General features: G+C 64.0%; 92 protein-coding genes, 1 tRNA gene and 1 other RNA gene (1 of these 94 only partly in view). 44 read left to right on the plus strand and 50 right to left on the minus strand.

Annotated elements, in window-relative coordinates:
* Together CEY08_RS25735 and CEY08_RS25740 are read right to left on the minus strand one after the other, a co-directional pair.
* Positions 1-56 carry the 5' portion of a phage major capsid protein, P2 family gene (locus CEY08_RS25735; RefSeq protein ID WP_063960308.1) on the minus strand. The gene continues 985 nt to the left of window position 1, outside the view, so 56 of the gene's 1,041 nt are visible here — the first part of the coding sequence; it begins with the start codon at positions 54-56; its stop codon lies beyond the left edge, outside the window.
* A gap of 29 nt (positions 57-85) precedes the next feature.
* Complete coding sequence (locus tag CEY08_RS25740) at positions 86-916, minus strand: GPO family capsid scaffolding protein (RefSeq protein WP_076816345.1); 831 nt, start codon at positions 914-916, stop codon at positions 86-88.
* Between the two features lie 157 nt (positions 917-1,073).
* On the opposite strand from CEY08_RS25740, the gene CEY08_RS25745 reads away from it, so the two are divergent.
* The gene (locus CEY08_RS25745) at positions 1,074-2,831 is read left to right on the plus strand and encodes a terminase large subunit domain-containing protein (RefSeq protein WP_076818014.1); all 1,758 of its coding nucleotides are present in this window, start codon (positions 1,074-1,076) and stop codon (positions 2,829-2,831) included.
* Complete coding sequence (locus CEY08_RS25750) at positions 2,828-3,877, plus strand: phage portal protein (protein WP_076816343.1); 1,050 nt, start codon at positions 2,828-2,830, stop codon at positions 3,875-3,877. The genes CEY08_RS25745 and CEY08_RS25750 overlap by 4 nt, the downstream gene beginning before the upstream one ends.
* A 10-nt stretch (positions 3,878-3,887) precedes the next feature.
* On the opposite strand, the gene CEY08_RS25755 is transcribed toward CEY08_RS25750, so the two are convergent.
* Both CEY08_RS25755 and CEY08_RS25760 read right to left on the minus strand, forming a co-directional pair.
* Positions 3,888-4,175 (minus strand): transcriptional regulator, encoded by a 288-nt coding sequence (locus CEY08_RS25755; RefSeq protein WP_076816341.1) that lies wholly within the window; start codon positions 4,173-4,175, stop codon positions 3,888-3,890.
* Between the two features lie 37 nt (positions 4,176-4,212).
* Positions 4,213-4,410, minus strand: coding sequence for a hypothetical protein (locus CEY08_RS25760; protein ID WP_063960304.1), 198 nt, complete (start codon positions 4,408-4,410; stop codon positions 4,213-4,215).
* Positions 4,411-5,344: 934 nt separating this feature from the next.
* On the opposite strand from CEY08_RS25760, the gene CEY08_RS25770 reads away from it, so the two are divergent.
* Positions 5,345-6,055 (plus strand): hypothetical protein, encoded by a 711-nt coding sequence (locus CEY08_RS25770; RefSeq protein ID WP_076816338.1) that lies wholly within the window; start codon positions 5,345-5,347, stop codon positions 6,053-6,055.
* A 247-nt stretch (positions 6,056-6,302) separates the two neighbouring features.
* Here the strand turns inward: CEY08_RS25770 and CEY08_RS25775 are convergent, their stop codons facing one another.
* The 3 genes from CEY08_RS25775 to CEY08_RS25785 all read right to left on the minus strand — a co-directional run bounded on the left by CEY08_RS25775 (position 6,303) and on the right by CEY08_RS25785 (position 10,739).
* Complete coding sequence (locus CEY08_RS25775; RefSeq protein WP_063962518.1) at positions 6,303-8,180, minus strand: PhoX family protein; 1,878 nt, start codon at positions 8,178-8,180, stop codon at positions 6,303-6,305.
* A 207-nt stretch (positions 8,181-8,387) separates the two neighbouring features.
* Positions 8,388-9,668 (minus strand): TolB-like translocation protein, encoded by a 1,281-nt coding sequence (locus CEY08_RS25780; protein ID WP_076816336.1) that lies wholly within the window; start codon positions 9,666-9,668, stop codon positions 8,388-8,390.
* Between the two features lie 81 nt (positions 9,669-9,749).
* On the minus strand, positions 9,750-10,739 hold the full coding sequence (locus CEY08_RS25785; RefSeq protein WP_076816333.1) for a Bug family tripartite tricarboxylate transporter substrate binding protein: 990 nt from the start codon (positions 10,737-10,739) through the stop codon (positions 9,750-9,752).
* A 142-nt stretch (positions 10,740-10,881) separates the two neighbouring features.
* On the opposite strand from CEY08_RS25785, the gene CEY08_RS25790 reads away from it, so the two are divergent.
* Positions 10,882-11,787 (plus strand): LysR substrate-binding domain-containing protein, encoded by a 906-nt coding sequence (locus CEY08_RS25790; protein WP_076816330.1) that lies wholly within the window; start codon positions 10,882-10,884, stop codon positions 11,785-11,787.
* A gap of 59 nt (positions 11,788-11,846) precedes the next feature.
* Here CEY08_RS25790 and CEY08_RS25795 read toward each other — a convergent pair whose 3' ends face one another.
* A complete protein-coding gene (locus tag CEY08_RS25795; RefSeq protein WP_042796351.1) occupies positions 11,847-12,074 on the minus strand; it encodes a hypothetical protein in 228 nt (75 codons plus the stop codon).
* 199 nt (positions 12,075-12,273) lie between these two features.
* Between CEY08_RS25795 and CEY08_RS25800 the strand changes: the two genes are divergently transcribed.
* The 3 genes from CEY08_RS25800 (at position 12,274) to CEY08_RS25810 (ending at position 15,235) form a co-directional block, all read left to right on the plus strand.
* Positions 12,274-13,203: an NUDIX hydrolase gene (locus tag CEY08_RS25800; RefSeq protein WP_042796352.1), complete on the plus strand. Its 930-nt coding sequence runs from the start codon at positions 12,274-12,276 to the stop codon at positions 13,201-13,203.
* An 82-nt stretch (positions 13,204-13,285) separates the two neighbouring features.
* Complete coding sequence (gene nadC, locus CEY08_RS25805) at positions 13,286-14,170, plus strand: carboxylating nicotinate-nucleotide diphosphorylase (protein ID WP_042797542.1); 885 nt, start codon at positions 13,286-13,288, stop codon at positions 14,168-14,170.
* 78 nt (positions 14,171-14,248) lie between these two features.
* Positions 14,249-15,235 (plus strand): tripartite tricarboxylate transporter substrate binding protein, encoded by a 987-nt coding sequence (locus CEY08_RS25810; protein WP_076818011.1) that lies wholly within the window; start codon positions 14,249-14,251, stop codon positions 15,233-15,235.
* 24 nt (positions 15,236-15,259) lie between these two features.
* Here CEY08_RS25810 and CEY08_RS25815 read toward each other — a convergent pair whose 3' ends face one another.
* Entirely contained in the window at positions 15,260-15,940 is a 681-nt protein-coding gene (locus CEY08_RS25815; protein WP_063639749.1) for a tellurite resistance TerB family protein, read from the minus strand.
* Positions 15,941-16,128: 188 nt separating this feature from the next.
* Here CEY08_RS25815 and CEY08_RS25820 point away from each other — a divergent pair, with 188 nt between their 5' ends.
* Entirely contained in the window at positions 16,129-16,527 is a 399-nt protein-coding gene (locus CEY08_RS25820) for an OsmC family protein (RefSeq protein ID WP_042796354.1), read from the plus strand.
* A 48-nt stretch (positions 16,528-16,575) separates the two neighbouring features.
* Here CEY08_RS25820 and fabI read toward each other — a convergent pair whose 3' ends face one another.
* Both fabI and CEY08_RS25830 read right to left on the minus strand, forming a co-directional pair.
* Positions 16,576-17,361: an enoyl-ACP reductase FabI gene (fabI, locus tag CEY08_RS25825; protein ID WP_042796355.1), complete on the minus strand. Its 786-nt coding sequence runs from the start codon at positions 17,359-17,361 to the stop codon at positions 16,576-16,578.
* 105 nt (positions 17,362-17,466) lie between these two features.
* Positions 17,467-18,363, minus strand: coding sequence for a LysR family transcriptional regulator (locus tag CEY08_RS25830; RefSeq protein WP_076816328.1), 897 nt, complete (start codon positions 18,361-18,363; stop codon positions 17,467-17,469).
* Positions 18,364-18,469: 106 nt separating this feature from the next.
* Here CEY08_RS25830 and CEY08_RS25835 point away from each other — a divergent pair, with 106 nt between their 5' ends.
* Together CEY08_RS25835 and CEY08_RS25840 are read left to right on the plus strand one after the other, a co-directional pair.
* Entirely contained in the window at positions 18,470-19,543 is a 1,074-nt protein-coding gene (locus tag CEY08_RS25835) for a succinylglutamate desuccinylase/aspartoacylase family protein (protein ID WP_063639743.1), read from the plus strand.
* A gap of 36 nt (positions 19,544-19,579) precedes the next feature.
* A complete protein-coding gene (locus tag CEY08_RS25840; RefSeq protein WP_076816325.1) occupies positions 19,580-20,512 on the plus strand; it encodes a pyridoxal-phosphate dependent enzyme in 933 nt (310 codons plus the stop codon).
* 94 nt (positions 20,513-20,606) lie between these two features.
* Here CEY08_RS25840 and CEY08_RS25845 read toward each other — a convergent pair whose 3' ends face one another.
* Positions 20,607-22,025 carry a transglycosylase SLT domain-containing protein gene (locus CEY08_RS25845; RefSeq protein WP_042796358.1) on the minus strand — a complete coding sequence of 473 codons (1,419 nt, stop codon included), beginning with the start codon at positions 22,023-22,025 and terminating at the stop codon, positions 20,607-20,609.
* A 7-nt stretch (positions 22,026-22,032) separates the two neighbouring features.
* Entirely contained in the window at positions 22,033-22,854 is an 822-nt protein-coding gene (gene gloB / locus CEY08_RS25850; RefSeq protein ID WP_076816323.1) for a hydroxyacylglutathione hydrolase, read from the minus strand.
* Between the two features lie 20 nt (positions 22,855-22,874).
* Between gloB and CEY08_RS25855 the strand changes: the two genes are divergently transcribed.
* The 7 genes from CEY08_RS25855 (at position 22,875) to CEY08_RS25885 (ending at position 29,986) form a co-directional block, all read left to right on the plus strand.
* Positions 22,875-23,648 carry a class I SAM-dependent methyltransferase gene (locus CEY08_RS25855; protein ID WP_042796360.1) on the plus strand — a complete coding sequence of 258 codons (774 nt, stop codon included), beginning with the start codon at positions 22,875-22,877 and terminating at the stop codon, positions 23,646-23,648.
* A gap of 56 nt (positions 23,649-23,704) precedes the next feature.
* Positions 23,705-24,166 (plus strand): ribonuclease HI, encoded by a 462-nt coding sequence (gene rnhA / locus CEY08_RS25860; protein WP_042796361.1) that lies wholly within the window; start codon positions 23,705-23,707, stop codon positions 24,164-24,166.
* Between the two features lie 180 nt (positions 24,167-24,346).
* Entirely contained in the window at positions 24,347-25,435 is a 1,089-nt protein-coding gene (locus CEY08_RS25865; RefSeq protein ID WP_042796362.1) for an efflux RND transporter periplasmic adaptor subunit, read from the plus strand.
* A 33-nt stretch (positions 25,436-25,468) separates the two neighbouring features.
* Complete coding sequence (locus CEY08_RS25870; protein ID WP_042796363.1) at positions 25,469-28,585, plus strand: efflux RND transporter permease subunit; 3,117 nt, start codon at positions 25,469-25,471, stop codon at positions 28,583-28,585.
* Between the two features lie 3 nt (positions 28,586-28,588).
* Complete coding sequence (dnaQ, locus tag CEY08_RS25875) at positions 28,589-29,311, plus strand: DNA polymerase III subunit epsilon (RefSeq protein ID WP_076816321.1); 723 nt, start codon at positions 28,589-28,591, stop codon at positions 29,309-29,311.
* 61 nt (positions 29,312-29,372) lie between these two features.
* Positions 29,373-29,447, plus strand: a tRNA-Val gene (locus CEY08_RS25880).
* A gap of 371 nt (positions 29,448-29,818) precedes the next feature.
* Positions 29,819-29,986, plus strand: a complete 168-nt coding sequence (locus CEY08_RS25885; RefSeq protein ID WP_042796365.1) for a hypothetical protein — start codon at positions 29,819-29,821, stop codon at positions 29,984-29,986.
* Between the two features lie 24 nt (positions 29,987-30,010).
* Here the strand turns inward: CEY08_RS25885 and CEY08_RS25890 are convergent, their stop codons facing one another.
* The 5 genes from CEY08_RS25890 to CEY08_RS25910 all read right to left on the minus strand — a co-directional run bounded on the left by CEY08_RS25890 (position 30,011) and on the right by CEY08_RS25910 (position 34,180).
* Positions 30,011-30,475 (minus strand): YaiI/YqxD family protein, encoded by a 465-nt coding sequence (locus CEY08_RS25890; protein ID WP_076816318.1) that lies wholly within the window; start codon positions 30,473-30,475, stop codon positions 30,011-30,013.
* Between the two features lie 5 nt (positions 30,476-30,480).
* On the minus strand, positions 30,481-30,747 hold the full coding sequence (locus CEY08_RS25895; RefSeq protein WP_042796367.1) for a hypothetical protein: 267 nt from the start codon (positions 30,745-30,747) through the stop codon (positions 30,481-30,483).
* Between the two features lie 42 nt (positions 30,748-30,789).
* Positions 30,790-32,292, minus strand: coding sequence for a TAXI family TRAP transporter solute-binding subunit (locus CEY08_RS25900; RefSeq protein WP_063639736.1), 1,503 nt, complete (start codon positions 32,290-32,292; stop codon positions 30,790-30,792).
* Positions 32,289-33,497, minus strand: a complete 1,209-nt coding sequence (gene gltS, locus CEY08_RS25905; protein WP_063639735.1) for a sodium/glutamate symporter — start codon at positions 33,495-33,497, stop codon at positions 32,289-32,291. Before gltS ends, CEY08_RS25900 begins: the two co-directional genes overlap by 4 nt.
* Before the next feature lie 179 nt (positions 33,498-33,676).
* Positions 33,677-34,180, minus strand: a complete 504-nt coding sequence (locus CEY08_RS25910; protein ID WP_042797543.1) for a GNAT family N-acetyltransferase — start codon at positions 34,178-34,180, stop codon at positions 33,677-33,679.
* A 257-nt stretch (positions 34,181-34,437) separates the two neighbouring features.
* Between CEY08_RS25910 and CEY08_RS25915 the strand changes: the two genes are divergently transcribed.
* On the plus strand, positions 34,438-35,490 hold the full coding sequence (locus tag CEY08_RS25915) for a glycosyltransferase family 2 protein (RefSeq protein ID WP_076818009.1): 1,053 nt from the start codon (positions 34,438-34,440) through the stop codon (positions 35,488-35,490).
* Between the two features lies 1 nt (position 35,491).
* A complete protein-coding gene (locus CEY08_RS25920; RefSeq protein ID WP_063962528.1) occupies positions 35,492-37,069 on the plus strand; it encodes a glycosyltransferase family 39 protein in 1,578 nt (525 codons plus the stop codon).
* On the opposite strand, the gene CEY08_RS25925 is transcribed toward CEY08_RS25920, so the two are convergent.
* The gene (locus CEY08_RS25925) at positions 37,029-37,424 is read right to left on the minus strand and encodes a GtrA family protein (RefSeq protein ID WP_082884516.1); all 396 of its coding nucleotides are present in this window, start codon (positions 37,422-37,424) and stop codon (positions 37,029-37,031) included. The two genes, CEY08_RS25920 and CEY08_RS25925, sit on opposite strands and share 41 nt — an antisense overlap.
* Positions 37,425-37,460: 36 nt before the next feature.
* Between CEY08_RS25925 and CEY08_RS25930 the strand changes: the two genes are divergently transcribed.
* A complete protein-coding gene (locus CEY08_RS25930; RefSeq protein WP_076816315.1) occupies positions 37,461-38,276 on the plus strand; it encodes a ChbG/HpnK family deacetylase in 816 nt (271 codons plus the stop codon).
* A 39-nt stretch (positions 38,277-38,315) separates the two neighbouring features.
* Here the strand turns inward: CEY08_RS25930 and CEY08_RS25935 are convergent, their stop codons facing one another.
* Entirely contained in the window at positions 38,316-39,179 is an 864-nt protein-coding gene (locus tag CEY08_RS25935) for a LysR family transcriptional regulator (protein ID WP_063962529.1), read from the minus strand.
* Positions 39,180-39,287: 108 nt separating this feature from the next.
* On the opposite strand from CEY08_RS25935, the gene CEY08_RS25940 reads away from it, so the two are divergent.
* Positions 39,288-39,770: a multidrug/biocide efflux PACE transporter gene (locus tag CEY08_RS25940; protein ID WP_042796370.1), complete on the plus strand. Its 483-nt coding sequence runs from the start codon at positions 39,288-39,290 to the stop codon at positions 39,768-39,770.
* Here CEY08_RS25940 and CEY08_RS25945 read toward each other — a convergent pair.
* The 9 genes from CEY08_RS25945 to CEY08_RS25985 form a co-directional block, all read right to left on the minus strand.
* Positions 39,745-40,395, minus strand: a complete 651-nt coding sequence (locus tag CEY08_RS25945) for a GntR family transcriptional regulator (RefSeq protein WP_063639732.1) — start codon at positions 40,393-40,395, stop codon at positions 39,745-39,747. The genes CEY08_RS25940 and CEY08_RS25945 overlap by 26 nt on opposite strands.
* Entirely contained in the window at positions 40,395-41,360 is a 966-nt protein-coding gene (locus tag CEY08_RS25950) for a branched-chain amino acid ABC transporter permease (protein WP_076816313.1), read from the minus strand. Before CEY08_RS25950 ends, CEY08_RS25945 begins: the two co-directional genes overlap by 1 nt.
* A 1-nt stretch (position 41,361) precedes the next feature.
* Positions 41,362-42,264, minus strand: coding sequence for a branched-chain amino acid ABC transporter permease (locus tag CEY08_RS25955; RefSeq protein WP_063639730.1), 903 nt, complete (start codon positions 42,262-42,264; stop codon positions 41,362-41,364).
* A 111-nt stretch (positions 42,265-42,375) separates the two neighbouring features.
* On the minus strand, positions 42,376-43,575 hold the full coding sequence (locus tag CEY08_RS25960; protein WP_063639729.1) for an ABC transporter substrate-binding protein: 1,200 nt from the start codon (positions 43,573-43,575) through the stop codon (positions 42,376-42,378).
* A 62-nt stretch (positions 43,576-43,637) separates the two neighbouring features.
* Complete coding sequence (locus tag CEY08_RS25965) at positions 43,638-44,363, minus strand: ABC transporter ATP-binding protein (RefSeq protein ID WP_063639728.1); 726 nt, start codon at positions 44,361-44,363, stop codon at positions 43,638-43,640.
* Entirely contained in the window at positions 44,356-45,111 is a 756-nt protein-coding gene (locus tag CEY08_RS25970; protein WP_082884515.1) for an ABC transporter ATP-binding protein, read from the minus strand. The genes CEY08_RS25965 and CEY08_RS25970 overlap by 8 nt, the downstream gene beginning before the upstream one ends.
* Positions 45,112-45,201: 90 nt before the next feature.
* Complete coding sequence (locus CEY08_RS25975; RefSeq protein ID WP_063639727.1) at positions 45,202-46,113, minus strand: dihydrodipicolinate synthase family protein; 912 nt, start codon at positions 46,111-46,113, stop codon at positions 45,202-45,204.
* 211 nt (positions 46,114-46,324) lie between these two features.
* Complete coding sequence (locus tag CEY08_RS25980) at positions 46,325-47,212, minus strand: alpha/beta hydrolase (protein WP_042796371.1); 888 nt, start codon at positions 47,210-47,212, stop codon at positions 46,325-46,327.
* 38 nt (positions 47,213-47,250) lie between these two features.
* Positions 47,251-48,138 carry a LysR family transcriptional regulator gene (locus CEY08_RS25985; RefSeq protein WP_063639726.1) on the minus strand — a complete coding sequence of 296 codons (888 nt, stop codon included), beginning with the start codon at positions 48,136-48,138 and terminating at the stop codon, positions 47,251-47,253.
* A gap of 96 nt (positions 48,139-48,234) precedes the next feature.
* On the opposite strand from CEY08_RS25985, the gene CEY08_RS25990 reads away from it, so the two are divergent.
* Complete coding sequence (locus tag CEY08_RS25990; protein WP_042796373.1) at positions 48,235-48,639, plus strand: CidA/LrgA family protein; 405 nt, start codon at positions 48,235-48,237, stop codon at positions 48,637-48,639.
* Positions 48,629-49,321 carry an LrgB family protein gene (locus CEY08_RS25995; protein ID WP_042796374.1) on the plus strand — a complete coding sequence of 231 codons (693 nt, stop codon included), beginning with the start codon at positions 48,629-48,631 and terminating at the stop codon, positions 49,319-49,321. The genes CEY08_RS25990 and CEY08_RS25995 overlap by 11 nt, the downstream gene beginning before the upstream one ends.
* Before the next feature lie 8 nt (positions 49,322-49,329).
* Here the strand turns inward: CEY08_RS25995 and CEY08_RS26000 are convergent, their stop codons facing one another.
* Together CEY08_RS26000 and CEY08_RS26005 are read right to left on the minus strand one after the other, a co-directional pair.
* Positions 49,330-49,974 carry a LysE family translocator gene (locus CEY08_RS26000; protein ID WP_042796375.1) on the minus strand — a complete coding sequence of 215 codons (645 nt, stop codon included), beginning with the start codon at positions 49,972-49,974 and terminating at the stop codon, positions 49,330-49,332.
* A complete protein-coding gene (locus CEY08_RS26005; protein WP_042796376.1) occupies positions 49,971-50,894 on the minus strand; it encodes a DMT family transporter in 924 nt (307 codons plus the stop codon). Before CEY08_RS26005 ends, CEY08_RS26000 begins: the two co-directional genes overlap by 4 nt.
* A 140-nt stretch (positions 50,895-51,034) precedes the next feature.
* Between CEY08_RS26005 and CEY08_RS26010 the strand changes: the two genes are divergently transcribed.
* The 4 genes from CEY08_RS26010 to fusA all read left to right on the plus strand — a co-directional run bounded on the left by CEY08_RS26010 (position 51,035) and on the right by fusA (position 55,855).
* Positions 51,035-52,495: an aminotransferase-like domain-containing protein gene (locus tag CEY08_RS26010; RefSeq protein ID WP_076816310.1), complete on the plus strand. Its 1,461-nt coding sequence runs from the start codon at positions 51,035-51,037 to the stop codon at positions 52,493-52,495.
* 41 nt (positions 52,496-52,536) lie between these two features.
* The gene (locus CEY08_RS26015; protein ID WP_042796377.1) at positions 52,537-52,881 is read left to right on the plus strand and encodes a protein tyrosine phosphatase family protein; all 345 of its coding nucleotides are present in this window, start codon (positions 52,537-52,539) and stop codon (positions 52,879-52,881) included.
* Positions 52,882-52,977: 96 nt separating this feature from the next.
* Entirely contained in the window at positions 52,978-53,442 is a 465-nt protein-coding gene (locus tag CEY08_RS26020) for a universal stress protein (protein WP_042796378.1), read from the plus strand.
* Positions 53,443-53,743: 301 nt separating this feature from the next.
* Positions 53,744-55,855, plus strand: coding sequence for an elongation factor G (gene fusA / locus CEY08_RS26025; RefSeq protein WP_042796379.1), 2,112 nt, complete (start codon positions 53,744-53,746; stop codon positions 55,853-55,855).
* 16 nt (positions 55,856-55,871) lie between these two features.
* Here fusA and CEY08_RS26030 read toward each other — a convergent pair whose 3' ends face one another.
* Positions 55,872-56,825, minus strand: coding sequence for a DMT family transporter (locus CEY08_RS26030; protein WP_232033763.1), 954 nt, complete (start codon positions 56,823-56,825; stop codon positions 55,872-55,874).
* Positions 56,826-57,069: 244 nt separating this feature from the next.
* Between CEY08_RS26030 and CEY08_RS26035 the strand changes: the two genes are divergently transcribed.
* Positions 57,070-57,540 carry an Lrp/AsnC family transcriptional regulator gene (locus tag CEY08_RS26035; protein ID WP_063639720.1) on the plus strand — a complete coding sequence of 157 codons (471 nt, stop codon included), beginning with the start codon at positions 57,070-57,072 and terminating at the stop codon, positions 57,538-57,540.
* A gap of 46 nt (positions 57,541-57,586) precedes the next feature.
* On the opposite strand, the gene CEY08_RS26040 is transcribed toward CEY08_RS26035, so the two are convergent.
* Positions 57,587-58,396, minus strand: a complete 810-nt coding sequence (locus tag CEY08_RS26040; RefSeq protein WP_042796381.1) for an alpha/beta fold hydrolase — start codon at positions 58,394-58,396, stop codon at positions 57,587-57,589.
* Positions 58,397-58,526: 130 nt separating this feature from the next.
* Here CEY08_RS26040 and CEY08_RS26045 point away from each other — a divergent pair, with 130 nt between their 5' ends.
* The gene (locus CEY08_RS26045) at positions 58,527-59,024 is read left to right on the plus strand and encodes a YbaK/EbsC family protein (protein WP_042797546.1); all 498 of its coding nucleotides are present in this window, start codon (positions 58,527-58,529) and stop codon (positions 59,022-59,024) included.
* Between the two features lie 10 nt (positions 59,025-59,034).
* Here the strand turns inward: CEY08_RS26045 and CEY08_RS26050 are convergent, their stop codons facing one another.
* The 10 genes from CEY08_RS26050 to CEY08_RS26095 all read right to left on the minus strand — a co-directional run bounded on the left by CEY08_RS26050 (position 59,035) and on the right by CEY08_RS26095 (position 68,066).
* Complete coding sequence (locus CEY08_RS26050) at positions 59,035-59,844, minus strand: ABC transporter ATP-binding protein (RefSeq protein ID WP_076816306.1); 810 nt, start codon at positions 59,842-59,844, stop codon at positions 59,035-59,037.
* Positions 59,841-60,884 (minus strand): FecCD family ABC transporter permease, encoded by a 1,044-nt coding sequence (locus CEY08_RS26055; RefSeq protein WP_042796383.1) that lies wholly within the window; start codon positions 60,882-60,884, stop codon positions 59,841-59,843. Before CEY08_RS26055 ends, CEY08_RS26050 begins: the two co-directional genes overlap by 4 nt.
* Complete coding sequence (gene ybgF, locus CEY08_RS26060; RefSeq protein ID WP_063639717.1) at positions 60,884-61,573, minus strand: tol-pal system protein YbgF; 690 nt, start codon at positions 61,571-61,573, stop codon at positions 60,884-60,886. The genes CEY08_RS26055 and ybgF overlap by 1 nt, the downstream gene beginning before the upstream one ends.
* 86 nt (positions 61,574-61,659) lie before the next feature.
* Positions 61,660-62,160: a peptidoglycan-associated lipoprotein Pal gene (gene pal, locus CEY08_RS26065; RefSeq protein ID WP_042796384.1), complete on the minus strand. Its 501-nt coding sequence runs from the start codon at positions 62,158-62,160 to the stop codon at positions 61,660-61,662.
* 31 nt (positions 62,161-62,191) lie between these two features.
* Positions 62,192-63,514 carry a Tol-Pal system beta propeller repeat protein TolB gene (gene tolB / locus CEY08_RS26070; RefSeq protein ID WP_042797547.1) on the minus strand — a complete coding sequence of 441 codons (1,323 nt, stop codon included), beginning with the start codon at positions 63,512-63,514 and terminating at the stop codon, positions 62,192-62,194.
* Positions 63,515-63,530: 16 nt separating this feature from the next.
* Positions 63,531-64,679 (minus strand): cell envelope integrity protein TolA, encoded by a 1,149-nt coding sequence (gene tolA / locus CEY08_RS26075; protein WP_042796385.1) that lies wholly within the window; start codon positions 64,677-64,679, stop codon positions 63,531-63,533.
* Positions 64,680-64,718: 39 nt separating this feature from the next.
* Positions 64,719-65,180 carry an ExbD/TolR family protein gene (locus CEY08_RS26080; protein WP_042796386.1) on the minus strand — a complete coding sequence of 154 codons (462 nt, stop codon included), beginning with the start codon at positions 65,178-65,180 and terminating at the stop codon, positions 64,719-64,721.
* Positions 65,180-65,860 carry a protein TolQ gene (gene tolQ, locus CEY08_RS26085; protein WP_042796387.1) on the minus strand — a complete coding sequence of 227 codons (681 nt, stop codon included), beginning with the start codon at positions 65,858-65,860 and terminating at the stop codon, positions 65,180-65,182. The genes CEY08_RS26080 and tolQ overlap by 1 nt, the downstream gene beginning before the upstream one ends.
* Before the next feature lie 2 nt (positions 65,861-65,862).
* Complete coding sequence (gene ybgC, locus CEY08_RS26090; RefSeq protein WP_076816303.1) at positions 65,863-66,285, minus strand: tol-pal system-associated acyl-CoA thioesterase; 423 nt, start codon at positions 66,283-66,285, stop codon at positions 65,863-65,865.
* 53 nt (positions 66,286-66,338) lie between these two features.
* Positions 66,339-68,066, minus strand: coding sequence for a proline--tRNA ligase (locus CEY08_RS26095; RefSeq protein WP_076816301.1), 1,728 nt, complete (start codon positions 68,064-68,066; stop codon positions 66,339-66,341).
* Positions 68,067-68,131: 65 nt separating this feature from the next.
* Between CEY08_RS26095 and CEY08_RS26100 the strand changes: the two genes are divergently transcribed.
* From CEY08_RS26100 to CEY08_RS26125, 6 genes are all read left to right on the plus strand, one after another.
* Positions 68,132-68,704: an RNA pyrophosphohydrolase gene (locus tag CEY08_RS26100; protein ID WP_042796390.1), complete on the plus strand. Its 573-nt coding sequence runs from the start codon at positions 68,132-68,134 to the stop codon at positions 68,702-68,704.
* Positions 68,685-69,371, plus strand: a complete 687-nt coding sequence (locus CEY08_RS26105) for a response regulator (protein WP_042796391.1) — start codon at positions 68,685-68,687, stop codon at positions 69,369-69,371. The genes CEY08_RS26100 and CEY08_RS26105 overlap by 20 nt, the downstream gene beginning before the upstream one ends.
* Before the next feature lie 30 nt (positions 69,372-69,401).
* A complete protein-coding gene (locus tag CEY08_RS26110) occupies positions 69,402-70,904 on the plus strand; it encodes a sensor histidine kinase (RefSeq protein WP_088607836.1) in 1,503 nt (500 codons plus the stop codon).
* A 262-nt stretch (positions 70,905-71,166) separates the two neighbouring features.
* Positions 71,167-71,595, plus strand: coding sequence for a tripartite tricarboxylate transporter TctB family protein (locus CEY08_RS26115; RefSeq protein ID WP_042797549.1), 429 nt, complete (start codon positions 71,167-71,169; stop codon positions 71,593-71,595).
* 6 nt (positions 71,596-71,601) lie between these two features.
* Entirely contained in the window at positions 71,602-73,131 is a 1,530-nt protein-coding gene (locus CEY08_RS26120; protein ID WP_063639715.1) for a tripartite tricarboxylate transporter permease, read from the plus strand.
* A 108-nt stretch (positions 73,132-73,239) separates the two neighbouring features.
* The gene (locus CEY08_RS26125) at positions 73,240-74,169 is read left to right on the plus strand and encodes a 2-hydroxyacid dehydrogenase (RefSeq protein WP_042796393.1); all 930 of its coding nucleotides are present in this window, start codon (positions 73,240-73,242) and stop codon (positions 74,167-74,169) included.
* On the opposite strand, the gene CEY08_RS26130 is transcribed toward CEY08_RS26125, so the two are convergent.
* Positions 74,163-75,098, minus strand: coding sequence for a LysR family transcriptional regulator (locus tag CEY08_RS26130; protein ID WP_042796394.1), 936 nt, complete (start codon positions 75,096-75,098; stop codon positions 74,163-74,165). The genes CEY08_RS26125 and CEY08_RS26130 overlap by 7 nt on opposite strands.
* Before the next feature lie 153 nt (positions 75,099-75,251).
* On the opposite strand from CEY08_RS26130, the gene CEY08_RS26135 reads away from it, so the two are divergent.
* A complete protein-coding gene (locus CEY08_RS26135; RefSeq protein ID WP_076816298.1) occupies positions 75,252-75,881 on the plus strand; it encodes an FMN-dependent NADH-azoreductase in 630 nt (209 codons plus the stop codon).
* Between the two features lie 65 nt (positions 75,882-75,946).
* Here CEY08_RS26135 and CEY08_RS26140 read toward each other — a convergent pair whose 3' ends face one another.
* From CEY08_RS26140 to CEY08_RS26155, 4 genes are all read right to left on the minus strand, one after another.
* Positions 75,947-76,852, minus strand: coding sequence for an NAD(P)-dependent oxidoreductase (locus CEY08_RS26140; RefSeq protein WP_042796396.1), 906 nt, complete (start codon positions 76,850-76,852; stop codon positions 75,947-75,949).
* Positions 76,853-76,928: 76 nt separating this feature from the next.
* Positions 76,929-78,533: a gamma-glutamyltransferase family protein gene (locus tag CEY08_RS26145; protein ID WP_076816295.1), complete on the minus strand. Its 1,605-nt coding sequence runs from the start codon at positions 78,531-78,533 to the stop codon at positions 76,929-76,931.
* A gap of 188 nt (positions 78,534-78,721) precedes the next feature.
* Positions 78,722-80,227 carry a tripartite tricarboxylate transporter permease gene (locus CEY08_RS26150; protein WP_063639711.1) on the minus strand — a complete coding sequence of 502 codons (1,506 nt, stop codon included), beginning with the start codon at positions 80,225-80,227 and terminating at the stop codon, positions 78,722-78,724.
* A gap of 13 nt (positions 80,228-80,240) precedes the next feature.
* Positions 80,241-80,705, minus strand: a complete 465-nt coding sequence (locus CEY08_RS26155) for a tripartite tricarboxylate transporter TctB family protein (protein WP_042796398.1) — start codon at positions 80,703-80,705, stop codon at positions 80,241-80,243.
* A gap of 424 nt (positions 80,706-81,129) precedes the next feature.
* On the opposite strand from CEY08_RS26155, the gene CEY08_RS26160 reads away from it, so the two are divergent.
* From CEY08_RS26160 to CEY08_RS26175, 4 genes are all read left to right on the plus strand, one after another.
* Positions 81,130-81,576, plus strand: coding sequence for a hypothetical protein (locus CEY08_RS26160; RefSeq protein WP_042796399.1), 447 nt, complete (start codon positions 81,130-81,132; stop codon positions 81,574-81,576).
* Positions 81,576-81,887 carry a cell division protein ZapA gene (locus tag CEY08_RS26165; protein WP_006388757.1) on the plus strand — a complete coding sequence of 104 codons (312 nt, stop codon included), beginning with the start codon at positions 81,576-81,578 and terminating at the stop codon, positions 81,885-81,887. Before CEY08_RS26160 ends, CEY08_RS26165 begins: the two co-directional genes overlap by 1 nt.
* Positions 81,888-81,920: 33 nt before the next feature.
* Positions 81,921-82,105, plus strand: a non-coding RNA gene (gene ssrS, locus CEY08_RS26170) — 6S RNA.
* 81 nt (positions 82,106-82,186) lie between these two features.
* The gene (locus tag CEY08_RS26175) at positions 82,187-82,942 is read left to right on the plus strand and encodes an SIMPL domain-containing protein (protein WP_076816292.1); all 756 of its coding nucleotides are present in this window, start codon (positions 82,187-82,189) and stop codon (positions 82,940-82,942) included.
* Here the strand turns inward: CEY08_RS26175 and lgt are convergent.
* Positions 82,917-83,705, minus strand: coding sequence for a prolipoprotein diacylglyceryl transferase (gene lgt, locus CEY08_RS26180; protein ID WP_042796400.1), 789 nt, complete (start codon positions 83,703-83,705; stop codon positions 82,917-82,919). The two genes, CEY08_RS26175 and lgt, sit on opposite strands and share 26 nt — an antisense overlap.
* A gap of 125 nt (positions 83,706-83,830) precedes the next feature.
* Between lgt and ilvD the strand changes: the two genes are divergently transcribed.
* The 3 genes from ilvD (at position 83,831) to msrA (ending at position 86,467) form a co-directional block, all read left to right on the plus strand.
* Entirely contained in the window at positions 83,831-85,516 is a 1,686-nt protein-coding gene (gene ilvD, locus CEY08_RS26185) for a dihydroxy-acid dehydratase (protein WP_042796401.1), read from the plus strand.
* Positions 85,500-85,835, plus strand: coding sequence for a c-type cytochrome (locus CEY08_RS26190; RefSeq protein ID WP_076816290.1), 336 nt, complete (start codon positions 85,500-85,502; stop codon positions 85,833-85,835). Before ilvD ends, CEY08_RS26190 begins: the two co-directional genes overlap by 17 nt.
* A 77-nt stretch (positions 85,836-85,912) precedes the next feature.
* Entirely contained in the window at positions 85,913-86,467 is a 555-nt protein-coding gene (gene msrA, locus CEY08_RS26195) for a peptide-methionine (S)-S-oxide reductase MsrA (RefSeq protein WP_063639708.1), read from the plus strand.
* A gap of 82 nt (positions 86,468-86,549) precedes the next feature.
* On the opposite strand, the gene hppD is transcribed toward msrA, so the two are convergent.
* Positions 86,550-87,662: a 4-hydroxyphenylpyruvate dioxygenase gene (gene hppD / locus CEY08_RS26200; protein ID WP_042796403.1), complete on the minus strand. Its 1,113-nt coding sequence runs from the start codon at positions 87,660-87,662 to the stop codon at positions 86,550-86,552.
* Positions 87,663-87,818: 156 nt separating this feature from the next.
* Between hppD and CEY08_RS26205 the strand changes: the two genes are divergently transcribed.
* On the plus strand, positions 87,819-88,295 hold the full coding sequence (locus CEY08_RS26205; RefSeq protein ID WP_054458545.1) for an Lrp/AsnC family transcriptional regulator: 477 nt from the start codon (positions 87,819-87,821) through the stop codon (positions 88,293-88,295).
* The last annotated feature ends 1,003 nt before the right edge of the window (positions 88,296-89,298 follow it).

Raw genomic sequence — 89,298 nt, forward strand, 5'->3', positions numbered from 1 at the left:
AGCTGGGCCAGAGCGGCGCAATACTTGTTGAATGCCTTGCGGGTGTCGTTATGCACGCGAATCTCCTACGAATTTTGAATGTGAATCAGCAGTCCAGCTGAGCCGCGCCCGTGGCACCGGTCGCGGGCGGACGCTGGGATTTGTCGGCGTCGGTAAAGTCCAGCTTGTTGGCGAGCTTGTCGAAGTCCTCGCGGGTGACATGCTGTTTGGTGAATTGGTCGATGCTCGCGGAAAGCTCTTTGAGCATGCGCCGCATTTCGCTCTGCTCTTTCGTATAGCCGTTGGCGAACGCCTCCAGAGCTTGGCTGACGTCTTCCAGGCGGGCGGCCTGGCTATCGCTCTTGCCGGACAGGCGCGAAAAGGCATCCTTGACGCGGGCCAGCAAATTGCCGGTCTCTTCGGTAGTCGGCGGCTCGTCGGTGAAGTCCAGCGGCGTTTCGACGAGGCTGGAGAACGCGTTTTCCGCGCGGTGCTTGCGGTATGCAAAGGGGTTCGGCGCGCCGGGGTTCGTGGCGGAGAACGTCAGCACCTCGGTTCCCAGGCTGGCCGGGTTGTCGGTGACGGCCAAACCCGTCAAGTACGCCTGACCGCTGCCGGCGAAATCCTCGTCTACTTCGATAGAGCTATAGATTTTCTGACGCTCCTTCGACATCTTGACCAGGCTGGGCGTGGGGTCAAGCTGGGCCTGGAGTTGCAGCTTGCCTTCGTCGTTTTCCACCGTGCGCAATGCGATCACATCGCCATAGGCGCGGAAAGGGCTATCGGGCAGCAGGCTGCGGATGTGCTCCACCCAGATGCGAGCGCCGAATTTCTTCGGGTCGTAGTTGGCGGCCATTTGGGTGATCCAGACGCGCGAGATTGCGCGCTTGTCGGTGGTCTGGCCTTCGGTGGCCACGGTGAACCATTTGAGCTTCATAGTCGTTTCCGGTTGATGTGTCGGTGCGTTCGTGTGGGCTGTCGTGCCGACATAGTGGGCCGCTGGCTTCGCTGGCTCAATCTGCTTTCCTTGTCGCCGTCGCAGGGACAACGGCGCGTTTCGCGCGCGCGCGGAAATGTGCGGCACGCTGGCGGCCATGATCGCTACGCCCGAAAACTTGGACCCTCGATTGCTTGCGCGAACGCTCTATTGGCAGGGCTGGCGCGTGTCGTCTATTGCCCGGCATCTAGGCGAGAAGCGCACCACGTTGCAGAGCTGGAAGACGCGCGACAACTGGGAAGCCGCGTCACCGCTTCAGCGCGTAGAGGATGCGCTACAGGTGCGGATATCCACGCTCATTGCGAAGTCCGAAAAGGACGGGCGGGACTTCAAAGAGCTTGACTTGCTGATGCGCCAGTTTGAGCGCACGGCACGCGTGCGCAAGTACGGTGACGGAGGAACGGAAGCCGACCTAAATCCCAATCTGGAGCGCCGAAACGCGGAGCCGAAACGCAGGCCCGAAAAGAACGCGATCAGCGAAGAGCAAGCCGCCAAGCTGCTGGCGGCCTTTACTGAATCGCTGTTCGACTTCCAGAAGGTCTGGTATCGCAATGGAGACAAGCGCTCGCGGTTTGTCTTGAAGTCCCGTCAGATCGGGGCTACGTGGTACTTCGCCCGTGAGGCTTTCATTGATGCGATCACGACGGGCAGGAATCAGATTTTTCTGTCTGCATCGAAGGCCCAGGCGCATGTGTTCAAGCAATACATCGTGCAGTTCGCACGCGAGGCGGCAGATGTTGAATTGAAAGGCGATCCCATCGTCTTGCCCAATGGTGCGCACCTCTACTTTCTCGGGACCAATGCGCGAACCGCGCAGGGCTATCACGGGAATTTCTACTTTGATGAGGTGTTTTGGGTTCCGCGCTTCGCGGAAATCAACAAGGTTGCCAGCGGCATGGCGCTACACGCCAAATGGCGGAAAACCTATTTTTCTACGCCGTCTTCTATGGCGCATGAGGCCTACCCGCTTTGGACCGGAGAGGCATTCAATCGGCGCAGGGCAAAGAAGGATCAGGTTTCCATAGACACGTCGCACGCTGCGCTTGCAGGCGGCCTGTTGTGTAAGGATCGTCTCTGGCGCCATATCGTCAACATTGAAGACGCTGTTGCGGGCGGCTGCAATCTGTTCGACATCGACGAGCTGCGGCAATTCGAGTACAGCCCGGATGAGTTCGAAAACTTGCTCATGTGCAAGTTCATCGACGACACGCAGTCGATTTTCCCGCTGTCCATGCTCCAGGCCTGCATGGTCGATGCGATGGTTGATTGGACCGATGTGCAGTATTTCGGAATACGGCGCTACGCGCATCATCCGGTAGCAATCGGCTATGACCCTTCGCTTTCGGGCGACTCGGCCGGCTGCGTGGTGGTGGCACTCCCACGGAAGCCCGGCGGGAAGTTTCGCATTCTGGAGCGGTATCAATGGCGCGGTATGGACTTCGCGAAGCAGGCGGAAAGCATTAAAGCCATCTTGCAGCATTACAACGTGGTGGATATCGCGATTGACTCAACTGGTTTGGGGCAGGGCGTTTATCAGCTGGTCAAGCAATTTTTCCCGGCCGTGCGGCAGATCAACTATTCGCCGGAGGTGAAAACCCGTTTGGTGTTGAAGGCGCTGGACCTGATGCGCAATGGACGCCTGGAATGGGACGCGGGCGCGACTGACCTGGCGCGCGCCTTTATGGCTATCCGCAAGACGATGACAGCGAGCGGACGGCAGTTCACTTTTGACGCCGGCCGCTCGGAAGAAACTGGGCATGCGGATTTGGCCTGGGCCAGTATGCACGCCTTTGACTTTGAACCTTTGGAGGGTGCTGCCGCAGCTTCGCGCAGCATCTTGGAGATATACGAATGACGCAACTTGTAGACAGCCGCGGCCGCGAGTTTTCAGCCTCGGCATTGGATCAGCCCGTGCAAGGGGTGGAGTCGTTCACCTTTGGCGATGCCGTTCCCGTCATGGACCGTAGCGGCATTCTCGATTATTTGGAGTGTTGGCATAACGGACGCTGGTATGAACCGCCCATGAGCTTTGAAGGCCTGGCAAAGTCGTTTCGCGCCAGCACGCACCATAGTTCAGCCATTTTCTTCAAGGCCAACGTGTTGGCGTCAACGCTGCTGCCTAATGAGCTGGTCACGCGCGAGCTGATAAGGGAGGCCGCTATCAACTTTCTGACGTTTGGAAATTGCTTCATCGAGCGACGGCACAGCGTCACGGGCCGCGTGATCGGCCTGCGCAACTCTCCGGCCAAGTACACCCGTTGCGGTCGTGATCCGGGCCAGTTCTTTTTTGCGCCAGGGTCGGGGGAAGATCACGAGTTTCGTGCGGGGTCGGTGTTTCACCTCAAAACGCCCGACATCAATCAAGAGGTGTACGGGTTGCCGGAATACCTGGGATCGCTCCAATCCGCCTGGTTGAACGAGTCCGCCACGCTCTTTCGCCGTCGTTATTACAACAACGGCAGTCACGCGGGTTTCGTCATGTACCTGTCCGACCCGACGGTAAGCGATAAGGACGTGACGGCGTTGCGCCAGGCAATGCGGGATGCGAAAGGACCGGGCAATTTCCGTAATTTGTTCTTGCATGCGCCCAACGGCAAAAAGGACGGAGTGCAAATCATCCCAATTAGCGAAGTGGCCGCGCGTGATGACTTCTTTAACATCAAGAACGTATCGCGTGACGACGTGCTAGCGGCGCACCGCGTGCCGCCGCAGCTGATGGGCATCGTGCCCAGCGCTACTGGGGGGTTTGGTGCCGTGCTGCCGGCCGCGCAAGTGTTTGCACGCAATGAGATTGACCCGCTTCAAGGGGTTTTCTCCGGCCTAAACGCATGGCTGGGCGGGGCGTTTGTGAAGTTCAAGCCGTACCGCGTCGATACTGGCGAGGATAGCGGCGCGCAGTAGGGCTTTTGGCTTAGTCCTGGGCATGCGGGTCGTCGTAGTCGAAAGATGCGCCCACGGCCCGCATACGGGCTAGCACGCGGTCTATGTCGGATTGGTCTAGCTCCAGCATGGCGCAGGCATAGAAAAGCATCTGCGCGCTCATGGCGCGGGGGGTTTGCCCGCCCGTGTACTTGCGCCACTGATGCGAGCCTCCCAGCGCGAATAGATCGGCCATGCGGTTGCCTGTGTTGCCGAGTTCGTCCTTTAGGCGTGCGAGGTCATCGGTGCTGGGCGGCGTATAGTTCAGAATCGTTTTCATCGGTAGAAGAAAGCCCCGCATCTGCGGGGCTTTGTCGTTAGAGAAACAGCTTGGTGATCGTCACTACCGCGCCGATCATGGCGGCAGAGACTGCCACCGGATACCAGAGTGTTTCTCGGTTGAGCTTGCGGGCCTCGGCGTTGATCTTGGTCGATTCAGCCATCAGCTTGGCAATCTCCGCGTGGATCTTTTCCAGTTCAGCTGCTTGCATATCGACGGCCTTTGCGGTGGTCATTGTGGTGGTCTCTTTCCAGGTTGTCGGGCTGCGCCCTGTGCGCTACCCATGGAAAGAATTATAGACCCATTGGGTCTAATTGGCAAGTGCCTCTCGCTGCATTCTGCCTGAAGTTGCCCCGAGGTCAACGGGTTGGCCCGTCCTTCTGACCGCCGCGCCGATGGCCTGGTTGCACGGCCAGGGGTTCATTAAGGCAGGGCTCGCCCTGCATGTATTCCCGCAACTCGTTCACCCGGTCGAGGATGTCTTGCCGGTGACGCAGCCGGCTGGCGTCCCGTAACCCCGCGTCCAAAGCCACTAGGAGGCGCTGTAGGCGCCATATCTCCCAGGCGAATGCCCGCCCCCCTTCACTGGGGTTCTGAGCGTACAGCGCCCGTATCTTGGCCGCAGAAAGGGGCGCGGGCGGCGGCCGGCCGATGAAATCCATGATCACACCTCAAAACACTGTACAAATATACAGCATTCGATGCGATGTAGACCTCCTGGCGCGCGGTCATCCCCCCTCCACGCCCGCGCGCTAAATGTATGGAAAGTGACTCACCTTTTGGGGACCGACGCACCCCACTTCTCATAGGGGCGGCGAGGAGGAAAAGGCCGCTGACAGGTGACGCAAAACGACGCGCCACTGACGCATTTTTTACGGGATGTCGCGGCGTGCTGGTGACAGTTGCTCAATCTCTGCGCAGATTTGGGGAGGGGCTGGGAAAAACCTAACCTTCCTAACCGGGCCTGAAATTGAAGTGTAAGTGTTTGATTATTATGGAGAAATCAGGTTAGGTTTAAAACCTAACCTGACCTAACCTAAAACCTAACCTCCCCGTAAGTCATTGATTTATATGGATATCTATTTTTTATAAGGTTAGGGTATAGAAACCTAACCGGGTTAGGCTTTGGTTAGAAAAAGGTTAGGATTTGCCAAAGCTCGGAAACCCGCATGGATAAAGGCTTTCCGGGCGATTGGCGTGGTCTGGTTAGGAAGGTTAGGCTTTTCCCAGCCCCTCCCGAATTTTTTCCAAGCTACGGTATCGTGATGCGGTGGTGCGACCCTGCTCCGCTTCCAGATATCCAAGAGGGGTTAATGAAATACAACAGGGATAAGGCGTTTACGTCGGATGAAACACTGGCGACGTTCGGTCATCTGCCGGGCGATCCTACGCTGGCGGTGTTGAGGACACATCTGTGGGTCGAAGACCTCATGCGGACATACCTCGCTCGTACTTTGCCTCATGCAGAGGCTTTGAAGGGCGCCCGTCTAACCTTTGTTCAGGTGCTGGCGGTGGCAAAGGCTACCTGCCCGCACCTCCAGCCTGATGACTGGATATGGGAGGCGGCCGCTCGCCTCAACAACATTCGCAACTCCTTGGCGCACGACCTTCGCGGCTCAACTCTTAATGACCAAGTCGCCGATTTTGTCGCATATTGGGTCAAACACTCGGGCGCGCCGGTCCCTGCCCCGTTTAAGGTGGAATTGGGCCAGTCAGTGAAAGATGAGACCGGCAAATCATGGGTACTGTTCGACATCGTGGGGTACGCCTTCTTTCATGTGCTCGCCATTAACTTGAATATCAAAGTGGAGGGAATGAATCTGCCGGCCGAAGTGGAGGCGCAGCGCGATCAGCTTTTCTCCTGCAGAACAGGGAAATGACATGAGTGACTATGGACTAAGAGGTATTTTTCCGGGTACTTGGTTTATTCCGTACTGAGGAAACTCAGTAAATACGGGGGAAGCTGCCCTTTGTACGGATGACCCTCTGTCCGCCAAGAATTCGCACTGCATGTCAGTGCACAAAAAAACCCGCAAGCGCTCCGGCCTTGCGGGTTTTTGCATTGGCGCGCCAAAAAAAGACGCCGCCCGGCGCTTTCGGCCGGGCGGCGTCTTGCGGGCGGAACGCTTACGCGCCTACAGGCTTGCCGTCCGTGCGGCGTACCACCACCGTGGCGGAACGGGCGTCGCCGCCGCCTGCGCGCAGGGTGTTCCAGGTCTTGTCCGGATGCTGGATGTTGATGAAGAACGTGGTCAGGTCCGGCGTGTAGGCGATGCCGGTGATTTCGCAGCCCAGGGGACCGACCAGGAAGCGCTTGGATTCGCCGGTCTTCTGGTCGATGTAGTACATCGAGTTGTTGCCGAAGAAGTCCGTGGTCGACGCGCTGGTGCCGGCATCGGTCTGGACCCACAGGCGGCCCTTGGGATCGACGCGGATGCCGTCGGGGCTGGAGAACGTATCGCCGTTGACGTTGCCGGTCAAGTTGGCGGCAGCGCCGTCGGCGGGGTCGCGGCCGGCCAGCAGGAGCAGGTCCCATTCAAAGGTCGTGGCCAGCGGCGAGTCGCCGCGTTCGTGCCAGCGGATGATGTGGCCATGCGAGTTGCTGACGCGCGGGTTGGCGGCGCTGGTGCGCTTGCGGCTGCCGTTGTTGGTCAGCGTGCAATACACGGTCTTGTCCACGCCCACGGTGATCCACTCGGGGCGGTCCATCAGCGTGGCGCCGGCAACGCGGGCCGCGGCCTGGGTATTGACGAGCACGTCGGCCTGCGTGTTGAAGTCGACGAGCTTGCCGGTGATCACGGTGCCGCTGGCAACCTGCGTGAAGTTGCCGGGGTCGGTGGCGCCGGTGGTCAGGTTGTTCTTGCCCACCGTCAGTTCCACCCAGTTGCCGCTGCCGTCGTCGTTGAAGCGCGCCGCGTACAGCGTACCTTCGTCCAGCAGGCCCATGTTGGCGGCACGGTTGGCCGGATCATAGGCCTTCGCGGGTACGAACTTGTAGATGCAGCCGGGCGTGGTGTCGTCGCCCATGTAGAAGGCGACGCGATTGTTTTCGTCCAGCATGAAGGCCGTGTTTTCATGGCTGAAGCGGCCCATCGCAGTGCGCTTGACGGCGGTCGAGTCGGGGTTCTGCGGGTCGATTTCCACCACCCAGCCGTACCCCTCGTCGGCCGGCTTGCCGGCATCGCCGGTCTTGTAGTGGTAGTTGTTCAGCGTTTCTTCGCAGGTGAGGTAGGTGCCCCAGGGCGTGTCGCCGCTGGAGCAGTTGTTCAGGGTGCCGACGACGGTGTCGCCGACCACGGACTTGGCCGGGCCGCTGACGTTGTAGACCGTGTTGCCGGTGTAGCGCTTGTTGTAGCGGGAATCGGTTTTCACGGCCCAGGCGCCGTTGGCGCCGCGTGCGATTTCGATAACGGACACGCCGACGTTGGACAGGCGGGTCTTCACGCCCTCGACGCTCTGGTCCAAGGTTTCGTCGTCCAGCGCTTCATGGTTGAGCACCAGCAGGCCGCCCTGGTTGGGATCCACGCCCGGCAAGGCATAGAAGTGCATGCCGTCGTGCTGGCCTCCGGCCTGGTTTTCCGTGGCGGGATAGGACTGCGGCACGCCGGTGTAGCCGACCGAGCCGATCATGCATTTGTCGCCGGCGGAGTAGAGGACTTCGGCGACATAGCCCGCGGGAACGGTGACGGTGTCGGCGACGATCTTGTCGGCCAGCGGGGTGAACGTGACGGAGTAATCCGGACCGGGCGGCGGCGGCGTGGTACCGCCGCCTTCGCCGGGTTCGTTGCCGGAGGTATCGTCGTCGTCATCGTCATCGCCGCCACAGGCGGTCAGCAGGGTCGATGCGCCGAACACGGACAACATTGACAGGCCGAAGCTGTTCTTCAGCAAAGTGCGGCGCTGAGGGTTCGCGGCGACGATCTCGTCGAACATCTGCCCGGGGACGGTGACTTCGCCTTGGGCTTCGCGATAAGGGGCGCGCAATTTATCAGTCAAGTGGGACATTCCAACCTCATAGTGTCGCGAACGAGTCGCTCAGTTATCTGTAAGCAAAACGAAAGCGAGGTTAAAGGTCGGTCGTTACAACGGGGTGACGATAGTGTGAAGTCCTTGTTGTGGTGCGTATAGTCCGCCGCCTGGCCGAGGCTATACCGGTCTGCTGCGGGGTGGTTGCCCACCCGGCGGCTGAGGCGGCGGCCCCGGAATGTCCGCTCAGCCGCGCGGTCCGACGATGGGTGTCACGTCCAGCACGTACATCTGCCGTTCGCCTTCATGCACGGAGTCGATGCAGACCTGCGTGCCGTCGCGGCTCCAGCGCGGATGCAGGTCGCAGCGGTTTTCCTTCGACAGATTGGGATCAGCGTAGAAGCTGCCCAAGGCGTGTTGCTGGCCGGTCTCCATGTCGTAGAGAAACAGGATGCGCTCATGCGTCGCGGCATCCGGATACGTGTCGCTCAGCAGCCAGCGCGTATTCACCGGCGAAAAGGTCATGTGGCCGTTTTCCGTCAGTACGTCCGCGCCCACGACCTGGACTGCGCCTGTAGGCGCATCTTCATAGAGGTGATAGTGGATGCTGCCGGCATGTGGTCCCCACACGATGATCGTATGGTCATCGCGCCAGAGCGGATGCGAGATCTGGTATTCGGATTTCTCGTAGTCGAACGTGCCGACCGCGGTGGGGTCGAAGTTGTCAGCCAGCTGCGGTAGCGGGTGATCGGAGCATTCCAGCAGGCGCATGTCGCTGCCGTCCGCGTTCATGGTGATCAAGCGGTGGAGGAAACAGGTTTCGTCTTCCACGCGTTCGGTCCAGCGGTGCAGGAACAGAATGCGACTGGATGAGGGGTTGATCTCGATATGGCTGACCCAGTGGATGGCGCGCTCCATCGAGTCGCGCGGATGGAAGTTGCGCAGGTCGGCGTAGCTGACCAGTAGCCGATGCGCGCCACTTTCCAGGTCCATGCGACGGATGCCGTCGTCGGCCGGCGCGTTCGCCACCGCGCCGGGCGCAAGCTCGCTATAGCCGATGGTCTCGTGCGTGATGTAGAGGCGTCGATAATCCACGCACAGCGCATAGCGGCTGTTCGGCGCGGCCACGTAGATGGGCAGCGGCAGGTAGCGCGTCTGGCCGGTGGTGACGTTGTATACCGCGGATCGGAAGCCGGGATAGACGCCGTCGGCATCGTTGCTGCGGCAGTTGTAGATCATCTGTGGTTCGGCTTCACCGTCCAGCCATTGCAGCTGGCAGCCCATCTGCCAGTTCCAGGCGGTGGTGCTGCCCACGGCATGGTAGCGGTCACCGTCATGCAGGTCGAAGTAGCCCACCTCGGCGCTCAGCGTAGGCGTCAGCCGCGCATCCTTGAAGAGGGTACGGTTGGCCAGCAGGTAGCGGCCGTCGCGGTGCCAGACCGTCTTGTTGTAGTAGCCGAAGAAGTGGTGTTGCGGCGTGTCGCCCAGGCGGCGGCAGGCGATAGGCGTGGCGAGCATGCGGTTCATGTATGGCGTTGCGTCAAGTAAAGCGGAAAGAAGAGGGGCCGAAAGCAAGAAGGGCGCCGCGGGCGCCGCCCCGGCGGATGTTCAACCCGCGGTAATGTGTTCGGTCTCGATGACCTTGTTCCAGCGGGCGCGTTCGCGCTCGACGAATTCGCGCGCGTCGCCGGGGTTGTTGCCCACGGGCGTCATGCCCAGGCGTTCCAGGCCCTCGCGGAAGGCGGGGTCGGCATACACGCGGCGCAGGTCCGCGCTGATTTTTTCGATCAGCGCGTCGGGCACGTCCTTGCCGGCAGCCAGCGTGGTCCATGACGTCACGGTCAGGCCGGGCAGGCCGGCTTCGGCGGCGGTGGGCACGTCCGGCAAGGCGGGCGAGCGGGTCGCGCCGGTGATGGCCAGTGCTTTGAGCTTCTTGGCCTGGATGTAGCCGATGGTTGTCGGCACGTTCTCGAAGAGAAGCTGGATCTGGCCGCCCAGCAGGTCGTTGGTGGCGGCGGAACTGCCGCGGTACGGGATGTGCACGATGGGCGCTTGCGCAGCCATTTTGTAGAGCTCGCCGACCATGTGCACCGACGATCCCACGCCGGCCGAACCGAAGTGCAGGGTTTCCGGCTTGGCGCGGGCCAGGGCGGTGAGCTCGGCCAGCGTGTTGGCTTCGAGTCCGGGATTCGCCACCACCACGTGCGGCATCTCGGCCACGATGGTGATGAGCTTCAGGTCTTTGGCGGGCTGGTAATTGAGGTTCTTGTAGACCCCGTAGGTGGCGTGCAGCCCGATCGAGCCGAGTAGCAGCGTGTAGCCGTCCGGACCGGAGTCGGCCACGAACTTGCCGCCGATGTGGCCGCCGGCGCCAGGCCGGTTTTCCACGACCACGGATTGGCCGTAGAGCTTGCCCAGGTGTTCCGCAAGCAGGCGGCCCTGGATGTCGGAACTGCCGCCCGCCGTGAATGGCACGATGATGCGCACCGGACGGTCCGGGTAGTTGGCCTGCGCATGCGCGGCCAGCGGCAGCGACGCTGCCGTCAGGCTCAAGCACAGTGTCTGAAAGAGTTGGCGCCAGGAGCGGCGAAGGTTCATTTGGTTTCCCCTGGAAGGTTTGGGTAGCGCGCAGGGCGCATCTGGCGGCGCCCTTGGGAAAACCAGTGTAGGAGTCCGCAGGTATTTGAAAAAATTCTTTTTTCAACATAGGCTATGCAGGTTTGCTATACATTGCCTTGCCATGAGCCGACCCCTGAATTTCCGCCAGATCGAAGCCTTTCATGCGGTGATGCTGGCCGGCACGACCACTGGCGCCGCGCAGATGTTGCGCACCACCCAGCCGTCGGTGAGCCGCCTGCTGGCGCAGGTGCAGCAGGCCAGCGGCCTGAAGCTGTTCGACATGGAGCGCGGCCGCCTGCGCCCCACGCGCGAAGCCAAAGACCTGTTCGATACCGTGCAGCGGCATTTCGTGGGGCTGGAGCGCATCGAGGACCGGGTCGCGGCAATGCGGCGTAGCGGCAGCGGAGTGCTGCGGCTGGCCTGCACGCCGGCGCTGGGCCTGGGCGTGCTGCCCGGCGCGATCGAGACCTTTGCGCAGCGCTACCCCGACGTGCACATCAATATGCAGACCGTCGGCAGCCAGTATTTGCGCGAAGGGTTGCTGCACGGCACGTACGATGTGGTGGTGACCACGGCGCCGATGGACGGCGCGCAACTGCAAATGCAGGGCTTGCACGAGAGTGCGGCCGTTTGCGTGCTGCGGCCCGATCATCCGCTGGCCGCGCAGTCGTCCGTTGGCATCATGGACCTGGACGCGCGCCGCCTGCTGGTACTGAACGCGGACGATGACGTCTATCTGCAATTGCGCGGCGCCATGCAGGAACACCAAGTCCAGCCCGCCTCGGAAATCGAGACGACATATTCTTCGACCATCTGCGCGCTGGCTGCGGCCGGCAGCGGTCTGGGAGTGGTCAATCCCTACATCGCCGCCGTGTTTGCGGACCGGCTGGCGATACGGCCGTTCACGCCGTGTCTGCCGGTGCGCGTCAGCATGGCTTATCCCGCGCAGACGGCGCCTTCGTCAGTGACGGAGGCTTTCGTGGACATTCTCGCCCGCGCATTTGAGGCGTTGCCCAGCGCCGCCTGAGCGCCGCGCCGCGGCGCCCGGGCTCGCGTATCATCTCGCCATCGCGTCGGCCGGGGGCCTCAGTTCTTGCGATTTTCGTAGGACGTGTCCAGTACGTCGTCTTCCGGGGTGATGATGCCGGGCTCGCCGGGTTCCGCAACGGCGCGTCCGCGCCGCGGCATGCCGGCGACCTCCTTGCTGTCGTCCGGCATCGGCAGGACTTCAGTGCCTTTGCGCGGGTCGACAGGGACGGTTTTTTCCGTATCGGCGGCCTTGGCCGCCTGCGGATCGGGGGCGGTTTTCAACATGATGTCTGCTCCGCTTGCGGGCGTCCCGGGATGGCGACGCGCCTGGTTGCCACTTCCATCTTAGGGCCGCGGGGCCCGTTGGGAGCAGGATTGCCTGTCACGTTTGCAAGGGGCTGTTGCAGAAGCCCGAACCTTATAATTTCGAGCGCCTCGCGGTTTGCCGCAAGCTGCCCGGTTTCTTACTTTTCCTACGTCTACCTTGACTGAATCCGTCGAACGCTCCGTCCATGCTGAACTCGTTGCCGTGCTCGTCGCCGTTACCAACGGCGAACCAAGGGTGCTGACGACCGATGATGCGCGAGCCTTGCCGGCCGGACCCTTTGAGCTGTCGCACCGTTCGCTGCAGGCCGGCTTGCGGGCCTGGGTGGAGGAGCAGACGCATCATCCGCTGGGCTATGTAGAGCAGCTCTACACTTTTGCCGACGGTGACCGCTCCGACGAATCGGGCGCGCGCGTCATGTCGGTCAGCTACCTGGGGCTCACGCGCGAGGCGGGCGAGACCGGCGTGGCGCAAGTCGGCTGGCAGGACTGGTACCGCTATTTCCCCTGGGAAGACCGGCGCATGGGTACGCCCGCGCTGGTGGAAGAACTGATCGTGCCGCGCTTGGCCGCCTGGTGCGAAGACCACGCCGACACGGCCGTGCGGGCGCGCCGCCGCCAACGCGCCGCCATCACCTTCGGCCTGGACGGCTCGCCGTGGAACGAAGACATGGTGCTGCAGCGCTACGAACTCCTGTTCGAAGCGGGGCTGGTCCCCGAAGCGGCGCGCAGGGGCGGCGGGGGCGCCGTCGTGCCGGGTGAACCCATGCGTCACGATCATCGTCGCATCCTGGCCACGGGCATCGCCCGGTTGCGCGCCAAGATCAAGTACCGGCCTGTCGTGTTTGAATTGATGCCTGCGCAATTCACCTTGCTGCAGCTGCAGCTGGCCGTGGAGGCGTTGGCGGGACGCGGCCTGCACAAGCAGAATTTCCGCCGTCTCATCGAGCAGCAGGCGCTGGTGGAAGAAACCGGTGAAATGGCCACGGGCACGGCCGGCAGGCCGGCCAAGTTGTTCCGCTTCCGGCGGGACGTCTTGCTGGAGCGTGCCATTGCTGGCAGCAAATTGCCGCTGTCCAGGGCGATGTAACGCTTGACAAGGCTTATGCTCGTCTCTAGCATAAATGGTGCGCAATTCGTGCGCGCCTTTTTTTAACCAAAAAATACTCAAAATGAGCATTAAAGCCATAGCGCCTGTGACCGTCGACCGACTGGCCGTTCCTCCTTTGCCGGACGTCATGCTGGAGCCGCTGGTGCGCGCGGCTTTGCTCGAAGACCTGGGGCGGGCCGGGGACTTGACCACCGATGCCATCGTGCCCGCCGACACCACGGCGCAGACTCGCCTGGTCGCGCGCCAGGAAGGCGTTCTGGCCGGATTGGACCTGGCGCGCCTGGCGTTTCGCGCCATGGATCCGGGCATGACGTTCGAGGTTGCTCGGCGCGACGGCAGCGATCTGCAGCCGGGCATGGAAATCGCCCGTATCAGCGGCAATGCCCGCGCCATGCTGACCGCCGAGCGCGTGGCGCTGAACTTCCTGTGCCACTTGAGCGGCGTGGCCAGCGCCACCGCTTCCATCGCCCGCGCCATTGCTGGCTATGGCGCCCGCGTCACTTGCACGCGCAAGACCATGCCCGGCCTGCGTGCCGTGCAGAAGTACGCGGTGCGCGTGGGCGGCGGCAGCAATCACCGGCATGGCCTGGACGACGCGGTGCTGATCAAGGACAACCACATCGCGCTGGCGGGCGGGGTTGCCACGGCGGTCCAGCGCGCCCGCGCCGGCGTCGGCCACATGGTCAAGATCGAACTGGAAGTGGACACGCTGGAGCAGCTGGAGACGGCACTGTCCCTGGGCGTGGATGTGGTGTTGCTGGACAACATGAGCCTGGACGATCTGCGCCGCGCCGTTGCGATGGCGCGTGGGCGCGCCATTACCGAAGCCTCCGGCCGGATCACCCCGGAGACCGCCGCCGCAGTGGCCGCGACTGGCGTGGACCAGATCGCGGTGGGCTGGATTACGCATAGCGCCAAAGTGCTCGATATCGGGCTGGACGCCTGAGCCCGTAGACCGGCTTCGGCCGGCATCGCCCCTGTTCCCGCGCACGCGTGCAGCGCGGGACGCTTGCAAGACCGCATCATGAACCGCCTGCTTCGATCCGTTTTCTCGCTTCTGGTCCTGCCCTTGGCCGCCTGCGGCAATTCGCCTTCGGGCGAAGCGCCCAAGGACGCCGCGTATCCCTCCCACCCCATTACCATCGTGGTGACTTTTCCGCCGGGTGGCGGCACCGACCTGCTGGCGCGCCGCATCGGCGCCAGTCTGCAGGAACAGCTGGGCATGGCGGTGGTGGTGGAAAACCGTCCCGGCGCCAGCGGCAACATCGGTGCTCGTGCCGTGGCCGAAGCGCCCGCGGACGGCTACACGCTGCTGATGGTCAACAGTTCGTTCGCGATCAATCCGGGGGTGTACGGCAATCTGGGCTTCGCGCCCAAGAAGGACTTTGCGGCCGTCATCAACGTGGCCTTCGTGCCTTCGGTTTACGTGGTGCCGGCGGCCTCGCCCTTGCGCAATCTGGACGACGCGCTGGCTGCCGCCACGCCCCAGCAGCCTCTGCCGTTTGCATCTTGCGGCAACGGTACACCGCAACACCTGGCGGGCGAGATGTTGGCTCGCGCTACCGGAACGCCGCTGCAACACGTGCCCTACAAGGGCTGCGGCCCCGCGCTGACCGACGTAACCGCGGGTCAGGTGGGTATGGGGGTGGTCACGGCATCCAGCGCCGCGCCCTTGATTGCGGCGGGCAAGCTGCGTGCCCTGGCAGTGACGTCGCCCGCGCGTTCACCGTTGCTGCCTTCGGTGCCGACAGTGGCCGAGCAGGGCGTGCCCGGCTATGCGCTGGACCAATGGCACGGGCTGCTTGCGCCCGCTGGTACCCCGCCCGCGGTACTGGCAAAGCTGAACGCCGCAGTGGCCAGGATCGTTCAGCGCCCCGAAGTGCAGGCTGCGTTGCGCGAACAGGGCTTCACGCCGACCAGCAGCACGCCGCGGGAATTCCAGGCGATGATCGACGCCGATATCGACCGCTACACCGCCTTGACCGAAGCGATCGGACTGCGCGCCGATTGAGGCCGGGCGCAGGCCGTCCGGGGTTCAGGCCGCGGCGGCCCGAGCGTGCTGTTCCAGCTGTTCCTTCAAGCCCGGCTGGAGCTTGAGCTGGCGCGCCAGCTCATCCAGGTAAGCGCGTTCCATATAGCTTTCTTCATCCACCACCAGCAGGCTGGCCAGGTACATCTCGGCCGCCATTTCCGGCGTCTGCGCCGCTTGCGCGACCGTGCCGGGATCAAGCGGGCGCGACAACTCGGTTTCGAGCCAGCGGCGGTCCTGCGCGTCCGACGACAGCTTGGACAGCTCGGTTTCGAGCAAGGCGCGTTCTTCGGGGCCGATGTGGCCGTCGGCCTTGGCCGCGCCGATCATGGCGGTCAGCACCGCCGTGCTGTGCTGCTCGGCCTGGGGCGCGGGCAGCCGGTCCAGCGTCTGCGGCGGGGCAGTTGGCGCGCCGGCCTGGCTGCGCTGCCAGTCGCCATAGGCGCGATAGGCGAGGGCGCCCAGTGCCGCCATGCCGCCATACATGGCGACCTTGCCGCCGATCTTGCGTGCTTTTTTGCTGCCCAGCAGCAGGCCGAGGGCGCCTGCGCCCAGCGCGCCGCCGCCCAGCCCGGTCAGGAAGGACGAACCTTTGCCGCCCGTGGCGTTCTGCACGCGGTTGGTGGTATCCGACAGCAGCCCTTGCCCGGACTGCAGCAGTTGGTCGAGTAGTTGTCTGGCGCTCATGCGGCCCCCTTAAAGTGTGCTCAGGTATTGCGAACAGGAATATCCGACCGGTGGCGCTGGCATAAGTTCAGCTTTCCGTCAGTTGCTTTGACCGGTAACGCCCTTGACGCGCTTTGCAGGTGCTACAACGTGGTCTGGGGCGGCCGCGGCGGCCGTCCGTCGGGACCCGTTACCAGGAGATTGGATCCATGAGCATCCGCGTGCGCCAGAATGCGCCCAATACGCTGCAATTCACCGCGACGGCCGAAGGCCACGATTTGCCGCTGGATATGCCCCAGCCGCAGGGCGCCGGCCCCGACCCGCATGACTATTTCGATACGGCTCTGGGCGGCTGCAAAGCCATGACCCTGATGGTCTACGCGCAGCGCAAGGGCTTGCCGCTGGAGTCCGTGGGCGTGGAAGTGGTGCGCGATGCCAGCGAGGAGCGCAAGGGGATTTACCGGCTGACGGCCAAGCTGACGCTGCATGGCGAGCTGTCCGACGCGCAGATCGACGAACTGCTGGCGGTAGCCGAGAAATGCCCGGTGCATAAGCTGATGACGGCGGTGGACGTGCAGGTGTCCACGGTGGTGGTGCAGCCGGCCTGAACCGGCCGGCCGCGGCGGCCGGGGCCAGAGGCCCCGCCGCTTGTGGGCTTAGTCTTCCATGCCCGGGACGATCGTCGAGAAACCGGCGTCCACGTGGGTGATTTCGCCCGTCACGCCGGCGGCCAGGTCCGAGAGCATGAAGGCGGCGACGTTGCCGACGTCTTCGATGGTGACGTTACGGCGCAGCGGAGCCTGGGCTTCCACGAACTTCAGGATGGCCGAGAAGTCCTTGATGCCGCTGGCGGCCAAGGTTTTGATGGGGCCGGCGGAAATGCCGTTGGCGCGGATGCCGCGCGGGCCCAGGGCGGTGGCCAGATAGCGGACGCTGGCTTCCAGCGAGGCCTTGGCCAGGCCCATGGTGTTGTAGTTCGGGACCACGCGCTCGGCGCCCAGGTAGGTCAGGGTCAGCACGGAGCCGTTGCGGCCTTCCATCAGCGGCAGCGCGGCCTTGGCCATGGCGGCGAAGCTGTAGGCAGAGATGTCGTGCGCGATGCGGAATCCTTCGCGCGACAGGCCATCCAGGAAGTTGCCGGCGATGGCTTCGCGCGGCGCAAAGCCAATCGAGTGCACCAGGCCGTCCAGGCCGTCCCAGTGTTTGCCGAGTTCGGTGAAGGCGCCTTCGATCTGGCTATCTTCGGCCACATCGCAGGGCAGCACGATCTTGCTGCCGAATTCGGCGGCGAATTCGCCTACGCGGTCCTTGAAGCGGTCGCCCACGTAGGTGAACGCCAGTTCGGCGCCTTGCTGGTGACAGGCGCGCGCGATGCCGTAGGCGATGGATCGGTTGGAAAGCACCCCGGTGACCAGGATGCGCTTGCCGGCGAGAAAGCCCATATTTCTATCCTTTGATTTTTCCCTCTGGAGACCGCCTATTTTAAGGAGTTTGCGCGATTTCGCGATATGAAAATCCCTTGGGGGCGGATCCGTCCGCTTCGGGTTTCAATACGTTTTTCCGGGCGGCGGAAACATGCGCAGGAAGCTGGCGAGCAGCGGATCGCGCTGGTCGGCGCGCCAGACCAGTTCAAGATCGAAGCTCAGGTCTATGCCGCCGATTTCCTTGAACACGACGCCGGCCGGGCCGTGTTTCCTGAATGAGTCGGGGATGATGGCACAACCCAGCCCAGCCGACACCAGGCCGAGTATGGTGGGAAGATCGGTTGCCGCTGCGCCCGGACGCGCGAGCGGAATGCCCGCATCCTTCAGGATGCGGACAAGAGCGTCGTAATGCGAAGGCGAGCCGGCGCGCGGGAACAGAATGAATTTCTGACCGGCAAGGTCTTCCAGCGAGCGGATCCTTCCCATGCCGCGCGCGGCTGCGGCGGGCATGGCCAGCACCATCCGATCTTCATAGATCTTCATGCCTTCCACTTCGCTATCCAGCGGAGAGCGCCAGGCGACGACGCCCGCGTCGAGCTCGTGGCGTTTGATCGCATCCAATTGCCAGGCGGACAGGCCGGATTCCACCAGCACGTCGGTGTGGGGCGATGCACGCGACAGAGCCGCGATTGCCTGGCCCAGGCCGGGCAGCCAGCTATAGCCCGGCATGACGCCGATCCTCAGTGAGCCAGCCTTGCCGTTGGCCGCCAGCGCGACCTGCGCCCGTAAGGATTCGCTGCCCGCCAGCATCAGCTTCGCTTGCGCAAGCAGCGCTTCGCCCGCCCGCGTCAGCGCCACGCCGCGCGGCAGCCGCACCAGCAGTTGCGCGCCGAATTCGTCTTCCAGCGCCATCATCTGGCGCGATAGGGCGGGCTGGGCGATATGCAGGGCCTTTGCCGCGCCCGCCACGCTGCCGGCCGAGCATACGGCCACGAAGTAACGCAACTGCCTCAATTCCATGCCATGCCTCTTCGGCATAGGTAATAAGCGACAAAAGTATTTGTTGCCATCCCTTCAAATACCTATATTTTCTCGTTGATCCCAATAACGTATACCTAAACGGTCTATGACGAAACCGACATTCCGCGAATCGCCGTTTTTGCGTGACCGGCGGGTTGCGCATGTGCCTGCGCGCAATCCGCACTGCGCGACGGCGTTCACTGACATCGATCTCGACGCGCCTGGACGCCAGGCGGGCTTCCTGCACATTCCTCAGTCGCCGCACGAGGATGCATGGGGCACCGTGCGCATTCCCATGGCGGTGCTGGCGAATGGCGACGGACCCACCGTCATCCTGGAAGGCGGCAACCACGGGGACGAGTACGAAGGACAGATCGTGCTGGGCGAATTCATCCGCGACCTGCCGCTGGAACGTGTCCGGGGCCGGCTGATCATCATGCCTTCGCTCAATGCGCCGGCGGCGGAGGCCGGCCGGCGCACCTCGCCGCTGGATGGCAAGAACCTGAACCGCTCATTTCCCGGCGATCACGCCGGCAGCATTACGGAACAGATTGCCGCGTACGTCAGCGACGAGCTGTTCCCGCGCGGCGACGCGTTCCTCAGCCTGCATTCGGGCGGTTCGTCCCTGGACATCATTCCCAGCGCCCTGGTTCAGCCTTCGGCCGATGCGCAACAGACCCAGCGCAACACCGATGCGGTGCTGGCGTTCGGCGCGCCGTTCAACGTGCTGCTGGACACGTTGGGCGATACGCGCACCAGCGTCGCCACGGCCGTGGCCGCGGGGCTTACCTGTGTCAGTACCGAGATGGCGGGGCGCGGCACCGTGACGGACAGCGCGCTCGAGCTGTGCCGCGCCGGGGCCTTGCGCGTGCTGGCGCATTGGGGCGTGCTGGATCAGGCTTGCGCCCAGCCCCTGGACGGGCAGCCCGCGCCTTTGCACAAGGTTACGGGCGCCAAGTCCTACGTCATCGCTTCGGAGCGGGGCGTGTTCGAGGCGTACCATCGACACGGGGTATCGGTGGAGGCGGGCCAGCCGGCGGGCCGCATCCACCAGATCTTCGATCCACAGCGCGCGCCGGTCGAATTGCTTTACGGTGCCAGCGGCGTCGTTTTCGCCAAACGGCATCCCGGCATCGTCGTGCCCGGCAATGTCTGCTGCGTGGTGGCCAGCCGGGCCTGACGTGCGGCCCAGATTCACTTTTCCCTGATACAGAACATGGCAATTCATATTGAAACTCCGGCGCTCGCTTCCCGTGCCTATTCCCTGCGCAGCGGCAAGGACGTGCGATTCAAGATGGAGGCGTTGCAGCCTAGCGGCTCGTTCAAGGCTCGCGGCATAGGCCATGCGTGCCAGATCTACAAGTCGCGCGGCGCCCGGCGCTTCATTTCCTCGTCCGGCGGCAATGCCGGCTATGCGGTGGCCTACGCCGGCCGCATGCTGGCCACGCCTGTGATTGTGGTGGTGCCGGCCACGACCTCGGAACGCGCCCGAAGCCTGATCCGCTCCGAGGGTGCCGAAGTCATTGTGCATGGCGCATCCTGGATGGAGGCCAATGCCAGGGCGCTGGAGCTCATGACCGCGGCAGATGCGTTCCTGCACCCTTTCGATGACCCCTTGCTCTGGGATGGGCATGCGACCATGATCGACGAGCTCGCCAGGCAAGGCGGGCGGCCGGACCTGGTCATCTGCTCGGTCGGCGGCGGCGGGCTGCTGTGCGGCGTGGTCGAAGGCCTGCGGCGCAATGGCTGGGCCGATGTGCCGGTGATCGCGGCCGAGACCGCCGGCGCGGATTCCTACGCCCAGGCCCTGCGGGCGGGAGCGCCTGTCCTGCTGCCCGAGATCACCTCCATTGCGACGTCCTTGGGCGCGCGCCAGGTTTGCGGCCGCGCGCTGGAGCTGGCGCAAGAGCACCCCATTGAGAGCGTGGTCGTATCGGACGCTGCTGCCGTGGCGGCCTGCGAGGACGTGCTGCTGGAGCATCGGATCCTGGTTGAACCGGCTTGCGGCGTGTCGGTGGCGGCGTTGGACAGCGACTCGGAATTCCTGCGCAACGCGCGTTCGGTCGCAGTCATCCTGTGCGGTGGCGTGGGCGTAACGGCTGCCCAGCTGGCGCAATGGCGCGCCCAGTTCGCGGCGCAGTCCCATTAGCGGCACAGTCCCATTAGCGGCACGGTCCCATTAGCGGGCGGCCGGGCATAAAAAAACGCGTCCCCGGGGACGCGTTTTTTCATGCAAGCCGCGATCAGCCTCGGGCGTTGGTGCCCGGCACGCGCAACTGCGAGCCCACTTTCAGGGCGCTGCCCTTGATGTTGTTGAGCGCGCGCAGCGCGTCCACCGAGGTGCCGTACTGCTTGGCCAGCGAGAACAGCGTGTCGCCCTGGCGCACCTTGTGGGTACGGACATTGGGGCGGGCGCTGGCGACGCGGGCGGCGGGCGCTTGGGCGGCGCGGCCGCGCGGCGCGGCGGCCTTGTTGTCCGAGGGAGCAGCGTCCAGCGCGCCCACCGGCGTAGCCAGCGAGGCCAGTTGCACGCCGCCCGAGCCAGGCTCGCCCGGCACCAGCAGGGATTGGCCGGATGCGGACTTCTGGCGCGAGCCGATGTCGTTGGTCTGGCGCAACGTGGCTTCGCTGATGCCGAAGCGCTTGGCAATCGAGGCGTAGGATTCGCCGCGGCGAGAGTGGTAGATCTTCCAGGCGCTGAGGTCGCCCTTGTAATTGGTCAGGTTGGCGTTGAAGACCTCGACGCGGTCGGCCGGCAGCAGCAGGGTGGGGCCGTGATCGCCACGGATGACGGGACGGTTGAACGAGGGATTCAGCGCCTTGAACTCGTCCAGCGGCATTTCGGCCAGCTTGGCGGCGATTTCCAGGTCGATGTCGCTGTTCTTCTGGACCGTTACGAAGTAGGGCGTGTTGCCCACCGGAGGCAGGGCCACCGCATAGCGCTGCGGATCGGCGATGATGTTCTTGATGGCCTGCAACTTGGGCACGTAGTTGCGGGTTTCGTCGGGCATGTTCAGGGACAGGTAGTCCGTGCCCTGGCCGGCCGCTTCGTTCTTGGCCATGGCGCGCTGCACGGAGCCTTCGCCCCAGTTGTACGAGGCCAGCGCCAGGTACCAGTCGCCCTGCATTTCGAACAGCTTTTCCAGGTAATCCAGCGCCGCGTTGGTCGAGGCGATGGGGTCGCGGCGCTCGTCGCGCCACCAGTCCTGCTTCAGGTTGAAGTGCTGGCCGGTCGCCGGCACGAACTGCCACAGGCCCGAGGCCTGCGCGCGCGACAGCGCGGTGGGGTTGTAGGCGCTTTCGACGAAGGGCAGCAGCGCGAGCTCGGTCGGCAGGCCGCGGCGGTTGATCTCGTCGACGATGAAATACAGGTACTTGCCGGCGCGTTCGGCCATGCGCTGCACCGACTCGGGGTGGGACGCGTAATAGTCGGTCCACTGCTGCGAGAGGTCGGTGTTCAGGTTGGGGATGGCGAAACCGCGGCGGATGCGGTCCCAGGCGTCGGCGGGCGGGTTGGTCAGGTCCACCGTCCGGGACGTGTCGCGGGCGATGTATCGCCCTTGGGAATTGGTGGTGAGGTTCTTGCTATCGGGGGCTTTGGTTCCTGCGCAACCGGCGAGGACTGCCAGCATGAGCGGCAGAAGGAGTCGGGATAGATTCATCAGGCTGTCACTTGAAATCGTTCTTCCATTCACGAAGGGAGGCAAAAACCTCTACCGGCGTAGCGTGGCTGTGGCCGGCCCGGCGCTCAGCTGCGCGGACGACCTCAACTTCTTGCGTGCGCAAAAACGGATTGGCCGCGCGTTCCTGTCCGATTGTGGACGGAAGCGTGGGAAGACCTTCTGCTCGTAATTGCTGGGCCTGCTGGTGCCATTGTTGCAGGCTGCGGTTGGCCGGATCGACTGCCAAGGCCCAGCGCAAGTTCGCTAGAGTGTACTCGTGTGCGCAAAAAACCTGTGTATCTGGCGGTAAAACGGCAAATTTCCCTAAAGAATCATACATTTGCGCCGGAGTGCCTTCGAAAAGACGGCCGCAGCCCGCCGCAAACAGGGTGTCGCCACAGAACAAAACCGGCTCCTGGCCGGCCGCGCGGCCGAAATAGGCGATGTGGCCGGCGGTGTGTCCCGGCACGTCCAGCACGGCAAGATCCAGGTCCAGTTCGGGAATGGCCACGCGGTCGCCTTGCGCCAGGCGCACGTCGCAGCGCGGCAGCTGTTCGCGCGCGGGGCCGTATACGGTAATGCCCTCGATGCGGGACAATTCCGGTACACCGCCCACATGGTCGCCGTGATGGTGCGTGAGTAGAATGGCGCGCAGTCTCAGGCCAAGTTGGTCGAGCAATTGCAGCACGGGGCCGGCGTCGCCTGGATCCACCACGGCGGCGTCGCCGCCACGGACGATGGCCCAGATGTAGTTGTCGTTGAAGGCGGGTAGAGGCAAGACCGCGGCGTTGCGATCGCGGCCGCCTGTGGGGGCGGTCAAGGCTTGCATGGGATTCGAAGGAATAGAACGTGGCAGAAGATACTCCGCCGATTGTAGAACTGGCCGAATGGTTCCAGACGCCGCCGGGACAATACGTCCTGGCCTGGGAGCGGGCGCAGTTCGACGCGGCTGTCGCGGACGTGTTTGGATATTACGCCTGGCAGGTCGGCCTGGCGGACATGAATCTGCTGCGTGCCAACCGCATGCCCTTCAAGGGCTACGTGGGCACCGAGACCCCGTCCGCCGAGAGCGCGGCCGGCTGGCAGTCGCGAGTGGTGCTGGCTGAACCCGAGGCCCTGCCGTTCGAATCGCAGAGCGTGGACCTGCTCATCCTGCCGCATGCCTTCGAGTGCGCGGACGATCCTCACAACGTGCTGCGCGAGGTCGAACGCGTGCTGGTTCCGGAAGGTCGGGTCGTGATCTCGGGCTTCAACCCCTGGAGCATGTGGGGCGCGCGCACGCGCATGCCCGGCATGGAGCCCTGGCTGCCGCAGCCGCCGGCGTCCCAGGTGTCTTTGCCGCGCTTGAAGGACTGGTTCAAGCTGCTGTCGCTGGAAGTCGAGGCCAGTCATTTCGGCTGCTACGCGCCAGCCTGCCGAAGTGAAAAGTGGCTGCAGCGCTGGTCCTTCCTGGAATCGGCGGGCGCTCGCTGGTGGAGCGTGGGCGGAGCGGTCTATCTGGTGTCGGCCGTCAAGCGGGTGGCCGGCATGCGTATCATCGGCCCGGCCTGGAAGAAAGCCAAGCCCAAGCGCGCCCGCGCCGCGTCGGTGGTGGTCAACCGCCAGGCGGATGACCGCCGCTGAAGGGCAGAGCCCCGCGCCGCGGGGCAAATTTTTAGCAAGGATTACCAAGCAGCACCATGCAGGACGACAAACCGAACGAGCAGAAAGTGGAAATGTGGACCGATGGCGCCTGCAAGGGCAATCCCGGTCCGGGCGGCTGGGGGGTGCTCATGCGCGCCGGCAGCCACGAAAAGACGTTGCATGGCGGCGAACTCCAGACCACCAACAACCGGATGGAATTGCTGGCGGTCATCCAGGGCCTGCGCGCGTTGAAGCGCCCCTGCGCGGTCATCATCCACACGGACTCCCAGTACGTGATGAAGGGCATGACCGAATGGCTGGCCAACTGGAAACGGCGCGGCTGGATGACGGCCGATAAAAAGCCGGTCAAGAACGCCGAACTCTGGCAATTGCTGGACGAGCAGGTGCAGCGCCACACCGTGTCCTGGCGTTGGGTCCGCGGGCACGCCGGCGATCCTGGCAATGAACGGGCCGACCAACTGGCCAATCTGGGCGTGGAATCGGCCCGGCGCGGCTGAGGGCATCGGGATATACCCTCAAATCCGCCTTGAAGGGCGGATTTAGTTCTTTCATCCGGCTTCAGGATTGTTCCAGTATGTAAATCCGGGTGCTAAAGTGCCAACCCTCATTCCAGTTACTGCGGCGCAGTCCGCGTGGGGGCATGCCTGGCCCGCGCCGCAATACCGCCACATTCGCGCATGAAAAAAGCAGTACTGCTCGCCGCCGTAGCGGCAGGGGTGGCCGCGGGGGCCGCGCTCGGCGTTTATGTGCCGCGCTGGCTCGCCTTCGGAACCGTCAGTCCACAGCCCGGCGCCGTTCAAGCGCCCCTGGTCACGCGCGCCGCGCCTGTGCGGGTAGAAGTTGCCGTCGTCCAGGAAATTCCTTTCGCGCGCGGTATTTCGGCCGTGGGCAGCCTGCGTTCGGATGAGTCTGTGGTGCTGCGGCCCGAGGTCGCCGGCCGCATCCAGTCCATCGATTTCAAGGAAGGCCAGCCGGTCAAGCGCGGCGACGTGCTGATCCGCCTGGACGATTCCGTGCCGCGCGCCGAGCTGGCCCAGGCGCGCGCCAACCTGACCTTGGCGCAGAGCCACTACCGGCGTTCGGTGGAGCTGCAAGGAAAGGGTTTCGTGAGCCAGCAGGCCCGTGACGAGGCCGCCAGCACGCTGAAGGTGCAGGAAGCCGCCGTGGCGCTGGCGCAGGCGCGGCTGGACAAGATGACGATTTCGGCGCCGTTTGGCGGCATTGCGGGTTTGCGCAGCGTGTCGGTGGGCGACTACGTCAACCAGGGCCAGGACCTGGCCCCATTGGAGGCGATCGATCCGCTCAAGGTGGACTTTCGCGTTCCCGAGATGTATCTGAGCAAGGTGGGCGTAGGCCAGCAGTTGACGCTGCGCATGGACGCGCTGCCCGGCCAGGAGCGCCAGGGCATGGTCTATGCGGTCAGCCCGCTGGTCGACGCCGGGGGCCGTTCCATCCTGCTGCGCGCCACGGTCGCCAACAAGGATGCGGTGCTGCGCCCGGGCATGTTTGCCCGCGTGCAGCTGCAGTTCAGCCAGGACAAGGCGCTGGTCGCGCCGGAAGCCGCGTTGTCGCCCTCGGGCGCGACGCAGTATGTCTACCGGATCAAAAACGGCACGGCCGAGCGGCGCGAAGTCACCATCGGCGAGCGCCGCGAGGGTCGCGTCGAGATCCTGACCGGAGTGGCGGCAGGCGACCAACTGGTGGTGTCGGGCTTGCAGCGGGTAACGGACGGCGCCGCGGTGACCGTTCTGGCCAGCGGCACGTGACGCCGGCCCTTTTCCCTATGTGGCGGTAACGCAATGCGTATCTCGGAAACCTGCATCAAGCGGCCGGTGTTCGCATCGGTTCTGTCGCTAATCATCGTGCTGATCGGCCTGATTTCGTACTCGCGCCTGACGGTGCGTGAGTACCCCAAGATCGATGAGCCCATCGTTTCGGTGGATACCACCTACAAGGGCGCTTCGCCCGAGGTGATCGAATCGCAGGTGACCAAGCCGCTGGAAGACCAGCTGGCCGGCATCGAGGGCGTGGACGTGATGACCTCGCGCAGCCGCTCGGAACGCAGCCTGATCAACATCAAGTTCAACCTGTCGCGCGATCCGGATGCCGCGGCCGCGGAAGTCCGCGACAAGGTCTCGCGCGCCCGCCGTTTCCTGCCCGACGAGATCGACGAGCCCATCATCGGCAAGGTCGAGGCCGACTCGCAGCCCATTATCTACATTGCGGTGGAGTCCGGTTCGTATTCCGCGATCCAGACCTCGGACTACATCAACCGCTACATCAAGACCCGCTTGTCGGTGTTGCCCGGCGCGGCGGAAGTGCGTGTCTTTGGCGAACGCCTGCCGTCCATGCGCATCTACGTGGACCGCGACAAGCTCGCGGCCTACGGCCTGACCGTTCAGGATGTGGAAGCGGCGCTGCGCAGTCAGAACGTGGAGATCCCGGCCGGCCGCATCGAATCGCGCGCCCGCGAGTTCTCGGTGGTGTCTTCCACGGACCTGCAGACGCCGGCGCAATTCGAGAACGTGATCGTCGCCAACGTCAAAGGCTACCCGGTGCGCATGCGCGACGTGGCCAACGTGGAGATCGCCGCCGCCAGCGACCGTGTGCTGTCGCGATTCAATGGCAAACCCGCCATCAACATCGGCGTGACGCGCCAATCCACCGCCAATCCGCTGGAACTGTCCAAGGCGGCGCGAGAGGAAGTGGCGCGCCTGAACGAGAACCTGCCGGCCGGCATGAAGCTGAACATCGCATACGACTCGTCGGTGTTCATCGAGCGTTCCATCGATTCCGTGTTCCACACCATCGGCGAGGCCATCGTCCTGGTGGTGCTGGTGATTTTCTTCTTTTTGCGCAACCTGCGCGCCAGCATCATTCCCATTGTCACCATTCCGGTGTCGCTGGTGGGCGCCTGTGCGCTGATGTATCTGTTCGGCTTTTCCATCAACACGCTGACGCTGCTGGCCATGGTGCTGGCCATCGGCCTGGTGGTGGACGATGCAATCGTGGTGCTGGAGAACATCTTCCGCCACATTGAAGAGGGCATGCCGCGCAAGGAGGCCGCCCTGCGCGGTTCGCGCGAGATCGGCTTTGCGGTGGTCGCAATGACCATGACCCTGGTCACCGTGTACGCCCCGCTGGCCTTCGCAACGGGCCGCACCGGACGGCTCTTCATCGAGTTTGCGCTGGCGCTGGCCGGCGCCGTGCTGGTGTCCGGCTTTGTGGCGCTGACGCTCACACCCATGATGTGCTCGGTACTGCTGCGCCACCAGAGCAGCCACAGCCGCTGGTACAACCTGATCGAAGGCTGGCTCAACGGCATGAGCAACGGTTACCGGCGCGCGCTGGGGCTGGCCCTGCGCTACCGCTGGGTGGTGGTGGCCATCGGACTGGCGGTGGCGGCCGCGAGCGGCGTGCTGTTCAAAGTGGTCAAGAGCGAGCTGGCCCCCATCGAGGACCGCGGCGTCGTGTTCGGCATCGTCAGTTCGCCCGAAGGCGCCACGCTGAACTACACGCTGGAAAGCATGCTGGGCATTGAAAAGTTCTACGCCGACATCGCGGAAGCCAGCGGCAGCCAGGTGACAGTGGGCTTTCCGACCGTGACGGACGGCACCGCCATCCTGCGTCTGAAGCCTTGGGAAGAACGCAGCCGCAAACAGCAGGCCATCACCCAGCAGCTGCAGCCGCAGTTCGCCTCGCTGCCGGGGGTGCGGGCATTTCCGACCAACCCGCCGTCGCTGGGCCAGTCGGCGCGTTCCAAACCGGTCGAATTCATCATCATGAGCCAGGCCTCGTATGCGGAGCTGTCGCGCCTGACCGAGGTTTTCCTCGCCGAGTTGCGCAAGTATCCCGGCCTGATCAACCTGGACACGGACCTGCGCCTGAACACCCCGGAATTGCGGGTGCGCGTGGACCGCGACAAGATGGCCGACGTGGGCGCCAACGTGGATACCGTGGGCCGCACGCTGGAATCCATGTTGGGTGGCCGCCAGGTCACCCGCTACAAGGACGAAGGCGAGCAGTACGACGTGATCGTGCAGGTGACGCCCCGCGACCGCGCCAATCCCACCGACATCTCCGGCATCTACGTGCGGGCGCGCGACGGCAGCATGGTCCAGCTGGACAACCTGCTGGGTGTGCACGAGGGCGTGTCGCCGCAGTCGCTGAACCACTTCAATCGCCTGCGCGCGGTGAAGATCGATGGCGCGGTGGCCCCGGGCTATGCCTTGGGCGAAGTGCTGGCGCACATGCACCAGGTGGCTCGCGATGTACTGCCCAACACCATCATCACCGATCTGGACGGCCAGTCGCGCGAGTTCCGCGATTCCTCGGGCAGCATCTACCTGGTGTTCGCCATGGCGCTGGCCTTTATCTACCTGGTGCTGGCCGCGCAGTTCGAAAGCTGGCGCAACCCGTTCATCATCATGCTGTCGGTGCCGTTGTCCATGACGGGCGCGTTGCTGGCTTTGTGGCTGACCGGCGGCACCTTGTCGATCTACAGCCAGATCGGCCTGATCACGCTGGTTGGGCTGATCACCAAGCACGGCATCCTGATCGTCGAATTCACCAATCAGCTGCGCGATGAGGGCAAGGAGTTGTTCGAGGCGGTGGTCGAGGCCAGCGTGCTGCGCCTGCGTCCCATCCTGATGACCACCGGCGCCATGGTGCTGGGCACCGTGCCGCTGGCGCTGTCCACGGGCGCGGGTGCGGAATCGCGCCAGCAAATCGGCTGGGTCCTGGTGGGCGGGCTGATGCTGGGTACACTACTGACCTTGTTCGTCGTGCCGGTGGCCTACACCTTGATCGCCACCGCACGCAAGAAACCCGGCCAGGCCGGCAGCGCAGCGCATCATCCGGACCCCGATCCGGCGCCGCGCACGCAGCCCGCCTCGCCAGCCCAAGCGTCGGAATAAGTTATGCGCCAGATCATCTTTGACACTGAAACCACCGGACTGGACCCTGCCCAGGGGCATCGCATCGTCGAGATCGGCTGCGTGGAAATGGTCAACCGGATGACCACCGGCAACAACCTGCACATCTATCTGAACCCGGACCGCGACAGCGATCCCGAGGCCTTGGCGGTGCACGGCCTGACCACGGAGTTCCTGTCCGACAAGCCCCGCTTTGCCGACATCGCGGACGAGTTCGTGAAGTTCATCCAGGGCGCCGAACTGATCGCGCACAACGCGGCGTTCGACGTCAAGTTCTTCAACGCCGAACTCGCCAAGACCGGGCGAGGCCCGGTCACCGACTACTGCGAGACGGTCACCGATTCGCTGCTGCACGCGCGTTCGCTGTTCCCCGGCAAGCGCAACTCGCTGGATGCGCTGTGCGACCGGTTCGGCATTTCCAATGCCCATCGGACGCTGCACGGCGCATTGCTGGACTCGCAGCTGCTGGCGGAAGTCTGGTTGGCCATGACCCGCGGCCAGGACGCGCTGCTGATCGACGTGGACGACGGCAATAGTGGCGGCGGCATCGGTCTTGAACTGACTCGCTTCGACGCGTCGGGCCTGCCCGTGATCAAGGCCAGCGAGGCCGAGCTGGCCGAGCACGAAAACTATCTCGCTGCCCTGGATAAGTCCGTGGGCGGGGAGTGCACCTGGCGCAAAATCGAAGCACCGGTGGCGGCCGCTTGAAGTTTTTTTCCTGGCGACTTGCACGCGTTCAAAAAAACGTGCTAATATTTCGCCTCTTTCGGGGTGGTTAGCTCAGTGGTAGAGCACTGCCTTCACACGGCAGGGGTCACTGGTTCGAACCCAGTACTACCCACCAAAGACCCTTGGAAGATAACGTAAGCTCCGGTGGTTCCAGACTTATCGTTGTCGGCGTCCCAAGGTTAAAAGCTGTTCAAGCAGACGCAAAGCAAAAGCAGACCAAAGCAAAGAAAGCCAGCCGCGAGGTTGGCTTTTTTGTTTTTTGCGTTGTTTTTTGCGCGCGGGGAGGGTTCTTCGCCCGCATTCCAATCAGGGCGCTTTGTCCATGGCGCGCAGACCATTGCGCTGAACCGTCCCTTTCATTACCCTTCTCTTGATTTGACGCAAGCGGACTCTCATCGATTGAGCCGCGTCGCATGCAAGCCTGACTATCATTGATAACAAAGGCTTTGGCCCGTGGGGCCAGGCGTAGGCGAACAGGAGAAGGTCATGTCCGAGCACACCACCACCATGTTGATCATCATCGGCGCCGGCGTGGCGCTCATGCTGATCGGCTTCGGGCTGCGCGACCGTAATCTAGGGATGGGGCTGATGGGCATTGGCCTCATCACGGCCCTGGGCACGATCATCTACAAGGCCTACATCACTTTCTATTGACGACCAGTCCCGGGCGGTCGGGATTCAGCCTGTTTGCGCCTTGCGCGCCGCGCGCGCAAGCAGGCTGTCCAACTGGTTGGCGAACGCCTTGCGGTCGGCCTGGCTGAATGACGCCGGGCCGCCGGTATCGACGCCGCTTGCCCGCAGTTCTTCCATCATGTCCCGCAGCGCCAGCCGTTCCCGTATGGTTCCCGGCGAATAGCGCTCGCCACGGGGGTTCAGGGCCATCGCGCCTTTTTCCAGCACTTGCGCAGCCAGCGGGATGTCACCGGTGATCACCAGGTCGCCCTGGGCCGCTCGTTCGGCGATATGGGCGTCGGCGACATCGAAGCCGCGCGGCACCTGGACCGCGCGGATCAGCGGAGAGGGCGGGGTATAGAGCATCTGGTTGGCGACCAGCGTCAGCGGCACCTGCCAGCGCTGGGCGGCGCGAAACAGGATGTCCTTGATGACTGCGGGGCAGGCGTCCGCATCGACCCAAATGTGCATTGCGCTTACTTGTCCAGCGCGTTCTGCAGCACTTCGGCCACGATGTCGTTGGTGGACACGCCGCGCTCTGCGGCCAGGGCGCGCAGCTTGTCGGCATGAGCCTGGCTCAGTTTGAGCGGGAACGGCACCAGGCCGGCGGCCTGGTCCAGCTTGCGCTGTTCGCGGCGGTCGAGCACTTGCGAGGCGGTGCCGAAGCGGTCCGGCGTGGCGGCTTGCTTGAGCTGGCCGGCCAGCTTCAGGGCCTGGTTTTTCTGCAGATCGAATTTATTCATGGAAATTCCTGGTAGGGAGCGCAATCATAAGCGCAACCGGCTTCAGTGGGGTTTGCCCTGCTCGAGCTTGGCCAGCCCTTCCTGGGCGCCGTCATGCAGCGGCACGGTCAGGCCGAGCCTGGCAGTGGCCAGGCCGACCTGGGCGCCCTGGGCCGATCCCGCCGCCAGCAGGTCCTGTCCCGTCACATAGACCGCGCGCACGATCACCAGGGCTTCGTCCCGGGTAAGGTCGGCGGTGGTGAGCAACAGCGCCGCCATGCCTACCGTGGGTATCGATTCGCGCTGATTGGGATAGGTGCCGGCCGCAATGTCCAGCGGCATCAGCGCGTCGTCCGCCGCCGTCAACGTCTTGATGGCGGCGGGGTCCAGAGGCAGCAGTTTCAGGCGGGCCTGGGTCAGGGCATCGCGCAAGGGCGTGGCGGGCACGCCGATCACCTGGGCGGCAGCGTCGACCGTGCCGGAATTCAGTGCCGGCAGGGACTCCGTGAACGGCGTGTCGACAACCGTGTAGTCGCGGCCGGCCTGCAGGCCGTGGGCAGCCAGCACGTTTTCCAGCGTGGCGCGCACTGCCGAGCCTTTCGGTCCGAGGGCGATGGTCTTGCCTTTGAGGTCGCGCACCCCGCGCAAGGCGGCGTCGTCGCGCACCACGATGTGGACGAGCTCCGGATACAGGCTGCCCAGCGCGCGCAGGCCGGTGAATGGGCCTTGCTCCGCAAATGGTCCCTTGCCGTCGTAGGCAAGCCGCGCCGTGTCGGCCTGCGCCAGCCCGACCACGGCGTCGCCGCTGCGCAGCAGCGCGATGTTTTCGACGCCGCCGCCGGTGATCAGCGGCGAGACCCGGATCTGCTGCTTGCGCGCCACGTCGCTCAGGGCCCGCGCGAACGCCACGTACTCACCGCGGTCCGGGCCGCCCGCCAGGGGGTAGCCCTGTTGCAGGCGGGCGAGCCGGCCGTTGATGCGCGCCACCGAACGTTCCAGTTCCTGCTGCACCACGTGTTGTGCGGTGCTGGAGGCGCTGTAGGAAACGGAATGGGTGATCTGGTCCAACGTGTCCAGCAGTTGGCGCGTGACGGGCGGCGGCGCGCCGGTGTCCAGGTTAGGCGCCGCCGCCGCTTTGAATCCGGCCGGCGTCACCAGCTTCCAGCTGTCGCCGTCCTTGCGATAGATGGCGCTGGCGTGTGCCACGATGCGATCGCCGGCCTGGTTGCCTCCGGATTTCACCCCGCTGATGCTGCGCGGGCCGGCGCCCAGCAGCGTTACCAGCGCGGCGGCGCCGGGCTGGTCCCAGGCGCCCAGGGTGATGTCGCGTCCAAGATCCAGTTCGACGTCGTAATAGACGACGCGGCGGGTTTCACCCGCCGGGGCGCTGCTATCCGATGCCGACCCCATGCGCGTGAGTTCCGCGATCCGGAAGAGGCCCGCGCCGTAGGCGGTGGTCAGGCTGTGTTCGACATCGGCCCGCAGGGCGTCGGTATCCGGCGCCCGGCCGCAGGCCGCCAGCACCAGGCAAAGACTCAGAATGACGAGGCGTTTGAACATGGTCACATACCCCCCACGAACGGCAAGGAGATCAGCGACGTCAGCACGATCACATTCAGGATGTCGACCAGGAAGGCGCCGGTGACCGGCACGACGATGAACGCTTCCGGCGCGGGGCCGTGGCGCCGCGTCAACGCCTGCATGTTGGCGATGGCGGTGGCCGTTGCGCCCAGCGCAAAGCCGCAGAACGCGGCCGACATGATGGCCGCCTCGTAGTCGCGCTTGAGCATGCGGAACACCACCCAGGCGGCGTACACCGCGCACACCAGAGTTTGCACCGCCAGCATCAGCGCCAGCGGGCCGGCCAGTCGCGCCACGCTGGACAGGTCCAGCGTCATCATCGTCATGCCCAGGAACAGAGACAGCGATATGGTGCCGATGATTTCGGTGGCACGGTCGTCCAGCTTCAGGCCCAGCCGTTCGCCGCCATTGCGGATGAGCACGCCGGTGGCCAGGCACCACAGAAAGTTGGGCAGGCTGACCGGGGCGTCCTCGACCAGCGCGGCCAGGTACCCCCCGACGACCAGGCAGACCAGCGCCGCGGTCAGGGACACAATGTAGGAGCCCGCGGTGGAGGCCGGGGCGTGTTCCATGAGGTCGGGGGCTTCGTGGCCGTCGCCGGGAACATGGTCCAGGCTGCCGGCCAATTTGTGCCGCCGCATGATCCATTCGGCCACCGGTCCGCCCACGACGCCGCCCAGCACCAGCCCCAGGGTGGCGGAGGTCATCGCCAGCGCCATGACGTCCTGGATGTTGTTGAAGTCGGCAAAACGCGTGGCATAGGCGGCGCCCGTGCCGTGTCCGCCCACCAGCGTGATGGTGCCGCCCAGAAGACCCATCAGCGGATGCATGTCCAGCAGCCAGGCCATGCCCAGCCCCACCGCGTTCTGCAGCACCAGGAACGGGATCAGGGCCAGCAGGAAGGCGATCAGCCGCGGGCCGCCCTTGGCCAGCAGCTTCAGGTTGGCGGTCAGGCCGATGCTGCCGAAGAACAGCAGCAGCAAGGTCGGCTTGATACTGGTTTCCAGCGAGACGGAAACGCCGCCCCAGGTCGACAGCAGGTACGCCAGCACGGCGAACAGCAGGCCGCCCACGATGGGGTCGGGAATGCTGTAGCGCGCCAGGACGCCGATGCGTGTGGTGAGCACACGTCCGATGACCAGGACGAGGCAGCATGCCAGCAGCGATTGAACGGGCGTAAGCGAGATCATAGATACCTTTGCACCCTGTCAGGGCACGGTGAATTTTCTGGCTATTGGAACCCTGCCGCCTCACACGGACTGAGGCTTATGTTACGTCCGCCGCGAGGGCGGTGTACATGGGGGCAGGGGGGGCGGCGCGCGGCGCGGAGCCGGGCGGGCAGGGGGTGGCCCGCAGGCGGCCGGAACGGTTAGAGCGGAAATGCGCGCGACATGTATTGCGCGCGCGGGCCGTAGCCGGCGAGTTTCTCGGCCAGATCGGCGCTGTCCGCGCTGACGGGCCGATAGCCGTGGCGCTGCCAATAGCCCACGGCGGACTCCAGGGACACCAGGCTCGCCCGCCGCAGGCCGCCTTCATGCGCGCAGGCCGCGGCGGCGCGCAACAGTGCCTGGCCGACGCCCAGTCCTTGCGCCGACGGCGCCACGGCGCAGTCGTGTAGAAACCAGTGATCGGCGTCGGCCGGCAGCATGGCCAGCGCGACGTCTAGCGCGGGCGGCAGCCCGGAATCCCAAGGATAGGAAATCAAGTAGCCCAGCAAGCCGTCCTGGCTGGCGGAAGCCTGTGCCTGCGCGACCCAGCAATGGGCGGGGGCGAGCGCAAGGCGATTCTGGAAGAAGCCCGCGCTTTCCAGCAGGAAACCGGGATAGGCCAGGGTCTGTAGGGCCAGGATGGCGTCGATGTCGCTGGCCTGCATGGGCCGGACTTGATATTGCATGACAACCTGCGAAAACAAGAACTCGGGCGCATTTTACCGATGCCCGAGCGGATCCTCGCTTTACAGGGCTTCACAAATTGGGGACACAGGTTCACGCGACTTTATTGTTTTCAGGGATCGGCTCCCTAGAATTCGCCCTGGACTACCGGCTTTTCAGGACGCGGCGCATTTTATGAAAATTCAACGACCCCTTGCGCATACTGCTCGCCATAGTCCTGCATTCCGAGCTTAAAGTCATGCACATCCAGTTCCGGTCCGAACCCGTCTCCCCGCAAGTATTGACCAAGTCGTTTCCTCTGGAAGCGGTATGGCCGGCGGCCGAGGTTCCCGTTCCGTATGACACCTGCGTGACCTGCGTCATTCCCTGCCTGAATGAATGCGAGAACCTGCGAGTGTTGCTGCCGCTGCTGCGCAACCGCCTGGAAACGCTGTGCACGAGCTGGGAGATCATCGTGGCCGATGACGGCAGCACGGACGGCACGGAAGCGCTGATGGCCGAATGGACGGAACATGACGGCTTTCGCTATGTGCAACTGTCGCGCAACTTTGGCAAGGAAGCGGCGATCAGCGCCGGTCTTGAAGCGGCCAGTGGCAACGCGGTGATCTGCCTGGACGCGGACCTGCAGCATCCGCCCGCGCTGATCGAACAGATGCTTGCCCGTTGGGCGGCCGGGGCGGAAATGGTTTACGCCGTGCGCGAGACCCGGGCCGACGAATCCTGGGCCAAGCGCGCCGGCGCGCGCTGGTTCTACAAACTGTTGAGCGGCGCGCGGGGCGTGGACGTGCCGGCGCACGCCGGCGATTTCCGGCTGATGGACCGCAGCGTGGTGGATGCATTGATCGCGTTGCCCGAACGCACCCGTTTCATGAAGGGCCTGTACGCCTGGGTTGGTTTCAAGGGCGAGGCGCTGACCTATACGCCCGACGAACGCATGCACGGCGATAGCCGTTTCGGCAGCATGCGGCTGGTCCGGCTGGCGTTGGACGGACTGACCGCCTTCACCACCTGGCCGCTGCGCCTGGTCAGCCTGGTCGGCGTGGCGTTCGCCGTGCTGGCGCTGTCCTATGCTGTCTACCTGGTCGGCGAGTACCTGTTCTTTGGCAACGAGGTCTCCGGTTGGACGACCATCGTGACAGCGGTGCTGTTCTTTGCCGGGGTGAACCTGATTTCGCTGGGCGTGGTGGGCGAATACGTGTCCCGGATCTTCGATGAAGTGAAGGGGCGTCCGTTGTTCGTCGTGCGCCGGCGCCAAGGCCGGGCTTCGCGGCCAGGCCAAGGCCTGGGCTGACATGTTTGCCACGACTTTCGGGCGGCGCTCCGATTGGACCCCGCCGGCGGGACGCTTCCTGCTCGCGATAGGTGCGTGGCTTACGTTTCTGGCGTGGATCAGGCCGCTGACGCTGCCCGATGAAGGCCGCTACGCAGGCGTAGCCTGGGACATGCTGCGCAGTGGTTCGCATGCTGTGCCCCTGCTGGACGGCATGCCGTATTTCCATAAGCCGCCGCTTTTTTACTGGCTGACGGAGCTGTCTTTCTCGATTTTCGGCGTGCATCCCTGGGCGGCGAGAGCGCCTTCCTGGCTGGCCGCGTGGGCCGCTGCCGCGGCGTTGTACTGCTTTCTGCGGCGTCATCGTGATGCCGCGACCGCCGCGCTGACGGCGCTGATCCTGGCCACCACGCCATTTTTCTATGGCGGCGCACAGTTCGCGAATCTGGACATGCTGGTGGCCGGCCTGATCACGTTATGTGTGCTGGCCGCCGCGGATGCGGCGTTGCGCTTCGAGCGTGGCGAGGCCTGGCGCGGCATGTCTTTGGCGGCCGGCGCGCTGGCGGCGCTTGCGGTACTGGCCAAGGGCCTGATCGGACTGGTGCTGCCGGGCGCCATCCTGCTGATCTGGCTGGTGTGGGAGGGGCGCTGGCGCAGTCTGGGCGCGTTGCTCTGGCCCCCCGCGGTGCTGGTGTTCTTCGCCGTGGCGACGCCATGGTTCATCTTGATGCAGCAGCGCTATCCCGGCTTTTACGACTACTTCTTCGTCTATCAACATCTGCAGCGTTTCGCGGCCAGCGGCTTCAACAACGCGCAGCCGTTCTGGTTCTACTTGCCGGTCCTTGCCGGGCTCAGCCTGCCATGGTCGCTTTGGGGCGGGGGAATTCTGCGCAAGGCATTCTGGGAAGGTCCGCAGCGTAGCCTGCGGCGCCTGGCATTGGTGTGGTTTGCGGTTGTGCTCGTATTTTTTTCGCTGCCGGATTCGAAGCTTGTGGGTTATGTATTGCCGGCGCTGGCGCCCTTGGCTCTATTGCTGGCCGAAGTGATCCAGGGCGCCCGGCGCGCCGATGCGGACTCGGCCACTCGCCTGGTGCGCCTGAGCGTGGCCGTGGGGGCTGGGATCTGCGTCATCGCCGTGGGCGTCGCCGCACACAATGCGCGCGGCAGCGCGGGGCCCTTGGCCAAGGTGGTGCGGGAGCAGGCGCGGCCGGACGACACTTTCGTGTCGCTGCACACCTATCCCTTCGATCTGGCGTTGTATGCAAGGGCTGTGCGGCCTGCGTGGGTGGTGGACGATTGGCACAACCCGGAGGTGCCAGTGCGGGACAACTGGCGCAAGGAGCTGTACGACGCGGCCCAATTCGATCCGGCGACGGGCGGACAGGTGCTGCTGAATCCCGCGGAGTTCAACGCGCGCCTTTGCACTGCCGAGGAAGGGGCGCGCTATTGGGTATGGGGCACCGCGGCGGATAACCCGGTCTATTTGCCGTTGCAGGGCCTGGCGCCGGTGGCCAGCAGCGTGAAGTACGTAATGTGGCGCGTCGACGTGGATGCGGCCCTCAGGCAGCGGGTTTGTGGCGGAACGCCCAAAACCGGCTGACGATGAAAGTCGCGACGGCGAGCCCGAGCAGGATCAGCGCGAGCAGGATGTCGTAGCGGATGGCAGTGTTGTGCAGCAGCCAGGCGTACGCGGCTTCGTTGATGAGGAAGCCCGCCGCTGACACAAAGAAGAAACGGCGCGCTGCTACCGTCCAGGGAGTTTTGGAATGTCGGAACGTAAGCCGGTAATGGCCGGTGAAGGAAACCGCGAATGCGATCAGCCAGCCGACCAGGTTGGCGGCCAGGGGCGGCATGCGCAAGAGTTCGACGCACCCCACGGCGACAGCCCAATGGGTGGCTGCGGCGGCGCATCCGACAGCAATGAAGGTGCTTACTTGTTGCAGCAGAGCGCGCATGAAAGCAGTGGGGAAAGGGAAGTCAAAGGTATAGCGATGAGCAAACGTATCGTGGTCTGCGGTGATGATTTTGGCATGAATGCCGATATCGATGAAGGCATGATTGCGCTGGCCGGCATGGGCCGTCTGAGCGCGGTCAGCTGCCTTGCGCTGGGCCCTTCGTTCGCGGCGAACGCAGAGCGGCTGGCGCCGATGAACGTGGACATCGGTCTGCACGTGAACTTCACCGAAGCGCTCGCGCCCGGCGCTGAACCCATGCCGGCGCTGAGCCGTCTGATCCTGAATGCCTACGCGGGGCGCCTGGACACAGTGTGGATCGAGGCGCAGCTTGAACGCCAGTTCGACGCCTTCGAGGCGGCATTTGGTCGCGCGCCGGATTACGTCGACGGCCACCAGCACGTGCATCAACTGCCCGGCATCCGCGAACGTTTGCTGCAACTGCTCAAGCGCCGTTACGGGGCCCGCATGCCATGGCTGCGCCAGACCGCGCCGGGCATGCAGTTCGGCATTCCCTGGAAGGAAGCCATCAAGGCGCGCGTCATTGGCGCGCTTGGGTCCGCGGCGCTGGCGCGCCAGGCGCGCAAGGACGGCATGCGCACCAATCGCCGGCTGCTGGGAGTCTACGGCTTCGAAGGTGGCAAGCGCCGCTACGCGGACCTGTTGCAGAACTGGCTATTCAACGCGCGCGACTGCGATCTGCTTATGTGTCATCCCGCCCTGGGCAGCAAGGACGGCTGCGCCATGTCGCGCCAGCGCCGCGCGGAATTCGACGTTCTGGCCAGCCCCAAGCTGGGCGACTGGCTCACCGTCAACGGCGTGCACATTTCGCGTTTGCCGGCCACGGCACGCTGATCGCGGAGAGGCCCGCGCGAAGCTTGCTGCGGGAGCAGCCTAGACGCCCGTCAGGCTTTGCAGCAGCCAGGCGCCCGCCGGGCCCAACGCGCGGCGCCGCGACCAGACGGCGTCGACGCGGATGTGGCGCGGCCAGCCCGGCGCCTTCAGTTCCACCAGCTGATCCTGGCCGAAGCGCTGGATCATCCAGCGCGGCAATTCGGTCCAGCCGAATCCGCGGCTGGCCATTTCCAATAGCATCAGATAGCCCGGCGCCGACCACGTGGCATAGGCCGGCTCCGTTTCCTTGTCGCCCAGTTCGTAAGTGCTCAGGCGCAGCGCGCGCTCGGATTTCAACTGGTCTTCGGTGACCTGGGCAAGCCGGGCCAAGGGGTGGCTGCGGCCCACGCACAGCACAATTTCCGACAATTCGGCCAGGGTGGCGTGCGCCACGTCGGGCGGATAGCTGTCCTGGGCAGCCATCAAACCCAGGTGGGCGCGGCCTTGCTGCACCAGCGCCACCACGTCCTCATACTCGGCGATCAGGCATTCGAAGCGCAGGGCTGGATAGCGCTGGTCGATCTGGCTGAGCATGGTTTCGAAGGTTTCCGATTGGAACGTGTCGGACAGCACCACCGTCAGGCGAGGCTCCAGGCCTTCGGCCAACTGGCTGGCGCTGCGGTTCAGCCTGTCGTTGGCCGCCAGCACTTGCAGAGCCTGGCCCAGCAGGACCTGGCCCGCCTCGGTCAGGACAGGCTGGCGCTGGCTGCGGTCGAACAATGTGACGTTCAGGTCCACCTCGAGGTTGGCGATGGTTTCGCTGACGGTGGACTGGCTTTTCCCGAGCTTGCGGGCGGCGGCTGAAAACGTGCCTTCGGAGGCGACCTGGGCGAACGCCGCCAGGGATTCCAGGGAGTGGCGCATGACAGGGGGTCCGGTTGTATCGGTTTTTCCGATGAAATCTATCTTTATAGTAACGGAAATAGCGTCGAGAATCCCTGCCACTGAGTAGCAACCGACCGCAGGTGGGTCATGACGCAAGCCAAGAAATCCATTAAAGAACGTTTCCTCCACGCATTTCTGTTCGAAATCATCGCCATCGGGCTGTGTGCCCCGGCGGCCGCCTGGGCCATGGGCAAGTCCCTGTTCGAAATGGGCGTGCTGACTGCGGTGATCGCCTGGATCGCGCTGGTCTGGAACATGATCTACAACGCCGGCTTTGACCGCATCGAGAACCGCATGGGCTGGACCCGCACGCTGCGGCTGCGCGTGGTGCACGCCTTCGGCTTCGAGCTGGGCCTGATCCTGATCGTGATCCCGCTGGCGGCATGGTGGTTGAACATCAGCCTGTGGCAGGCTTTTGTCCTGGATATCGCACTGGTGTTGTTCTACCTGCCCTATGCCTTCCTCTACAACCTGGCGTATGACCGTTCGCGGCCCCGGGTCATGCAGTGGCTGGCCCGCCGCAATGGGCAGGCCGCCCCGGCCGTCACGCGTCAATCACCTTGCGCGTGAACATCTCCAGATAGTCCATCAGCGAGTCCGCGCCCTTGATGGCCGCGGACTCGTTGCCGGTGGCGATGCCTTCGGCCATCAGCATGTGGCGGCGCGCGCCTTCGGCAATGTCGCCTTCGTGCTGATAGGCATACCAGAAGCGCCGGCACTGGATGATCAGCGGCGCCACCGCGTTCACCGCGGAAGCATTCCGGCATGCCTGGTGGCAGACGTGATCCAGCAACTGGTCTGCGTGCATGTAGTCGTCGAGATTGCCGCCCTCGGCCGCGCGGATCATCTGCGCCGCGCAATCCACGATCTGGCTGCGCTGAGCCGGAGTGGCGCGGCGCGCGGCGCTGGCCGCGATCAGTTGCTCGAGTGCCCGGCGGGTCTGGATCAGGTCCATGTGATCCGCGAGCTGGATCATGGACACGCGCAGGCCGCGCCTCGGCTCCTGGCGTATCAACCCGGCGGCCACCATGCGCAGCAGCGCTTCGCGCAGCGGCGTGCGTCCCAGGCCGGTCTTCTCCACCAGATCCGCTTCCACCACCGCACTGCCGGGCTGCAATTGCAGCGTGGCGATCATGCTCTCGATCTGGTCGTAGGCCACATCGGCGGTTCGCCGTTTGGATTCTGCTCCTGCCATCAACTATTGTTTTCCTTCGTTTTGCGCCACTGCGCGTAGGCCAGCCATTCGCCGACAAATCCGCGCCGGAAGAACGACACGCACAACACGAAAATCAGTCCGATGACGATGGTGACGACGTCGCCCAGGGTGGCAAGGTAATTCTGCAAGCTGACGACCAGCGTCGCGCCCACCACAGGCCCCCAGACCGTGCCGATGCCGCCCAGCAGCGTCATCAGCAGCACTTCCGTGGAGGTGGCGAGCGAAACGTCGTTCAATGCAACCAGCTGGAGCACCAGCGCCTTCAGCGAACCGGCCAGGCCGGCCACCGACGCCGACAGCACGAAGGCCAGCAGCTTGCACCGGTCTGTATCGTAACCTAGCGATATGGCGCGCGGCGCGTTGTCACGGATGGTCTTGAGCACCTGGCCGAATGGCGAATGGATCACCCGGTAGACGAACAGGAAGCCCAGTACGAAGACTGCCAGCGCGAAGTAATACATATTGGTGTCGACGCTCAGGTCGACCAGGCCCAGGAACTTGCCGCGCGGAATCCCTTGCATACCGTCCTCGCCGCGAGTCCAACCCACCTGCACCGCCATGAAATACGCCACTTGCGACAGCGCCAGCGTGATCATCGCGAAGTAGATGCCTGTGCGCCGGATCGCCAGCCAGCCGATCGCATAGCCGATGGCGGCGGCCATCGCCACGCCGCAGGCCATGGCGATTTCGGGCGGCAGGCCGCGGGCGCCGAACAGGATCATCATTTCGCCAGCCGCGTACCCTGCCCAGCCGAAGAAGGCGGCGTGGCCGAAGGACACCAGGCCGGTAAAGCCGGTCAGCAGGTTGAAGGCCAGCGCGAATAGCGCAAAGCACAGCACCTTCATGACGAACACCGGGTAGACGATCTGCGGGAAGAACGGCACCAGCAGGGCCGGCACCAGCAGCAGCGCCAGGATGCGGATCGAGGAGGGAATGCGCTGCACCTTATTTCTCCTTGCCGAACAGGCCCGCGGGGCGTGTCAGCAGAACAATGGCCATCACGATGAACACAACCACCGTCGAGGCTTCGGGATAGAACACTTTGGTCAGGCCTTCCAGCAGGCCCAGCGCCAAGCCGGTGACGATGGCGCCCATGATGGAGCCCAATCCCCCGATGACGACCACTGCGAACACGATATTCAGCAAGTTCGAACCCATCAGCGGGTTGATCTGCATGACGGGCGCGGCCAGCACGCCGGCCACGCCGGCCAGCGCCACGCCGAAGCCGTAGGTCAGGGTGATCATCACCGGCACATTGACCCCAAAAGCTTGCAGCAGCTTGGGATTTTCGGTGCCGGCCCGCAGCATGGCGCCCAGGCGGGTCCGCTCGAACAAATACCAGGTCGTAAAGCACAGCGTCAGGGACGCGACCACCACGAAGGCCCGGTAGGCCGGCAGGAACATAAAGCCCAGGTCGTAGCCGCCCTGCAGGATCTCGGGCGGTTCGTACCCTACGCCCGAGATGCCGTAGAAGTAGCGGAAGCCGCCTTCCATCATCAGCGCAATGCCGAAGGTCAGCAGCAGACCGTACAGGTGATCCAGGTGGTATAGCCGTTTAAGCAGTGTCTTCTCGATCGCGATGCCCACCAGCCCCACCAGCAGTGGCGCCAGGATCAACGCGGCCCAGAAGTTGATCTGGACGCCCGGCCCCAGCAGCTGCGGCAGCTGCGTGAAGCCGATCCAGGCCAGGAACGCCGCCATCATGAACTGGGCGCCGTGCGTGAAATTGACGATGTTGAGCAGGCCGAAAATGATGGCCAGCCCCATGCTCAGGATGGCGTAGAAGCAGCCGTTGATCAGGCCCACCAGCAGTTGGGCGAGCAAGGCGGAAAGCGAGATGTCGAACATAGTAGGCGGCGGGCGGACAGGTGTCGCGTCGATTTCCGAAAAGCCGCGGCGGCGGTGCGCCACGGCCAGGGCAGCCGGCGCCGCACGTCGAGCGTGCGGCGCATGGCGGCTTTACGTCTTGTTCAGCGAGCACGCGGCCTGGGGCTTGGGAAATACGTCCTCGCCCTTGAGCACCGACTTCACGTTGTAGTAGTCCCAGGGCGCCTTGGATTCCTTGGGCGTCTTTACCTGCAGCAGCAACATGTCGTGCACCAGAGCGCCGTCGGCGCGCAGCTTGCCGTTGCGGATCACGGGGTCGTTGATGGTCATTTCGCGCAGCTTGGCCATCACGGCCGGCGCGTCATCGGTGCCGGCGGCTTCGATCGCCTTCAAATAGGACAGCGTGGCGGAATACACACCGGCCTGCGAAGCGGTCGGCATCTTCTTGGCCTTCTCGAAGAATTTCTGTGCCCACGCCCGCGAAGCGTCGTCATAGTCCCAGTAGAAAGCTTCGGTCAGGTACATGCCCTGCGCCTTGGCCAGTCCCATGCTGTGCACGTCCGAAATATAGGTGAGCAGCGGCGCCACGATCTGTTTTTTGTTGATGCCGAATTCGTTGGCTTGCTTGACCGCATTGACCGTGTCGTTGCCCGCGTTGGCCAGTGCGATGACGTCCGCCTTCGAAGCTTGCGCCTTCAGCAGGAACGAGGAAAAGTCATTGCCGGGGAAGGGATGGCGCGATACCCCCACCACATTCCCGCCGTTCTCCTGGATGACCTCGGTGCCGTCCTTTTCGAGCGAGTGGCCGAAGGTGTAGTCGGCGGTGATGAAGTACCAGCTCTTTTTGCCTTCCTTGACGAGCGCGCGGGCCGTGCCGGCGGCGAGGGCGTAAGTGTTGGTCGTCCATTGGGCGTTCAGCGGCGAGCACTTCTCGCCCAGGATGGCGGTGGACAGGCCCGCCGAAGGCATGGTCACGCGGTTCTTCTGCTTGGCGATCTCCATCACCGCCAGCGCGGTGGACGCCGTGGGGAAGTCGGTGATCATGTCGACCTTGCCTTGGTCGAACCATTCGCGTGCCAGGTTGGCGGCGACGTCGGGCTTGTTCTGATGATCGGCAGAGACCACTTCCACCGGCTTGCCCAGCACTTTGTTGCCCATCTCTTCGGCCGCCAAACGGGCGGCGATCACGGACCCATTGCCGGCCAGGTCGGAATAGACGCCGGACAGGTCGGTCAGCACGCCGATCTTGACCACGTCGTCGCTGACCTGGGCTTGGGCGGCGCCGATCATGCCGACAGAGAACAGCGCTGCTGCGATTCGATTCAATTTCATCTGACTACGCTCCGTGTAGGAAGGGGACTGCGGTCGGAAGGAATGAGGCTGGAACACTCAAATCAAATGCCGAGCAGGGCATTCAGCTTGTCTTGCGATTGCTGGACCTCGGTCCGGTCGATTACCGCTACGACCTGACCGTGCTCGATGACGTAATGGCGGTCGGCCAGGTGTTGGGCGAAGCGGAAGTTCTGCTCGACCAGCACGGTGGTGTAGCCGCGCTCTTTCAATTGCCGGATCACCCGGCCCAGGGACTGCACGATGACCGGGGCCAGGCCTTCGGTGATTTCGTCCAGCAATAGCAGACGGGCGCCGGTGCGCAGAATGCGCGCCATCGCCAGCATCTGCTGTTCGCCGCCCGACAGCCGTGTGCCGGGGCTGTGCGCGCGCTCTTTCAGGTTGGGGAACATCTCGTAGATCTCTTGCACCGACATGCCGTCCGGTCCTACCGAGGGCAGCAGCATGAGGTTTTCCTCGGCGCTCAGCGACGCATAGATGCCGCGTTCCTCGGGGCAGTAACCGATGCCGCGCCGCGCGATCTTGTGCGGCGGCAGGCCCACGGTTTCCTGGCCCTGGATACGGATGGAGCCGCTGCGGCGGCCCACCAGGCCCAGAATGGACTTCAGGGTCGAACTGCGGCCCGCGCCGTTCCTGCCTAGCAGGGTGACGCATTCGCCCGGCTTCACGTCCAGGTCGATGCCATGCAGGATGTGCGATTCGCCGTACCAGGCGTGCAGATTGCGGATCTCCAGCATGTTGGAGGTTGCGCCCGAGGCGGCTTCATTCATCTTCGACTCCCATATAGGCTTCGCGCACGGCTGGGTTTTCCGAGACGCTTGCGTAGGGGCCTTCGGCGAGGATTTCGCCTCGTTGCAGAACGGTGATGGTGTCGGAGATATCTGCCACCACTTTCATGTTGTGCTCGACCATGAGGATGGTGCGGCCGGCGGATACCTGCTTTATCAGGTGTTTGACCCGGTCCACGTCCTCGTGGCCCATGCCCTGGGTGGGCTCGTCCAGTAGCAATAGCTCGGGTTCAAGCGCCAGCGTGGTCGCGATCTCCAGCGTGCGTTTGCGGCCATAGGGCAGGTCGCCCGCGGCGACGTCCAGGTGCGTGCGCAGCCCGACCTGGTCCAGCAGTTCCTCGACGCGGTGATGCAGGCTTTCCAGCGTGCTTTCCGAACGCCAGAAGCAGTAGTCCACGCCCAGCTTGCGCTGCAGGGCCACGCGCACGTTCTCGCGCACCGACAGTTGTGGGAAGACGGCGGATATCTGGAACGAGCGCACGATGCCGCGGCGCGCGGTCTGCGCGGGGCGTTCCTGCGTGATGTCCACGCCGTCGTACAGGATCTCGCCGCGCGTCGGGATGTGGAACTTGGTCAGCAGGTTGAAGAAAGTGGTCTTGCCCGCGCCGTTGGGGCCGATGAGCGCATGGATGGCGCCGCGGCGCACGCTCATGTTGACATTGTTGACGGCCACGAAGCCGCGGAATTCCTTGCTCAGGCCCCGGGTCTGAAGAATGATGTCGCTTTGCATGATGTCCGTTAGGCTTGCGGGAGGACAGGCCCTGGCGCGTCGCGGCCCCGCCACGCGCCAAGGGATTCGTGCTTCTTCCGGAGCCCGGCCTTACTTCGACTGGTACTGCGCGGGGCGCTTGGCCAGCGAGGCCTGGATGATGGCAGCGCAGCGTTCGCGCTCAGCGCCGGTCAACGGCAGGCGAGGGCGGCGCACGTATTCGTTGCCCACGCCCGCCATGGTTTCCGCCAGCTTGATGTTCTGTACCAGCTTGGTCGAAACGTCCAGGTGCAGCAGCGGCGTGAACCATTGATAGAGCGCCAGCGCTTCCTGCCACTTGCCGGCCTTCATCAGGTCGTACAGGGCTACCGTCTCGCGCGGGAAGGCGGTGACCAGTCCGGCCAGCAGGCCGTCCGCGCCCAGCGCCAACGCTTCGAACGACAGGTCGTCCACGCCGATGAACAGCTGGTAGCGGTCGCCCAGCGCATTGCGCAGGTCGGTCAGGCGGCGCACGTCGTCGCTGCTTTCCTTGATGGCGACCAGCCATTTGCAGTCGGCCAGTTCGGCCATGTGCTCGGGCTTCAGGTCCACCCGGTAGGCAACGGGGTTGTTGTAGATCATGCAGGGCTTTTGCGCCGCTTCGGCCATGGTGCGGATGCTCTGCATCGCTTCACGCGAGTCCGCCACGTAAATCAGCGAGGGCATCAGCATGAAGCCGTCCACGCCCAGCTCCACGGCAGCCTTGATGAAGCGCAGTGCCTCGCGAGTGCTGGTTTCGGACACATTGGCCAGGACGGGAATGCGGCCGGCGCTGACTTCGACGGCGCAGCGCGTCACTTCCAGCTTTTCTTCAAGGGTGAGGGTGCTGGCTTCGCCCAGCGAGCCGCAGGTGACCAGGCCGTGTACGCCGTTGTCGATCAGGAAGCCGAAGTGCTTGCGCATCGCCTCGAAGTCGAGGGTCTCGTCGGCATGGAACTTACTCGTTACGGCAGGGAAGACGCCCTGCCAATGCACGTTACTCAACTGGCTTCTCCTCAAGATGCCGTCGCTTCAATGGCGGAGCGGCGAGCAGGTGCAAAGTCTAATATCTATCAAATATATTTAGAAGATATTTTGATTCGGGGATTTCCCGGGGCGGGTCATCCCGAAGCCGGTCTTCCGGGCGGGCGTGTGGCAGTGCTGAGGATGGGCGAGGAGCGGCAGCAGGCCTTAAGGCCTGCTCCGGGCGCGAAGGCTAGCCGGCCTTGCGTGGGTAGGCGCGGCTCGCGTCCTGCATGAAGGTCTTTACCGCGGTTTCGTACTGCGCGCCGCTGCGGAACGCGCCCGAGTGCGAGGCGCCTTCGATCTTGACCAAGCGCTTGAGCTCGGGCGCGACGTTGCTGGCGGCTGCGTAGAGTTCGTCGCTCATGGTGTGCGGCACCACGCGGTCGGCGGTGCCGTGCATGAACAGCATCGGCGTGCGCATGCGGGCCAGCTTGTCCACCGAGGCGAATGGTTGCGTGACCAGCAGGCTTGCGCCCGGCAGTTTGCCCCAACGCAGCGTGGCCAGCATTGCGCCGATGCTCGTAAAGCTGGACTCCACGATCAGGCCGGCAAACGCGGGCTGTTCCGGACGCGCGGCCAGATCGATTGCGATCGCGCCGCCCAGGCTATGGCCGTAGATGAAACGGCGTGACGGATCGGGCTGGATCCGGGCCAGTTCCTTCAAGCCGGCCATGGCGTCTTCCAGCGCGCTTTCCTCCGACGGCAGGCGCGGAGTCGACGCCCCGAAACCGCGATAGTCAATGGCCAGCACGGAATAGCCCATGCGCGTCCAGCCGTCGATGCGAAAGGCGCTGCCATTCAGGTTCCAGCGTGCGCCGTGCAGGTACAGCACGGTCGGCGCGCCGGCCTGCGGGCTTTGCCAATACCAAGCGCGTATTTTGTCGCCGCCGGCCAGCGTCAGGTCATAGACCTTGGTGCCGGCGGCGGGCTCGCGCCACCAGGTCTGCGGTTCGGACTGGGGAGAAAAAATGGTCTGCCGTTGCCAGGAATCGAGCTGAGAGCAGCCCACGACACTGGCGCCCGCAAGCAGGGCGACGGCGAACAGGCGGCGGGGAGAGAATCGGGTTAGGGCGGGCATGGGATATCTGACCCTGGCGGGGCGGCTGGGTTCCGGCATCAGCATACTTCGGGATGGACTTCGCGCGTCAAGGCCAGCCAGGCCTGGGCGGCGTGCGACAGGTAGCCGCCTCGGCGCCAGACCTGCACCATTTCCCAGTCCGTGCCGGCATCGCGCAGCGGCACGCGCGCCACGCCGGCATGCAGCTCTTCACGGGCCTTCAGGCGCGGCAGGAAAGCGACACCGAGCCCTGCAGCCACCAGCGCCACGATGAAGTCGATCTGGCCGCTGCGCGCGGCGATGGACGGTGCGAAGCCGGCACGCTGGCAGGCGTCGTGAATGATGCGGTTCAGGGCAAAGCCCGTTTCGAACAGTACGAAGGGCGAGTCCCGCAGTTCGCTTAGCCCCACGCTGTCGGCGCGCGCCTTGGGATGGTCCGCGGGCATCAGCGCCACCAGCGGTTCGCGGGCCACGGGCTGCCATTCAAAAATGTCGGGCACTGGTTTGAGCGAGGCCGCCAGCTCGATTTCGCCGGCCATCACCATTTCTTCCAGGCGGCGGCTGCCGTGTTCCACCAGGCTGATCTCGACCTGCGGATAGCGGCTGCGAAAGCGCGCGAACATCGGCGCAAACAGGGTGCTGCTGCCCAGAGGCGGCAGGCCCAGGCGCAGCACGCCGCGCTTGAGCCCCTTCAATTCGTCGAGTTCGGCATACAGGTCGTCGCGCTGCGCCAGCATGGCCACGGCGCGGCGGTAGACGATTTCGCCAGCAGCCGTCAGCCGCGGAGGCTGGGCGTGGCGGTCCAGCAACGGCATGCCCAGTTCGTCTTCCAGCTGACGCACCGCCTTGCTCACGGTGGGCTGGGTGGCGAAGACTGCCTTGGCCGCTTGGGAGAAACCGCCCTGGCGGACCACTTCGACCAAGGCGCGCAAGGGGCGCAGTTCCATGCGTATTCCTGATTGGAATAAGTTGAATTCAAGGAATTCATTTTATCTATATGGCGTGGAGGCGTAAAACATCTACTGCCCGCAGGAACCCATTCGATGTCTCGCCTACCCCTCGCCATTCTTCTACGCAGCTGGCTGCGCCGCAGCCGCGTGCTTCAGATCTGCCTGCTTGTTCTCTTCTCTCTGTTGGGCCAGGCGCTGGCCCAAGTGCTGGGCCTGCCCGTGCCGGGCGGCGTCATAGGCATGGCGTTGGTGCTGTTCCTGTTGGCCACGCGCCGGCTGCGCGTGCGCAATGTGCACCGGGGGGCCAGTTGGCTGCTGGGCGAGATGCTGCTGTTCTTCGTGCCCGCCGTCATGTCGCTGCTGGATCATCGTGAATTCCTTGGCCTGCTGGGGCTGAAGCTGCTGGCCGTCATCCTGCTGGGCACCGCCCTGGTGATGACCGGCACCGCCTTGACCATCGATCTCTGCTACCGCTGGATGAACCGCCATGCCGGCTGATTTCAACCTGCTGTTCTGGCCTGCCGCGACCGTGCTGGCATACGTGTGCGCGCGCCTGCTTTACCGGCGCTACGCTTACTGGTGCACATCGACCCTGGTCGTGGCGCCCGCGCTGCTGCTGGCGCTGGCCATTGCGCTGCATACCGGGTATCGGGACTACATGGCAGGGTCGCATTGGCTGATGGCGATGCTGGGCCCGGTCATCGTCGCCTTCGCACTACCGCTATACGAGCAGCGCGCGCTCATCCGGCGTTATTGGCCCGTGCTGGTGGCTGGCGTGGCGGTGGGCAGCCTGATCGCGGGTGCCAGCGCCTGGATGCTAGGCAGTCTGCTGGGCCTATCGCCGGACCTGCGGCTGAGCCTGCTGCCGCGCTCGGTGGCCACGCCGTTCGCCGTGGCCGTGTCGTCCCATGTGGGCGGAGTGCCTGACCTTACCGCCGTTTTCGTGATCGTCACGGGCGTGTTCGGCGCCGCGCTCGGCCAGTTGATGAGGCGTTGGTTGCCGTTGCGTTCGGCGTTGGCGCGCGGGGCGCTGTTTGGCATGGGCGCACATGGCGCCGGAACGGCCAAGGCCCGCGAACTGGCGGCCGATGAGGGCGCCGTCGCGGGCCTGGTGATGGTTATGGCGGGCCTGTTCAACGTGCTGGTCACGCCCGCCGTGGTGGTGGGATTGCTTGCCTGACGGCCGTGTCAGTGCACCAGTTCCAGTACTACCGGATACAGAGAGGCCACCAGCAGCAGCGCCATGCCCACATTGAAGGCGCGGATTGCCCAGGGCTTGTGCAGCACGCGGCGCAGCGCCGTGCCGAAAGTCACCCAGATGCCGATGCTGGGCAGGTTGACGATGCCGCAGACGACCGTGGCAATGATCAGGTTGGCGAAGAAGCCGTTCTGCGGCGTGTAGGTTGCGATCACGCCCACGGCCATGACCCAGGCCTTGGGATTGACCCACTGGAACGCGGCGGCCTGCAGAAAGGTGAAGGGCTTGCCGCGGGCCTCGCCGTCGTCCATTTCGCCGGAATTCGCAATCTTCCAGGCCAGGTACAGCAGATAGGCCGCGCCTGCGTACTTGAGTACGGTGTATAGCTGCGGCACTTGCTGGAATACCGAGCCCAGCCCGATGCCAACCAGGAAAATCATCAGCGTGAAACCCAGGTTCACGCCCAGAAGGTGAGGCACGCTGCGCCGGAATCCGAAATTCAGGCCGGACGAAGCCAGCATTACATTGTTGGGTCCGGGCGTGATCGAACTGACGAGCGCGAACATCGCCAAGGGGCCCAGCAGGGACAGCGACATCAAGGGCACGTCGGCCCAGTTGGCGGGAAACAGATTCATTTTTTGGTCCTGACGATGGCGCGGCGTCCGCCGGCGATAACGGCGATCACGGCAGCGGCGAAGAAATAGGTCGCCGGTTCCACGGATTCGCCAAACAACATGGCGGCCGCCACGACCGTCAGGAACGGCTGCAGCAACTGCACTTGGCCGACCCGGGCGATTCCACCCACGGCCAGGCCTCGATACCAGGCAAAAAAGCCCAGAAACATGGAGCCCAGCGCCAGATAGGCGCAGGCATAGATCACCGGGGCGCTGGGCCAACTGGCCTGTTGCGCGGCCATCCAGCCCACAGGCGCCGCCACCACCGGGGCGCTGATCGCTAGCGCCCAGCAGATTGTGCGTCCGCCGCCCAGGGTGCGCGAGGCGCGGGCGCCTTCGGCATAGCCCATCCCGCCCAGCAGCACGGCCGCCAGCAACCACAGATAGCCCGGTTCCAGCGTGCCGTTGCTTTGCCGCCAGGCGTAGGCCGTGACCAGCGCTGCACCCAGTACCGCCCATGTCCAGAACGCAGGCGACGGACGCTCGCCGCTGCGTAACGCGGCAAAGGCGGCGGTCGACAACGGCAGCAGCCCATTGAACACGGCGCCCTGCGCCGCCGGCACGGATTGCATGGCAAGCGAGGATGCCAACGGCCAGCCCACCACGATGCCCAGCGCGGCCAGGATCACGCCGGGCCACTCCTCACGGTTCGGCCTGCGGGCGCGTGTCAACCAGAGCACGGCGACAGCTGGCACGGCCGCCAGGAGCGCGCGGCCCAGCCCCACCAGCAGCGGCGCCAGTTCGCCGACCGCCAGGCGGGTCATGGGTAGTGTCAGGGAAAAGACCAGTACGCCCAGAAAGCCATAGCCGTAGCCCTCCCAGAGCGGGGCAGGCGCGGCGGGCGCGCCCTGGGAGGTCGGATAGAAAGCGGGACGGGTCATCACAGCCACCAAGAGAGGGGAACGCCAGGGCTACCCGCTATTGCGGGTTTTCGGCATTGCTGTCACTCTACGCATAGTCATCGGTACAGTACCGGTACACTTTTGCATGTCACTTTAATCACTGGCCTGGTGAAATCTCCATGACAGTTGCTTCTGCCGCTGCTTCCACCTCCATGCCCTGGCAGCCCGTGCGCCAGGCCGATGCCACTCTGGTGGCACAGTTGGCCGACGGGCTCGCGCGCCGTATCGACGAACAGGGCCTGCGGCCCGGCACCCGGCTGCCGTCGATCCGCAAGATGGCGGAACAGTCCGGCGTCAGCCGTTTCACCGTCGTCGAGGCGTATGACCGCCTGGTCGCCCGTGGCCTGGTGCAGTCGCGCCGGGGCGCCGGCTTTTTCGTCCGGGCGCGCAGCGGGCAACTGGCCGCCGTTGCCAGCGCGGCGCCCGTGTCCCTGGCGCCTCCGGCACGGATCGACGTCGCCTGGCTGCTGCGCAGCATGTTCCGCGACGCCAATCCTTCAGGCATGCCGGGCGGCGCGGGCCTGTTGCCGGCGGATTGGCTGGATCCCGAGATGGTGGCGGGGGCGGTGCGCGCCGTGGGGCGCTCCGTGCGCGGCCACTTGGTCAGCTATGGGCATCCCCAGGGCTTCGCGCCGCTGCGCCAGCAGATCGCCGCGTTCCTGCAGAACGATGGCGTGCCGGCGCATCCGGAGCTCAACCTGTTGACCACGAACGGGGTGACACACGGCCTGGACCTGATCGCGAGGCATCTGGTCAAGCCGGGCGACACCGTGCTGGTCGAAGATCCAGCCTGGTTTGTCATTTTTGGCCGGCTGGCCGCATTCGGCGCGCGCCTGATCGGCGTGCCCCGCGGGCCCGATGGCCCCGACACGGCGCTGCTCGAGCAACTGGCGGCGCAGCACAAGCCCAAGCTCTTCATCATCAATGGTTCGGTGCACAACCCCACCGGCCACACCCTGTCGGCGGGCGCCGCCTATGACATCCTGCGCATCGCCGAGCGCCACGATTTCCTGGTGATCGAGGACGACACTTACGGGGAGCTGCATCCGGGCGGGGCCATGAAACTGGCCGCCCTGGACCGCCTCAAACGGGTGATCCTGGTGGGCGGCTACTCCAAGATGCTGGCAGCCAGCCTGCGCGTGGGCTATCTGGCGGCGAATCCCGAGATTCTGCAAAAACTGGCGGACCTCAAGATGCTCGCCGGCCTGACTTCGCCCGAACTGGGCGAACGGGTCATTCACCGCGTGCTCATGGAAGGGCAGTACCGGCGCCATATCGAGCGTGTGCGCCTGAGGGTGGACGACGCCCGGCAACGCTGCCTGAAAGGGCTGTTGAAGCTGGGTTTGACAGTGCACCACGAGCCGCATGCGGGCATGTTCGTGTGGGCAGACTACGGCCGCGATACCGAGGCATTGGCGCGCGTTGCGGCCGACCACGGCATGCTGCTGGCGCCGGGCACGCTGTTTTCGCCCTCCCAGGCGCCGTCGACCATGCTGCGCTTTTCGGTCACGATCGTCGATCATCGCGGCGTCTGGACGGATCTGGAAAAAATCTTCGCGCAAAACGCCGCCAGCAATTAATAATAGAGAGCTATCTCGTTGAAGCCATTGAAGGAATCGCCATGTCCGCACCCATCAAGCCCCTGACCCAGAATTTCGCCGTCGCGCCGCAGCTCGGCCCGGACGACATGGCGGACGTCGCCGCCGCCGGCTACAAAAGCGTCATCATCAACCGTCCCGATTTCGAAGGCGGCCCTGACCAGCCGACCGCAGCCGACGTCTCCAAGGCCGCGTTGGCCGCCGGCCTGCAGATCGAATATCAACCCGTGGTGGGCAGCGCCATGACCGCCGCCGACGTGGTGCGCTTCGCGGAGCTGCTGCGCACGCTGCCGGGCCCCGTCCTGGCGTACTGCCGCACCGGCACCCGCTGCACCAACCTGTTCGCCGCCGCCCAGCAGTTGGGCTGAACGCTTGATGCGCGTCAAGGCGCGCCCGGTTCAATTGATGTGAACCTGGCGCGTTTCCGGTAGCATGGAGCTACCTCACAAACAGGAGCAGGCAAGATGTTCAAGAAGATCCTGATTCCCACCGACGGTTCCCCGCTCTCGGCCCAAGCCGCCAATGCCGGCATTTGCTTCGCGCGCTCCGTGGGCGCGGAAATCGTCGCGCTCTACGTGACGCAGCCCTTCGCAGCCACGATCGGTTTCGACGGCATGGCCGCCGCATACGCCATTACCGACGAAGACTACGAAAAGGCTTCCGCCGAGCAGGCTGACAAGTACCTCAAGCAGATTACCGACCGCGCCGACACCGCTGGCGTGAAGTCCGAGTCGCGCGCCGTGTCGAACTTCAACGTGGCCGATGGCATTGTGCAAGCCGCCGCCGACGCCGGCTGCGATCTGATCTTCATCGGTAGCCACGGCCGCAGCGGCTTGTCGCGCCTGCTACTGGGCAGCGTCACCGCCAAGGTCCTGTCGCTGGCCAGCACCGCCGTGCTGGTGTACCGCGTCAAGGAAGAAAAGAAATAGCCTGCCCCAAACAGGTGCAAGGCAGACAAGCCCCTCGTTCGCGAGGGGTTTTTTTTGCTCGCAAGAATGTTTTTTCCGCCGAGCCGCCCCAAGGAAAAAAAGCCCCCTCGGGGGGCAGAGAGCCACGTAGTGGCGAAGCGTGGGGGCCTATATAACTTGTCGCATGGCGCGTAATATTTATGCATCAGTGCGGGCGCGATTTCGCCATTCCCAAACACCCTGCGCGGCATGGCGCCCGCCGCGGCAAGGCCCGGTCGGGCTTGCCGTCTTCGCCCCGTAGTTCACTGCAAGGGAAGAGGCCATGACTCGCAAGACGCGTATCGAGCTATACCGCAATATCGGCATCAGCGCCCATATCGACGCGGGCAAAACAACCACCACCGAGCGCATCCTCTTCTATACCGGCATCACCCACAAGATCGGCGAAGTGCACGATGGCGCCGCCGTGATGGACTGGATGGAGCAGGAGCAGGAACGCGGCATCACCATCACGTCGGCCGCCACCACGGCTTTCTGGAAAGGCATGGCCGGCAACTACCCGGAACATCGCATCAACATCATCGACACGCCGGGCCACGTGGACTTCACCATCGAGGTCGAACGTTCCATGCGCGTGCTGGATGGCGCGGTGATGGTCTACGACGCCGTGGGCGGGGTGCAGCCTCAATCCGAAACCGTCTGGCGCCAGGCCAACAAATACAAAGTGCCACGGTTGGCCTTCGTCAACAAGATGGACCGCGTCGGCGCGGATTTCCTGCGCGTGCAAAGGCAGATCGCCGAACGCCTGAAGGGGGACGCCGTGCCCATCCAGCTGCCTGTTGGGGCCGAGGACCACTTCGAGGGCGTGATCGACCTGGTGAAGATGAAAGCCATCATCTGGGACGAGGCCAGCCAGGGCGTGCGCTTCGAGTATCGCGACATCCCGGCCGCGATGCAGGCGCAGGCGCAGGAGTGGCACGACAAGATGGTGGAGAAGGCGGCGGAAGCCAATGAAACCTTGCTTGAAAAGTATCTGTCGGGCGAACCGCTGACCGAAGATGAGATCAAGCAAGGCTTGCGCATGCGCACGATCGCCAACGAAATCGTGCCCATGCTCTGTGGCAGCGCATTCAAGAACAAAGGCGTGCAGGCCATGCTGGACGCGGTGATCGATTACATGCCGTCGCCCGTGGACGTGCCCGCCATCAAGGGCCACGATCAGCGCGACCATGAAATCGAACGCCATCCCGCCGACAACGAACCGTTCTCGGCCCTGGCCTTCAAGATCATGACGGATCCCTTCGTGGGCCAGTTGGTGTTCTTCCGCGTGTATTCTGGCGTGGTGAAATCGGGCGATTCGGTTTTCAATCCCATCAAGGAAAAGCGCGAAAGGCTGGGGCGCATCCTGCAGATGCATGCCAACGAGCGGCGCGAGATTACCGAGGTCTATGCGGGCGACATCGCCGCGGCGGTGGGCATCAAGGACGTCACCACCGGCGACACGCTGACCGATCCTGCGCACGTCATCATCCTGGAACGCATGGTCTTTCCCGAGCCGGTCATTTCCCAGGCCGTGGAGCCCAAGACCAAGGCCGACCAGGAAAAAATGGGCATTGCATTGGGCCGCCTGGCGCAAGAGGATCCTTCTTTCCGCGTGCGCACGGATGAAGAGTCCGGCCAGACCATTATTTCCGGCATGGGCGAGTTGCACCTGGAAATTCTGGTCGACCGCATGAAGCGTGAATTCGGCGTCGAGGCCACCGTAGGCAAGCCCCAGGTGGCGTATCGCGAAACCATCCGCAAGACCTGCAACGAGGTCGAAGGAAAATTCGTCAAGCAGTCCGGCGGGCGGGGCCAGTACGGCCATGTGGTGCTTAAGCTGGAGCCCCAGGAACCGGGCAAGGGCTACGAATTTGTCGACGCCATCAAGGGCGGCGTAGTGCCGCGCGAATTCATCCCGGCTGTCGACAAGGGCATACGCGAAGCGCTCAATGCCGGCGTGTTGGCGGGCTATCCCGTCGTGGACGTGAAGGCGACGCTGTTCTTCGGGTCATACCACGATGTGGATTCGAACGAGAACGCCTTCAAGATGGCGGGCGCGATGGCGTTCAAGGAAGGCATGCGCCGCGCGGACCCTGTGTTGCTTGAACCGATGATGCAGGTCGAGGTGGAAACGCCCGAGGACTTCACCGGCAACGTCATGGGGGATCTGTCCTCGCGGCGCGGCATGGTGCAGGGCATGGAGGACATCGCGGGCGGTGGCGGCAAGCTGGTGCGCGCCGAAGTGCCGCTGGCCGAGATGTTCGGCTATTCGACGTCGCTGCGGTCCCTGACCCAGGGGCGCGCGACCTACAGCATGGAGTTCAAGCACTATGCGGAAGCGCCGCGCCAGGTCGCGCAGGAAGTGATGGCGGCCCAGGGCGCGGGCCGCTGAGCCTGCGTGGCGCGTGTCAGGCGGGGGCGGCGGCCGTCGGGGCCGCCGCGCGCATGCGCGACGAGGCCAGCTTTACGCCCAGCAGGATCATCACGAATCCATAGGCGTGGAACAACTGCGGGGTCTCGCCCAGCAGCGGCCAGGCCAGCAGCGCGGCATAAACCGGCACCAGGAACATCGACAGCCCTGCCGTGGCGGGGCCGGCCAGGCTGATCAGGCGGCCGTACACGTAATACGCGCCCAAGCTGGGTACCACCGCCAGGAACAGCAGCACGGCGGCCAGGCGCGGATCGCCCCAAGGCGGCGTGGCGCCGGCGGCGGTCTCGATGGCGGCAAAGGGCGCCAGCGCCAGCACGCCGCCCAGCATCATGGTCGCCAGCCGGGCGCTGTCCGGCACCGCCGGCAGGCTCAAGCGCTTTTGCAGCACCGTATAGAGGGCCCAGCCGGTCGCGGCCAGCAATACCCACAGATCGCCTTGTCCGAATGCCAGCTTGGCCAGTGCCTGCGCGTCGCCACGCGCCAGCACCACCAGCACCCCGCTCAGTGCCAGCATCAGGCCGGCGCCGCGCTGGGCGGATAGCGGCTTGCGCCAGATAGCGGCTTCCAGCAGCGCCACCAGGATGGGGCTGCACGAAAAGATCAGCGCGATATTGGTAGCGCTAGTGCTCTGGGCGCCGATGTATTGCGGCGCTACCGCCACTCCCATGCCCAGCACGGCCAGTGGCGCCAGCGACGGCAGGGCGCGCCACAGGGCCTTGCGGTGCGAGCGCAAGGCGGGCGCGGCCAGCGGCAGGAGGATCAGCAGCGCGATCAGCCAACGGCCGAAGGCCAGGAAGACAGGGGGGAGACTGGCGTCATGAGCCCAGCGGGCCGCCACCATGTTGGAGGCGAATAGCGCCGGAGCGGTGAAAAGCATGGCGGCGCCGGAGAGGCCCAGGCCGGTTCTTGCGGGTGCTGCTGCGAGAGACATGGTTTCCTGCCGCGCGGATCGGCGCGCGGCGTGCTGCGTTGGAACTACCGGCGCCTGCGCCGGGTTGTGCCGCAGCGTTGACACCGAAATCGGACAGCCGGGATAGTTGGCCGTCTTGCAGGAAAGTCTACGGGCAGGGACGCAAAATAGGTTTCCTCATTCACGCCAAGTTGGTCGAATTTGAAAAATATCTATCCTGTAAAATTCGAATTTTCAGGGATATTCTCTTTTTCTACCGCGTTCCATGTCCATGCCACCCAAAATCGATGAAACCGACCGCAAGATCCTGCGCGCCTTGCGTGCGGACGGACGCCTTACCAATCTGAAGCTGGCCGAACAGGTGGGCCTATCGCCCACGCCATGCTGGAACCGGGTCAAGGCGCTGGAGGAGGCCGGCGTGATCGAGGGTTATGCCGCCCTGCTGAACCAGAAAGCGCTGGGCTTGCCGGACACCGTCATGATCGAAGTGACGCTGGAGCACCATGACGACGATACGCTGGCGCGTTTCGGCGAAGAAATCACCCGGCTGCCGGAAGTGGTCGAGGCCTTTCTCGTGACGGGCGAATACGACTATCTGATCAAAGTGGCGGTGGCGGGCACCGAAGGCTACGAGGAATTCCTGCGCAAGCGGCTCTACAAGCTGCGCGGCGTGCGGCACAGCCGATCCACCTTCGTGCTGCGTCGCCTCAAGCACACGCCTTCGGTCGAACCCTGAATGCACGCGTCTTCGGCCCGGTCTCGGCCCAGCGGCCAGGCGCGGTTCAGCCGCCGATGAATGTTTCGATGGCGCCGTTGAAGGCGCGCGGGTTGCCCAGGTTCATGCCGTGCGAGGATCCGGTGATGGTTACCCGCTCTGCTTGCGGCAACCATTGCGACAGCGCGTCCAACACGGCGGGGTAGGGCGCGGGACTGAGCGCGCCACCGATCAGCAGGGTCGGCAGCTTCAGCGTGCTGATCTGCGCCGGCGTCAGCGCTTCGGGCTTTTCCTCGGCCTGGCCAAACAGGGTGCCGACGTTGTCGCGCACCATTTCCTTGAACCAAGGCACCATGCGCTGCCAGGTGTCGGGACCCGTTACCGTATCGACGAAGAGCGCCAGCCCCGCTTCGATCTCGCCGTCGCGGATGAGCGCGAGCGCCCGCTGGCGAAAGCCGCCGCGCAGGTCGTCGTCGCCAGGCAGAGGCAAGCCGGGATCGGCCAGGGTCAGGGTGCGCAGTGCATCGGGCTGGCGCAGTGCCGCTTCCAGTGCGACGCGGCCGCCGCGGGAATGGCCCACCAGATGGGCAGGTCCGCCCGCCACGCTATCGATGAACTCCAAGACGTCCTTGGCATGTTGTTCGATCGAAAAGCCCTCGCCTTCACCGTTCCAGGTTTCGGGCCAGTAGCGACGCAGGCATACCGCCAGTACGCGGAACGATTTGCCCAGGGGCGCCATTTGCGACTTCCAATACCGGCAGTCGGACAATGATCCGTGCACCAGTACCAGAGGCGTGCCGCGGCCATACTCGGTGTAGGACATGGCGTAGCCGTCGATCAGGGCGGTTTGCAGGGGCAGGACGGGTTCGGAACGCATGGGTGTCGGATGGGAAAGCCAGGTCCGCATTCTAGCCCGCTGGCGCTTCGCCCCGGCGCTGATAAACTCGTTTTCCGACATGCCGGCGCGCTGTCCGCGCCGGATTCCCTCTTTCAACGGAGCCGCCCTGATGTCCCCCGAGTCTCTTGCCGCCTTGCCCGAGTCCGCCCAGCGCGTTGCGCGTCTGCTGCTGGAGTTGGGGCATGACAAGCCCGTGGTCGTCCTGCCGCAGACCGGCAAGACATCGGCGGAAGCTGCGGCCGGCCTGGGGTGTGAAGTCGCGCAGATCGCCAAGTCCATCATTTTCCGGCGCGCCGCCGACGATGCGCCGGTGCTGGTGATCGCCAGCGGCGCAAACCGCGTGGACGAGGCCAAGGTGGCCTCGCAAGTGGGCGAGCTTGCCAAGGCGGACGCAAAATTCGTGCGCGACATGACCGGGTATGCGATCGGCGGCGTGTGCCCCATCGGCCACGCGGTCAAACCGGTGATGTTGCTGGACGCGGATCTCTTCAACTACGACAGCCTGTGGGCCGCCGCAGGCCATCCGCATGCGGTGTTCAACCTGACCCCGCGGCAGTTGGCGGACATGACCGGCGCGCCGGTCGTGGACGTGGCCTTGCGCGCCTGAATTGCGCGGATCAGTGCGGGCGCGCTTCCAGCCCGTCGATCAGCACTTGCCGCAAGCCGCGCGAACACGCTTCCACACGGCCTTGAACCCCATACACTGCCGCCAGCGAGGCGGGAGTGATCACGTCCGCCGGCAAACCCGCCGCATGCAGCCGGCCGTCATGGATCATGACGGCCCGGTCGGCGTGCTGCAGCGCTACATTGAGATCGTGCAGCACGATGATGCTGATCAAGCCGTGTTCCCGGGTTTCCTGCCGTAGCAGCCGCATGACGTGGAACTGGTAGTTCAGGTCCAGCGCCGACAGAGGCTCGTCCAGCAGCAGCACGCGTGGATGCCGAATCAGGGCTTGGGCCAGTCCCACCAATTGCTTCTGTCCGCCAGACAGTGAATCCAGATGCTGCAACGCCAGGTGGGCAATGCCTAGCCGCTCCAGCAGCCGGTCTATGGCCTGCATGTCCACCGGCGAGGCCAGCCCATCGCCCGCCTTGGCCGCTACCAACACGGATTCGAATACCCGCAGGTGTACGGCGGCAGGCAGGCCCTGGGGCAGGTAGACGACCTGGCGCGCGCGCTCACCAAAGCTTTGCCGGACGAGGTCGCGGCCGTCCAGCGGCGCGCTACCCGCGCGCACGCGCACGAGTCCCGCCAGCGCTTTGAGCAAGGTGGATTTGCCGCTGCCATTGGGACCGAGCAGGGCGGTCACCTGGCCTGCGGGCAACTCGGGTATAGACAGGGCATGCAGCACGTCCGCCCGCCCGTAGCCGGCCGTGAGGCCCTGCACGGACAGCGCCGGCGCAAGTGCGGGGCTGGGTGCGGTCATGGCATCTGCCGGCGCAGCACGACCGACGCGAAGAAGGGAATGCCGACCAGGGCGGTCACGATGCCGACCGGCACGATCACGCCCGGCATGAGGTTCTTGGATGCAATGGACGCCAGGGACAGGATCACCGCGCCCACCAGCGCGCTACCCGGCAGGAAGAAGCGGTGATCCTCGCCAAACAGCCGCCGCGCAATGTGCGGTGCAACCAGCCCGATGAAACCGATCGTGCCAACGAAGGCCACCGCCAGCGCCGACAGCAGGCTGACGCGGGCCAGCGCTGCGACGCGCACGCGGCGCACGTCCACGCCGAAGCTCGCCGCGCGGTCCTCGCCCAGGCGCAGCGCAGTCAGTTTCCACGATTGGCGCATGGCCAGCGGCAGCGCCAGGGCATAGGCCGCGGCCAGTACGCCAACGGTGGTCCAGCTGGAGCGCGACAGGCTGCCCATGGTCCAGAACACCAGGTTCTGCAAAGCCTCGGCGCTGGCCATGAACTGCACCAGGGATACCAGAGCGTTGAAGGTGAATAGCATGGCAATGCCGAACAGCACCACGCCCGACGTATTCATGCCGCCCCAGCGGGTCACGGCATCCAGCATCAGCGCCGCCAGCATGGCAAACAGGAAGGCGTTGCCAGCCACCAGCCAGGCGGCCGGGATGCCCGGCAGCCCCAGCTGCAGCACGATGGCCAGCGAGGCGCCGAAAGCGGCGGCGGACGATACGCCCAGTGTGAAGGGGCTGGCCAGCGGGTTGTTCAGGATGGTCTGCATTTCGGCGCCGGCCATTCCCAACGCCATGCCGACCAGCGCGGCCATCAGCGCGGAGGGCAGGCGGATGTCCCATACGATTACGCGCGTTGTCGGGTCGGCTGCCGCCGGGGCAGTCAGGGTCTGCCAGAGTTCGCCCCAGGGCAGGCCCGCAGGCCCCACCGTGAAGTCCGCCAGCAACGCAATGAAAAGCGCCGCCAGAAGCAGGGCGATAAGCCCTGCCCGGCGGCGCAGGATGTGCCGGTAGGCGGCAACCGCGCTTGCGGTTGGCGGCATTACTGCAACAGCTGCAGGCGGCTCTTGGCCGTATTGGCGGCCGGCGTGGTCGGGTAGTCGCGGACAATGCGCTGCAACGTCGTCTTGGCGCCGGCGCGATTGTTCATCTCGATCTGGCTGCCGGCGATGACCAGCAGGGCGTCCGGCGCGCGCGCGTTGTCCGGGGCCTTCTGGACCATGGCGTTCAACTGCTCGATGGCCCCCTTGAAGTCCTTCAGGGCATAGCGGCTGCTACCCAGGTAGAACTGGGCGCTGGGGGCAAGCTGGCTGGCGGGGTACAGGGCGGTGAACGCGGCCAGCGATTCGGAGGCTTCCTTGTACTGGCCCTTGCGGAACAAGTCGATCGCACCGTCATAGGCGGCTTGTTCCTGGGCATCTCCAGCGGCCGCTCCCGGCGGATTCGCGCTGCCAGCGGCGCCGCCCGGCTTGGCCGAAGGCTGCTGGCGCGACACCAGTTCCAACTGGTCGCGCAATTGGGCGACTTCCTGTTGCAGGGCCTGGATTTGGTCGGCCAGTTGCAGCTTGGCGCGCTGGCTTTGTTCGTTCTGTTGCTGCACCTGTTGGCGCAAATCCAGGATGGCCCGGCGGGCTTCATCGTCGGAAAAAGCGTGGGCGGGCGCCGTCAGGGCTGCAAGCACCAGGCCGGTGGCCGCAATCAGAGGACGCAGGGACAGAACGTTATCGCGCATGAAAATTCCCGGGTATAAAAACAAACGTCGGGACGGCCGGTTGACCGTCCCGACGCGTGGTAGGGCTCTAGACTATACGAAAAAGCTTAGCGGCGATAAACGATATCGGCGCGGCGGTTTTCCGCGAAGTCAGCTTCCGACGTGCCAGTCGCCTTCGGCTTTTCTTTACCGAAGCTGATGGTTTCGATCTGGTTGTCGCTGACGCCCAGCAGGGTCATCATGCGGCGCACTGCGTCGGCACGGCGCTGGCCCAGGGCCAGGTTGTATTCAGCGCCGCCGCGTTCGTCGGTGTTGCCTTCGATCTTGATGGTCTGCTGCTGATGCGAAGCCAGGTACTTGGCATGGGTTTCGACCAAGCTGCGGTACTGGTCCGACACCGTGTAGCTGTCGAAGTCAAAGTACACCGAGCGCTGTTGCGCCAGGATGCTTTGGGGGTTGAAGGGATCAAGGATCTGGCCAGAGGCCGAGGATCCTTGGCCAGCGCCTCCGCCCTGACCCGCTTTATCGTCGAGAGGGACGGAGCTGCAAGCTGCCAGGGCGGCAGCCAGAGCGGCGATGGTTAGGCTTTTGGCAATGCGCGACTTCATGATAGTTCCTTTGCAAAGAGAGTCACACGTGTTATCGGGTAAATGGGCCCCAAGTCGGTTCACGTATTTCCCCGTTCAGTACCGAAAGCGTCTGCCGTACGCGGCCATCGCTCGAGACACCTGCAAGCACGCTACGGCCGTTTTGGATGGCTGCGTAAAGGACTTGCATTCCATTCGGCGCAAAACTCGGGGACTGATCGTCACGACCATCAGTCAACAAGGTCTCGGCGCCTGAGGACAGGTTCAACGACGCGATGCGAAACGCGCCGTCGCGTCTTGCAACGTACAGTAGCGTCGATCCGTCGGGGGAAATTCGGGGTGATATGTTGTAACCACCATTAAACGTGAGGCGGCGAGCTTCGCCGCCACTCGAGCCGGTCTGATAGATCTGCGGCCCGCCGCTGCGGTCACTCGTAAAGATAATGGAAGCCCCGTCTGGCGTAAAGCTCGGTTCGGTGTCAATCCCGGGAGAACGCGTAACTCGCGTCGGATTTGAGCCATCGGTCGCGCCAACGATGTAAATTTGCGACAAACCATCGCGGGTCAAAGCCACCGCCAGCTTGGTGCCGTCCGGGGACCAGCCCGGTGCACTGTTGTTACCTTTGAAGTTGGCAACCGGAGCGCGCGCGCTGGACGCGAGATTGTGCACGTAGACGACAGGTTTGCCGGACTCGAAGCTCACATAGGCCAGCTTGGAGCCATCGGGCGACCAGGACGGCGAAATGATGGGTTCGCGCGAACGCAGGGCAACCTGGGGATTCTGGCCGTCGGCGTCAGCCACCTGCAATTCGTAGGTGGCGCCCTTCTTCAGCACATAGGCGATGCGGGTCGAGAACACGCCGCGAACGCCGGTGATCTTCTCGTAAATGCGGTCGGCGATCTGATGCGCCACGCGGCGCAGTTCCTGCTCCGTGCCCGAGAACGCCACGCCGTCCAGCTGGCTCTTCTTGACCGTGTCGGCCAAGCGGTAGCGGACGTCGTAGCGGCCGTCGGCGCCACGCGTGATGCTGCCATAGGCGATGAAGTCGGCGCCCTTGCCGCGCCAGTCGTCGTGCGCGATGGGGGAGTCGACGTTCAGGCCCGAACCGGCGGCGTTGATCAGACGGAATTGGCCGGTGCGGGTCAGGTCGGCGCGGATCACTTCGGCCAAGGCGCGGCCATGGGTGTCATCGACTGCGAAATCGGCGATGGCCACGGGGTATTGGGTGGCCCCGGTGCCGGAAATGTCGACGCGCAGCTGCGCATGGGCGGGCTTGATGGCCATCAGGCAGGCCAGCGCCAGCATCAGCAGCCCGAGTCCATACGATCGCCAGAGAGCGAGGGGGGGTACTCGTCGGCTATAAGCGGGAGTCATATTCATCAATCTCCTGTCAATCATACATTCTGTACACAACGTCAATAATGGGTTCGTAGCGGCCCGTGGAGGGCTTCGGGAACGGGTTGCAACGGCGGATGCCCGTCTCGACCGCGCGGTCGAAGCCGGGGTTGCCCGAAGAACTGGTCAAGGTGACGCCATTGACCTTCCCGTCAGAACCTAACTGTACCCGGTATTGTGCCGTCGGATTTTCCGATCCGCTGCGGGCCGGAGGCGGATATGCCACCCCAGGCTGCACGCAGGCGCGGACCTTGGCGCCATAGCCGCTGTCTCGTCCGCCGCCCGCCTGGTTGCGGTCGGCCGTGCCGCCGGGGATGCCGGCAGCGCCCAGGGCGTCGTTGCGGAAGGCGTCCTTCAAGGCCTTGTCGGCGGCGGCCTTCTTGGCAGCTTCTTCCTTGGCTTTCTTTTCGGCAGCAGCCTTCTCGGCGGCGGCCTTCTTCTCGGCAGCGGCCTTTTCGGCGGCGGCTTTTTCCTGGGCTGCCTTCTCGGCAGCGGCCTTCTCGGCGGCAGCCTTCTCCGCCGCGGCCTTCTTGGCGGCGTCGTCCTTGGCCTTCTTTTCGGCGGCAGCCTTGTCGGCCGCGGCCTTTTCCTGGGCGGCTTTCTCGGCAGCAGCCTTTTCGGCGGCTTGGCGTTCCTGCTCCAGGCGCTTCTTTTCCTTCAATTCAGCCTGCTTGCGCTCTTCTTCGAGGCGCGCCTTTTCCTTGGCGGCTTCGGCAGCCTGGCGTGCCTTCTCCTCTTGCTCGCGCTTCTTCTTGGCTTCCTGCAGCGCGATCTCGGGGTCGACCTCTTCGGTCTTGGGCTGGGCCTGGACCTCAGGCTTGGGCGGCGGAGGCGGCGGAGGCGGCGGCTCCGGGGCCTTCTCGGGCTCGGGCTCAGGCTTGGGCTCGGGTTTTGGCTCCGGCTTGGGCTGTTGCTTCTGGGGTTCGGGTTGGGGCGTGGGCGGCGGGGAGTCGGGCGAATTGCCGTCGGCCCAGAGTTGCACCTGCACGGGGCCAGGGTTCTCCGAGCGCCAGTTCACGCCAAAGATCAAGACGATCAGCAGCAGCACGTGCACCGCCACGGCCAGAATCAATGCTTTCCGGTTGTCGTTGTTGGGCGGGGTGGCCGGTGGGCCGCTGCGGTGTCGGATTATGGGTGGCGTCATGAGCGTTGCATGCCGGCAGCGCCGGCGGAAGGCGTCGCGTTAGCGTTTTTTCGCGGGTGCGGGCTGGGATGCGCCGCCGGCGGACTGGTCCACCAGCAGGCCCAGGCGGGTGATGCCATTGGTGCGAAGTTCGTCCATGACCTTCACGACCGTCTCGTAGGGCACCTTGCCGTCGGCGGCAATGACCACCGGGGTTTCCGCGGTAATGCGCGAGCGCACTTGCGCCACCAGCTCGGGGCGCGCGATGTCCTGCATGGTGGCGCCGGGTTCGCGCACGCGCAGGGCGATCTTGCCGTCTTCCGAAATCTGGACTTCCAGCGGTTTGACCGGCACGTCCGAGGCCGCTCCTACCGAGGGCAGCTGGATCAGGCCGGGCGTGATGAGGGGGGCCGTCACCATGAAGATGACCAGCAGCACCAGCATCACGTCGATGTACGGCACCACATTGATGTCGGCCTTCATGCGGCGGCCGGACCTGCCGCGTGAGCTTACCGAGGGCATTAGCGCACCTGCCGTTGCAGAATGTTCAGGAATTCATCGACGAAGCTGTCGAAACGGATCGAGATGCGGTCGATGTCGTTCGTGAAACGGTTGTAGGCGACCACGGCGGGAATTGCCGCGAACAGGCCGATGGCGGTGGCGATCAGCGCTTCCGCGATACCGGGAGCCACCGAGGCCAGCGTGGCTTGCTGCATGTTCGACAGGCCGATGAAGGCGTGCATGATCCCCCAGACCGTGCCGAGCAGGCCGATATAGGGGGACACGGAGCCGGCCGAGGCCAGGAAGTTCAGGTGCGATTCCAGCGAATCCATTTCGCGCTGATAGGCGGCGCGCATGGCGCGGCGCGGACCATCCAGCAGGGCGGTGGCATCGCCGGAGGAGTTGCCGCGGCGGGCCTTCAGGAACTCGGTCATGCCGGCATCGAAGATGCGGGCCAGCGCGCCCTGCTCATCGCGGCGCGAGGCCACGGCCTGTTGCAGCATGGACAGGTCGCCGCCCGACCAGAAATCATCTTCGAAGCGGCGGGTCTGGGCATGGGCCCGCTTGATCGCCAGCCGCTTGGCGAAGATGTAGGTCCAGGACATGATCGAAATGCCCAACAGCATCAGCATGATCAGCTGGACCGGCACGCTGGCGTGCGAAATCAGCGAAAGCAACGACATGTCGTTGGTGACTTGCATGGTTATTCCTGAATGAATTCCAGTTTGGCGCGAACGTCAGCCGGCAACTCCGCCGGCCGCATGTGAATGGCATCGACGCAGCAGACTTGGATGTTGCCTTCGGCAAGCAGTTCCCCGTCGCGTTCCGCGCGTTGCGCGAAGTGTATCGAAGCGCGGCCCAGTCGTGTGACCCGGCTGCGTATGGTAAGTAAATCGTCCAGCTTGGCCGGCTTGCGGTAGGACATGTCCAGAGAGCGGACAACGAATAAACGTTGCTCGCTGACCGCCAGATTGGACTGGTTGACTCCCAGGGCGCGCAGCCATTCGGTGCGTGCGCGCTCCAGGAATTTCAAGTAGTTGGCGTAAAAAACCACTCCGCCTGCGTCCGTGTCTTCGTAGTAGACGCGGACCTGCAGGACGGATTCGGCGGACTTCGGATCGGTCACGATGAATAGGAAAGGGCGGTCGGGACGCGAAAAGTCCGTAGTTACTATAAGGTTTACAGCGTATCGAGCTTCGTCAGCACGGCTTCAAGCGCGGACTCTACCGGAATCTTGGCCGCTTCGGTTTCCCGACGGGCCTGCAATTCCACCACACCATCGTTCAAGCCGCGTTCTCCAACTGTTACACGCAGCGGCGCGCCGATCAGCTCCCATTCAGCAAACATCACGCCCGGGCGGGCATCGCGGTCGTCCAGTATGACGTCCACGCCGCGCGCCAGGAGGGATTCATACAGCTTCTGCGCGGTGTCACGCACGGTTTCACTTTTGCCCCAGCCGACCGGGCAGATTACCACTTCGAAGGGGGCGATTGCGCGCGGCCAGATGATGCCGCGGGCATCGTGGTTCTGCTCGATGGCCGCGCCCACGATGCGGGTCACGCCAATGCCGTAGCAGCCCATTTCCAGCACGGCGGGCTTGCCGGTCTCGTCCAGGAACGTGGCCTTGAGGGCTTCCGAATACTTCTTGCCCAGGTAGAAAACGTGGCCCACTTCGATGCCGCGCTGGATCGACAGGGTGCCCTTGCCATCCGGCGAGGGATCGCCGGCGACCACGTTGCGCAGGTCGGCCACCAGTTCCGGCTCCGGCAGATCGCGGCCCCAGTTCACGCCCTGGATGTGGAAGTCTTCCTTGTTCGCGCCGCAGACGAAGTCGGCCATGTTGGCCACGGTGCGGTCGGCGATGACGTGGACCGGACGCGCGGTCTTGACCGGGCCCAGGTAACCGGGCTTGCAGCCGAAGGCTTCGACGATTTCGGTTTCCGTGGCGAAGCGGAAGCCGGCCAGGCCGGGCAGCTTGCCGGCCTTGATTTCATTGAGTTCATGGTCGCCGCGCAGCAGCAGCAGCCAGATGTCGGCGCCTTTTTCGCCATCGGTGGCCAGCACGATCGACTTGATCGTGCGTTCCAGCGGCAGGCCCAGCAGTTTGGCCACGTCCTCGCACTTGGCGGCGCCCGGCGTGGGCACTTCCGTCATGGCCTCGGCGGGTTCGGCGCGGCTGGCGTACAGGCCGGGAGCCTCGGCCAGCTCGATGTTGGCGGCGTATTCCGAATCCGCGTTGTAGACCAGCAGGTCCTCGCCGGTGTCGGCGATCACCTGGAATTCGTGGCTGCGGGTGCCGCCGATCGAGCCCGTGTCAGCGGCCACGGCGCGGAATTCCAGGCCCAGCCGGCCGAAAATGCGCATGTAGGCGTTGAACATATTGTCGTAGCTGGCCTGGGCGCCGGCTTCGTCGCGGTCGAAGGAATAGGCGTCCTTCATGGTGAATTCGCGGCCGCGCATCAGGCCGAAGCGCGGGCGGCGCTCGTCCCGGAACTTGGTCTGGATGTGGTAGAAGTTCACCGGCAGCTGGCGATAGCTGTGGATTTCGTTGCGCGCGATGTCCGTGATGACTTCCTCGGACGTGGGTTGCAGCACGAAATCGCGCTGGTGTCGGTCCTTGATGCGCAGCAGTTCGGCGCCGTATTGCTCCCAGCGGCCCGACTCCTGCCAGAGCTCGGCCGGCTGCACCACCGGCATCAGCAGCTCGATCGCACCCGCGGCGTTCATTTCTTCCCGGACGATGGCCTCGACCTTACGGATGACTTTCAGCCCCAGGGGCATATAGGTGTAGATGCCGCCCGCGAGCTTGCGGATCATCCCTGCGCGGGTCATCAGCTGATGGCTGGCGACTTCGGCTTCGGAAGGGGCTTCTTTGAGGGTGTTGATGTGGTAGTTGGATGCGCGCATGTTTAAAGGTGGCAGCAGATACGTATAATCGACCGTAATTGTATTGAATTCGGTGGGGGTGGCCCATGCTTGACCGCGAAGGCTACCGCCCCAATGTCGGCATCATTCTCGTCAACGGTAGAAACGAGGTCTTTTGGGGCAAGCGTATCAGGGAACATGCCTGGCAGTTCCCCCAGGGCGGCATCAAGTACGGCGAAAGCCCGGTGCAGGCCATGTATCGCGAGCTCCATGAAGAGGTGGGCCTGAAGCCCGAGCATGTCCGTATTTTGGGGCGTACACGCGATTGGTTACGTTATAACGTGCCCGATCACTTCGTCCGGCGTGAGTGGCGCGGCCACTATAAAGGACAAAAACAGATTTGGTTCTTGTTGCGCCTGGTAGGACGTGACAGTGACGTTTGCTTGCGCGCGACGCAGCATCCGGAATTCGATGCCTGGCGCTGGAGCCAGTATTGGGTGCCCCTGGATGCGGTGATCGAGTTCAAGCGCGATGTCTACACCCAGGCGCTGAACGAGCTGTCGGCTATCCTCTTCCGGCGCCATCACGAAACCCGCTACCTGCGCCAGCGGGTGCACGGGCAACGGGCGGCAGAGAATCTGCCCGAAGGAACGGACGGTCATGCGCATATTGTTGGTTGAAGACGAACGGGACATGGCGTCCTGGTTGATGCGCGCGCTCGCCCAGAGCGGGTTCGTGCCCGATCACGCGGCCGACGCGCGCACCGCTGAAGCTTTCATGGCGGGCACGGAATACGACGCTATCGTCATGGACCTGCGCCTGCCCGACAAGCACGGTCTGGTGGTCCTGCGCGAGATGCGCAACCGTGACGACCGCACCCCCGTGCTGCTTCTGACCGCCCAGGGCGCCCTGCAGGACCGCGTGCGCGGCCTGAACCTGGGCGCGGACGACTTCCTCACCAAACCGTTTGCACTCGAAGAACTGGAAGCGCGCCTGACGGCGCTGGTGCGCCGCAGCCGCGGTCGCCAGCATCCGCGCCTGCAGTGCGGTTCGCTATCCTACGACAGCGAAAGCCGCGCCTTCACGCTGGACGGCTCGCTGCTGTTCCTGACCCCGCGCGAACATGCCGCCCTGGCCGCGTTGTTGACCCGCAGCGGCTATCCGGTGGACAAGTCCCAGCTGTTCGGCAAGGTGTTCACCCATGACAGCGAAGCCAATCCGGACGCTATCGAGGTTGTGCTGCACCGCCTGCGCAAGAAGCTGGCTGGCAGCGACGTGCGCATCGTTACCGTGCGCGGGTTGGGCTATATGCTGGAAAGCGTTGCCAGCGAGTCCACGGAATCCTGAGTGAGGCTGCGGCTATCCGAGTTGCCGCGCGTGGGCATCCGCGCGCTGCTGATCATTCTGCTGCTGCCGGGCGTGATCATGCTGCTGGTCGTGGACAGCGTGAACGACTACCGCACGCTGGCCGAGATCACCAACGAGGCCTACGACAGCGCCCTGGTGGAACCGGCCCGGGTGCTGGAAAGCAGTCTGGAATTCACGCCTGACGGCAATTTGCAGGTCGCCACGCCGCTGTACGCGCAGGTGATGCTCGAGTCCCGGGCGGGCCTGCGCAAGTATTTCCGCATCGAAGAGATCGACCCGCCGCTGCCTGACGGCGCCGCGGTGCCGACGGAGCCGGGCAAGACCTTGCTGGGCATGCCGGAAATGCCGCGTCCGCCTACCTGGCCGCGGTCCAACAGCCAGCCGGTTTTCTACGACAGCGTGTATCGCAACGACCCCGTGCGCGTTGTGTCGGTGGTGCGGGATCTGTATTACCAGGGGCAACACCGCCAGGTGCTGGTCGTCGTGGCCGAAAGCACGGGCAAGCGCATCGAAGCCGAGAACAACGCGCGGCGCCAGGAAATCCTGCGCGACACGCGCATGCTGGCGCTGGTCGCATTGCTGGTCTGGTGGGGCGTCTCATGGGCACTGAAGCCCTTGCGCCGGCTGCGCAACGATATCCGCGCGCGCCGCCCCGAAGACCTGACGCCGCTGGATGCATCGCGCGTGCCCAGCGAAGTGGCGCCGCTGGTCGATGCCGTCAACCACCATATCGCGCGCTACCGCCGCGTCCTTGACGAGCAATCGCAGTTCCTGGCCGATGCGTCACATCAGCTACGCACCCCGTTGGCCATCATGCTGACGCAGGCGCAGTACGCCCTGCGTGAACGTGATCCCGCCCGCGCGCAGGAAGGCTTGCGGGGCATCGTCGACCAGTTGGGCCGCACGCGCCGCCTGACCGAGCAATTGCTGGCCTTGGCGCACGCCAACCAGGCCGATCAGCAGCCGCGCCAACTGTTGGATATGAACGCGGTCTCACGCGAAGTGGTGTTGCAATACCTGCCGTTGGCGCACGAAAAGCAGCAGGACCTGGGCTGGGTGCAGGCAGGCTCGGAAGAAGGGCAGGAAATGCCCGCGCCAGTGTCGGGCAATGAGGCCGAACTGCACGAGGCTCTGTCCAACCTGGTGCACAACGCCATCCACTACGCGCCCGTGGGCGCGCGCATCACCGTGTCGGTCTGCTGCCGCGACAATCGAGCCGAGGTGGCCGTTTCCGATAACGGACCGGGGTTGGATCCGATCATGCGCCAGCGCGCCTTCGCGCGTTTCGAGCGTGTCGGTACCGACAAACCGGTCGCCTCCTCCGGTTCGGGCTTGGGCCTGGCGATTGCTCGCGCCTATGCGCGCCGCAATGACGGAGACATCGAACTACGCGATGGCGAGCCGAACGCGCAAGGCGGCGTCGGCCTTGCGTCCGTACTGTGGCTGCCGCTTGCTTCCACGGTGTCGCAGTATCCGCGCCCGGTCGATGTCGACCTCAAGGGCGATCAATAACTTCTCCGCATTTCCGCTTTCAACCTCTTTTTTCACGCGTGGTCCGGCTTCCTTTCAGGGATAACCCCCGAATTCAGGAACGCGACAGCGCACAGAAAGCGGATTAGCAGCTTCCTTCCGTAATCTGCGTCCGGGCCTGTCGCCGGGCACCGGGTGGCGCTCGTTTCGAGCTGCGCATCCCGGTCAGGCGCGGTGCCGCACCATGAAGGAGGATGAAGTGCAAAAGACAATCAATAGAAAGGACTATTACGGCGGAGCGCTGATGGTCCTCATCGGGCTGGGGGCGATTTACGGCGGGACCGACTATCACATCGGGACCCTGAGTCACATGGGTCCAGGATTTTTCCCAGCTGCGCTCGGAGGCCTGCTGGCTCTGACCGGCGTGCTGATCGCCATTTCCGCGCGCTCCGGCGAATCGGCGGCGCCTGCGCCTGGCGACGGCCATGCCCACGGCCTGCCTGATTTCCGGGGCGGTGCCTGCATCCTGCTGGGCATCCTGGCGTTCCTGCTGCTGGGCCATTACGGCGGCTTGCTGCCCGCCACGTTCGCCATCGTTTTCATTTCGGCGCTGGGCGACCGCAACAACACGATCAAGCAGGCTCTGCTGCTTTCGATCGCCATGACCGTCATCGCGGTCGTTGTCTTCTGGTGGGCGCTGCAACTGCAGCTTCCGCTGTTTCGCTGGGGTTGATGCGCCATGATTTCCCAATCCTTGATGGACCTCTGGTACGGCTTCGGCGTCGCTTTCCAGTGGCATAACCTGATGTGGTCGTTCTTCGGCGTGCTGGTGGGCAACCTCATCGGCGTGCTGCCCGGCATGGGCGCGCTGTCGGCCATTTCCATTCTGCTGCCTCTGACCTACGTGATGCATCCGGTGCCCGCCATCCTGATGCTGGCGGGTATTTTCTACGGCTCGCAGTACGGCGGCGCCATCGGCGCAATCCTGTTGAACCTGCCTTCGCATCCGCCGCACGCGGTTACCTGCCTGGACGGCTATCCGCTGACCAAGCAGGGCAAGGGAGGCACGGCGCTGGGCATCACGATGATTTGCTCATTTTTCGCCGCATCGGTGGGGATCATCGTCATGATCTTCGCGTCGCCGCTGCTGGTCGAAGTCGCCTTCAAGTTCGGCCCTACCGAGATCTTCTCGATCATGCTGCTGGGCCTGCTGGCCGGCGCTACGATGTCGCGCGGTTCTCCGCTCAAGGGCGTGGCGATGACCTTGTTCGGCTTGATGTGCGGTGTCGTGGGCACGGACGTGAACACCGGTACCATCCGATTCTCGTTCGGGCTGCTGGATCTGTCCGATGGCCTGGAACTCGTGGCGATCTCCATGGGCTTGTTCGGCGTGGCCGACTTCCTGATGAGCGTCAACCGGATGACCATCATCGGCAGCGGCGCCAAGCTGCGCCTGCGCGATATGCGGCCCAGCAAACAGGAGCTCAAGACCGCGTTCTGGCCGATGGTCCGCGGCACGGCCGTGGGCACCCTGTTTGGCGCCATGCCCGGCACGGGGCCCACGATCACCACCTTCGTGGCCTATGCGCTGGAGCGCAAGATATCCAAGACGCCCGAGAAGTTCGGCACCGGCATGATCGCCGGCGTGGCTTCGCCCGAAGCGTCGTCGCACTCCAAGACGCAGGTCGACTTCATTCCGACGATGAGCCTGGGCATTCCCGGCGACGCAGTGATGGCGCTGATCCTGGGTGCGCTGCTGATCCAGGGCATCCAGCCCGGTCCCCAGCTCATCACCGAGCATCCGGACATCTTCTGGGGCCTGATCGCCAGCTTCTGGGTCGGTAATGTGCTGCTCATGGTGCTGAACGTGCCGCTGATCGGTGTGTGGGTGAAACTGTTGCAGGTGCCGTACCGCTACCTGTTCCCGTCCGCGCTGTTCTTCATCGCGGTGGGGGTGTTCAGCACGCAGAACAGTCTCTTCCAGATCTGGGAAGTGCTGGCATTCGGCGTGATCGGCGCCATCCTGATGACCCTGGAGTTTTCGGTAGCGCCCATCCTGCTCGGCTTCGTGCTGGGGCCGATGGTCGAAGAGAACTTCCGTCGCGCGCTGTTGCTGTCGCGCGGCGACCTCGCGGTATTCGTGGAACGCCCGATCAGCGCCTGGTTCATCGGCGCGAGCGCCTTGCTCGTCCTGTTGCAGGTGTGGGCCTTCCTGCGTCGCAACAAGAACAAGGGCAAAGGCAAGCCGGGGGTACCGCAGGCGGCATAAGCGCTTTTCTGCAGGTTTGCGAGCGGCCCGGCATCATGCCGGGCCGTTTGATTTGTGCGGCGGCATCCCTCATGCTTTAGGCTTCCCGAGCCAGCATACATAGCCATCATGCACCTACTCTTCGCCTGTCCCCACCACGATCCCGCCACCTGGGTTCCGTTACTGGAAGCCGCGATGCCCGGATGCCGCATTTCCGTGTGGAACCCGGACGGGCCGCCCTCCGGCGCAGAAGCCGCCCTGGTCTGGAAGCCGCCAGCCGAACTTTTCAAGCACGAGACCGGCCTGACGACACTGTTCAACCTGGGCGCTGGCGTTGACGCCTTGTTGAAAATGCCCGAGATCCCGCCGCAGGTGCGGATCGTCCGCCTGGAAGACGCAGGCATGGCGGTGCAGATGGCCGAATATGCGTTGTACGCGCTGCTGCGCGTCTCGCGTGATTTCGAAGCCTTCGACCACGCACAGGCCCGCCAGCACTGGGACACCCGCGAAGGTTCACGGCAGGCCGACTGGCCGGTGGGCGTGCTGGGGTTGGGGCAGGTGGGCGCACGCGTGGCGCAGACCCTGGCCGAGTTCGGTTATCCCGTGGCGGGCTGGTCGCGGTCGCCGCGCGACATCCCCGGCGTGGAATCCTTTGCGGGCGAAGCCGCCTTGCCGGCATTCCTGGCCCGCACGCGCTTCCTGGTGAACGTCCTGCCGCTTACGCCGGACACCATCGGCATCCTCAATCGCGACACGCTGTCCCAGCTTCTGCCGCATGCGCATCTGGTCAACGTGGGCCGGGGCGAACACCTGGTCGAGGATGACCTCGTGCAGATGCTCGAAGAAGGCGAGATCGACGGCGCCACGCTGGATGTCTTCCATACCGAACCCCTGCCCAAGGACCATGCCTTCTGGCGCGATGCGCGCGTTCACGTCACGCCCCACATCGCGGCGCGCACCTTGCGCGATGAAAGCATCCGGCAGATCGCGGGCAAGGTCGAGCAGCTGCGGCGCGGCGAAGCCATCACTGGCGTGGTGGACCGTTCGCGGGGCTATTGAGCCGGAAGCGGCGGCGCCTTTTCCAGCCGTTGATACATCGCGGGCAGGCGCTCAGACAGGAAATCGAGCAGGGCGCGTACGGCGGGCATCATGCCCCGCCGTGACGGATAGATGCAATGCACGATGCCTTCGGGCGATTGCCATTGGGGCAGAACCTGTACCAGCTGGCCGCGCCGCAATTGTTCGTGCGTGGCAATAGAAGGCAGCAGGGCGATGCCGCGGCCGCGCACCGCCGCTTCGGTCAACACGATGAAGTCGTTGCATGACAATTGCGGCTTCAATTCCACGTGGACTTCTTCGCCCTTGTCGTTGCGCAGGGGCCAGCGCACCTCGTTCTGCGGGTCGCTGAAGCTCAGCGTGGTGTGCGTGGCGAGGTCTTGGGGAGTGTCGGGCGTGCCGTGGCGTTGCAGGTAGCTGGGGCTGGCGACCAGCGTGCCGCGCGCCGTACCGAAGTGACGCACGACGAGCTCGGCGTCCGTATCCAGCTTGGTGCGCACGCGCAGCGCCAGGTCTACGCCTTCACGGATCAGGTCCACGCGGCGGTTGGTCACCAGCAACTGCACCGACACGGCCGGCCAGGCGTCCAGGAATTCGGGCAATAGCGGCGACAGCACATCCTGCGCGATGGATACGGGGCAGCTGACGATCACGGGGCCCGTCGGCTCCGCCTGCAATTGCCGCATGGCATCGTCCGCCGCGCGCGCCGAGGCGGCCATTTCGCGGCAATAGTGCAGGTAGCGTTCGCCAGCCGAGGTCAGGCGCAAGCGGCGCGTCGTGCGTTGCAGCAGGCGCACGCCCAGGCTTTCCTCCAGGTGCGAGATCCGGCGCGACAGGCGGGATTTCGGAATGTCCAGCGCCCGGGCTGCGGCGCTGAACCCCCCCTGTTCGACGACTTGGGAAAAGTAATAGAGGTCATTGAGATCTTGCATGATTGTTCTATTCCTGGAACGAATAGTTCATCATAACCGGATTTATGTGAACAATTAAGCGGTCTACAGTGACGTCCATGCACTCGGGATCTGACTAACGCTTACGGATCCTGACCGCCCGCAGTGAGCGGGCCATCACTGGAGAAATTTGCAATGAAGACCCTGGTTATCCTTTCCTCTATTCTCGGCGATCGTTCCAACAGCAAGCAATTGGCCGATCACCTGATCCACCGCGTCAAGGCGTCCAATCCGGCCGCGGTCATCAAGGTCCGCGACATTGGCGCGCAGCCCATTCCGTACTTCGACGGCAACACTGCCGGCGCGCTGTTTACCCCGGCTGATGCCCGTACGGTGGAACAGCAACGCCTGGTTGAAATGAGCGACGAACTGGTCGCCGAATTGATGCAAGCCGATCGCATCGTCTTCGCCGTTCCGGTCTACAACTTCAACATGCCCGCGCAGTTCAAGAGCTATCTTGACCATCTGGCCCGCGCCGGCATCACCTTCCGCTACACCGCCGAAGGCGTGCCGGAAGGCCTGGTAAAGGGCAAGCAGGTGTTCGTGCTGACGGCTCGCGGCGGCAAGGCCGAGGGCACGCCGTCTGACACGCTGACTCCTTACCTGCGTCAGATGCTCGCCTTCCTGGGCATGGATGACGTCACTTTCATTGCCGCTGAAGGCATGGCCATGGGTGAAGTGGCCGCGCTGGAAGGCATGGCGCAAGCCAAGCAACGCATCGATGCGTTGCTGCCTGCCGCGCAGCAGGACAGCCTGGCCGCGTAAGCGCGGGCGTCAAAAGCAAAGGCGAGCCTGGCGGCTCGCCTTTTTTCTTGCCGCAAGCGTCGGGCTCAGTCGCGCAGCCGCTTGATCAGGCTGGAAGTGTCCCAGCGGCCGCCGCCCATCTTTTGCACGTCGCCGTAGAACTGGTCCACCAGCGCAGTCAGGGGCAGGCGCGCGCCGTTGTGACGGGCCTCGGCCAGCACCAGGCCCAGGTCCTTGCGCATCCAGTCCACCGCGAAACCGAAGTCGAATTTGTCATCGACCATGGTGCCGCCGCGGTTCTCCATCTGCCAGCTTTGCGCCGCGCCCTTGCTGATCACGTCCAACACGAGCTTCATGTCCAGGTCGGCCGCCTGGCCGAAAGCCACGGCCTCGGACAGACCCTGCACCACGCCGGCAATGCAAATCTGGTTGACCATCTTGGCCAGTTGCCCAGCCCCGGGCGGCCCGACGAGCGTGACGGCGCGGCCAAAGCACTGCGCCACGGGCTTGATCGCGTCGAATACGGCCTGTTCGCCGCCGCACATGATGGTCAGCACACCATTGACTGCGCCGGCCTGGCCGCCCGACACCGGAGCGTCCACGAAATTCAGGCCCAGGTCCTTGGCTTGCGCATAGAGTTCGCGCGCGACGTCGGCCGACGCGGTGGTGTGGTCCACGAATACCGCGCCGGGCGCCATGCCGGCGAAGGCGCCGTCCGGGCCCAGCACGACGCTGCGCAGGTCGTCATCGTTGCCTACGCAGGCAAAGACGATCTGCGCGCCAGCGACCGCTTCGCGAGGCGTAGCGGCGCTCTTGCCGCCGAATTCCGCGACCCAGGCCTGGGCCTTGGCAGGCGTGCGGTTGTAGACCGTGACGTCATGCCCTGCGCGCGCCAGGTGGCCGGCCATGGGCAGGCCCATGACGCCCAATCCGAGGAAAGTGACTTTCTGGGCTACGACAGCGTCGTAGCTCTTGGTACCGATCGTTGCCATGCAGGGGACTCCGCTTTATGAGGTTAGGGGCATCAGGGGCGCTGGCGCCTGTAAACAGGCCCTAACCTTAACGCAATCAAAAGCCTGCGGCGAGTCCGTCGCGACGGCTGTCGCTTGCGCTGACATAGCCGTCCACGGCCGGATCGCCCAGACGCCAGATGAACTGGCCCGAGCCGAAGTCCATGTAGGGATCCGCCATGCTTTCGAGCACGTGGCCCCGGGCGCGCAGCCCCTCGGCAACCGCGGAGGCCAGGCCGGCCTCTGCATCCAGCGACAGCCCATGGTTCCACTTCCAGCGAGGCGCATCGCAGGCGGCCTGTGGCTGCTGCCCGTAGTCCAGCATCCGGACCAGCGCCTGGACCTGCCCCTGGGGCTGCATATTGCCTCCCATGACCCCAAAACTCATGACAGGCGCGCCGTTGCGCATCAGGAAGCCGGGGATGATGGTGTGGAAGGGACGCTTGCCGCCCGCTACCGCATTGGGATGGTCCGGGTCTGTACTGAAGCAATGGCCGCGGTTCTGCAGGCTGACGCCCGTGCCAGGCACCACCACGCCGGAGCCAAAACCCATGTAGTTCGACTGGATGAAGCTGACCATCATGCCGCACTTGTCTGCGGCCGTCAGGTAAACGGTGCCGCCGCGCGGCGCATGGCCGCTGGCGTGGGCCTGCGCCGCATTGGGATCGATCAGGCGTGCGCGTTGCGCCAAGTAGTCCGGCGACAGCATCTGTTCGGGCGTCACGCGCATGTGACGCGCGTCGCCCACGTGTGCGTACACATCGGCGAAGGCCAGCTTCATCGCCTCGATCAGCAGGTGTTGCGTTTCGGCGTGATCCACTGGGCGGGCGGCCACGTCGAAGTTCTGCAGGATGCCCAGGGCGATCAAGGCTGCAATGCCCTGGCCGTTGGGGGGAATCTGGTGCAGCGTATGGCCGCGGTAGGCCTGGCTGATCGGAGTGACCCACTGCGGCGCGTAATCGCGCAGATCGGCCAGCGTCAGTGCGGCGTCGTGGGCTTGGGCATGCGCCACCAGCTTGTGCGCGGTCTCGCCTTCATAGAAGTCCCTGCCGCCGCTGGCGGCAATGCGCTTGAGCGTGGCCGCCGCGCCTTGCAGGACGAAGTGCTCTCCAACCTGGGGCGCGCGGCCACGAGGCAGGAAATGCTCGGCGAAGCCAGGCTGAGGCTGCAACAGGTCAGCCTGCGCCGCCCATTTTTCCTGCACGATCGGCGACACGGCAAAACCGCGCTCGGCATATTCGATGGCGGGCGCCAAGACGTCGGCGTAAGCCAGGCGGCCCAGCTTTTCATGCAGTGCGCCCCAGCCGGCCACGCAACCCGGCACGGTCACGCTGTCCCAGCCGCGGGCCGGAATGGCACCCTGATGCTTGCGCCGGAAGTAGTCCATGTTCCACGCCGCGGGCGCCGTGCCCGACGCGTTCAGACCATGCAGCTTGGAGCCATCCCAGACGATCGCGAAACAATCCGATCCCAGTCCGTTGCTGACGGGTTCCGTCAGGGCCAGCGTGGCGGCCGCGGCGATCGCCGCATCGACGGCGTTTCCGCCCTGCGCCAGGATCCGCAGGCCGGCCTGAGCGGCCAAGGGTTGCGAGGTGGCGACCACGTTGCGCGCGAAGACGGGGCGGCGGGTGGAGGGATAGGGGTTGTTCCAGTTGAAATTCATCTCGAATCGTCGCGTGGGGTAAACCCCTAGCTTAACGTAGCTGAACGGCCTTTGAACATAACCCGTATCGACTTGTATTGCCTGGTTTCATTTGTCGGGTGGCGTTCTGCGCGCGCAAAGAAAAACCCCCGGGCGGAACCCGGGGGTTTTCAGGGCGAGGCTGCCGCGATGCAGCGGCAGGCTGCGCTTTAGTCTTCTTCGACGAAGGTCTCTTCGCGCTTCTTGCGGATCGCAGGCAGGGCCACCAGGATCACCAGGAAGACGGCGACGGCCAGCAGCGAGGCCGACAGCGGACGCGTCACGAAGGTCGTGAAGTCACCACGCGACAGCAGCAGGGCGCGACGGAAGTTCTCTTCCATCATGGGACCCAGCACCAGGCCCAGCAGCAGCGGTGCGCCTTCGCACTTCAGCTTGGACCACACGTAGCCGATGATGCCGAAGATGGCGGTGGTGAAGATGTCGAACGTGTTGTAGTTCAACGAGTACACGCCGATCGTGCAGAACACCAGAATCGCCGGGAACAGGATGCGGTAGGGCACCTTCAGCAGCTTGACCCACAGGCCGATCAGCGGCAGGTTCAGCACCACCAGCATCAGGTTGCCGATCCACATCGAGGCGATCAGGCCCCAGAACAGCTCGGGGTGGCTCGTCATGACTTGCGGGCCGGGCTGGATGTTGTGGATGGTCATGGCGCCGACCATCAGCGCCATCACGGCGTTGCCCGGGATACCCAGCGTCAGCAGCGGGATGAACGAAGTCTGCGCGGCAGCGTTGTTCGCCGATTCCGGACCAGCCAGGCCGGCCGGGTGGCCCTTGCCGAAGCGTTCCGGATTCTTCGAGATCTTCTTTTCCAGCGTGTAGGACGCGAACGACGACAGCACGGCGCCACCGCCCGGCAGGATGCCCAGGGCCGAACCCAGGGCCGTGCCACGCAGCACGGCGGGAGCAGCTTCCTTGAATTCCTGCTTGTTGGGATACAGCGTGCCGATCTTGTCGGTGATGTCGACGCGGTTTTCCTTCTGCTCGAGGTTGGTCATGATTTCGGCGAAGCCGAACACGCCCATGGCCACGATGGCGAAGTCGATGCCGTCCTGCAGCTCGGGGATGCCGAAGTCGAAGCGGGCGACGCCCGAGTTCACGTCGGTGCCCACCATGCCCAGCAGCAGGCCCAGCAGGATCATCGCGATTGCCTTGGGCAGCGAACCCGAAGCCAGCACCACGGCGCCGACCAAGCCCAGGCACATCAGCGAGAAGTACTCGGCGGGGCCGAACTTGAACGCGACTTCAGCCAGCGGGGGCGCGAAGGCGGCCAGCAGCAGCGTGGCCACGCAACCTGCGAAGAACGAACCCAGCGCGGCGATTGCCAGTGCTGCGCCAGCGCGGCCGTTGCGGGCCATCTGGTGACCGTCCAGCACGGTCACCACCGCGGACGTTTCCCCTGGCAATGCCACAAGAATTGCCGTCGTGGAGCCGCCGTATTGGGCGCCGTAATAAATACCCGCCAGCATGATCAGACCGGCGACCGGGGGCAGCACGTACGTGATCGGCAGCAGCATTGCAATGGTCGGGACGGGGCCGATGCCCGGGAGCACGCCAATCAGCGTGCCCAGGATGCAGCCCAGCAAGGCGTAGGCGAGGTTCTCGGGCGTGAACGCGACCGAGAAGCCCAGCATGAGGTTGTCAAACAATTCCATGACCGAAGGCTCCTTAGTTCATGCCCAGAAAGGACGGCCACAGCGGGAAAATCAGCCCCAGCCCCTTGACGAATGCCAGATACGAGAACACCACCAGGAAGATCGCGTTGGCGACGGCGACCTTCAAGCTGAACTCATGGCTGGCCAGGCTGCTGACGACAACCAGGACGAATACCGAAATGTAGATGCCCAGCAGTTTGAGGATGAAGCCGTAGAGCACGACCGATCCGACCACCAGGAAAACGATGCGCCAGTCGAACTTGTCGACGTGGGTCTCGTGGGCCTTCTTGGACAGCGAGCCAAGCAGCACGATGGCGCCCAGCAATGCCAGAACAATGCCTAGCCAGAAAGGAAAATACCCTGGGCCCATTCGGGCGGCAGTACCCATTTGGTAGCTGCTGGCCTGCCAGGCGAATCCCAGTCCAAGGGCGATGAACATCACCCCCGACCAGAAGTCCTGTCGATTGCGTAGCTGCATGATTGGTTGGCTCCTGTTTACAGCATGTAGATAAAAAGGTCTGTGGCCAATCCCGCCGACAGGCGAGTGACAGGCACAAAAAAGGCACTTCAGGGTGCCATTTGTTCTTATGAAAGGTAAGGCTAGGATTCTTGAAAGGGCGAATGGTAATGGACGCCCGGCACGCTGCAAACCCTGTAAGGTCGGTGAAAGGCTGGGGTTTTCCCTAGAATTCGGGAACTCCCGACCCCGAGTTGTAACGGGCCAGGAAGTTTGAGGGCTTTTTGAAAGCTAAGTGAAAGTTTATAGAAAGAAAGACGAAAGCAGGATCGGCCGGATGCGTGGCGTTCGGATGAGGGAGGGATAAATCCTACTGAATATTGCCGGGTTTCTCACCTTGCGTGAAGGGACCCCGTTCAACTCAGGATGGTTTACGATAGCGCCCATGCTGCAAGATCTAGACCAACTCGCCGCCCGCATAGGGCAACTGGTGCAACGCACCCGCCAACTCCACGCAGAGCGTGACGCGTTGCGCCAACGCCTGAATGAAACCGAAGCTGAGCAACGCGTGCTCAAGCAACGCGCCGCCGAGCGCGAGGCCGAAATCGTCACGCTGCAGAGCAAGCTTCAGGATCACGATGGCGCGGTCTCCGCCATGCTCGAGCAGGCCCAGCAGGCCGAGGCTGCGCTGCGCGAGCAACTGGCCCGCGAAACCGCCGAGCGCCAATCGCTCGAATCGCGTTTCTCCGCCCGCGAGACCGAATTGCAAGGCAACTTGCAGACCCGCGACACCGAATTACAGCGCTTGCGCGTGGCCGCCGCATCGGCCCGTGAGCGCATTGACGCCGTGCTGGCCCGCTTGCCGGGCGCACCGTCTGGAGAGCAACACTGATGGAACGCGTAGATGTCACCATACTGGGACGCGACTATTCCCTGGCGTGTTCCGCCGAAGAAAAGCCGACCCTGTTGGCCGCTGTGCGCCATGTGGACCAGCTGATGCTGCGCATCCAGGGCACGGGCAAGGTCTCCAGCAATGAACGCATCGCCGTGATGGCCGCGTTGCAAGTCGCGGGCGAGCTGCTCGCCATGAAAGCACCCGATGGTCCGCTGGGCGGTTTGGCGGTCGGCGACTTCAAGCGTAGAATCGAGGACATGAACGCAGTACTCGATGACGCCTTGTCGGGTCAGGAAAAACTGCTCTGACAGTTCATGAAGCAGTACTCAAGTATTTTCAGTTTGTCCCTGCCGTGTTCGTGACTAGGCCATACATTCTCTGAACCTATGTCTTATGGCATATTGGTTGCGGGAGTGCAGAGCTGGAGTGATCGTCTCCTGTAGACGAACCCGACGCTCTTCGGAACGCGACCACCTTGAACCTCAGGGTTCGAGATGCCGGCCTTGACGGCACAGGCGGGGCATCTATCCCAGCGGGCCTGCCACAAGAGCAGGTCCGCCTCGGGCGCCTCATCTCTCCCCTCCGTCCTCCCTCCTAGGACCAGTCCATGTTCAAACACCCTGTTTTCTCGCTGACCAAACTCGGCGCGGCGTGCGCAACCGTGGCCGCTCTGAGTGCTGCGCCGCTCGTCCACGCGCAGGCCCCGGCCCCCGCCGCCGCCGAAGCCTCTGCCAGCCGCGCTCCGGAATTGACCCTGCAGGCCACGGCGTCTTCCGAGGTCAAGCAAGACACGGTCCGCATTTCCTTGTCGGCCGAAGTTGAAGCGCAGGATCAACCGGCCGCGGGCAAGAAGTTGACTGCCGCCCTGGATGACGTGATCAAGCGCGCGCGCGACGTCAAGGACGTCGAGGTGCGTACCGGCGGCTACAACGTCTGGCCGAACACCTCCAGCAAAGGCAAGATCAGTTCCTGGCGTGGCCAGGGCGAGGTGATTCTGGAATCCAAGAACTTCGAAGCCGCGGCTGCGTTGGCTTCCAAGCTGTCCGACAAGACAGCCATCTCCAACATCAGCTTCTTGCTGTCGCGCGAGGCGCGCGAGGCCGAAGAGCGCAAGCTGCTCAAGGAAGCCGCGCAGGCCTTCAAGGACCGCGCGCTGGCCGCGGCCAACGCTTTCGGCTTCTCGGGTTACCGCCTGTCCAAGCTCGAACTGGGCGGCTCGGGCGGCGCAGTGCCCATGCCGCGCATGATGGGCGCCGCCGCCATGGCCAAGGACGCCTCCGGCGGCTATAGCCCGGACGTGCCCCTGGAAGCGGGCAACGTCACGGTCAGCATTGCGGTCAACGGGACGATCGTTTTGCAGTAAGGCTGAACATGATGGCGCCCAAGGCGACCATCGGCAGGGACAGCCACTGTCCCATGCTCAATCCGCCCGCGAGCAGGCCCAGGAAGTTGTCAGGCTCGCGGGTGAATTCCACGAGGAAGCGGAACGTTCCGTAACCCATCAGGAAGAGCCCGCTCACTTGCCCCAGTGGGCGCGGCTTGCTGGAAAACCACCACAGCAGCGCAAACAGCACGATGCCTTCCAGGCCCAGCTCATAGAGTTGCGACGGATGGCGCGGCAGGCCATCGCCGCTGCCCGGAAACACCATTGCCCACGGCACATCGGTGGGGCGGCCCCAGAGTTCGCCATTGATGAAATTGCCCAGGCGCCCAAAGCCCAGCCCCAGCGGGATCAGCGGCGCGATGAAGTCGCTCACCGCGAAGAACGGCAGCTTCTTCTTGCGCGCGAACAGCAGCATCACCACGATCACGCCGATCAGGCCGCCGTGGAACGACATGCCGCCTTGCCACAGGTACAGCACTTCCAGCGGGTGGGACAGGTAATAGGAGGGCTTGTAGAACAGCACATAGCCCAGCCGCCCGCCCAGCACCACGCCCAGCACGCTGTAGAAGATCAGGTCTTCCAGGTCCTTCACGTTCAGCGAGGTAGTGTGGCCGGAGGTGATGCGCCGGCGTCCCAGCAGGTACACCAGGGCGAAGCCCACCAGGTACATCAGTCCGTACCAGTGGATGGCAAGCGGCCCGATCTGCAGGGCGACGGGATCAAATTGGGGATATTGCAGCATGTTCTGCCCGACACAATAAAGTTGAATGATAATAACCGGCGAGCATTGAAGATTCGCGCGCAAGCGAGCCAGCTTCCCGGGGCGGTCGCCACGTCCGAGCCCCGACGGCCGACAGGAGACAGACCATGCCGCATAACGAACGTTCCCGCCACATCACTCACGGTGTCGCGCGCGCGCCCAACCGCGCCATGTATTACGCGCTGGGCTATCAGGAAACGGATTTCGAAAATCCCATGATCGGCGTGGCCAATGGCCATTCAACGATCACGCCGTGCAATAGCGGCTTGCAGCGCCTGGCCGATGCCGCCATCGATGCCATTCGCGCGTCCCGCGCCAATCCGCAGGTATTCGGCACGCCCACCATTTCAGACGGCATGTCCATGGGCACCGAGGGCATGAAGTACTCGCTGGTGTCCCGCGAAGTCATTGCAGACTGCATCGAAACAGCCGCGCAAGGCCAGTGGATGGACGGCGTGGTGGTGATCGGTGGTTGTGACAAGAACATGCCTGGCGGCATGATTGCCCTGGCGCGCACGAACGTTCCCGGCATCTATGTCTATGGCGGCACCATCAAGCCTGGCCACTACAAGGGCAACGACCTGACCATCGTTTCCGTTTTCGAGGCCGTGGGCGAATACACCATGGGCCGCATGCCCGAAGAAGATTTCAAGCAGATCGAAAAGTGCGCAATTCCGGGCTCGGGATCCTGTGGCGGCATGTATACGGCCAACACCATGAGCTCCGCGTTCGAGGCCATGGGCATGAGCCTGCCTTACTCCAGCACCATGGCCAACGAGGACGAGGAAAAAGTCGCCTCCGCCGCGGAGTCGGCGCGTGTGTTGGTCGAGGCCGTCAGACAAGGGCTGCGGCCGCGGGACATCATCACGCGTGAATCCATTGAGAATGCAGTGTCCGTCATCATGGCCACGGGCGGTTCCACCAACGCCGTCCTGCACTTCCTGGCAATAGCCCATGCCGCCGAAGTCCCTTGGACCATCGACGATTTCGAACGTATCCGCAAGCGCGTGCCCGTGCTGTGCGACCTGAAGCCTTCTGGCAAATACGTCGCCACGGACCTGCATCGCGCCGGCGGCATTCCTCAGGTCATGAAGCTATTGCTCAATGCAGGCCTGCTGCATGGAGACTGCATCACCATCACAGGCAAGACCATCGCGGAAACGCTGGCCGCCGTGCCTGACGCGCCCAGGGCGGACCAGGACGTGATCATGTCGCTGGATCGGGCGCTGTATCCCCAGGGCCATCTCGCCATCTTGAAAGGCAATCTCTCGCCAGAAGGTTGCGTCGCCAAGATCACCGGTCTGAAGAACCCGGTCATCACCGGACCCGCGCGTGTCTTCGACTCGGAAGACGACGCCATGACGGCCATCATGGCGCGCGAGATCCGCGATGGCGATGTCGTGGTCATCCGCTACGAAGGCCCCAAGGGTGGCCCAGGCATGCGCGAAATGCTGGCGCCCACCTCCGCGCTGGTCGGCCAGGGGCTGGGTGAAACGGTAGGGTTGATCACGGACGGGCGCTTCTCAGGCGGAACCTGGGGCATGGTGGTTGGCCATGTCGCGCCGGAGGCTTTCGTCGGAGGGCCTATCGCGCTGATCCGCGAGGGCGATTCGGTTACCATCGATGCCCACAAGCTGCTGTTGCAGCTCAATATCAGCGACGAAGAGATGGCGGCTCGTCGCCAGGCCTGGGTTCAGCCCCGGCCGCGTTATACACGCGGTGTGCTTGCCAAGTTCGGCAAGCTCGCCAGCACCGCGAGCCGTGGGGCAGTTACCGATGCATTTGAAGAGTAGTCTGTTGTTGGCCGCCGCCTGCGTCCTGGGCGCGGGGGCGGCGCAAGCGCAAACCACCGGGCTGGACCTGGCCAAAAACAAGGCCTGTATGGCATGCCATCAAGTCGAAGCCAAGCGCGTGGGGCCGCCCCTCAAGAGTGTGGCCGAGCGCTATGCGGGGCAGGGCGACGCCATGGTCGATTACCTGGCCGGCAAGATACGCGGGGGCGGCAGAGGCGCCTGGGGCGCGGTGCCCATGCCTGCGCAAACCCAGGTCAGCCAGGATGATGCCCGGGCGCTTGCTGAATGGATCTTGTCGCTGGCACCGCCCAAGCAGTAGTCTTATTCTCCTGCGCCCACGCATGAAATCCGGGCGTCTGGCCGCAGTTCGCGGCCGCCTATCAATAAGGAACCGTCATGTCAGAACAACCCTCTCCGGGCAATGAAGTCGCCGTACTCGGCGGCGGCTGCTTCTGGTGCGTCGAAGCGGTGTTCACCGATCTGCGCGGCGTCAGGAGCGTGCTGCCCGGCTACAGCGGCGGGCATGTGGACAACCCCAGCTATGAACAGGTTTGCGGCAAGGATACAGGTCACATCGAAGTGGCTCGCGTCGAGTTCGATCCCGCCGAACTGTCTTACAGCGATCTGCTGCGCGTGTTCTTCGCGACCCACGATCCCACCACCCCTGGTCGTCAGGGCAACGACGTCGGTCCGCAGTACGAATCGGCCATCTTCTGGCAGAACGAAACGCAGCGCGAACAGGCTCAAGCGGTCATCGCCGAAGTCGAAGCCCAGAAAATCTACGATGCGCCTATCGTGACGCACCTGCTGGCACCCGCCAAATTCTGGCCGGCTGAAGACTATCACCGCGATTACTTTGCCCTGCATCCAGAGCAAGGCTATTGCCAGTTCGTGATTGCGCCGAAGGTCGCCAAGTTCCGTAAGCAATTCCAGGACCGACTGCAGAAGTAGCAGGCAAAAAAAACCTCACCCTGGGGTGAGGTTTCAAGGCCAGCGTCGATGCCCGAGCACCGGACGCTGGCGGGGGAAGTCTTTACTCGACGGTCTTCACGACGCCCCGGCGCATCTGGTCCAGTTCAATCGACTCGAACAAGGCTTTGAAATTGCCTTCGCCGAAGCCATCGTTGCCCTTGCGCTGGATGATCTCGAAGAAGATCGGGCCGATCTGGTTTTCAGTGAAAATCTGCAGCAGCAGTCCGCCGCCGGGGGCGCCGTCCAGCAGGATGCGATTCTTTTGCAGGCGCGCTACGTCCTCGCCGTGGTTCGGCAGGCGGCGGTCCAGCAACTCGTAATAGGTCTCCGGCGTATCCAGGAACACCACGCCATTCTGGCGCAACGCCTCGATAGTGGCGTAGATATCTTCCGTGGCCATGGCGATATGCTGGATGCCTTCGCCTCGGTACAGGTCCAGGTATTCCTGGATCTGGCCCTTTTCTTCCGTGCCTTCTTCGTTGATCGGAATGCGGATGTTGCCGCAGGGGGAGGTCATGGCCTTGGACTTCACGCCCGTCACCTTGCCCTCGATGTCGAAGTAGCGCACTTCGCGGAAATTGAAGAGGCGCTCGTAGAACTCCGCCCACTCTGCCATGCGGCCCTTGTGCACGTTGTGCGTCAGGTGATCCACAAGGGTCAGGCCGGCACCGCGATGATTCAGGTCGGCCTGGGCGTTCTGCGGGTCCACCGGCACGAAGTCCACGTCATAGATGCTGATGTCGCCGATACCGCCATGGCCGTCCTTGCCGGTCCAGCGGTCCACCAGGTAGATCAGCGAATCGCCGATGCCCTTGATGGCCGGAATGTTCAGTTCCATCGGGCCGCTATGCGAATCGAAGCCCCAGGCGCCGAGCTCCAGGGCGCGCTTGTAGGCGGCATTGGCGTCCTGCACGCGAAAGCCGATCGCACAGATCGACGGTCCATGCAGGCGCGCGAAACGCTGGGCGAAAGAATCCGGCTCGGCGTTGATCAGGAAGTTCACACCGCCCTGGCGATACAGGGTCACATCCTTGTGGCGGTGTTTGGCAATGGCCTTGAAGCCCAGCAGCTCGAACACCTTGCGCAGTGCGGCGGGGTCCGGCGCGGCGTATTCAATGAACTCGAACCCGGCGGTGCCCATCGGGTTGTCCCAGGGTTGGAAAGCGCTGCTCATAAGTCTGCTCCCTTGCATCATTTTTAAGGACGACTTGTTCTTCAAGTCTAGACGGAGATTGTAGGAAGGAACGACGGGCAGACAATTGCAAACGTGTCGCGAAAGCTAGCTAGTTGAGCAATAATATTGCCGTAGAAAAAATATTCAGGGCTAAAAATGTCTGACATTGAGCTAGATAGGACAGATATACGGATTTTGGCCGAGTTGCAGCGGGATGGGCGGCTCAGCAACCAGGAACTGGCCGACCGTGTGTCGCTTTCGCCCAGTCCCTGTCTGCGACGAGTCCGGAGGCTGGAAGAGAAGGGTTTCATCAAGAAGTACGTGGCGCTTATCGACGCGAAGAAGGTTGGCTTGGGCCTGCTTGCGTACGTGAACATCCGCTTGAACAAGCACAGCGGATCCAGTCACGCGCCCATGAGCGACTTCGCCCGCGACGTGCAGCTGTGGCCGGAGGTGGTCGAGTGCTATGCCATGTCTGGCGACATGGATTACCTGCTGCGCATACAGGTCGCCGATCTCGCGCATTTCTCCCGATTCGCCATGGACACCTTGATGCGCCATCCCGCAGTAGTCGACATGCGTTCGTTCTTCGCGCTTCAGCAGATCAAAGAGACGACAGAGCTGAGGCTCTGATCTTTTGGTGTGGCCGCGGAGGCTTGCGTATTGCTCTATATATAAGCGTGCGTGCCGCGAGTGGCAACTTGCCGCCGGCCTGTTGGATTCCTCCTCCCCGGCCTGGCTCTCTATATATAGGGAAGGAGCGCCCCTCATTTAAGCCCGTCCCCAGAAAACTTCATCTTTTTGAAAAATGGGTGCCATCTTCATGGAATGGGCAAATTTCCGTGCTATAGTCTCGCTCCTTCGCGATTCGGTCGGTTTTTGAGGCGCGAAGGCCAAGCAAGCACACAGGGCGACACGGGTAACCAAGCCGGCCTGCCGCAAGCGGTCAGAAATGAAAGCGATGCGGTTATTGCATGAATTGCAGCAAATTAGGCAGAAGCCGGTTGCGCAGTTTGCAAAAATCGTGCTATAGTCTTGGGCTTGGCTGGCGATGTAAACAAAGGGTTTACCCTTATATCGCCAACCGGCTGTTGCAATAACCAACCCCTGGATTTCAGGGTCAGCGCTCTGGCGAAAGCCGCTGCGATGTTGCAGGAAAGAATGCAAGTCAGGCAAAAGCCGGTTGCATAATCTGCAAAAGTTGTGTTAAAGTTTCAGGCTTGGCAGTTGCCGAAAACTTAGGGTTAACCCTGATATTTCGATAGCTGCTAAGAGAGGCGGACCTGAAGAGGTTGCAAGCCAAGTGAGCGAAACGAAGGTTGTGACGCTAACTTGACAAGCTAAAAAAACTTCTTCATAATCTCGTTTCTCTGCTGCTGACAACGTAGCGCTAGCGAAAGCAGGCGCCGCTGCCAGTGGGCAGTAAGTAGTACCGAATTTAGCAGTACCGCTCTTTAACAATTAAACAACCGATAAGTGTGGGCGCTTGATGCGAGTGCACAGTGATTAGGTTGGGCTTAAAACCCCGTCCTGATCGCAAGCACAAGAAATCAAGTGCTCACTAGAAGTGAAGTACCTTAGATGTCAAGTCTAAGCACATACCTCACTTCCTTTGAGTAGCGACGTATGACTCGGT

This window comes from Achromobacter insolitus (assembly GCF_002209555.1).
Classification (GTDB): domain Bacteria; phylum Pseudomonadota; class Gammaproteobacteria; order Burkholderiales; family Burkholderiaceae_B; genus Achromobacter; species Achromobacter insolitus.

Bases quoted from the DNA above. Each gene is read 5' to 3' on its own strand.
- CEY08_RS26035 (WP_063639720.1), top strand. From the start codon at position 57,070: ATGTCCATGCCACCCAAAATCGATGAAACCGACCGCAAGATCCTGCGC.
- CEY08_RS26015 (WP_042796377.1), top strand. From the start codon at position 52,537: ATGTCCGCACCCATCAAGCCCCTGACCCAGAATTTCGCCGTCGCGCCG.
- CEY08_RS25770 (WP_076816338.1), top strand. From the start codon at position 5,345: ATGGATAAAGGCTTTCCGGGCGATTGGCGTGGTCTGGTTAGGAAGGTT.
- CEY08_RS25885 (WP_042796365.1), top strand. From the start codon at position 29,819: ATGTCCGAGCACACCACCACCATGTTGATCATCATCGGCGCCGGCGTG.
- CEY08_RS25970 (WP_082884515.1), bottom strand. From the start codon at position 45,111: ATGCAAAGCGACATCATTCTTCAGACCCGGGGCCTGAGCAAGGAATTC.
- fusA (WP_042796379.1), top strand. From the start codon at position 53,744: ATGACTCGCAAGACGCGTATCGAGCTATACCGCAATATCGGCATCAGC.
- CEY08_RS26175 (WP_076816292.1), top strand. From the start codon at position 82,187: ATGTTCAAACACCCTGTTTTCTCGCTGACCAAACTCGGCGCGGCGTGC.
- CEY08_RS26100 (WP_042796390.1), top strand. From the start codon at position 68,132: ATGCTTGACCGCGAAGGCTACCGCCCCAATGTCGGCATCATTCTCGTC.
- tolQ (WP_042796387.1), bottom strand. From the start codon at position 65,860: ATGCAAGTCACCAACGACATGTCGTTGCTTTCGCTGATTTCGCACGCC.
- CEY08_RS26155 (WP_042796398.1), bottom strand. From the start codon at position 80,705: ATGCAGCTACGCAATCGACAGGACTTCTGGTCGGGGGTGATGTTCATC.
- ybgF (WP_063639717.1), bottom strand. From the start codon at position 61,573: ATGCGCGATAACGTTCTGTCCCTGCGTCCTCTGATTGCGGCCACCGGC.
- CEY08_RS26160 (WP_042796399.1), top strand. From the start codon at position 81,130: ATGCTGCAAGATCTAGACCAACTCGCCGCCCGCATAGGGCAACTGGTG.
- CEY08_RS26055 (WP_042796383.1), bottom strand. From the start codon at position 60,884: ATGCCGCCAACCGCAAGCGCGGTTGCCGCCTACCGGCACATCCTGCGC.
- CEY08_RS25870 (WP_042796363.1), top strand. From the start codon at position 25,469: ATGCGTATCTCGGAAACCTGCATCAAGCGGCCGGTGTTCGCATCGGTT.
- CEY08_RS25790 (WP_076816330.1), top strand. From the start codon at position 10,882: ATGAGCCGACCCCTGAATTTCCGCCAGATCGAAGCCTTTCATGCGGTG.
- CEY08_RS26145 (WP_076816295.1), bottom strand. From the start codon at position 78,533: ATGAATTTCAACTGGAACAACCCCTATCCCTCCACCCGCCGCCCCGTC.
- CEY08_RS26000 (WP_042796375.1), bottom strand. From the start codon at position 49,974: ATGAATCTGTTTCCCGCCAACTGGGCCGACGTGCCCTTGATGTCGCTG.
- CEY08_RS25960 (WP_063639729.1), bottom strand. From the start codon at position 43,575: ATGAAATTGAATCGAATCGCAGCAGCGCTGTTCTCTGTCGGCATGATC.
- CEY08_RS25775 (WP_063962518.1), bottom strand. From the start codon at position 8,180: ATGTCCCACTTGACTGATAAATTGCGCGCCCCTTATCGCGAAGCCCAA.
- CEY08_RS26205 (WP_054458545.1), top strand. From the start codon at position 87,819: ATGTCTGACATTGAGCTAGATAGGACAGATATACGGATTTTGGCCGAG.
- CEY08_RS25895 (WP_042796367.1), bottom strand. From the start codon at position 30,747: ATGAATAAATTCGATCTGCAGAAAAACCAGGCCCTGAAGCTGGCCGGC.
- CEY08_RS26120 (WP_063639715.1), top strand. From the start codon at position 71,602: ATGATTTCCCAATCCTTGATGGACCTCTGGTACGGCTTCGGCGTCGCT.
- CEY08_RS25780 (WP_076816336.1), bottom strand. From the start codon at position 9,668: ATGAACCGCATGCTCGCCACGCCTATCGCCTGCCGCCGCCTGGGCGAC.
- CEY08_RS26045 (WP_042797546.1), top strand. From the start codon at position 58,527: ATGTCCCCCGAGTCTCTTGCCGCCTTGCCCGAGTCCGCCCAGCGCGTT.
- ilvD (WP_042796401.1), top strand. From the start codon at position 83,831: ATGCCGCATAACGAACGTTCCCGCCACATCACTCACGGTGTCGCGCGC.
- CEY08_RS26130 (WP_042796394.1), bottom strand. From the start codon at position 75,098: ATGCAAGATCTCAATGACCTCTATTACTTTTCCCAAGTCGTCGAACAG.
- CEY08_RS25965 (WP_063639728.1), bottom strand. From the start codon at position 44,363: ATGAATGAAGCCGCCTCGGGCGCAACCTCCAACATGCTGGAGATCCGC.
- CEY08_RS25810 (WP_076818011.1), top strand. From the start codon at position 14,249: ATGAACCGCCTGCTTCGATCCGTTTTCTCGCTTCTGGTCCTGCCCTTG.
- CEY08_RS25820 (WP_042796354.1), top strand. From the start codon at position 16,129: ATGAGCATCCGCGTGCGCCAGAATGCGCCCAATACGCTGCAATTCACC.
- CEY08_RS25930 (WP_076816315.1), top strand. From the start codon at position 37,461: ATGAGCAAACGTATCGTGGTCTGCGGTGATGATTTTGGCATGAATGCC.
- CEY08_RS25830 (WP_076816328.1), bottom strand. From the start codon at position 18,363: ATGGAATTGAGGCAGTTGCGTTACTTCGTGGCCGTATGCTCGGCCGGC.
- pal (WP_042796384.1), bottom strand. From the start codon at position 62,160: ATGAAGTCGCGCATTGCCAAAAGCCTAACCATCGCCGCTCTGGCTGCC.
- CEY08_RS25755 (WP_076816341.1), bottom strand. From the start codon at position 4,175: ATGAAAACGATTCTGAACTATACGCCGCCCAGCACCGATGACCTCGCA.
- tolA (WP_042796385.1), bottom strand. From the start codon at position 64,679: ATGACGCCACCCATAATCCGACACCGCAGCGGCCCACCGGCCACCCCG.
- rnhA (WP_042796361.1), top strand. From the start codon at position 23,705: ATGCAGGACGACAAACCGAACGAGCAGAAAGTGGAAATGTGGACCGAT.
- CEY08_RS25740 (WP_076816345.1), bottom strand. From the start codon at position 916: ATGAAGCTCAAATGGTTCACCGTGGCCACCGAAGGCCAGACCACCGAC.
- CEY08_RS25865 (WP_042796362.1), top strand. From the start codon at position 24,347: ATGAAAAAAGCAGTACTGCTCGCCGCCGTAGCGGCAGGGGTGGCCGCG.
- gloB (WP_076816323.1), bottom strand. From the start codon at position 22,854: ATGCAAGCCTTGACCGCCCCCACAGGCGGCCGCGATCGCAACGCCGCG.
- fabI (WP_042796355.1), bottom strand. From the start codon at position 17,361: ATGGGCTTTCTCGCCGGCAAGCGCATCCTGGTCACCGGGGTGCTTTCC.
- CEY08_RS25745 (WP_076818014.1), top strand. From the start codon at position 1,074: ATGATCGCTACGCCCGAAAACTTGGACCCTCGATTGCTTGCGCGAACG.
- CEY08_RS25910 (WP_042797543.1), bottom strand. From the start codon at position 34,180: ATGCAGGCCAGCGACATCGACGCCATCCTGGCCCTACAGACCCTGGCC.
- CEY08_RS25915 (WP_076818009.1), top strand. From the start codon at position 34,438: ATGCACATCCAGTTCCGGTCCGAACCCGTCTCCCCGCAAGTATTGACC.
- CEY08_RS25945 (WP_063639732.1), bottom strand. From the start codon at position 40,395: ATGGCAGGAGCAGAATCCAAACGGCGAACCGCCGATGTGGCCTACGAC.
- nadC (WP_042797542.1), top strand. From the start codon at position 13,286: ATGAGCATTAAAGCCATAGCGCCTGTGACCGTCGACCGACTGGCCGTT.
- CEY08_RS25940 (WP_042796370.1), top strand. From the start codon at position 39,288: ATGACGCAAGCCAAGAAATCCATTAAAGAACGTTTCCTCCACGCATTT.
- CEY08_RS25995 (WP_042796374.1), top strand. From the start codon at position 48,629: ATGCCGGCTGATTTCAACCTGCTGTTCTGGCCTGCCGCGACCGTGCTG.
- CEY08_RS26125 (WP_042796393.1), top strand. From the start codon at position 73,240: ATGCACCTACTCTTCGCCTGTCCCCACCACGATCCCGCCACCTGGGTT.
- CEY08_RS25980 (WP_042796371.1), bottom strand. From the start codon at position 47,212: ATGCCCGCCCTAACCCGATTCTCTCCCCGCCGCCTGTTCGCCGTCGCC.
- tolB (WP_042797547.1), bottom strand. From the start codon at position 63,514: ATGACTCCCGCTTATAGCCGACGAGTACCCCCCCTCGCTCTCTGGCGA.
- CEY08_RS26080 (WP_042796386.1), bottom strand. From the start codon at position 65,180: ATGCCCTCGGTAAGCTCACGCGGCAGGTCCGGCCGCCGCATGAAGGCC.
- CEY08_RS26135 (WP_076816298.1), top strand. From the start codon at position 75,252: ATGAAGACCCTGGTTATCCTTTCCTCTATTCTCGGCGATCGTTCCAAC.
- CEY08_RS25835 (WP_063639743.1), top strand. From the start codon at position 18,470: ATGACGAAACCGACATTCCGCGAATCGCCGTTTTTGCGTGACCGGCGG.
- CEY08_RS26165 (WP_006388757.1), top strand. From the start codon at position 81,576: ATGGAACGCGTAGATGTCACCATACTGGGACGCGACTATTCCCTGGCG.
- msrA (WP_063639708.1), top strand. From the start codon at position 85,913: ATGTCAGAACAACCCTCTCCGGGCAATGAAGTCGCCGTACTCGGCGGC.
- CEY08_RS26050 (WP_076816306.1), bottom strand. From the start codon at position 59,844: ATGACCGCACCCAGCCCCGCACTTGCGCCGGCGCTGTCCGTGCAGGGC.
- CEY08_RS25840 (WP_076816325.1), top strand. From the start codon at position 19,580: ATGGCAATTCATATTGAAACTCCGGCGCTCGCTTCCCGTGCCTATTCC.
- CEY08_RS26095 (WP_076816301.1), bottom strand. From the start codon at position 68,066: ATGCGCGCATCCAACTACCACATCAACACCCTCAAAGAAGCCCCTTCC.
- CEY08_RS26140 (WP_042796396.1), bottom strand. From the start codon at position 76,852: ATGGCAACGATCGGTACCAAGAGCTACGACGCTGTCGTAGCCCAGAAA.
- CEY08_RS25925 (WP_082884516.1), bottom strand. From the start codon at position 37,424: ATGCGCGCTCTGCTGCAACAAGTAAGCACCTTCATTGCTGTCGGATGC.
- CEY08_RS25990 (WP_042796373.1), top strand. From the start codon at position 48,235: ATGTCTCGCCTACCCCTCGCCATTCTTCTACGCAGCTGGCTGCGCCGC.
- hppD (WP_042796403.1), bottom strand. From the start codon at position 87,662: ATGAGCAGCGCTTTCCAACCCTGGGACAACCCGATGGGCACCGCCGGG.
- CEY08_RS25985 (WP_063639726.1), bottom strand. From the start codon at position 48,138: ATGGAACTGCGCCCCTTGCGCGCCTTGGTCGAAGTGGTCCGCCAGGGC.
- CEY08_RS25890 (WP_076816318.1), bottom strand. From the start codon at position 30,475: ATGCACATTTGGGTCGATGCGGACGCCTGCCCCGCAGTCATCAAGGAC.
- CEY08_RS26030 (WP_232033763.1), bottom strand. From the start codon at position 56,825: ATGTCTCTCGCAGCAGCACCCGCAAGAACCGGCCTGGGCCTCTCCGGC.
- gltS (WP_063639735.1), bottom strand. From the start codon at position 33,497: ATGATCTCGCTTACGCCCGTTCAATCGCTGCTGGCATGCTGCCTCGTC.
- CEY08_RS26010 (WP_076816310.1), top strand. From the start codon at position 51,035: ATGACAGTTGCTTCTGCCGCTGCTTCCACCTCCATGCCCTGGCAGCCC.
- dnaQ (WP_076816321.1), top strand. From the start codon at position 28,589: ATGCGCCAGATCATCTTTGACACTGAAACCACCGGACTGGACCCTGCC.
- CEY08_RS25760 (WP_063960304.1), bottom strand. From the start codon at position 4,410: ATGACCACCGCAAAGGCCGTCGATATGCAAGCAGCTGAACTGGAAAAG.
- CEY08_RS26190 (WP_076816290.1), top strand. From the start codon at position 85,500: ATGCATTTGAAGAGTAGTCTGTTGTTGGCCGCCGCCTGCGTCCTGGGC.
- CEY08_RS26040 (WP_042796381.1), bottom strand. From the start codon at position 58,396: ATGCGTTCCGAACCCGTCCTGCCCCTGCAAACCGCCCTGATCGACGGC.
- CEY08_RS25815 (WP_063639749.1), bottom strand. From the start codon at position 15,940: ATGAGCGCCAGACAACTACTCGACCAACTGCTGCAGTCCGGGCAAGGG.
- CEY08_RS26150 (WP_063639711.1), bottom strand. From the start codon at position 80,227: ATGGAATTGTTTGACAACCTCATGCTGGGCTTCTCGGTCGCGTTCACG.
- CEY08_RS25750 (WP_076816343.1), top strand. From the start codon at position 2,828: ATGACGCAACTTGTAGACAGCCGCGGCCGCGAGTTTTCAGCCTCGGCA.
- CEY08_RS25920 (WP_063962528.1), top strand. From the start codon at position 35,492: ATGTTTGCCACGACTTTCGGGCGGCGCTCCGATTGGACCCCGCCGGCG.
- CEY08_RS26020 (WP_042796378.1), top strand. From the start codon at position 52,978: ATGTTCAAGAAGATCCTGATTCCCACCGACGGTTCCCCGCTCTCGGCC.
- CEY08_RS25845 (WP_042796358.1), bottom strand. From the start codon at position 22,025: ATGAATCTATCCCGACTCCTTCTGCCGCTCATGCTGGCAGTCCTCGCC.
- CEY08_RS25935 (WP_063962529.1), bottom strand. From the start codon at position 39,179: ATGCGCCACTCCCTGGAATCCCTGGCGGCGTTCGCCCAGGTCGCCTCC.
- CEY08_RS26105 (WP_042796391.1), top strand. From the start codon at position 68,685: ATGCGCATATTGTTGGTTGAAGACGAACGGGACATGGCGTCCTGGTTG.
- CEY08_RS25795 (WP_042796351.1), bottom strand. From the start codon at position 12,074: ATGTTGAAAACCGCCCCCGATCCGCAGGCGGCCAAGGCCGCCGATACG.
- lgt (WP_042796400.1), bottom strand. From the start codon at position 83,705: ATGCTGCAATATCCCCAATTTGATCCCGTCGCCCTGCAGATCGGGCCG.
- CEY08_RS25785 (WP_076816333.1), bottom strand. From the start codon at position 10,739: ATGAACCTTCGCCGCTCCTGGCGCCAACTCTTTCAGACACTGTGCTTG.
- CEY08_RS26005 (WP_042796376.1), bottom strand. From the start codon at position 50,894: ATGACCCGTCCCGCTTTCTATCCGACCTCCCAGGGCGCGCCCGCCGCG.
- CEY08_RS25955 (WP_063639730.1), bottom strand. From the start codon at position 42,264: ATGTTCGACATCTCGCTTTCCGCCTTGCTCGCCCAACTGCTGGTGGGC.
- CEY08_RS26115 (WP_042797549.1), top strand. From the start codon at position 71,167: ATGGTCCTCATCGGGCTGGGGGCGATTTACGGCGGGACCGACTATCAC.